Genomic DNA, 115,343 nt, shown 5'->3' on the forward strand with positions numbered 1-115,343 from the left:
CTTCGGCGCGTGGTGATGGCAGGCAATCAGCCCCCACAGCCGGCCATTTTGCATGATCGATACCACCATGGAGGCGCTTACGCCGATATTGCGCAGGTATTGGATATGGATCGGCGACAAGCAACGCAGAGCGGAATAAGTCATATCCAGCGGTTCGGCCGCCAAGGGATTCAGCGCCGGTAGCAACGGCACCGGGTCCGCCTCGATATCCGCAACGACGCGCACCAGATTCAGCGTGTACAAACGCCGCGCCTGAGCGGGTATATCACTGGCCGGAAAATGCAAACCCAAATAGGAAGGTGCGGTTTCGATCCGGCTTTGGCTGATCACTTCGCCGTTCCATTCGGAATCGAAGCGGTAAACCATCACACTATCGTAGCCGCACAGCGTCCGCACCAGGATCGCCACCTGATCGAAATAGCGTAAGTATTCGCGGTCGGTATCGATATGCAACAGGACGTCCTGCATCTGCAACAACAATTCCGCCAAGCGGGTTTCTTTATGATCGGTCTGATCCGCCATCAATTCGACGGCAAAACCACCGTTGCTCAGATAGACATGCGCCTGTAGCTCCCGCGAGGCCCCGGCCACGACCACGCTGAGTTTGCCGGCCGCCGTGTCGCGGCCAAGTGCGACCTCGGTCAATGCCTGCAATTGCTCCGCTGCCCTGGCGCCGCCTAAATCGGCAAATGTCAGACCCAATGCCTGTTCGGCAGACACCTCGAAAATCTGGTCCAGATTCACGCTGGCTTGGACGATTTGCAGCGCCGATGCCGGATCGAGCACCAACAGCACACCGTGCGGCTGAATCTGGCCGATCTGGTGGATGGGCTCGGAAGCACATTTCTGCAATGCCTGCTCCAGTTGCTCGCGGGTAATGTTAGTCATGGTTGCCACTCCCGCTCCCGAACTCCGCCACTAACGCGAGATCGAACTGTTGTTTAAAAAAAGCGAATATCCGTTTGGCGGCAAGCTGCGCCGCTGTGACTTGTGCGGTGTCGGCGGCAATCGATTCGGCAAAATCGATAAAGCCGCGCCACATGCTTGTGGTGGCGGCGCCGTAACCGGCATAAAAACGGGCGCCGGCATCGGCCGATAGCCCCAAATTTTGACCGAGACACTTGGCAATCATTTGGCCGCCCAACGTGGACCCTTCGACCACGTAAAGCGCGCCGACGTAGTCGCCAATGCTGTCAATTTGCGGAAGCGGCAAATCGGCGGGTTTCAGCAAGGCCGAGTCAATCCCGAAGTGATCTAAATCGGCTTGCAACCACGACAGTTTGGCCCTGGCCACATAATCCAAACCGGCAAGTTGACGCTTGGAAAATGCGGCGAGGCCAGGCTCCAAACCGGCGTAAGTCCGAAATAATGCCTGCAGTAACAATTGGTATGTGGCTAAAGCATAGTCCGGTCTAACCAATCCCGCCAATAAAGCATGCCGGTTTAGCTGGTCGTGTTGCATCCCGGTCGCATCGCGCAGCAAAGCACGTACGCCACCCTGGTCGTTGGAACCTGATTGCGGATTGGTTACGTTCATTTGTGAGCATGCCTAGTGCTAAGTGCGTAAGAGTTATCCTACAAATATACCATTCATTTCCAACCCTTCCAGGGTGATCCCCAGACATTAAACGCTACCGTATAGCGCCAGACCGAAGCGGCGCCGTCAGCCGCGGTTCTGCAACAAGCCGGGATTGCCGCCGATCGCGGCGGTGTTGATACTGACGGTTTGCTCGACCGCAAACCGCAATAGGTAATTCGGCCCGCCAGCCTTCGGCCCGGTGCCGGACAAACCCATCCCGCCGAACGGCTGCACCCCGACGACCGCCCCGATCATATTGCGATTGATGTACAAATTGCCGACTCTGGCGTGCCGCGCCACGTATTGCATCGTCGATTCCAGCCGGGTATGCAGCCCCAAGGTCAGGCCGTAACCGCTGGCGTTGATGGCGTCGACCACCTGCTCCAACTCGCCGCTGCGGTAACTGACAATGTGTAGAATCGGCCCGAACACCTCTCGCTCCAGCACGGAGAGGCTTGGAATCCGCACCAAAGTCGGCGAAAAAAAATAGCCGGCCGCACACTGTTCAGGCAGCGGGACCCGGAACAGCACACTGCCGACCTCCGCCAGGTATTGCATGTGTCGATGCAATGCAGCCAAGGCGGCAGCGTCGATGATCGGACCAACGTCGGTCTCGAACTCCCACGGCGAGCCCAGCCGCAACAAGCGCATCGCGCCGATCAGGCGCTCGCTCACTGCCTCGCAGGTCTCCTCCGGCAGAAACAGCACCCGCAACGCCGAACAGCGCTGGCCGGCACTATTGAAGGCCGATTGCACCGCGTCCCGCACCAGCTGCTCCGTGTGCGCGGAACTGTCCGCCAGCATCGCGTTGAGTCCGCCGGTTTCGGCGATCAGCGTCGCAATCGGCCCCGGCCGCAGGCTCAATTGGCGGTTAATCAGATTGGCGGTTTCTACCGACCCGGTAAAGGCAACGCCGACCACGCGCGGGTCACTTAGTAGCTGCCGGCCGATGCCCTCGCCGTCGCCCGGCAGCAACTGCAACACCGGCTTCGGCACGCCGGCCCGGTGCAATAGCCTGACCGCAGCCATGGCCGTCAACGCAGTTTGTTCGGCCGGTTTGGCGATCACGCTATTGCCGGCCAGCAAGGCCGCGGCAATTTGGCCGACGAAAATCGCCAGCGGAAAATTCCACGGGCTGATACAAACGAATACGCCGCGGCCGCGATAACTGAACCTATTGTCCTCGCCGGTCGGGCCCGGCAGCGGCTGCGCCTGGCCGAACAAGGCTAAGGCATTGGCGGCATAGTAACGGCACAAATCGACCGCCTCGCGCAATTCGGCCAAGGCATCGCTCAAGGTGCGACCACCCTCGCGGATGCATAATGCCAGCAATTCGCTGCGGTGGCGCTCGAATAAATCGGCCACCGTTTGCAGGCAAGCGGCGCGTTCGACCACGGGTTGTAAGCACCAACGCTTGAATGCCGGCTCGGCGCTGGCCAATGCGGCGTCGATCTCGGCCGCGCTACTGGCCAATACTTGGCCGACCACTGCGCCCCGATCGAACGGGCTGTAAACCGGCTGGCCGCTACCGCTTATCCGCTTGCCGTCGACCAGCGGACAGGCCTGCCAGACAGTTGCGGCGTATCGGTCCAGTTCGCTGCGCAGATGCTGAAGGACGGATGGATCGCTCAAATTAGTACCGGCGGAGTTGCGCCGCTGCGGGGCAAACAGGTCCGGCGGCGCTACCAAATTCGGACCGGCCGCGACCTGCAAAAGCTCGGCCGGATCCATGGCCAATTGCGCGGCCGGAATCTGCGGATTCTCGACCTGATTGACGAACGAACTGTTGGCGCCGTTCTCCAACAAACGCCGGACCAGATAAGGTAACAAGTCGCGATGGGCCCCGACCGGGGCGTAAACCCGGCAGGCCAATTCCGACCCGGATTGTGCGAGCAGCGTGTCGTACAGCGCTTCGCCCATGCCGTGCAGGCGTTGAAATTCATAGCCGGGATGCGCGGCGCCGGCCAAGGCCCGACTCGCCGCCACGCTGTGAGCGTTATGGGTGGCAAACTGGCCGAAAAAACAATCCGGCCGCGCCAAAATCGCCTGGGCGCAAGCCAGATAGGACAAATCGGTCGCCGCTTTACGGGTGAACACCGGGTAATCGTCCCAGCCGGCCTCTTGGGCTCGTTTGATTTCGCTGTCCCAATACGCACCTTTCACCAACCTGATCGGAATCCGGCGCTTGCCGCAAACGGCCAACGCCGCCAGCCATTCGACCAATGCCAATGCCCGCTTTTGGTAGGCCTGTACCGCCAGCCCGAAACCCGACCAGCCGGCCAATGCCGGGTCGTTAAATACCGCAGCGAAAATGTCCAACGACATTTCCAGACGCTCCGCCTCTTCGGCATCGACCGTCAGACCGATATTCGCCGCCCTGGCCTGCTTGGCCAGATTCAACAGCTTTACGCTGATCGCCGCGACCGCATGGCCTTGCTGCAACACTTCGTAGCGCGGACACAAGGCGGACAATTTGACCGAGATGCCCGGATTGCGCAACAAACTGCCGCCCGCAACAGTTGCCAGCACGGCTATGGCCTCGGCGTAGCCGGCGTAATAGCGCTCGGCGTCGGCGTCCGTCAGCGCCGCCTCGCCGAGCATATCGAACGAATACAGGTATTGCGGACACTGGCGAGCCCGGTCCAAGGCCGAACCGATATCCTCGGCGATGACGAAATGTTCTGCCAAGATGCGCATGGCCTGGGCGACCGCAGCGCGCAGCAAGGGCTCCCCCAGCCGCTCCAGCAGCGCCGCGGCCAGGTTTAACTCGGAATCGGCACGCTGAATCAAGCGCTCCATGCTGCCGCCAAGTGCCAAACCGCCGCTGGCGAGGTTAATCAGCCAGGAATCGCTGTGTCCCCAATGCCGGCGCCAATCGCCGCCGGCCAGTTTGTCCTGCAGAAACCGGTTTTGGGTGGCCGGGTCCGGGATGCGCAGCAATGCCTCGGCCAAGGCCATCAATTGCAGGCCTTCATTGCTCTGCAAACCGTATTCCTGCAAAAAATCCTGGAACAAATCGGCGCCGCTTTGCCGGTTACGCACCTCGGTAATCAAGCGTTCGGCATCGGCGCTGACCGCCTGCCGGCTGTAATCGGCCAGCGCAGCTTGCAGCTCGGCGACCAGTTCGGCCTCCGCAAGCGTGTAAGATCGGCGCATCCGCGCCCTCAGCCCGTCCAGCTCCTGTTCCGCCTGCATCGCCCGCCTCCCGGATTGTTTTGGTCAAATCGATGTCTCCGTACTATGACACTCCCCGCCGGGCCCGATTGTCAATCGGCTGATAAGGCCGACCCGGAGCGGCTTGTTGGATCGAACCGGGTCTGCTACTTTTGCCCGACACAGCCAATTTAACCAGGAGACGTTATGGCCGGCGGAATCGATTTCACGATGGGGTTTCAAACACGAGGCGCGCCACGCAAAAGCTCCGGCGACGACGGCTACCGGATCTACATCCTGGGCAATTTCTCCGGCCGTAACGCGCCGCCCTGGCCGCAACGGCCGATTCGAAAAATCGACGTCGATAACTTCGAACAGGTGATGCGGCAAATCGCGCCCAGCATCGCTCTCGGCCCCGATTCGGTTTTGGAGTTTACCGCCGTTGAAGATTTCCACCCGGACGCCTGGATCGGCAAAATCAAGCTGTTGGCAGACCTGCAACAATTGCAGCGGGAATTGAACAATCCGCATACGGCCGAAGCAGCGGCCGCCAAAATCCGCGCCTTCTTCCCGGCGACGGCCCCAGCCCCGGCCGCCACCGAAACCGCCGACGAAAGCCAGGCAGACCTGTTGGAACGCCTGCTGGGCAAACGACCCGAAGCCGCGGCGGCCACCGACTCGGTGGAGCAAATGATCCGCGGCATCGTCGCCCCGCACGTGGCAAAGTCGGTTAGCGCCGAACACCAGGCATTGGCGTCGGTGGTGACGGCGACCGTCTCGCAGTTCGTCGCCACGCTGTTGCACAGCGCCGATTTTCAAGGCCTGGAAGCGCTGTGGCTCGCGTTGCGCGATCTGCTAAACGAAGACCATGCCGAACGGCAGCAACTGTTTCTGTTGGATATCGGCCAGGACGAATTGGCGCAAGCGGCCCAAACCGAACCGGATATCCTGAAACAAAAGCTGACGGCGCATCTGCAGACAGCCGACGGCGAACAACCGCTACTGTTACTGGGCAATTACCAATTCAACGCCGACAGCCAGGACCGCGCGGCGCTGCGCTATTGCAGCGAACTGGCCGCACATTGCCACGGCAGTTTTCTGGCCGGCGCCGGGCACGAACTGGCGGCGGCCCTACTCGACCCGGATTCCACGCCGAGCCAACAATGGCCGGAGATCTGCCGGGCGGTCGGCGGCGAGCGCTTGATCCTGGCCTATCCCGGCGTACTGCAACGCCTGCCTTACGGCGCCAAGCGCGACCCGCTGCAAAGCCTGGATTTTGAAGAATGCGCGCTGCCGCCCGATCCGGCGGAACTACTGTGGAGCAACCCGGCCTTTCTCGCCGCCCGCTTCCTGATCAGAGCCGAACACGCCACCGACGAACACACCGGCTTTTTCGGCGACGTACCGGCGTTCAGTTACCCGCTGGAAGGCGAAAGCGTGCTGCAAGCGGCGACCGAAACGGTATTAACCGAAAAACAGGCCCGCCAACTCTGGGACCGCGGCCTGATGCCGGTCGTCAGTTTCCGCCAGCGGCGGGGCGTGAAATTATTGGATGCGGCGGCGTTGGTTTGACGCCGGCTGAACAGAGCTCGAGGCGCGTCGCAATATCCAACGGATAGAACGAATCCCATAATCTTTAGGCCAGACCGGCGCTTTAAAGCCTGCCGGGCCGATTCAAAATTTTGGCAATTCGACGGTAGGCAACCTAACCTTGGGCACCTTGCCGGGACTCGGCGGCGTTAATTCCAAAATGATTTTGCAGCCCAAAAGTTTTACCCGCGACTTGGGGCAAACCATGCCCGACGGACATTGAATAATCTGGTAACTGACACGTTTAAGAAAATCGGCGCGAGTCAAAGTAGCGCTGCTCCAACCATAGTATCGGGCCAGATAAGCGTTATTCCAACTGGTTGCGGTTGCCCGTAGTTTGACCTGCCCGGCCGCCGCGCTACGTAAAATATCCAGCCAGCTTTCGAGTAAATGGTTTTGATAAGTTTGATTCATCTCGACCGGAGCCCACAAAATGCCGGCACCGGATTCGTCACCAAAGCGTGGTGCCCATAGATGAGCCAACTCCCACTGATCGCTAAAACCGAGTTCATAACGTTGAAAATAATCGGTACGGCCCTGCAGGTTTTTCCGCTTAATAGGCGACTTAAGCCAACCAACAATTTCGAAAACATTACCCTCGCTTTCGGCAGCGCTGGCGTATTTTGCGACACTGATAATGCCACCGGTGCCGGCCGTTTTACGCTCGGCGTGGAGCAGATTACCTGTAAATTCGATCATAACGACTAATCTCAAAATGCCATTTCAATTTGAATTAAAGTTTAGCGCAATATCACTTCAAATGACATACCGGAATACCCGATGAAAGCTCACACCCCGCCCGGAATTCACGACTGGGTAAATCAAGTTAAACACTAGTCATATTCGCCCTTTTACCAATCGATTGAGCGAAATGTCTACTTGTTAAATTGGGCAGAAATCGATGGGAATTTTTATCAGTTTGAGTAATCGAAAACAATACAGCGCCCGTTAGCCATTACGATTATGGCCTTGCTAACGGAGCATACGCTGGTAGAATGAGATTTGTAAAATTAAGCACATCAATATCAAAAATTATCAAGCAACACTACAATTTTAATAAAAAATAAAAGGTAGGAAAACATGAAAACAATAAACGCCATTTTATTATTGGGAGGATCAATATTATTAACCTCCTGCGCCGGCATTAAAAAAGAAGAGCCTCAAATAAGTGATTCAAAAGCTAACAAATCAGTTCAACAAGTCATAGACGAGTTAGGTTTAGTCTATGTCGAAGAAGGTGCAAACTCGATTATTACCTACGACGAAGTGAATGCCGCACAACAAGCTTGGTGTGATGCCTTGGTAAAAATAGGAAAATTAAAGGAAGAAGGAGGAGATTATAAGGCGTATGCCGAAAAAGTTCTGTCAGACGCCTATAACTACGATTACGGAAAAGTGTTTTTTAAGCCTACTTTGGCTTTCGGTGACCAAACATTTAGAAATAACAAAAAAGGCGCATTGGCCTATTTCGTTGGTGGCGATCCTGATTATCCTAACGACAAAGGTTTCGCCCTTCAGCCTTGGGTCAAAGCTCGATACGATAACGCAGGCAATAATAATGAAGGTATACAGATATACGGCTCTGTCGCCATAACCATGGGTAATGTATGGGTCACCGACAAGACCGGAAAAGAAGTAATGGTAGATAAAACCTGGGTTTTCAAAAAAGGTAAAGACGGTAAACTTAGAATTATTGTCCATAAATCGGCCTTACCTTATTCACCGTAACAACTTAGCCTTATTATCATCGTGTATTTCGGTCCGTGGCGTTTTCGCGCAAGTAAAACGCCGGATGGTTTCGATGTTTTGGCGGATGGTAGCCATCGCTACCAATCCGCCTTACCGTCTTCGGTGGGAATCCATACCGTTTTATGAAGGCTTAATCCATTTCCGCGCCGGAGCTTGGGAATAATAAAGACCGCCTCCGACAGACATTATGCCAATCGCATCAAATTAACCATCCGGCACCCAGGTAATTACTTTTCAGCTCGCTGACAAAATAATATTGCATCTCGCCAGTCCAAACCCTTGCCTACCGCTTGTTGGAAACAATCGACGGTGTTTTTTGCGTTATTGGCGCCTGCACAGAGATTGATGATATTTTGCCAATCCCAACTGATCCCTTTGCCCCAGTTTACTCTGCCGTCCAGCACACTGAGATAGCAGGCGCCGGGCTCGGCCGGCTTGGTAGTCCCGGCACAAAGTTGTTTGATGTTTTTTGGGTCCCAATTCATATTCTTCTCGTCATTCCAAGGTATTTTGCCTTGAACCGAGTTGAAGCATTCCGTCTCGTGATCGCTAGCTTGGGCGGATATTGGAGTAAAAGATAGCGTTATTAAACTAACAGCGACCGCCAATTTTATTAATCGGCATTGGGTAATTGATGTTTTCATGTATCACTCCCGGCAATTCTTAATTATGATGGAAAGGTAATCAAATAATAACGTCATATTTTCAATGAAAAGCCGCGAAATACTCCGGCTATTTCGTTCTGATTGACGCAATTGAATATTCCATGAAAACAAAATTTGTCGAGTATCTGAAAATTTATTAATACCTGTTTTTTAAACATCCAAAAATATCGGCGCAAACATGCAGCCAAGCTCAACCGCTTGACTGATAAACGCTAAATCAAAATCTATTTTGATTCAGCGCATCGTTCCAAAAATAGCGGGCCAGTTCACTACCGGAAAACCGAGCCAGCGAAAACTCTTCAATATCGACCGATATTCGAGATTATGCGACACGTCTGGCTCGTGGTAGCAAATCTCGTCCGGCGAGGTTTTAGCGCTTGCCGACTCATTGCCTTCACGTCGCGGTGAGAAATGAGCGCAAAGTCTATGCCTTCCCCCTTGCAGCAACCGTTCCAGCGCTGCCCAATTTTCGCCGCCGATGACGACGGTGTGATAAGACTTGTTCATGATGCCTCCCACTTGATCGGCAGATTCATACTCAGTCCTGTGTTGATCATCACGATTTTATGGCGGAAATGCCGCCGTCGACATGCTGGATTTGCCCGGTGATCCAGCGCGCCTTATCCGACAGCAAAAACAAAGCCATTTGCGCAATGTCCTCCGCCTCGCCCAGACGTTTCAGGGGATGGCGGCCTGCCGCAGCCTGCCTCTTGGCGTCTTCTTTGAGTAAATTGGCTGCCAACGGCGTGTCGGTCAGTGAGGGCGCTATGGCGTTGACTCTAATTTTCGGCGCCCATTCGGCCGCCAACGCCCGAGTCAGCCCTTCAACCGCGCCTTTGGCCGCCGACACCGAAGTATGAAAAGGAAAACCGGTTTGTACGGCCACGGAACTGAACAACACCACCGACGCCGCTTCCGCCGCTTGCAGATTTGCCTGATACCGCTGCAGACACCGCACCGCCCCGATCAGATTGAGCTGCATATCGGCGACAAACTCCTCGGGTTGGATGCGGGCAAAAGGTTTCAGGTTGATGCTGCCTGGACAATAAACCAGGCCGTTCAGGGCACCGTCGATATCGGGAAGTGGATCGCTCGAAACATCGCAGCGGTGATGGGCGAAAACATCCGCAACGGTGTCGGCGCGCGATAAGGAATGAACCTCGAAATCCGCCTTCCCCAACCGCGCAATAGCGGCGCCGATTCCGCTGCTGGCTCCTACAATCAAAACTCTACGCATCGCCACCCCTCGATTGAAGCGTTAATTTCCGTGGAGGTGGGGTACTAGCGATTTGTTGTTGTATGCGCTGTGACAGACTAAGTTTTTCGATCGCTAGTCCCCATGCTCGGAAGGCTACCGCGGCGATTCGCTTAGTCAATTCAATCGGAAAAACCAGGTTGAGAGCTTAGCCCCGCAAAGGCGGAGGCGGGTTCGGCCCCGAACCCGTTGGCCATGCGCCCTGGATTTGCAAACCTCGACTACCGACGATGGATTGCGGCAGCCGAATCAAACTCGCCGCGGCAAAATCTGCTCAATCTCCCTATCGGTCAACACGATCGGATTAGCCTGCATGCCGCCGCCGGTTGGCGACGATGTGGGAGAAGTCGGCTGCGGGGATGCCGTAGACGCCGCGGCGGTCAAATGGCAGGGTATCGCGGGCTTGTTGATCGTCCAGAACCGTAGGACGTTTTCGCGATAGCAAAACCGGGGGGGCCTGTCGCTACTGCTCCGAATACGCCTTACGGCCTTGAAGCCGGCCGGTACGGGGCACAAGGCTCGTCACAATATCCGATGGATATAACGAATTCCATAATCTGTAGGCCAGAATAAGCCGAACGGCGTTTCTGGCGATTTAAAGCCCGCCGGAAACGCTAACGCTTATTCCGGCCTACTGGGCTGGGGAGGTCGAGGTTTTGGCGGATTGTCGCTACCGCTCCGAATCCGTCTTACGGCCTAAACGGCATTGGGATACGCATCGCATACCATTAAAATGACGTTATGGTGGCGAAAGCCAGAAGGTACGCGGTGCGTACCTACTTGGCTTAGAAGTACTCTTGTGGCTAACGCAATTTACGCTTTGTCAACTGAGCCAAATCATACGTCTGATCTTCCGGAAGTCGAATTGGAATGAGCCTGTGATTGAATTTATCCTCCCATTCTTCCACTCTTGGCCGATTGATATTTGCTTTCTCGGAGACGATTGCAACCGCGCATTTCCTACTCGGATTGCCAGCTTGGCACAAAACTTTATAAACCCAGTGTTCAATTGTTGTTTCGAGTTGTTTCAAAGCGGTCGGATAATTGTTACCTTTAAGCTCAACTAAAAACGCATACCGTTTTCCAGATTGCTCGTAAAAGTACAAACAATCGCAACGCGCTCCAATGGAAATCAAGCCAGAGGATCCATTGTTTTTGGTTTGATCGTCGACTCGAATTTTCATAGCGCTACCATTCCCTGAAGGCGACAATTTAACACCTTTACCTTTCTCCTGAAAAAACAAACTATCGTGTTCGCAATCCAATTTATCTAGTATGCCGAGGGATTCTCGAACTTTTACTATCATTTTCTATGCTCCCATTCGATATCGCGCATAGTTTGATAAAGATCATTGATTCGATCGAAAGGTTCAGTAAATTCAGCTTCATCAATTAAACCAGATTCCAACAAAATATCTTTAACTAAGCCATCTCGACCAAAGTGGTAAGCATGCACCGGCTTATCAATCGCTATCAAATCCGGATATTCAGTTTTAAGTTGACTGACTTCTTCATCTTCAGGAAAATTTTTTATCAAATTACTGAATTTAATTAAATTATTTACGCAGGAGAGGATATAAGGACTGTGAGTAATAAGAATTAACTGGAGACCTTGATTAACGGCTTCAGCCAGACCACTGATTAAACTTCTTTGTGCTTCAGGATGTAAGTGTGACTCTGGTTCATCAATAATCACCAAACTATTCGGCTGGACCCAATGCCAAAAACCAAGCAATAACGGCGATGTTTCGGTTACCATTGAAGAGGCGAGATGTAATCTAATCTTACCGGAAGCAAGATCGCTATTGATATGGAACTTAAAATCTAGCAGCGAACCACCTTCTGGTTGTTCAATCACAATTCGGTCATTGTTGTACAAGCGTTTTTGCAAATTAACACCAATTTTTGATAACGAACTGTTCGTTGACACATCCAAATCATATAATCGGCCAAGAAAATCTTCCGTGGGCTTGTCGAATCGAATTAACTTTCCAGCCTTACGCGTCTGAACACCTTTGCTAGCCAATAGAAGCTTATCGGAAACATTTTCTAAGCCAACGGATTCATCGGCCCTAGCACGGTAGATTTCTTTATAGGTCAGCATAAAATTTGAGCGTGCAGCAGGAAAATAATCAGCAAGTCCTCCTCCCACTCCCCAAAACAAGTGCCATAACAATGCAAATGGTACTGATTCAGGCGATATATCATTCCGAGGTGTTAATAAAGTTGTACTGGCTTGCGCATTTAGCCATGAATTAACTTGTTCAATAGCTAAGTCAATTATATTCCGTAACTTATCATCAGATAGCTCAGGGATATTTGAGTAGAAAATTAATGTATCAGAAAAAATATTACTGTCGTCATTAAAAAAATCCGCCAATTGTTCCTTAAATAATTCTGCATGCAAATTAGCCAAATCAGACAATATCTTCCGCAAATCGACTGGTTTAAGCTGCTGTAAATCAGAAAAAGCATCTTGAAAAGTTGACAGACTTTTCCCAAAAACCATTTGATAAAACCGATCGGCATTTTTGAAAAAACTGCCTGTTATAGTTTCATGTCTCTGCAAGCCATAAAGCACTTTCGCCAAATAACTTTTACCGGTACCGTTGGGACCGACAAACATTGTCAATCCGCCCAACTCAATGGTAGCGTCTTTGATCGCACCTAAATTCTTTATAGTAACTGTCATTTCTATCTCGAAAAATAAGTTTCATCCCTAACAGGCTGGTGAAATACTCTTTTTACAACCAATCAAACCGATATTTAGGGCCGTAGGCTGGGTAGAGCAACGCGAAACCCAGCAGACGTCTTGAAACAACCGGGTTTCTTTGCATTCAAACTACTGTTTTATTATAACGAAACTTATCCGCTTCGAAGCTAGGTTTCATTATCATTCAACCCAGCCTACTTCTGCAAACCCAGCATCGGCCTAATATCAAATCGCGGACATTAATAAAATCAGAGCGACTGACGTTTAAGGGTCCGCAACCAGCCGACCAATTCCACTCCGAATTTTAATCAAACCCTTCTCGCCAAGATCTCCTCAATCTCCGCATCCGTCAACACAATCGGATTGGTCTGCATGCTGCTGCCGCGGGCATTGGCGACGATTTGGGGGAAGTCGGCTGCGGCGATGCCGTAGGCGCCGAGGCGGTCCAGTTGCAGAGTATCGCTCCATTCGGCCAACAGTGCGATCAAGGCGTCGCGGGCTGGTTGGTCGTCCAGGCCGGGTTCGCCGCTCAGCAGGCGGCCGACTTGGGCGTATTTGTTCAGGGCCGGACTGGCCGGCTCGCGGGTTTGCAGCGCGCGGATGTTGACTGCGGTGGCGGCGGCAACCAGCGTGCCGCAGACCACGCCGTGCGGGATGGGGAAGAAGGCGCCGAGCGGCGAAGCCAGACCGTGTACCGAACCCAAACCGACTTGCGCCAGCGTGATGCCGGACAATAACGCCGCGTAAGCCATCGCCGCCCTGCCCTCGCCGGCTTCCGGCTCCACACCGCGCCAGGCCGGGAAGAAGCCGTCTTTGACCGCCTGCATGCCGCTCCAGGCCAGCGCGTCGGTAAGCGGATTGGCCTTGGCCGAAACATAGGACTCCAGCAATTGGGTCAACGCATCCATGCCGTCGGCGGCGATCAGTTCCGGCGCGCAGGTAGCCAATAAGTCCGGATCGAGGATGGCGTATTCCGGCACCAGGCATTCGTCGCGAAACGATTTTTTGAAGCCTTCCGGACCTTGCACGCTGAGCACCGCATTCTTGGTCGCCTCGCTGCCGGTGCCGGCAGTGGTCGGCACGGCGATGAACGGCGTGCTGGGGCCGCGATAGGTTTGGTTGCGGCCGACGCCTTCCAGATAATCCATCACCGAGTCGCCGCTGGGCAGCAGGCCGGCAATGGCTTTGGCCGCATCCAACACACTGCCGCCGCCGATGGCGACGACGACTTCGATATTCTCACTGCGAAAGCGGCCGACCGTGTCGTCGATCAATTGCGGCGACGGTTCGCCGGACACCGTGCTGTGCCGCCATTCGACGCCTTGCCCGGCCAGCGCCTCGGTAAAACTTTGCCAACGCGGCGTGCCGAAAAACGACTGTTTGCCGGTCACCAACAAAGCCTTGCGGCCGTAACCGGCAATTAAAGCCGGGGCTTCGTTTAGGCGGCCGCGGCCGAACAAAATCCGCGGCAGGCGGGCGATGTAAAACGGCTTGAAACTCTGCATGCTTAAGCCTCCGGAAACAAGGCTTTGTAGGGCACGCCCTGACGCGGCTGGGCCATCCAGTCGGCGACCGTGTCGCGCCAGGTCAGATAGTGCGCAGTCTGTTTGTGCGCCGCCGCGCCTTCGGCCGTGGCATAGACTTCGTACAAGATAAACTGGCTGGGGTTGTCCGGCACTTGCAGTACATCGAAGCGGCGGTTGCCGGCTTCCTGCACTGACGCTAAATGGTTCAAACGAGTGGCGGCGATGAAGTCGTCGATATGTTCGGGTCTGACGTGAACGTGGACTAAAGTGACATGCATAACAGGATCTAAGTTATCGGTTAATCGGATTTGTCGCGCTGGGCCGAGCCGGCTTCTACAAGCCTGTCCGTACCTGGCCTGCTTGGGATTTGCTCGGTTTCGGCGAACACGCCGGTACCGGAACCTTCGGCCCAGGCCGCTGCGGCAACCGCAACGGCCCCGGCTCTTGAATTTTCCGGCCTAGCGCATAGCCAGTAGTGCGCGCAGCACGTCTATCCGGCTGATCATGCCCGCCAATGCCCCGTTTTGCATCACCGGGAAACTGCGGGTGGACGATTCTTGAAACTTGGCAGCAACATCGACCAAACTGTCGTCGCCGTTGACGAGTTGCGGGTCCTTGGTCATGTATTCGCCGACCGTTCCTTCCAAGGTCTGGTTGTAGGCCGAGCCGACGAACACTTTCATGCCGTCTTTTTCGGAAAACACGCCGACCAATTTGCCGCGCTCGTCCACCACCGGCAAACTGGTGATTTTATGGTCCAACAATTTCTTGACGGCCTGAGTAATCTCGGTTTCAGGAGTGACGGTAATCATTTTGGTCGACATGTAATCGACCACCGCAATTTTGGCTAACATGGTAAACCTCCTGCGCTTATTATTGTTGTCGGCAGAATGCCGGCGCCGGCTGAGCAAGCCCGAATCGGCTTCTGTACCGAGAGCGATTATTATCAATATTCGGCCGGGTATCCAGCATTATTACTCGGCCCAAATCGGCCGGCCCTTTTCGCATCGACTCGCCAGCATCGGCGGCATCGATAATCCGGCTGCACGCCGGCCATAACCAGCAGCGGACAGACCCTTATGCCCGAATATCGGCCGCCCGGCCCTTGCCACACGTCTTTCGCTCCGCCGCTGCCGGCAAGGCGTGGCGTAACCGGCCGATTACGACGCGGTGCGGTGCTGGCATGCCTAATTGCCCTGCACGATGCCGCAGCCAAAGATTGGTTTGTCGGGCCGAACCGGCCGCTGCAACGGCCCAGTCAAGCGGCCGCAGTGGCCCAGGACGGCGACACCGTCAATATCGATGCCGGCGTTTACCGGGCCGACGTGGCGGTGTGGCCGCAGCATCGGCTGAGCTTGCGCGGTGTCGGCAGCCTGGCCCGGTTATACGCCGACGGGCAAAGCGCCGAAGCCAAGGCCATCTGGGTGTTGAAAGGCGATGGGATCGAAGTGGCGCAAATCGAATTTGCCGGTGCCGCCTCGCCGGCATTAAACGGCGCCGGCATCCGCTACGAAGGCCGTTCCTTGACCGTCCGCAACTGCCTGTTCCACGACAACCAGATGGGCTTGTTAACCGGCGCGAACCCCGAGCGGGAAGTGACGATAGTGGGCTCAGAATTTCGCGACAACACCGTCGACTACCGGCTGTACGGCAAATTGGGCCACAACGTTTATATCGGCAATATCAAACGCTTTACGTTGCTTAACAGTTACATTCACGACGCCGCGACCGGCCACAACGTCAAATCCCGCGCCCGGCAGAATTTCCTGTTTTACAACCGTATCGGCGACGAAAAACGGGCGTCGAGCTATTTGGTGGATTTGCCGGACGGCGGCGAGAGTTATTTGATCGGCAACCAGCTGTATCAGGCCGCCGACAGCGAGAATCCGGCGATGGTAGCATTCGCCGCCGAACATAACCAGACCGAGCCGCACCCGCTGTATCTGGTGAACAACACGCTGGTCAACGCCAAACCCGGCAGCTACTTTCTACACAATCACAACGTCGCCGCAGCGGTATTGGTCAATAATCTGTTGATCGGCCAGACCTCGACCATCCTCGGCCCGCACCGGCAAGCACATAACCTGTGGGCCGACGGCGAGCGTTTCGGCAACGGCAACCGCTTCGACTATCGCTTGCGAACCGGCGCCGGCGCGATCGACCAAGGTAGCGCTGCCGGGGTTTCCGCAACCGGCGTGGATTTGACGGCCCGATTCGAATATCGCCATCCGCTGGGATTGGTGCCGCGGCCGATTCAAGGCTCGATCGATGCCGGCGCCTACGAGTTCGCCGGCAACCGCTAAAGCCTTTTAAATTACGCGGTTTTTCGGCACAATCGTCCGGTCCATGCACACTACGCCGTGAGGTAACCGTCATGCCGCAACAACGCCGCCTCTCCAGACTAACCCAAGCCCTACTCAGCCTATCGCTGCTGCTCGGCGTCGCCTCGGGGGCGCCGGCTGTAGCGGATCCGGCCAAAACCGGCTACGAGGTCGATGGCCGGACTTCGGCGTCGGTCCTGGCCGCGAAACGCGCTCATACTCCGAGCACACGCGACGAGACCGGTTTGGCGGTGTATTCCGGCATTTTCGTCATCGGCTTGATCATCTTTTTCGCTCAGCTATTGAACGCCAAAAAATAAGCCGCGGCCGGCGAGTCACAGCCGGTTGGCGGCTTGCACTTCGGCGCGGTGCAAGGTGTGGTCGATCCAAGCGTTGATGTCGCGCCAGATCACCGGCGCCTGCAGGTCGCGCAGCAACATGTGGTAACCGTTTTGGTAATAAGCGACGGTTTTGTTGTCCGGCCGGCCGGACAATAAGCCCTCGACGAACAAATTGGTCGGCTCCGCCGGGACGATCTGATCCTTTTGGCCGTACAACAGCAGCGTTTCGTCGTCGAGTTTTTCCGCAGCGCCCAGGGCGTTATCCATCAGATTAGTCAGACCGTAAATCGCATCGACCCGGGTTTCCTTGATCACCAACGGATCGCGCCCCAAGGCCCGCAACATCTCGATATTGTCCGACGGCATGATCTTCAGGCCCTTGCCGGTCAAGGTCATCCACGGCACGGTGTGGTACAGCGTCCACAGCAGCGAGGTCTGGTACCAGGGCATGGTATCCCGGCCCCAGACGGCCGGGGCCGCCAGGATCAGGCCGGCCACCGCCGGTTTGCCCGGCCGGGTCATCGCGTTGACCACCACCGCACCGCCCATGCTCTCCCCCAACAGGTAAACCGGCACGCCCGGATGCCGGGCCTGCACCAGCCGGGTGAATTGACCGAGGTCGTCGGCATAGGTATCGTCGCCGGCCCAGCGTCCCGGCGTCCGGCTTTCGCCGAAGCCGCGCTGGTCGTAGGCATAACTGGCAATCCGCTGCGTTTGCAGATATTCGGCGGAGGTCGCGAAGAAGCGCCGGTAATCGTTGAAACCGTGCAAGGCGATGACGATTGCCTTGGGCTGCTCGGCCGGCCAGACGCTTAACGCCAACGCCTCGCCGTCGGCGGTGACGAAACGGTTATCCTCCAAGCGGGCGCTACCGACCAGCGGAACCGGGGCCACCAGCGTCGGCGCACAACCGCTGGCGACTAACACCAGAAAAAACGCCGACAACCAGCGGCGCATCAAACCGGACAAGGGTAAAACCACAGACATAAATCAACTTCCAGCCTAGGCCAAACAACAGGGCTACAGATTAATCTTTTTAGCCGCCACGGCAAGGACAATGCCGATAAAAATAAGTGCCGCGGCGGCCAAAGCCAAAGGCTGCAAGATTAGCGCAGTTGGTATTTTTCGATCCGGTAGCGAACTTTTTCCCGCGTGGTTTTCAGGATACGCGCCGCCTCCATCACGTTGCCCTTGCATATCTCCAGCATCCTGCGCACGATCTCGCTTTCCATGTCTTCCAGTCCCATGCTGCCGTCAGTGGGGAATTGCAAATCCAGACGCGTATCGTCGTCGGCCGCACCAGGCTTGGCCGGCATAGCGTTAGGCTGAAAATCGGCAGCGGCCGCGCCGCCGGAAAGGCCTTCGTTGGGTAGCCACTGTTCCGGCAAGTTCTGGGACGCCGACAAAATCACACTCCGTTCCAGAACGTTGCGCAATTCTCTGACGTTGCCGGGCCAGCTGTAACTCTTCAGCAACTGCCAGGCTCTGGCCGAGACCTGGCCGACTTTTTTACCGGCCTGCAAATTGAATTCGGCGATTAGCGCCGGCACCAAGTCGTCCAGGTCGTCGATGCGTTCGCGCAAGCTGGGCAGACGCAATTCGAACACGCTTAAACGGTAGTACAGATCGGAGCGGAAACTGCCGTTTTTGACTTCGTCCTGCAAATTGCGGTTGGTGGCGGCAATGATGCGGATATCGACGCTGATTTCCTTCTCGGCTCCCAAGCGGCGCAGTTTACGGTCCTCCAACACCTTGAGCAATTTGGCCTGCAAATCCAGCGGCATTTCGCCGATTTCGTCCAAAAACAACGTGCCGCGATGCGCTTGTTCGATCAAGCCGCGATGCCGGGCTTTGGCGCCGGTGAATGCGCCAGCTTCGTGGCCGAACAATTCCGACTCCAGCAAATCCTTGGGCAACGCCGCGCAATTTAACTCGATCAGCGGTTCCTTGGCCCGCTCGCTGTTGTAGTGCAGAATTCTGGCGGCCAGCCCTTTGCCGGTGCCGGTTTCGCCGGTCAGAATCAAGGCGCTGTAAGGCGCTTGACTAAGTTGGCGCAGCATGTCGCCGGTCTGCCGGGCGACCGTGCTGCTGCCGATAAAGGTGTCCGGCGCATACCGCTTGCCGGCGTTGACCGATTCGGTGGATATGCGCCGCTGCGCCTTGGCGCTCCGCAATGCGCTGCGTACCACCATATCCAGCTGCTCCTGGACGCAAGGCTTAATCAAAAAGTCGAATGCCCCCAGCCGCAATGCCCGCACCGAGTCCGGCACGTCACCGTAACCGGTCAGAAACACCCATTCGCAATCGGAAATGTTGCCGCGAGTCTCTTCCAACAAGTCCAAGCCGCTACCATCCGGCAAGCTCAGGTCGGACAAGATCAAGGCCGGCCGCAGATCCGGGTTGAAAAGGATTTCGCGCGCCTGCCTGCAATCGGCCACCCACAGCGCTTCGAACCCCAGACGCGCATAATAGCGCTGCAATTCCGTACCCAGTAAGACTTCGTCTTCGATGATTAAAATAGTGTCATTCATGGTGTGGAGTGATGCAGTTGAGGATAATTTCGACGCAGGCGCCGCGTGGCTGCCGGTTATACAGTTTGATTTCACCTTCGAGGTTACGGACGAAGCGCCTGACCATAGACAGCCCCAGGCCGGTGCCGTCCGCCCGCTGGCTGACGAAATCGCGGATGCCGTTTTCCAGAAACTCTTGGGGAAAACCGTGGCCGTCGTCGCACACCGACAACGTCATGCGGCGGCCGTCGGTCACGGCCGAAATGCCAATTTTACCGCTATTACCGTCCATTGCCTGCTGCGCGTTGAGTATCAGATTTAGTAAGGCTTGGCGGAACTCGGTATCCGGCAAACGACAGACCAGGCCCGGACAACCCCGATATTCCAGACTTATGGATTTCGGCAACTGGTACCGAGCCAACATCAATAACTCGCTGACGGCTTGGTCGACCAAAATGGCCCTGAGCGGCTCCGGCTCGTGGCTGGCGCCTTGCAAACAGTGGTTAAGAGTGCCGATGATGCGCTCGATTTCATTGATCACCAGCCCGATGCGCTGGGCGGCATCGGGATGCACCTCGCCGCTTTGCAATTGGCTTTGCAGATTGATGCAAGCCATCTTGATTCCGGCCAACGGGTTACGCAATTCGTGTACCAGGCGGGCGCCGATCTCGCCCAACGCGGCGAATCGCTCGGTTTGGGCCAGATTGCGTTGCTGAGCGATCAAAGTGCCCGCTGCTTGCTCGACCAAGGTCTCCAAATTCTGCCGGTTTTGGATATGTTCCGCCTCCAATTCCGAGAGCCGCACCACCATGCTGTTGTAGTTGGCAAAGATAGGCTCAAACGCCGGATCGATCCGGTCCAGCGGGATCTGTTGGTAGCGGCGTTCGCCGAGCAATTCCATCATGTAACCCATTTGTTGCAAGGGCTGAAAAATCCGCCGCCGCATCAGATAAAACAACAAGACTGCGCTCAAAGGCAAAGTTAGCGTGATTGCGATACCCAATTCCACCTCGAATCTGGCTGCCGCCGCGATCGATTCCGTCAGCACGCCGTGGGCGGCGGCTTCGTCACGAAAAATGCCGCGTAGTATTTTCAGCGTCTGTAACAAGCGTTGCTGTGGCTCCGGTGTTGAAGAGTTCAGCGCTTGCCACGCAGCGCGCAGGCCGTCCGGCGTGTTGGCCTCCAAGTGATTACTGCGCTGCAACAACTCCTGCAAATAGTGCTGCAAGCGACGTTGGATGGCCGGGCCGACCGGGCCGTTTTGCCTATCGATTCCGGCCAGACTTTCCTCGGTATCGAACAATGCGTTCTGCAACCGCTCCAAATGGGCGACATGCTTGGGCAGCGGCAAAATTCGCTGGTAAGACTGCCACGCCATCGCCAATTGAATCATCAGCGAAATCATCAATAAGCCGCTCAGTAACGCAACGGTGATCCAAATCGGTAGATTGGCTTCGCGCCGGTCTGCCTGCATGCACTGCCCTCCGCAAAGTAGCGTTTGCGCTGCCGCCATTACTCGGTTCGAAGTTGAACCGGCGGCAGCGGCGAGATTTAGGTTTAGTTACGCAAGATGAATGCCGCTCCCGAGAAGTGACACATTTGCTGCCTGTCGACCCGGTATAACACTGTTGCCAGCACATCGATCAAAACGACAACGGGCCGATTGGGGAAAATTACCGCTAGTGTTGGCTGATATTCACCACCAGCGACGGATCAACGAAGCGTTGGGGAAGATACGACAAGACTAATCGGCAGCATCGTCGAGCCCGCGCTCGGGAATCGCCAAATCCAGGCTCTTCGCCAGATAGTGGTACAACAACAGCATCGCTGCGGCCGAGGCAATCGTTACCGCTACGTAGTGCTCCATGTACGCCACCATGATCAGGTTGATGCCGAGAAAGATACCCAGCAGCCGAAACAACCAACCGGTGGTGATACCGGCCAGAAACGTCCCCAAAGCCAGTAACAGTAACAAGATCAAACCGGTCGCCTGATTGTCCAGACTGCCGATTTCGCGCAACTTGAACGTCAGAAAAAACGCGGCCAGCACGCCCAACCAATGCTGGGTTTGCCAAAGCAGAATATCCCGCAACGACTTGCCGCTATGGCGAATGGCTTGCCATTCCAGGAAAATACAGGCGGCGAAATACACCGGAACCATCCCCATCCAATACCAGTGTGCCGGGGTCTCGAACGCATCGGCGATACCAACCCCCAGTATCGATAGAAAAATCAATACCGCAAAAATATAAAAATCCAGGCGTATTGTTTTTAAGCTTTTAATCACCGCCGTTTGAGATAGGTTGAATGGTAGGTTCATGATGTGCTCCTGATGTTGACTAATTGGTTGTGCGGTCAACCAGCGATATCCGTGCCAGCAACCGGCATGTATCTGCTATCCGTGCTCTCCAATCCGCTTCGAGTTCGGACTTGGCACGGAGATTTCATATAAAACTGCAAACCGTCCCCACTACGACCGGTTAGAAACAGGAGAATGAAGATGAAGAACAAACACTATGTTGCCGCGATGTTGGCGACCCTTTTGCAGGCGGCGAATTGCTTAGCAGCCGATACCAACGCTATCCCATTCGATCAGTTACCCGAACCGGTACAGAAAACGGTGTTGGAGATACTCGACCGGACCCAGATCAGTAAAATCAGCCGCATCACCGATAACAATCTGCTCAGGTTCGAGATCGAAGCCGATAAAACCGAGAACAATCAGGAATTGATGACTTGGGATATCGTTGTTGCCGCCAGCGGCAAATTGATGAAATTAAGCAAGGAAGTGCCCTATTTCGCGCTGAGTTATCCGCAAATGCAGACCATAGAAGCGCAGTATCCGGGAATCAAAGTCACCGAGACCGAATCGGTGGATGTGCATTTCTACAATGTCATCGGCGACGTCAACGGCCGCCCGGTCAAATTCAAACTCTACGAAGACGGTTTTATCGAAGAACAACCCTAATCCCGAGGAACAGACCATGCCGGAACCGAAAAACCGCCATTTACCGATTAAAACCTTGCTACTCGGCAGCGTGTTTGCCGGCCTTATCTATTTTTTTCATCCGGAAGTCGGCCGGGTCAGCTTATTGGTGGATGGCCAACCGGTCGCCGACCCGTTATTCCGGCTAGCTGCGGTGCCGATCCTGCTCGTGGTCACGGGCTTGATCGGCGTCTTGGCGCTAATGGCGTTGTTCGGTATGGGTATGATGATTTTTTTCGCCGTATTGGGATTTTCCGCAATAGGCATTTTCCTGCTCGCCCCCTATTCCTGGCCGATCTTGCTACTGTTCTGTTTAATGCTGTTCGCCATGTCGTGGCGCGACACAGATGGGGAAGGAGGCTAATCTGCGTTGGCTATGAAAAAGGCCGAATGGGTAGGCCAAGATAAGCGGTTGCATTTCCGGCTATTTAAAACTTGTCAGAATTCCTTCCGCTTATTCCAGCTGACGGGGCTTCACCGCAAAATCAAGATGTTTGTTCGTATATTTTCGATTCACGTTTGCTCGGAGCGTAAAAGAACCCTTTCGACTCAAACTTAACCCCATATTGGTAATAAAAATCCCACGCCACTTCCGCCGCCTCAATTGCGATATCCACAGCTTTAGCCGAAGAATGGGAACTACGCCAGGAATCTAGCTTGGATTGAGGGATGTACTTGCCAATCAACAGGTCCTGCTCTCCGCTCCAGCCAGGCTTATTGTCAATAATTACAGACGTTGGCCCTGTTGCACTGGAGTTGATCGCGGGGCCGTAATAACCGCGAAGTTTTACTCCAGCCTTTCCGCTGGAAGATAAGCCTCGACCCAATTCTTTGAGTCCGTGGGCGCCATAGCAAGCGAGTAGGTGAATGGCTTCGATTTTGGCGGGTAAGTATCGGCCAATCTTTTTTCCGAGATCGGACCAAGTGTAGACATCCCAGTTTGGTTTGGTTCCTCGTTGGATGGCAATGCCGCTAAAGTCAGAAATACCGTGTCCGACGATATAAAGCGTTTCTCCAGAAGCCATACTTTGCAACTGACTAAGGTTTGACATATCGAGAATGGTGAATGAGTGGGCGAGAGCGCCGGTCGCGGCGGGCGCAATGGCTTTTCGGACTTGGTAGGCGTTGTACAACTCAAGTTGCATCGCAAACTCGATATTGCCCCACATAATAAAATCCAGACATTCGCTCATGTCGTTGATCGTCAGCAGTATCATAACAACATCTCCGGAATTAGAAATTCGACTAGCCGATAGTATCATTCTTCGGCAACTTTGCCATTTTATTCTTCCGTCCATGTGTAAGGACACACTCGATCAATCTCTATTGATCGAGACCGCCTATTCTTCTTCATCCTTCACCGTCGGCGGCTCGATTAACTCGCCGTCAAAATTGTTTTCCATGATCGTCGGCTTATACCCTTGAAAAGGATCGGCGGCGGCTTCCAACGAAAACGGCAATGCCGAAATTAATATCAAGGCCGTGTATTTCGCAATATTGTGGATTGGATTTTTCATTGCTTACTCCTTTAACTGGCTTACGGAATCGAGCTTTTCATTTCAGTTTCGAATTCGGCTCTGATCGCATTTCAGCGATTTCCATGCCAACACTTACTAAAAGCCGGAAACGGTAAGCCATGTCTCCTTTCTCCTGACACCAATTTAAATACCTGAACGACGCGCCAGGGCTGGTATAGCTCGGATTGGCAAACATCAACGTTCGGAGGATTCTCAAAGAACCCGAACATTTCGCTACTGTACGATCTCCACCTCCCTGCTCCTTGTTTGCTAAGCAACTGGGCAATATTCCCCGGATTGACGATTGCAATTGGGTAATTTTACCCATCTGGCAAATACACCAATCCAAAGCACTGATTTAAAACAATAAAAATATGGCACCAAGCTTGCATAGCTTTAACAAAATGCGCTGCCAGTCAGATAGGAACTGATATTACCAGCGTCAGATAAAAAGTTTACTCAGGCAGGTATTCAATGATTTACCACCGCTGCAGAAAAATTCGATGGTTAAAAATTGATTATTTCGAATTTCCGTATCGGTATAGCCGTTAAAAGTACGGCCAATTCAATTTTTTTAAGGTTTTACCGAAATTACCCATGAGACAACTCCTATGACAAATAAAACTCATGTCTTACTGAGCCTACTTGCAATTCTATTAACCGCCTGCCAGCCGGAGGATACCGAGTCTCACGCAGAAAAACCGAAATTGGAGGCAACTACTCCAATCCGGGAAAGCACGTCTGTTACCAAGGAATACGTATGCCAGATTCACGCCTACCGCCATATCGAAGTTCGCGCGCTGGAAAGAGGCTATGTCCAAAGTATCTTCGTCGACGAAGGCCAATTGGTCCGCCAAGGCCAATCGATGTTCAAGATTATGCCCAATATTTACCAAGCCGAATTGTTAAAGGCTCAGGCAGAAGCCAATAACATGAATATCGAATATCTGAATACTAAAGGGTTAGCCGACCAAAAAATCGTTTCGCCCAACGAATTGGCTCTCGCTAAAGCCAAATTGGACAAGGCCAACGCCGAAGTGAAACTGGCAGAGACCCATTTAGGATTTACCGACATCAACGCTCCATTCGAAGGCATCATGGATCATTTGAATGTCCGAAACGGCAGCTTGGTCGAGGATGGCGCTTTACTCACCACCTTATCCGACATTAGCAAACTGTGGGTCTATTTCAACGTCCCGGAAGCCGAGTATCTGGATTTCAAAACCCATAAAAATGACGAGACTATCGTCAAAGTCAAATTAAGAATGGCTAACGGCCAAATTTATAACCAGGACGGCGTGATCGAAACCATAGAAGCCGATTTCGACAATACCGCCGGCAATATCGAATTCCGTGCCACCTTTACCAACCCTGACAAACTACTCCGCCACGGCGAAACCGGCACCATATTAATGAAAAAACCCTATAAAAACGCCCTATTAATACCGCAAAAAGCCACTTTCGAAATTCTGGATAAAACCTACGTTTACGTCGTCAACGGCGACGGTAAACTCGAGCAAAGATTAATTAATATCGAAGCCGAATTACCGCATATATTCATTATCAAAAACGGCTTGAAAGACGGCGAAAAAATATTGTTGGAAGGATTAAGAAAAGTCCATGTCGGCGATCAAGTCGAACTCAACTTATTGCCGCCGGAAAAAGCGTTCGCCGAATTGCAGTTATACACCGAATAATGCCTTAGCCAGGGAATTACTATGTTTAGCATATTCATTAAAAGACCGGTCATGGCGATCGTGTTGTCGCTCAGCTTTCTGTTCATGGGCTTTTTGGCAATCCGTACCCTGCCCGTTTCGCAATTTCCGGATATCGCTCCGCCGCGGGTAACGATTTCCTTGTCCTTCCCCGGTTCCAGCGCAGACGTACTGGTCAAATCCTCGCTGATTACCATCGAGCGCGCCATCAATGGCGTACCCGGCATGAAGTACATCGTCTCGGACGCCACCAGCGCCGGCGAGGCCACGATACAGGTCTTGTTCGAGTTAGGCGTCGATCCGAATATCGCCATGGTCAACGTTAAGACCCGCGTGGATCAAGTGATGAGCCGCTTGCCGAATCTGGTGCGCCTGGAAGGCGTGGTGGTCAACTTCGTCCAGCCCAGCATGTTGATGTATGTCAACCTCTACAGTAAGGATAAGAACGCCGACCAGAAATTCTTGTTCAACTACGCCTACGTCAACGTCATCCCGGAAATCCAACGCATCTACGGCATCGCCCAGGCGCAAATCCTCGGCGCCCGCCAATACGCGATGCGGATTTGGTTAAATCCGGACCGGATGAGGGCCTATAGCGTTTCGACCGAAGAAGTCATGGACGCGATCGCCAAGCAAAGCATCATCGGCCGGCCGGGCCGCATCGGCCAAAGTACCGGCATGGCCGCACAATCCAAGGAATACGTGTTGATTTACCAGGGCTGGTACAACACGCCGGAACAGTATGCCGACATCATCATCCGCGCCAACTCGGACGGCGAAATCTTGCGTTTAAAAGACATCGCCAAGGTTGATCTGGATAGCGAGTTTTACAACATTTATTCAGACAAGGACTCTTTCCCGTCCGCATCCATCGTCCTGAAACAAAACTACGGTACCAACGCCACCAAGGTCATCGAAGACGTCAAGGCCAAATTGGAGGAATTGAAAAAATCCTTCCCGGAAGGCATGGACTACGAGATCAACTACGACGTGTCGCGCTTCGTCGAAGCCTCGATTCATAAAGTGTTGCACACCTTAGGCGAAGCCTTCGTATTGGTGACCTTGGTGGTGTTCCTGTTCCTCGGCGACTGGCGCTCGACCTTGATTCCGATTCTGGCGGTGCCGGTGTCGTTGATCGGTTCGTTCGCGGTGATGTCAGCCTTCGGTTTGTCGATCAACTTGATCACGCTCTTTGCGTTGGTGCTGGCGATCGGCGTGGTGGTCGACGATGCCATCGTCGTGGTCGAAGCGGTGCATGCCAAAATGGAAGCCGAACACCTCAGCCCTTATACCGCCTCGCGGCAGGTCTTGGGCGAAATCGGCGGCGCCATCGTCGCGATCACCTTGGTGATGGTGTCGGTATTCGTACCGCTTGCCTTCATGAACGGCCCGGTCGGGGTGTTTTACCGGCAGTTCTCGATTGCGATGGCCTCCTCCATCGTCATTTCTGCTGTCGTCGCCCTGTCGTTGGCGCCGGTATTGTGCGCGATGATCTTGAAAAACAGCCACGACCAGCCGAAGCGTAAAACCCCGATCACGTTGTTCATTGACGGATTCAACTATCTGTTCGAAAAAGTCACCGGCCGTTACGTCAAACTATTGGATGTGGTGGTCACCCGTCGCATCGTTACCGTTGCAGTCTTGGCGGCATTCAGTTTTGGGATATTTACCGTCGACAAGACCTTGCCGGCCGGCTTCATTCCCGGCGAAGACCAGGGCATGATTTACGCCATCATCCAAACGCCGCCCGGTTCAACCATCGAAGTCACCAATAAAGTGGCGCGACAATTGGAGGAAGTTGCCGAAAAAATCGACGGCGTGCAGTCGGTATCGTCCTTGGCCGGCTACGAAGTATTGACCGAGGGCCGCGGTTCCAACGCCGGTACCTGCATCATCAACCTGAAGGATTGGACCCAACGCAAGGTGTCGGTACAGGACGTGATTCGGCAATTGGAAGAAAAAACCCACGACTTCGGCGCGGTGATCGAATTCTTCCAGCCGCCGGCCGTACCGGGCTACGGCGCCGCATCGGGCTTGGCCTTTCGCTTGCTGGACAAGACCACCGGCACCGATTACTTCCAGTTCGATAAGCTTAATCAGGAGTTCATGGCCGCCCTACGCAAACGCCCGGAATTGACCGGTCTGTTTACCTTTTATGCAGCCAACTACCCGCAATACGAGTTGAAAATCGACAACAAACTGGCGATGCAAAAAGGCGTCAATATCGACAAGGCCATGGAAAACCTGGACATCATGATCGGTAGCACGTACGAACAGGGCTTTATCCGCTTCAACAACTTTTTCAAAGTCTACGTGCAAGCCTTGCCGGAGTTCCGCCGCTTCCCGACCGACGTCTTGAACTATTACGTGAAAAACGACGCCGGCGAAATGGTGCCCTACTCGGCCTTCATGACCGTCATTCCGCAACAAGGCCCGAACGAATTGACCCGCTACAACCTGTATAACTCGGCGGCGATCCGCGCCGAACCCGCGCCCGGTTACACCAGCGGCGACGCGATCAATGCGATCAAGGAAGTCGCCAAAACCACCTTGCCGCAAGGCTTCGATGTGGCCTGGGAAGGCTTGTCCTTCGACGAAGCGGCGCGCGGCAACGAGGCGCTGGTGATCTTCGTCGTGGTGTTGGTGTTCGTCTATCTGGTGTTGGCAGCCCAGTACGAAAGTTTTGTGTTGCCTTTGGTGGTGATTTGTTCCTTGCCGGCAGGTATTTTCGGCTCCTTCCTATTATTAAAAACCATGGGCTTGGCCAACGACGTCTACTCCCAAGTCGGTTTGGTGATGCTGGTCGGCTTGCTCGGTAAAAACGCGGTGTTGATCGTCGAATACGCGGTGCAGCGCCAGGAGCAAGGCTTATCGGTGCGGGAAGCGGCCATCGAAGCCGCCAAAGCGCGGTTCCGGCCGATTCTGATGACCTCGTTTGCCTTCATCGCCGGTCTGGTGCCGCTAGCCTTCGCCACCGGCGCCGGCGCGGTCGGCAACCGCACCATCGGCACGTCCGCTTTAGGCGGGATGCTATTCGGCACCCTGTTCGGCGTGGTGCTGATTCCAGGGCTTTATTACATCTTCGCGAAATTGATCGAAGGCAAACGCATGATCAAACACGAAGACGTCAATCCCTTCACCGAAACCTATCACTACGGTACCCAAGATGCTGACGAATAAAATCAATGTTTTGCTAGTAACGGCCTTGGCAACGGCTATGTTGCAAGCCTGCGGTATTCCGGACATGACCAAAAAAACCGCAGATACCCAATTGCCCGAGCAATTCAAAACCGGTGTCAACGAACAAACCAGTTCCGCCAACGTGAAATGGCAGACATTTTTCGACGATCCAAATCTGCGCAGTTTGATTGACACCGCAGTCGCGAATAACAAGGAAATCAACACCGCGCTGCAGCGGATCAGCATGGCCGAAAACGAAATCCAGGCGCGCAAAGGCGAATACCTGCCTTTCGTCAAACTCGGCGCCTCGGCCGGCGGCGAGAAAACCGCGCAATACACCCGCAACGGTGCGGTCGAGGAAAACCTGCCGATAGCCGAAGGCCAGGCCTTCCCGGCCTTCCTCGGCGATTACCAGTTCGGTTTGTTCTCCACCTGGGAAATCGACATCTGGAAAAAGCTCAGAAACGCCACCCAGGTGGCGGTGTACGAATACATGGCATCCAGTGAAGGTCGGAATTTTCTGTTGACCAATCTGGTCGCCGAAGTCGCGCATTCGTACTACGAATTGCTGGCCTTGGACAACCAATTGGAAAACTTACGGCAAAACATCGCGATTCAGCAAAACGGCTTGCAGGTGGTCACGCAGTTGCAAACCTATGCCAGAACCACCGCACTGGCGGTCAAGCGTTACGAGGCCGAGGTAGCAAAAAACCAAGCCCGGCAATATGAAATCGAACAGCAAATCACCGTGGTCGAGAATCGCATTAACACGCTGCTTGGTAGAACGCCGCAACCGATAGAACGCGCCTCAAATGGCTTAATGGACATCAAGCCCAAGGTATTGAACGCCGGAGTGCCGTCGGAGTTATTGCAAAACCGGCCCGACATCCGTAAGGCTGAACTGGAATTGAAAGCCGCCGATTTGAACATCGACGTGGCCAGGGCCAATTTCTACCCATCGTTCGGCATCAAGGCCGGTGTCGGCTTCCAAGCGTTTGCGTTGAAATACCTGATCAATACCCCGGAATCGTTGGCGGCGATGGTAGCCGGCGAACTGGTCGCGCCACTGGTCAACAAAAACGCAATCACCGCCGAATACAAAAACGCCAACGCCAAGCAGGTACAGGCGGCCTACGAATACGAGCAAAGCATCATCAACGCCTATGCCGAAGTCGCCAACCAGCTATCCAATATCGACAAATTGGACAAAAACTACCAGTTAAAGCGCCAGCAGGTGGATTCCCTGGTTAAATCGATCGAAGTCGCCAACCAACTGTTCATATCGGCCCGGGCCGATTATCTGGAGGTATTGTTGACTCAGCGCGATGCATTGGAAGCCAAGAAGGAGTTGATCGAAACCAAGCAAAAGCAAATCAGCGCGATGGTTGATCTTTATAAGGCGTTGGGCGGCGGCTGGCAAAGTTAGCGCCGCTTAACTATCACCTGGTCGGGTTACTACAAGCGCATATTACAGTGGCCCTAAAATTTCTTGTTCCCGATAGGGGTAGGCTAAGCCTTCAAGCTTCCCCTCCTTCCGTTTTGCCGTACCAGTACAAACGTACTGGTACAAATGTGATCTTGCTTTACGATAATTTTTTTGAAAAATTGAGATTAGGTTGAAAACAAAGAATTAGGGTTATCGACTCATTACTGCCTATGGTTGTCGCACTGCAATGGTAGTGCTGGTGACGCCAATTAGCGCAAGCATGATCGGAGGAATGAAAGTCGAAACAGTGTTGCGATTGTGCATCGCTAATCACACCAATTTTGGGCAATTCAGTTAGGGAGCTCTGATTGATTCGTTATTTCAAAATTTGTAACTATTTAAATCAATAACTTGCAATTATTAGTCGTTTGAAAAAATCGACTTAATCATAGGTTACCTAGGCATTTTCAATGTGTAAATTCAATTCGCTTTTTATTTTATTTATAGGTATTAACTCCTTGCTGAACGCTACTGATGCACTTGCATATAGTATTTGCGTCAAAAATTATTACAAAATACCAATAAGTCTTGATGAGGCAGGAAATATATTTTTAAGGATAAATAAAATACTTGAGCAGCAAAATCATGAGAACTGTCACAATACTTATTTTGATAAAAATATTGAACCTGTATCATTTTATGATTATGAATTGCCTTCAGTAATTGCCAGCAAAGAGGACTTCGAAAAGTTTACGGGAAAATCGTGCATACATATTGTTAATAAAATTTTATGGTGTGGTGATGGGATGGTATTCCCAACTGGTGGAGCACTTGGTTGCGCACCTATTTCTGGTAACGGAATCGTTGTAGTGCGAACTTATACAGGATTGAGTTCTACTATTACTTCAAAAGTTGAGCCAGTAACTTGGCTGCATGAGTTTGGACATACAAAAGGCCTGCTGCATAATACAATTGATTTTCTAGATGTTATGACGCCAGGTATTTCACCGAGCACTACAAACTTGAATGAACATGAATGTATGATTCTATCTGGTAATCAGTCAACAGGCGCAGCCATTCCTGATTTGTCGTTAGAAAAGAATTCGCTACCGGCAGGGCCAGGTTGTGAAACGGCAATTGGTATTGTGTCAGTTGAAGAATTTGTAAAGACCCCAATACTTGGGTCATACCCCGTAACGACAGCTTCGCTTTATTCCGGGGATTTAGATAAGGTTGAAAAATTAATTATTGATCCAGAATACTCTGAATTTCGACCGAATATAACTGCTCTTCTTGGAGTAATTGGGAACAAAGGTACCGTCAGATTATTAGCTGGGATAATTGACTCGCCTTTTGTAAAGAAACCATCAGATGCAGATATTGATACTCTTTTAGCTGCAGAAATAGCGATCGGCACTATTGTATATCGTAACAACTTACCGGAGACGGATGTGCAGGTGCTATTAAGAGCTGCTAATCCTGCTTTTTGGTACTCCAAGTTGATTTCTTTCAATGGGACTGGCAATCAAATTTCTCAAGATAACGTTCTGGATAATCAGGGATTATTGCCTGCAGAAAGAGGTCAGTCAGACAGAATGTCGCTTGATGACCAAGATATAGATAATATTGTGAACATGCTTACTTCACAGGCGTTAAAGGGGTATGCAATATCTGGATCTAGAAGTGTCAAAAAAGAATTAAATGCGTTTAAATCGGCAAGCAATAACGCTGCAATTCCGGATGAAATACGTAATAACTATAATAATAAAATTGATGAAATTATTGAATTGCATAAAAAAAGCAATCTTGATGGAGCATTAAGTACATACTATTAAAACCATTGAACAGTAATAGCAAAAATCCATGTTTTTTCTTACCAGACTTTGGGGAGCAATATGTCAACAGCGAAATTTATTTTCTCTACAACAATTCTAACTACTATATGCTCTTTTACTTCAGGGTGCACAATTCTACTGCCGGCACATACTAGATCAAACGAAAGGTTGGGCGAAAGATTTGCGTTAACTCTACTTGACAAAGCAAAATACTGTAATCCAGTAGCAGCACAGCCTTCGGAAGTTAATGAGATTGCAGATTTTTGGAAGAATTATGAAACTGCTTATGGACCTGGCACGAAAATAACTGCCTGCTCCGCATTAACGCTTGTCCAAAAAGATATTGGTAAATGTATACCTATACCAAAGGCTGGAGCTGCTGCCGCTGCGATACCAGCACTAGCTCCTCTTGCTACTGCGGCCATTGGTTTGGCAACAGATTTTTTAAAACAAAAAATGGAGGAAGAAAAAGGACTTTATACGGCTCAATATACAGCGAAGTTAGTTGATGACAAATTCTGGACTGTTAATCCTCCAAGATTCCCACCAAAGGAATATTGCAAACTTGATGATGGCACCGCTGGTGAGAGACAAATTACTGAATATCCACTATCTCCAAACTACATAGGCTTTAAAGCTGAACGCACAATTAGCAATACGGCGACTCCGGCAGCGAAATTTTATTATGGATTTAATTTATCTGGAGATGGAAGATTTATGCAAATCAGACCACTATACCTAAATATCGCTTACGCAAAAGCAAAAGTTCTTAGTAATGAATGGTTCACTTGGCTGCCACCAGTTCCTTTAATTATGAAATTATTTAAAGTGCCGGATGAAAGTGTTGATGTTGAACTCGCCGTGTCTATGGAAGCATATTGGATAGAGAAAGGGAAAAGTTTTGATGGCCCCAAAACAATAGCGGCATTTAAAACAAGCGCGGATGGATATAGTATGAATAATGCCAAAGGAAAAGATAGTACTGCAATATTAGGCCCCAATGAGCTTAACATCGACCCGGGCTGGTTATTTGCGCCACCTATATCAGGTGAACTTACTAACTACAGTTACAATGCTAAAGCAGGAAATTTTAAACTTACACTTTCAGTTACCGAGCGAGATACTTCTGAAGCCACTAAGTTTATAGGGAAGAGCGAAGAATGGTTATCAAAAGGTAGTGAGCAATTAACGAGTTCTATAGAAAAGTAATATTAGATGATCAAAGGCGACCGCTAGTTACTGGTTATCAGGCTGGTGAAAAACTCGTAAATCCAAGTAGTCGAAGTCAGATAACTGCCGTCAACTGGTAAAATGAGGGGTAAGAGTTTTTGTGTAAACGATCATGATCTGCACTTATTCAACGGTCATTGTCAAATGACTATCTTGCCCCCTTAAACCGGTTGGCAAAGTTGGGCTGACCATTCCATTAGGTCTCGCAATCAAGCATTTTTGTTAACCATTGCTAAATCGAAATCCGTAAGGCTGCTCGCCGGTAGGTAATCGATTCAACTACCTCTCAACCGGTGCGGCAACCATTCGCAAAAGCACGTATCCAGTTCCGGCCCGTCGCCACGGCCAAAAGCCAACGCCAAAATATGCTCCGGCCCCGGATAGCTTTGCGCGAATTGCCAAGCGGGGGCCTCTTCCGCGCTACTAGGACGGAAATAGATGGTTTTATCCTCGCCAAAAGCAAACCCAAACCGGTCCAGCTCTTGCGACAGGCCGGTGCCTTGGGCTTTGATGTAGGCTTCCTTCAGCGTCCAGAATTTCAGAAACGCCCAATTCCGTTCCGCTGCCGGCAAACGCCAGAGATATTCCCGTTCGGCTACGGTCAGTACCTGGCCGGCTATCGCCGCCAGATCGCCCAAATCGCGCCTAGCCTCGACGTCGATTCCGCAATCCGCACCGCAATTGACCACTAGCGCCGCCAGTCCGCGCGCGTGGGACAGGTTGAAGCGGACGTCGGCCATGCCCGGTTTGCGGACCAATTCCGGGCGGCCATAACGATTGGCGGTAAACCGCAATTTGTCCGGCTCGGTATCCAGATAAGCGGCCAACACGAATCTGACCATGGCGTGAGCCACCAGATACAACTGGCGGTCGCGCTCGAAATAAAACTTCCGCCACTTTTCCAGCTCGTCCTCGGCCAGCAGATTGCGGCAAATTTCCAGCGTCTCCGGATCGGCGAAACGCTCGGTCCAGGCCAGCCAGACTTGCGCCCTCCCCGGCGTTGGCGCCGGAACCAACGGAAACCGTTGCCTTAAATCCGCGAAATTCGGCAGAGCGCCAGACCCTGCGTTATCCATGCTCATCTGCCGGCGCTCAGTCGAAGTAATATTTCACACCCAGGAAATAGATATTGTTCAGATAACCGCCGAACTCGGTATCGCTACCGCCCAGATTGAATACCAGATTGGCGGCCAGATTGACCTGTCCGAACAGGTTGTACTCGACAATCGGTACCAGTTGTGCGCCGCCGTCCTGCAGGTTTTGCGAATACAGCACATTAAGGCTGAGGTCTTCGACGATTTCGTGCACCCGGTAATTGGCGTAGAGGTAATGCTGATTCAGCGAGCGGATTTGCACCGACGAGGCCTGGGCCAGGGTGCCGGCGGCCAAGCCTTGCAAATTGGGGTCGGCCCCCAGCAGCAACCCGGCCGCGTTCTGGGCCATACGCCGGTAAGCGGCGCTGTCGGCATTGTTGTAACCTTCGTTGCTGTGACGGTATTCCAAATTCAATACGTCGCCGTTGTCGAAGGTATAGGAACCGCCGGCCAGGAAGTCGACGAACCAGCCACGGCCGTTGCCGTTCGGCGCCAATTCGTAGCCCAGCGGCGAATCGGATGCCTGCGGATACAAGCCGTAGCTTTTACCTTTCATGCCGACGTCGAAATACAGCAGCGTCGAATCGTTCAGCGTCCACTGGCCGAACATGCCGCCCTGGGGCAGGCCGTCGTTTTCGCGGTAGCCGGCAATCGCGCTCAGCGAATAATCGTCGCCGCGGTGGTCGTATTTCAGCGCCACGGTTTTCTTGAAATCCGGCGTTTCCAGCGTCGACCGGCCCCGAGCCAGACTGCCGATCAGCGCCAGCGTGTTGGAATAATCGTGAAAATACTGCAATTGCACGAAATCCTGGGCGCCGGGTTCGATGAAGGGATTGGTCTGGTTGCTGTTCGGGAAGAACGGGTTGGAGGGCGACGCGAACAACGACGGCCCCCAATACAGCAATTCGCGGCTATAGGACAGGCTGAGATCGTCGGTCGCGTATTGAGCCAGCCAATCCTGGAAATAATGCTCGCCGGCCACGACGTTGCCGCCGTCGGCCTGATTGCTTAAAAAGTAACCGAAGCGCGGGCTGAGCTTGGCGCTGAAGCCGCCGTAACGGGCGGTGAATTTCGACCGCAGCCGGGTACCCTGCTGAAAATTGTCCAGTTGCGCCAGCTGGTTGTCCGGATTCAGATTGCTGTTCTTGGCAATATCGTAAATCGCACCGAAGCTTTGCAGCATGAAGCTGTGTTCGAACTCGAATTTGTCGGCTGCGGCGGCGATGCCCGGCAGCGATACGGCCAGCAACGCCGGCCGCAAGCCGCGCAGAACATTCCCCGAAGCCATCGGCCGTTAGCGGCTGAGCAAGGCCCGCAAATCGAAACGGCTCGGCGGCACCGCCGCGGCTTCGACTTTGTCGTAAACCAACACGGTTTTCTGGCCGGTTTGCACCTCGTCCTGAATTTCGATTTTGCTGACGAAAGGCTGGTTCTTGCCGGCAACCTCGACCCGGTTGGCATATTCCATCAATGCGGTTTTGAAATGCTTGTCGGAAACCGTCATGTATTCGGCTTTCAATGCCAGTTGGCTGTCCTTGGCGACGTAATATCTGATCTTGTCGTAGGCCACGTTGGCATCCTTGGCTTTCAAGTCCAGTACGTAACACGGCTGCCCTGCCACTTCCGCTTCGCCGGCCGGGGTCGCGTCGTAATCGCGACTGTAATTGGTGGTGGCGACGTCGCCGTTGCTGGCCTCGCCGAGCAGGCGTTGCCGCGGCGAAATCGGCACCGGCTTGCTGACGTCGGGCGACAGGAACCACATATTCCGGTTCTGCATCAGCATCATCTTGCCGGCGGATGTGGCCGGTTTCAGGAAGGTAACCAACGAGTTGTCCTGGTCGGCCTCGATCTTCAGCGTGTAGCTTTTATCCTCGACATTGTCCTGGTAGGCGATGACGGTACTGGTCATGGTAATACCGCCGATCTCGCCGCCGCGGGCACGGTCGCTGGCTTTTAAAAGCTCCAGCGGCGTCGGGTCTGCGGCCGCAGCCGAAGCCGCCAGCATTAATATTGCAAATAAAGGGGTGCGGACGAATTCAAACATGGCCCAGGGCTCCGACAATGGTTTTTTGCGTGGCGTGGCGGGCCGGGAAATACGAAGCGACCGCGGCCAACACCGACAGAGTGAATAAAGAACCGAACATGTTATTAAACAACAATTCGATCACCAGCGCGGCTTGTTCCGAAGAATCAGGCGGCGAATAAGTAATCTGCGCCAGATTGATGCCGGCACCGATGGCATAGGATAGCGCCATCCCGGCCAGCGAGCCGACGAAGACGATGATGACGCCTTCGATCACGAACAGGCTCTTGATCGTCATCGAGCGCATGCCGATCGCGCGCAAGGTGCCGATTTCGCGGGTGCGTTCGGCAATCGCCATCGTCATGGTATTAACCACGCTGGTCATCGCCACCATCACCACTACCACCATGATGAACAAATACATCATGTCGAACAGGCCTTTGACTTGAGTGTAATACACCGACAATTCGCTCCATTCCTTGATGTCGGCGTCGAAGCCGGCAGCCTTGAGTTTTTCCAGCAACACCGGCTTTACGGCCGGAATCGAATCGACCGAATCCAGCAATACCACGACCCGGTCGGCGCCGTCGCTGCCGTACAACTTACGGGCCAAGGCCAACGGCAATAGCGCGAACTTGTCGTCGGTGCCCATCGAGCCGGTGTTGGCGATTTCGCCGACCCGGAAATCGACCGCGTTGACCATGCCGGACAGCGTCGACGCCATCAACACGCCGTCGCTGCCCTGCTGCAAGCCCATGATCTTCGCCATCTTCTGGCCGATCACGGCGGCATCGTCCTGGCCCGACGTCAATTTGCCGGGCAGGTGGGCGTATTCGGCGCCGCGCAGCGCCGTCTGGTCTTCCGCCGATATCGCTTCGCCGATGAAAATATGCGAGGTGGTGCCGTTACTGACCAAGCCGCTGACGGCCAGCCGCGGGCTGACCAATTTCACGCCCGGCACCTCGCGGACGGTGCGGGTCACCAAGTCCAGCGCGGCGGCATCGAGTTGGAATTTTTCCGGGTCCAGCGTGCCCTGGTCGAAGAAGCCGCGGCGCACCACGGTCAAGTGGCCCAGGCGTTCGCCGACGATGGCCTGGTCTTTCAGAATCCGGTAGACGTAGGTGAAATAACCTTCGAACAAGCTCAGCGCCAGAAAGCCGATCGCCACCGACAGCACGGTGACCAGACTTCTGCGCCGGTTTTTCATGACGTTGCGCGCCGCCAGTTTGCAGCGCATTGCGAGTGACATGGACATCAGGAGGCCTCTTTTAAATAAGTATTGTGGCGGTCGTCGACGATCCGGCCGTCTCGGACCTGGATCGAGCGGGCCGCGTAGGACAGCAAATGGGTATCGTGGGTGGCAAACACAAAGGTGACCTTGCGTTTCTGATTCAGCTTTTGCATCAACAAAATGATCGCGTCGCTGTTGGCCGAATCCAGATTCGCCGTCGGTTCGTCGGCCAGCACGATATCCGGATCGCCGATCAAGGCCCGGGCGATGGCCACCCGCTGGCGTTGGCCGCCGCTCATTTCGTCCGGCCGTTTGTGCAAATGCCGCTCCAGACCCAGTTCCGCCAGCAGATCGCGCGCCCGGCGCCGCGCCGTATCGTCGGCTTCGCCGCGGATTTGCAGCGGCAGCATCGTGTTTTCCTGGGCCGACAACACCGGCACCAGATTGAAGCTTTGGAAGATAAAGCCCAGATGACGGCTGCGGAAATCGGCCAGCCGATTGTCGTTCAGCCCCAGGACTTCTTCGTTTTTGATTGCGATCCGGCCCTGATCCGGCCGGTCCAACAGGCCCATCAGGTTCAATAGCGTCGATTTGCCGCTGCCGGAAGCGCCCCAGATGCAGGTGAACTCGCCTTGCTGGATCGACAGGTTCAAGTCCTGCAGCACGTTGACGGCGCCATCGCCGTGGCCGTAGGACTTGGTGATATGTTCCAATTTGATGATCGGTTGCGTCATAACTAGTAGTCTCGTCATTTTAAAAGACCGGTTCGTAACCGGCTGCGGCAGGAGTCCGCGCCATCGGCAGCAGGATATCGTTCTTGATATGCTCGTTGACGATGTCCTGAAGCGCGCCCAGCACGGCGGCGCGGTTCTCCAGTAAAAAGAAGTGGCCGCCGCCGAACAGGCGCTGCTCGAAGCCGGCCGCGGTTTTGTCGCGCCAGGGCGCCATGTCCTCGCCCGGCACCAGATGGTCGGCCATGCCGGTGAAGGCCGCGATCGGGAATTGGGCCGCCGGTTGCGGCGCGTGGCGGTAAGTTTCGTGGATGCGAAAATCGGCGCGCAGCATCGGCAACAACAACTGCATGGTTTCATCGTGTTGCAACACCTCGTCCGGCGTGCCGCCGTAGCGTTGCAATTCGACGATGAATTCACTGTCGCTCAGCGTATGCAACACCCGGTTGCGGCTGCTAAGCTCTGGCGACCGGTAGCCGGAAACGATCAGTTGTTTCGGCGGCCGCACCCCGCGGCGCTCCAGCTCCAGCGCCACCCGGTAGGCGATCAACGCCCCCATGCTGTGGCCGAACAGCAGATAGGGCCGGTCGATCCGCGCGATCAGCGCCGGCAGCAAGCCGGCGACCAACGCGTCCAGATCGCCGATCGCCGGTTCGGCGATGCGGCGTTCGCGCCCCGGCAACTGCGCCGCCAGCACGTCCGCGTTATCCAGCGCGCCGGCCCAACTGCGAAACACGTTGGCGCCGGCCCCGGAATACGGAAAGCAGACCAGCAGATACGGCGCGCGGCCGCCCAGATTAAAGTCGGTAAACCAATTGTCGGTAGTCATCGCTATGTCTTGGTAGTAATCAAATCAAGCCGGTAACGCGGTCGGCGCCCAGCGTCGGGGATCGAAAAAGGCCTCGCTATCGTTGGCCGGCGCAAACGCGTTGCGGTTCAGCGCAATCGGCCGGGTGTTGACGATAAACGGATGGTTGAAATTGGTTTCGCCGTTGGCGCCGACGCTGCTAGGCAACAGGCGGGTAATCAACGGCTTGTTCCATTTGATGGCTTCGGTGCAAATCGCTTCGATCAAGGCCGCGATCTGGCCGACGCCGACGTCCAACGCCAGCGGCACCATATCCAGACCGCAGCCGCACACCGTAGAGTACAGCAGCAAATCCTTGACATCGACGCTACCGTTGCCCACCGCCCGCGCCAGATGGCTGTCTTCCAACACCGACAGCATGGTGCCGTTGTAGCCGACCTGCGGAAAATCGGCCAAGCCCTGCTTCAGCAAATTGTTCACCGCATACAGCGAAAACAGGAATTGGAAACTGCCGACCGGACTGCCGGCCAGCGCCTCGATCGCGCTGACGGCGCTGGTGTCCTCGCCGGGGTAAGGTGCCAGCGAGAAATCGATACCGCGAAAACCGACGCCGGTTTCGGCGGCCAGCGCCTCGGCGCAATCGGCCGCCTCCCACGCCGCCCGCCGCACCTGATTGCGGAATACCGCCAGTTTCTCGTCGAACGGCAAGGGCTGCGAAAACGCGGCGTTGGCCAGTTCCGACAACTCCAGCGCAATGCTGAATCCGGCCTCGCCCTGGTGCCAGGACGCCGGAAAAAACGGCGTACTGGCCTGGACGTTTGACATCACCGCAAACCGGAAATTGGCCTGATGCTGTTGGTCCAGCATGGCCAGTTCCCGCACCACCGCAGCGGCCCGGCGCAACGCGCCGCGGTGCATGCCGGCCGCCGAACTGACCAAAGTATTCATGAATACGTGGCGGGTGGCGCCGATCACGGCCGGCACCAGCGCCAGCAATTCCGGGTCGTCGGCCGCATCGACGAAAAACGGGCCGGGCATGCAGAACCAGATATCGCCCAATGCATTCTCCATCCGCACCGCAAATTCGGCCACGGCATTGGCCCGAATTCGGCGGCCTTGCAGCAAGCGGTCCAGCGGTTGCCCGGCCAGCCGGAAACAACGCGCCCGCAGGCCGCTTTCCGCCAAACGGTTGCCGGCCTTCCCGAAAAAGCGCCGCGCCGCTTCCGCGCCGCGCTCGGGCTGATCCGGGTCCAGGTTCAGCCCCAATGTCACGGTGCGCACCACCGGCGACGGCGGCCGCGTTCCGAATTCTTCCTGAGCAGTCATCGGTTTCATAGCGTTCTCAAGCTCAACGGCCGGATGTCGGGCCAATTTCGATTGACATAGTCCAAACAGTTTTCCCGGCTGTCGGCAGGTTTGACCTGCTGCCAACCGGCGGGCACCGGCTTGAAAGCCGGCCATAAGGCGTGTTGCTGTTCGTGGTTGCAGACCACGACGAAACCCGTTTCCAATTCTTCAGCCATAGCGACCATTCTCCAATTCTTAATTTAAGTTCAATGCCTGCGGGCGACCGCTTCGCTAAAACCAGCCGCGGCGTTTAAAGGCAACCTCGCGGCCTTCGCTAACGAACAAGCGCTCGATGTAACGTTGCCAGGCCAAGCGATCGATCTGCGGCGCCGGCAGATCCAGCTCGGCCAGCCGGCGCAGGGTTTTCGCCTGGCCGATCTGCAACCGGCCCTTGTCCGGCGCGGCGTTGTCGGTATCCCAATAAAACAGGTAGGGCGCGAACGGCAACGGGGTTTCGGTCGAAGCCTGCTTGACCCGGTCTACCCAATGGTCGGCGCGGATGCGTTTCAGGCCGACGCTGCCGGCCACGTGCTGGGACAGCAATTTGCTCCAGTCGTAGCTTTCTTCGCCCATCAAATGGAATATTTCGCCGCCGCCGGGCTGTCCGGCCAAGGCAATAATCGCCCGCGCCGCGTAATCCACCGGTATCGCCTTTTCGACCAGCGGGTAATCCGGATAGACCCCGAGCTGGATGCAGGTGCGCAGATACAAGCCGATAAAGTCGTCGTCGCGGCCGGCACCGCTGCGGCTGTCCACCGCCACCCGGCCCAGACGGAAAATCTGGATCGGCAGGCCCATGCGACCGGCTTGCCTGACTGCCGCTTCCGCCACCCATTTGCTGGCGTTGTAGCCTTCCAGATCGGTAAAGCCTTCGCCGGCCAGATCGGTGTCTTCGTCGACTTTCCGCCCCGAGATTTCGGTGTTGAACACGCCACCGGTCGAGACGTAGGCGAATCGTTTCAAGCGGTTGTAGGCAGCCAATTCCAGCAGGGCCTTGGTCGAACCGACGTTGGCCGCGGCCAATTGGCCGTAGCGCAACACGTGGTTCAGATGCGAGCCGTTATGCAGAATCAAGTCGATTTCCGAGGCCAGGTAATCGCGCACCTCGCCGCTCAAGCCGAGGTTGGGCTTGGCCAAATCGCCGACCACCACTTTGATCCGCGGCGCATAGCCGTCCCACCACAGGCCGTATTCCTCCAGATTGGCCCGAATCCGACGCAAGCCGTCTTCGGCCGAGCCGGCGCGTACCAGACAGTGCACCGTGGTACCCGGCCAGCGTTCCAGCATTTGTTCCTGCAAATAAGCGCCGACGAAACCGGTAACACCGGTCAGCAACACGTTTTGCATCCTGCCGCTGGCCGGCGGCAATGGCGTCGGCAGCGCAATGGCGGATTCGGTTTCCAAATCCACCGGCCGCGGCGGCAACAGAATCGCAGTGTCTTCCGCTTCGGCTTGGGTGTCCGCCCCGGCCGCATCCAGATAGGCCGCCATGCTGCGCACGGTCGGCGCCACGAAAAAGTCTTTCAGCGGCATCGAGCGCCCGCTCTGCTCCCGCACCTGCGCCATCAAGCGGGTCGCGCTCAGCGAATGGCCGCCCAGTTCGAAAAAGTCGTCGCTGACGCCGACCGTGTCGACGCCGAGAATCTCCTGCCACAATTCGACCAGCCAGCGCTCGCGCTCGGTTGCGGCCGGTTCGCAAACCCGGCTCGCCGGGTCGGCCGCGCCCGGTAACGGCAGCGCCCGGCGGTCGATCTTGCCGTTGGTCGTCATCGGCCAGACATCCAGCACGATTACCGCCATCGGCACCATGAAATGCGGCAAGCTTTCCCGCAGCCTTGCCATCAGCTCCGCGGCCAAACCGTCGGCGCCGGCTTCGCACAGCACGTAGCCGACCAATTGCCGGTTGCCGGCATCGATATCGCGCACCAACACCAGCGCGTCGCGCACCCGCTCGTGCTCCATCAGCCGGGCTTCGATTTCGCCCAGCTCGATACGGAAGCCGCGGATTTTGATCTGGTTGTCGATCCGGCCCAGGAATTCGATGGTGCCGTCCGCCAGCCAGCGCACCAGGTCGCCGGTGCGGTACAAGCGCTCGCCGCTTTCGGGCCGGAACGGATGGGCAATGAATTTTTCGCCGTTCAATTCGGGCCGGTTCAGATAACCGCGGCAGACGCCGTCGCCGCCGATACACAATTCGCCCGGCACGCCGAGCGGCACCGGCCGCAGTTTGGCGTCGAGAATGAACAATTCGGTGTTGGCCAAGGCGTGGCCCAACGTCAATTTGGCATCGCCCGGCCGGTAATCGGCCGCCATGCAGATCACGGTGGTTTCGGTGGGACCGTAAGCGTTGAAAAAGTGCCGATTCGGGCTCCAGGCTTCGGCCAGCGCCTGTTGGTAGCCTTCGCCGCCGACCAGCAAATGGTCGAGGCAGGCCAGTTTCGCCGGGTCGAGATAGGCCAATAACGACGGCGGCAACAGCGCGTGACTGGTCGTCGCGGTAGCGACGAAATCGGCCAGCCGGTCCGGACTTTTGATCACGTCGTCGGCGGCCATGCACAAGCAACCGCCGTTGGCCAAGGCCACCGCCCATTCCCAGACCGAGGCGTCGAAACTGAACGAGGCGAACTGCAACATGCGGCTGCCGCCGCGAAAATCGAAGCGATTCGCCAACGCCACGCTGACCAGCGCTAGGTTGCGGTGTTCGATCAAGGTTCCTTTCGGCCGGCCGGTCGAGCCGGAGGTATAGATCACGTATGCCAACTGCTCCGGCAGCATGCCGGCGACCTGCGGTTCTTCGACCGATTCGCGGCCGATCGCTTCCCTCAAATATTCGCCGTCCAGCGCCAGCAAACGGATGCCGGCCGGTAGCGGGATGCGTTCGGCGATATGGCTGTGGGCGATCAACCAGCGGCAATCGGCATCCTCCAGCATGAATTGCTGCCGGTCCGCCGGATAGTTCGGGTCCAGCGGCACATAGGCGGCGCCGGATTTCAACACCGCCAGAATCGCCACGATCCAGTCGGGGCTGCGCTCCAGACACAAACCCACCCGCAATTCGCTGCCGGCGCCCAGCCGGATCAGGAAATGAGCCAGCCGATTGGCCCGCCGATTCAACTCGGCATAACTGATAACGCTATCCTGGAATAGGACCGCCGGAGCTTCCGGCCGGTCGCTCACCTGCTCCATGAACATCTCCGGAAACAGGCGACTGTCCAAATCCAGGTTTGGCCCTTTACCCAAAGCCAACATCTCGGCCGCCCCACTGCCGTCCAGCAAATCGTAATCGGCCAGCGCCCGGTCCGGATCGGCCACCAGTTGCGGCAGCAGCACCGCGAACGATTGCGCCAGCCGCTCTACGGTTTCCGGGCGGAACAGCGCGCGGCTGAATTCCCATTGCCCGCTCAGGCCGTCCTGCTCGTTGAACACCACATACAAATCCCAGCGCGCCACCCACTCGCCGCTATCGACCAGCGACATATCCTCGTAAGCATTACGCAACGCGAAACAGACCTGGAAGAACGGGTTGTAGGCCGCGCTGCGCGCCGGTTTCAATTCGTCGACCAGCATTTCGAACGGCAGATCCTGATGTTCGTAGGCCGCCTGCGCCGTTTGTTTCGCCGCCGCCAGCAAATCGTTAAAGCTGTGGCCGGCGTCGATCCGGGCCCGGATCGGCAAGGTATTGACGAAAAAGCCGATCACCGGCTCGGTCTCTTCGAGATGGCGGTTGGCGATCGGGGTACCCAGCACGAAATCGTCCTGGCCGGACCAGCGGTACAACAACAATTCGAAGGCCGCCATCAGCGCCATGAACAGCGTCGCTCCCTGCTGTTCCGCCAGCGCTTTCAAGCCCTGGGCCAGTTCCGGCGCGTAGCGGTCGCGGACCATACCGCCCTGCCAGGACAGTTGCGCCGGCCGCGGAAAGTCGTACGGCAGGCCGATGGTATGCACCGCGCCGTCCAGCTCGCCGCGCCAGTAGGCCAGCTGGGTTTCGCGCAGCTCGCCAGTCAAAAGCTGGCGTTGCCACAGCGCGTAATCGGCGTACTGCAGCGCCAGTTCCGGTAGATCCGGCTCCGTGCCGTGTCGGTAGGCGGCGTAGGCCTGGCGAAATTCGCGCACGAAAACATCGGTGGACCAGCCGTCGGTGACGATGTGGTGCAAGGTCGCCAACAACACTGCATTTTCCGGACTCGAAAGCAGCCGGTAGCGTAGCGGCGGCGCGGCGGCCAAATCGAAGGTCGCCTGCGCTTCCGCTGTGGCCAGCTCGGCCATGCGCAGCTCGCGTTCCGGCTCCGCCAACGCCGACAGATCGTCGATGACCAGCGGCGGCACGAAATCGGGCAAAATCTGCTGGCGCGGTTCGCCGCCGACGGCCGGGAAGCAGGTGCGCAGCGATTCGTGGCGGCGGGTCAGCCAGGCCAGAGCCAGGCGCACGGCTTCGACATCGGCCGCCGCATCGAGAAACACCGCGTTGGGAACGTTATAGGCCGGATTGTCCGGCGCATATTCCTGCACGAACCAAAGCCGGCTCTGGGCGTAGGACAGCGGCAAGGGCTCGGGCCGTTCCTGCCGGACCAATGCCGGATAAGCCGGCGCGCCGCCCGCTTGCCGGTTGCGGATCAATGCGGCCTGACCGGCGATGGTCGGCTGTTGAAACAGTTCGGACAGGCCCAGCTTGACCTCGAACAGCTTGGGAATCCTGGAGAACACCTGAGTGATCGTTAACGAATGGCCGCCCAAGGCAAAGAAATTGTCGTTGACGCCGATGTCGTCGCGGCCCAGCACTTTCTGCCAGACGCCGAGCAAGGCCTCTTCCACCGCGTCGGCCGGCGCTTGCGCCACCGCAGCCTGCAACGCATCGGTTTCTTCCGGTGCCGGCAGCGCGGAACGGTCGGCCTTACCGTTGGCGTTCAACGGAATCGCCGCCAACAGGACGAAGACGCTGGGCACCATGTAATCCGGCAGCCGTTGCGCCAGATAAGTCCGCAACTCGGCGCGGAACTCGGCCGGCTCGGCGATAGCCGCCGCCGGCACCAGGTAGCTAACCAGTTGTTGGCGGTCGCCGCCGCAGACCACGGTCACGGCGTCCTGCACCGCGGCGTGGCCGCGCAGTACCGTATCGATTTCCTCCAGCTCGATCCGGTAGCCGCGAACCTTGACTTGAAAATCCACCCGGCCTTTGACGACGATGCTGCCGTCCTCGCGGAAGTAGCCCAAGTCGCCGGTGCGGTACAGGCGTTCGCCGGCAACTTCCGGCTGCGGATGCGGAATGAACTGGCTGGCGGTCAAGCCCGGATTGTTCAGATAGCCGACGCCGAGCGAGACGCCGCCTATCATCACCTCGCCGGCGATGCCGGCCGGCAGCGGATTGTTGAAGCGGTCCAATACCAGCATGCGCACGTTGGGCAGGTTTTTGCCGACCGTGACCGGCCACTCCGGATGCTCTAACTCTTCCCGGCTGAAGCGATGGGTGGTGCAAAGGTCGGTGCATTCGGTCGGGCCGTAGGTGTTGACCAATTCGCAGCGGCTGTGTGCCGACAACAGCCAAGGCGCCAGCCTGGCCTTGTTTACCGGCTCGCCGCCCAGCAGCAAGTAGCGCAGCGACGCCAAGTCGCGGTAATCGACGTCTTCGCCTTCGGCCAGCGCGTAGCCCATGCTCGGCGTGCAGTTGATCCAAGTAATGCCCTGCTGCGCCACGCTGCGCCGCACATAGTCCGGATCGAAATGATCGCCGACGGCCAGATGCAATTCGCCGCCGGTGAGCAAGGCGCCCCAGACGTTTTTCTGCGCCAGATCGAAGGTAATTTTATTGATCAACAGGCATTTGTCGGCGCTGCCGAAACTGAATTCGCGGTTCCACCACAAGATGAAGTTGATGAAACTGTCGTGGTAGACCCCGGCGGCTTTGGGCTTGCCGGTGGAACCGGAGGTATGGATCACGTAGAACAGTCGCCGGGTATCGACAATCACGGCCGGCGCAGTGTCCGGCTGGCTGCTCCAATTCGCCCAAGTCCGGTCCAGATCGATAATCTGCAGCCCGTCCGCCGCCAGCGCGTCGCCGCGTCCGCCGTGGCTGAGCAATTGGCTAAAGCTGAGATCCTGCAACATACCGGCCAGCCGGGCGGCGGGCGCCTTCGGATCGAGCGGCGCGTAAGCATTGCCGGTTTTGACCACGGCCAGTATCGCAATAATCAGTTCCGCCGAAGGCTCCAGCAATAGCGCGATTTGGCCGCCGGCCGCGGCACCCTGCGCCAACAGAAAATGGGCCAGGCTATTGGCGCGCCGGTCCAGTTCGGCATAACTCAGGCGGACGTCGCCGACCGCCAGCGCGGTCCGCTCCGGATGCAATGCCGCCCGCTCGGCGAACAACGTGGCCAAGTCCCGCTCGCGCGGAAAATCGGTCGCGGTCGCGTTCCAGGCCGCCTGGCGCAGGCGTTCGGCTTCCGCCATCGCGCTGAGCGTGGCCAGCGGCCGCTCGGCATCCAGCAGCATCTGGTCCAGCACGGTTTGCCAGTGGTCGAGGAAACGCTCGACCACAGCCGGCGCATAGCGGCGCGGATCGAACATGGCGCGGATATTCATCTCGCCTACCGGTTCGACCACCAGCGTCAATGGATAATTGGTCTTTTGCGCCACCGCGACGTCGGGCAATTGCACCTGGCTGGACTGCGGAAACGATTCCACCGCCAGCATCGAATCGAACAGCGGCAGCCCCGGCCCGATCGGGCTCCAGGCCTGAATCTCGACCAGCGGGCTATGTTCGTAGCTGCGCAAGGCCAGCAAGCCGTCCTGCAACTCCCGCAGCCAGGCCGCCACCGGCTGCTCGGCGCGGATGCGCACCCGCAACGGCAGCGTATTGATGAACAGGCCGACCATGTGCTGCGAGTTTTCCAGTTCCGGCGGCCGGCCGGACACGGTGCAGCCGAACACGACGTCGTCCTCGCCGCTGTATAAAGCCAGCAAGTAAGCGTACGCGCCCTGAATCACGCTATTCGGCGTCAAGCGCGCGGCGCGGGCGAATTCGCGCAAACGCTCCGCCCGCGCCTGGCCCAGTGCCCGACGGACCACGGCGTAGTCGCAGTCCGGCTCGGCGCCGGGATTGCCCTCGACCAGACCAAGCGGCGTCGGCGCAGCAAAGCCGGCCAGATAGCCGCGCCAGAAAGTCTCGGCCGCGGTCCGGTCCTGTTGCCCCAGCCAACGCAAGTAATTTTTATACGGCGTACTGGCCGGCAGTTCAGGCTCGCGCCCGTCCGCCAATGCCATATAAGCTTGCAGGGCCTGATCCAGCACGATAAACGCCGACCAGCCGTCGAGCAGGATGTGGTGGTAGGTCCACAGCAACACGCTCTGCTCCGCCCCGGTTCGAATCACCCGCAAGCGCAGCAACGGCGCCTTGGCCAAATCGAACCCCGCTTTGGCATCCGCAGCGCGCAGCGCTTGCAGGCCTTGCTCGCGTTCCGCCTCGGCCAGATCCGCCCAATCCAGGGCTTCGACCCGGATTTCGGCTTGGCGCTGCACCACCTGCACCGGCTTTTCCAGGCCTTCCCAAAAAAAGCCGCTACGCAGGATGTCGTGGTGGGCGATCACCCGGTTCCAGGCTTGCTGCCACAGGCCGGGGTCGACGCCGAACGGCACGGTTTGGCTGAACTGTTCGACGTACACCCCCGAGTCGGGGCTGCTCAGGGAATGGAACAGCATCCCTTCCTGAATCGGCGTCAGCTTGTAAATATCGGCGATGTTGGCGCGATCGATGGTCATGGCTCTATCAACTCGTTATTCGATGGTTTGGAACAAGGTAGCGAAGTCTTCTTCGGACAAACCGGCGTCGCCGAAGTCGGCGGCGGTAAATCCCCGGCCCTGGGCCTGTTCGGCTGCTGCCAAGTAGGCCATCACGGTGTTTTCCAACGCCGTGCTTAGTCGCGGCAATTGCTCTACCTGTTCGGCATCCACAGCCAACCGCAACAGCAATCCGTCGACTGCCAGACAGGCGCTGACGGCAAAGGCCTCGCCGGCGGCCAGCACGGCCTCCGGTTCGAACCGGCCGCAATCGCATTGGCCCAACCAGGTGAAACGCACCACCGGCAACGGCAACCCGGAAGCGGCCAATTCGAAACCGAAACCGGCGCTGGGCGCCTGCTTGCGGGCAGCTTTGGCCAGGGTGGTCGCCGTCAATGCATCGCTGTCCGTTTCCAGACAGAGCGGATAGCTGTAGCGCAATACAGCACCGGATTCGGCAACGATATGGGTTTGCGCGTAGCGGACCGCGACCGGCTCCAGCGCAAAACATTCGCCGATGCTGGCCGCGAATGCCGCCAGCAGCAGATCCTCGGCATCCAAATTCAACGCGGCGCGCAGCCGTTCCAGGCCCTGGAGTTGGTCGGCCTCGATCCGGATTTCGGCCGCGGCGGCGCAAGCGCCGGTCGCTGCCAGCGCTACGGATTGGTCCGGCACCGCGGCATAGCCGGCGCTCTCGGCCTGAGCATCGCGCTCGCCGGCGGCGGCAGCCAAATCGGCGGCGGCGGCCGGACGCCAGGGCGCGAGCGGCGCCGCAGCGGCGCTACCCGACAAGCGGGCCAGCACGGCGGCACCGATTTGGCTCAGCCCGGCCGCATCCAGACCCAATGCCGGCCGGGCTTGTAACGCCAACGCACGACCATCGGCCACCACCCGAAATGCGCCGTCGTCGCCGGTTTCGTCCGCCGCGTCCGCCGCCAGAATTGCAACGGTTTCCGCCTGCGCCCAGCTCGGAGCATCGCCGTTAGTCTCGATCCGGGCCAGCAGCAGCGGGTAGTCCGCCGCCACCGCCGCCAGCGCCGCGGCCAGATCGTCGGTAGTGGCCGCGGCAGGCAGTTCCAGGTGCAGGCTGTCCCAGCCCCGGCCGGCCGCCAGCAATTCGCGCTGACCGAAAGTCAGCCAGGCCGGTTCGGCCGCCGCCGGCGCCGAAGCGCCGATCGCGGCCGCCAACGCGGCGACAGTCTGGTGTTCGAACAACTGGTTGGGTTTCACGGTCAGGCCGAAGCGCTTGGCTTGCGACACGACTTGTATCCCCATCACCGAGTCCACCCCCATGTCGAAGAAATTGTCGTGGATGCCGACCGGTTCGATACCCAACACACCTTCCATAATGCCGACCAGGATTTCTTCGGTGGGATTGGTCGGCGGCGCGGCATCGGCGTCCTCGCGCTGCAGTTTCGGCTTGGCAGCCGTTGTTCCGGCTTCCTCCGCGGCGCGTTGCGCCTGCATTCGTTCCAGCAAGGCATCCAGCGGCTGCGGGCTGATCACCCATTGCGGCGAGGCGGCAGAGGCCAACGCCCGTTGGAAGATCTCCAGGCCTTCGGCGGTGGACAAGCTATCGTCCTCGCCGTGACTGTCGGCGGCGGTGGCCGGCGGCAAGGCAAAGGCGCCGGCCGGCACTTTCTTCAACGTAAACTCGTCGATTTGAGCCAGACGCTGCCCGGCCATGTCGTACAAGGCAATGTCGAAACTGAGCGATTCGCGGTCGCCGCTCAGGCCGCGGAAACAAACGTGGCTGAGAAATTCGGCCGGCAGCGGCGCGGCGATCGTCAGCCGGCCGTAACCGAACGGCAGGTATTCGCCGTCGATATCCAAATCCAGCCGCCGCAACAGATGGCCGGTGATCGGACCGCTGGCCATGTCCAACAGGCTGGGATGCAGCATGAACTGCGGCAGATCGTCGGCAAAAGCGGCCGGCAACTGCAAGCGGCCCAACAGATGGTCGCCGCCGCAGCGAATCTGGCTTAGCACTTGCCAGCGCGGCCCCAGGCTGAGGAAGCCGGAATCGTCCTGCACCGCCTGCGGCCGGCCGTCGCTGAAATCCAGCACCTCGCCGCTGCAGCTTGCCGCCAATGCCTGCGGGTCGATCCGGGCCACCGCCAGCTCGGCGGCGTAAATATCGCCGGCCAGCAGCGGCGCCTTGACCCCGGCTTCGCGGGTGTAGACCTCGAAGCCATAGCCGCCGCCCGGCAACGCGTTAAAGTCGCAATGCACTTCGGCCATGTCCAGAGCCGGCACCATCAACGGCCGGAAGAAATATAAATTATCGATCGCGACCTGTTCGGCGCCGCGGTAATCCTGGAACGCCGCCCGCACCATTTCCACCAGGCCGGTACCGGGCATCGTCGCCACGCCTTCGATCCGGTGCTCGAGCAGCGCCCAATGGTCCGGTTCGCGCAGCCAGGCCGCGTAGCTGGCGTGTTGCGCCGATTTTTCCCGGCACGAGTGCAGATAAGGATGAGCCAGGGTCTTGCCGGCCGGCAGCGGCGGCAGTTCGCGCCGGGCGTACAAGCCGGCATCGACCGCCATGCCGGTCTCGCGCCAGCCGCCGAAGTTCAACGACACCACCTTGCTGGCGCCGAAACCGGCGCGGGCATAGGCGTCCAGCACGTTGTTGGCGGCGGAATAATCGACTTGGCCGATACCGCCGATCACGGCAAACAAGGACGAAAACAGCACGATGAAGCCCGGCTCGGTATCGGCGGCGCGGAACGCCTGCTGCAAGGCCAGAATGCCGCGCACTTTGGGCCGCAATACGGCTTCGGCCGCATCGCGGGTTTTCAGTTGGATCAGGCCGCCGCCGGCCACCCCGGCCGAATGCACCACCCCGGCGATCCGGCCGTATTTGTCCAGCAACGCCGCAACCAGTTCGGTCATACGCTCGGCGTCGACCACGTCGCCTTGGCAGATTTCCACTTCGGCGCCGCGGGCTTCGATCGCCGCCAGTTTGCGGATGCGATCGGTGGTCCGGTCCTGCGCCTCGTGTTCGGCCAGCCAACGCGGCCATTCGGCTTTCGGCGGCAAGGCCGAGCGGCCGAGCAGGACGATGTGCTTGGCACCGCGGGCGGCCATGTAGTCGGCCACGGCCAGACCCAGCCCGCCCAGGCCGCCGGTCACCAGATAGGCGCCGTCGGCGGTGAAAACCAGCGGCGCCGGGTCGATCCGGGTCGGTTCGTAGTGCGCCGCCCAACGGTAACCGTGGCGGCAGGCGGCGAAATGGTCGGCCGGCGCCAGCAGCGGTTTGGTTTCGCCGCGCAGCCGCGCCAGTTCCCCCACAGCGCGGTCGGCGCTGACGGCGATGGCAGCGGCGCCGACCAGATCGTCCGGGCTGAAATCCAGATTGCGGCTCAGGAATTTGCGGTATTCGTGGCCCAGGCACAGATGCACGCCAAGCAACGCCGCCTTCAGCGGGTTGACCGGCTCGGCCGGCAACACGTCGTGGATTTCGCTGGACAGCGTCAGCAACGGCAGGCGGCGGTCGCCGGCCTCGGCCGAAAACTGCTGTGCCAGAAACACCAGACTGTGAAAGCTGCGCTCCAGCCAATAGTCCTCGCTGTCGAGTCCGGCCGCGGAGCGCGGCGTGGCGCACAGCGCATGCACGATTGCGGTAGGTTGAGCCTCGGCGAACACCGTCGCCAGCCGTTCGAAGTCGGCCGCTTCGCCGATATTCAAGCTGTACCCGCTTTCGCCGTCGTCGGCAAAGCCGGCGCCCGGTGCGACAATCACCGCGCTGCCGCCGGCCGCCTCGATCCGCTCGGCCAGGGCCCGGCTCAGCCCGTTACGCTCGGCGACGATCAACACCCGCTCGCCGGACCAATCGCCGATGTCCGGCAGTCGGCCGGGCTGGCGTTTCCAGGACGGCGCGTAAAACCATTGCGCCGGATCGGCCAGACGTTGCGCCGGGTTTTCCGTGCCGGCGGCGCCGGCTTGCGGCGGTTCCAACCAGTGGCGCTCGCGGGCGAACGGATAGGTCGGCAGCGAAATCCGCCGTCCCTGGTTATCGCTATCGACCCGTTCCCAATCCAGCTCCAGCCCGGCCGCCCACAAATCGCCCAGCGCCTGGCGCAATACCAGCGCGTCGGGCTTGGTTTCCTTGGGGTGGCGCACGGTTTGCACCACGGCCGCCGCCGCTTTGGCGGCATTGATCGCGTGTCTGGCGAAGGTGCTCAACACGTTGCCGGGGCCGATTTCAATGAAATAACTGCCGCCGCCGGCCAACAAAGTCGCCATACCCTGGCGAAAACGGACGCAGCCTAGCAAATGCCGGGCCCAGTAGTCCGGATCGCAGGCGTCGGCGGCGGCCATCCAGTCGCCGGTCAGGTTGGAGACGTAGGGCCGGCTCGGCGCTTTGGGCGCCGCCAGCCGCACCGCAGCGGTAAAATCGGCGATCATCGGCTGCATCATCGCCGAGTGAAAGGCGTGCGACGTGAGCAACGGCCGGCAGGCGGCGCCGGCCGCTTCCAACCGCTCGCGTACCGCCGCAATGGCGGCGTGCGGCCCGGACAACACGCAGGCATTGGGACTGTTGACCGCGGCCAGACTGACCTCGCCGCCGACATAAGCCGCTGCCGCCGTTTCGTCCAGCGACACCGACAGCATGGCCCCGGACGGCATGGCCTGCATCAGCGCGCCGCGCAAAGCCACCAGCCGCAAGGCAGCATCCAGCTCGAACACCTCGGCCAGGCAGGCTGCGACGTATTCGCCCAGACTGTGGCCGATCATCGCGTCCGGCTCGATGCCGAGCGCCTGCATCTGTTTCGCCAGCGCATACTCGAAGGCGAACAGCATCGGCTGCGCCAAGCGGGTCTGCCCCAGTTGTTCAGTCAGCGCCGCATCGGTCGGATCGGCGGCCAGCACGAAATCGCGCAAATCCAGCCCCAAATGGCTGCGCAGCTGGTCGCAGCAGTCGTCGAACACCTGGCGGAACACCGGCAGATTTTGGTAAAGCCCGCGCCCCATGGTCAGATACTGGCTGCCTTGGCCGGTGAACAGGAATACTTTCTTGGCGTCGGCCGGCAGCGCCTTGGTTTTGGCGGGATTGTCGCGAATCGCGGCCAACCCCTGCTGCAAGGCTTCCAAACTATCGGCAGCGACGGCGGCGCGTACCGGAAAGGCTTTGCGGCCCTCTTGCAAGGTAAAAGCCACGTCGTCCAAATCGACGCCGGGTTGGCGGCGCAAGAAATCGTCCAGATTTGCCGCGGCCCGGCTCAAGGCCTTGGAAGATTTGGCAGACAACACGAAGCTGCGCAATTTTGCGCCGGAACGGGTGACTGGCTGCGGCGGCGCTTCTTCCATGATGGCATGAGCGTTGGTGCCGCCGATGCCGAACGAGCTGACCGCGGCGTAACGGGTACCGGCGCAATCCCAGTCGCGCAGGGTGTCGTTGACGAAGAACGGGCTGTTGGCAAAATCGATGCGCGGATTCGGCGTGCCGAAATGCAGGCTGGGCGGCAGCGTGCGGTGCCACAAGGCCAGGGCGGTCTTGATTACCGAGGCGACGCCGGCCACCGGCGCCAGATGGCCGACATTGGTTTTCAGCGAGCCCAGCGCGCAATAGCCGGTGCGTTCGGTATGCTTGCGCCAGGCCCGCGCCAACGCGGTGATCTCGATCGGATCGCCCAGCGGCGTCGAGGTGCCGTGGGCTTCGACATAGCTGATCTGGTCCGGATCGACCCCGGCATCGGCCAAGGCCCGCTCGATCACATGCATCTGGCCGTCGATACCCGGCGCGGTGTAACCGGCCTTGAAGGCTCCGTCGTTAGTCACCGCGGTACCGCGGATCACCGCGTAAACCCGGTCGTGGTCGGCCAACGCGTCTTCGAGGCGTTTCAACACGACGATGCCGACGCCGCCTTCGCTGAACACAGTGCCCTCGGCCTTGGCGTCGAAGGTGCGCAACAAGCCGTCCGGCGACGCCATGCTGCCTTCCTGGTATTGGTAGCCCAGGCCGCCGGGCACGGTCGCCAGGGCGCCGCCGGCCAGCGCCGAGTCGCATTCGCCGGCACGCAAAGCCCGGCAGGCCAGGTGGATCGCGACCAGGGAGGTCGAGCACGCGGTTTGCACCGTGATCGACGGCCCGGTCAGGTTCAGTTTGTATGCGGTGCGGTTGGTGATGTAATCCGGTTCGTTGCCGATGCCGGCGATCAAGTCCTTGGACGACGCGAACATGATGTCGCGGTTCGGGAAAATGTTATTGAAGAAATAGCGCGACAAGGCGGTGCCGGCATAGACGCCGACCGTGCCGGGGCAGTCGTCCGGGATGTAACCGGCGTCTTCCAGCGCCGCCCAGGCGCACTCCAGGAACAAGCGCTGCTGCGGATCGAGCAGCTCGGCTTCGGCCGGGGTATAGCCGAAAAAACCGGCGTCGAATTTATCGACGTCGTCCAGGTAATAACCGGCGGCCACCCAGGAGCCGCCGGCCACTTGCTTGCGCACGTAGGGAATCGAGGCGGCGTCGTGCGCGGCAATCCCCTGCTGCACTTCTTCCTGAGTGTAATGCCGCAACGCGTCGCGGCCGGCAACCAGATTGTCCCAGAATTCGCTGACCGAATTCGCTCCCGGAAAACGGCCGGCAAGGCCGATGATGGCAATGGCGCCCGAGTTGGCTTGATTTGCTTGCATGTGCTTTGCTTCCGTTGTCTATGTTTCGATGAAATTGGCGGCAGGCGGGCTTATTCCGCGCCGCTGCGGCGGCGCGGCGCCCGGCCGGAGCGTTCCCGTTTCGCGCCGTCTGCGGCGGCGGACGGTGCCGCGGCGCGCGGTTTCGGTTGCAGGTAGTCGACCAGCGCGGCGATGGTCGGGTAGACGAAAAACATGTCCAGCAACGGCACGTCCTTGCTCAACAAGGGCCGCAGCCGGGTATGGATCTTGATCATGTCCACCGAGGTACCGCCCAGGTCGAAGAAGTTGTCGCCGGGGCCGACGCTGTCCACGCCGAGCACTTCGCGCCAGACGGCGCAGATTTGCCGGGCCAGATCGGAATCGGCCACCGCCACCGCGGCGACGGCCTCGACTTCCTTGCGCGGTTGCGGCAGGGCTTTGCGGTCGAGTTTGCCGTTGGCGGACAGTGGCAATTCGTCGAGGCGGATAAACAGCGACGGCACCATGTAGTCGGGCAGTTTCTGGCTCAGGTAGTCGCGCAAGCGGCTTTCGAAACCGGCGTCGGAATGCTGGAACCGGGCTTGCGTCAGTTGCAGTTCGCGCAGTTCCGCGTCGCCGAGTTCGACGCCGCCGACCAGCGCGTGCAGATAGGCCGAACGCTGTTCCAGCTCGAACAGCGGCCGGGCCCGTTCGAAATCGAAACCGCCCAGCTGGCAGGTGGCCAGACCGAAGCGATGCGCGTCCTGCTCCAGAATTTGGGTGATCAGGCCGCTCTCGATCCGGCACAGGTGCATGGAATCCTGGCCGTACAGCGGTTCGATGGCCTCCAGATTGGCGACCAGGAACAGGTGGAAGGCGGCGCTGTCGACCATCGCCGCGTTCCAACTGCCGTAATACGCGGCGTCGATCCGGCCGTTACCGGGCAAATGCACCAGACGGTGCTGGTCCGGATCGTAGTAATACATGCCGCCGGCCAGGCCGGCGATCCGGCCCGGTACCGCATAGAGATAGAGTTGCACCGGATACAGCGAACCCGCCGAACCGTAGCGGTATTTCGGGGTGGCCGCAGTCGGATCGCGGCGCAACCGGCTCAACAGCCGGCCCAGACTGCCGAGATCGACGGCGGTGTCGGGAAACAGCCGCTGCGAGCGGCGGCGATAGCCGGCGTCGCTCGCCTCTGGCTCCGTTGCCAGCGCCACCGCCTCTGCCGCGGCGTCGAAGCGGCGCAGGCCGGGTTGCGACAGGCGGAAGCGGATTTTGTCGTTGTCTTCCGTTTTGGCCGCGGCCGGCGCCTCCGGATCGCGCACGTAGTAGGCAATCAACTGCCGGGCCCGGCCGCTGTCGCCGGTGACGGCGCATACCGCCGCCTTGACGCCGGCAAAGCGCGCCATATTGATTTCCACTTCGCCCAATTCGACCCGAAAGCCGTTGATCTTGACCTGGAAATCCTTACGGCCGAGAAACTCGATGTTGCCGCAGGGCAGCAAACGGCCGAGGTCGCCGGTCCGGTACAGTTTTTCGCCGCTGCGGGGATGAGTGACGAATTGGGCCGCGCTGCGCTCGGCGTCGCGCCAATAGCCCAACGCCACGCCGATGCCGCCGATGTACAGCTCGCCCGGCACCCAGACCGGACAGGCTTGCATCTGCTCGTCCAGCACGTGAAAGCTTTGGTTGAGCATGGCCTTGCCGTAGGGAATGCTGCGCCAGTCCGGGCTGAGCTCGCCGATCGGATAGATGATGGACCAGATCGAGGCTTCGGTAGCGCCGCCCAGGCTGAACTGTCGCGCGTTGGGGCAACTGCGCCGAATCGCCTCCGGCAGCGGCAGCGGAATCCAGTCGCCGCTCATCATCACCAGCCGCAGGCTGGAATTCGGCCGCCGCGCCACCTCGTCCAGGTAGGTGGTGTAAATGTCCATCAGTGCCGGAACGGTGTTCCAGAGCGAGACGCCGTGGCGCTGCACCATCTCGTCCCAATGGCCGGGGTCGCGCTGGCGGTCGGCATCCGGCAACACCAGCGTGCCGCCGGCGCCGAGCACGCCGAAAATGTCGTAAACGGACAGGTCGAAATTCAGCGCCGACAAGCCCAATACCCGGTCGTCCGGACCGACTTCAAAGCGCTGGTTGATATCGACGCAGGTATTCAACGCACCGCGGTGGTCGATCATGACCCCTTTCGGGGTGCCGGTGGAACCGGAGGTGTAGATCACGTAAGCCAGATCGGTCGGCTGCCGCATCACCGGCAGCGCTTTAACCGGTTGAGCCGACGCCGCCAATTCGGCGACCGTCAGCACTTCGATACCCGCCGGCAGCCGCAGCCCGGCAGCGGCATCTGCCGCCACCACCCGCTGCAAGCCGGATAATTCGATAATCTGGGCGATCCGGTCCGGGCCGTAACCGGGTTCGATCGGCAGATAGGCGCCGCCGGCCTCGAGAATGCCCAAGGCGGCCACCACCTGCCAGCGGCCTTTCGGCAACAGGATGCCGACCAGCTCGCCGCTACCGGCACCGCTCTGCCACAAGCGCTGCGCCAAGCGATTGGCCAGCCGGTACAACTCGCCGTAACTGAATTCGGCCTCGGCGTCGATCACGGCAATCCGCTCCGGATTGGCGCGGGCCTGGCGTACGAAAGGTTCGTGCAGCAATCCGGCCGGCACCGGCGCCGCGGTGGCGTTGGCTGCTGCGATCAGTTGCCGCTGCTCCCGCGGCAGCAGGTCGAGTTCCGGCCGTTGCCAGAGCATGTCGTCCTGAGCCAGGCCGCCGACCAGTTGCCGGTAGGCGTCGAACATCGCTTCCAGGAAGCCGTCCGGAAACAGGCCGCTCACCGAGTCCCAATCGTATTCCAGTTTGCCGGCGTCTTCGGTGACCTGATGGTCCAGCCAGACCTGCGGCGTCTGCGTGATCGTGTAATGCACGTCGCCCAGCCAGGACATCGCCGCCGGCGTATCGTCCGCCGGGTTCGGTTTGATCGCGCTGGTAAACACCACCGGAAACAACGAGGCATTGGAGTCACGGCGCTGCTCGGTCAATTCCCGCAGCACTTGCACGCCGCTGACGTAGCGATGGTCCATGTCGCGCCATAACTGCGCCTGCACCGACTTGACCCGTTCCGAAAATGACGCCGGCCGGGAATAATCCAGCTCCAGCAGCACCACCGACGTAAAGTCGCCGACCAGCGCGTTGACTTGCGGATGAAACGGCAGCCGGTTGAACAGCGTCAGATTCAAGGTAAAACGTTTGCGGCTGCTCCAGCGGGCGACGACGGCGCCGTAGGCGGCCAGCAGCACCGCCGACGGCGTCACGCCCAGGCGTTGGGCACGGCTTTTGATTTGGCCCCAGCGCTCGGCGTCCAGGCTGGCGGACAGGCGGCGGAATTGCGGGCGGGCTATGCTTTCCGGGGCCACGGCCAGCGGAAAATCCGGGCCGGGCGGCAGGTCCTTGATTTTTTCCCGCCAATAGTTGCAGGACTCGCGGTAGGCTTCGGTTTGCTTCATCAATTCCAGACCGCGGACGTAGTCGGCGTAGGACAGTTCCAGCGGCGGCAATTCATCGCCCTGGTACAACCGGCGCCATTCCTCGCTGAGGATGTCGAAGCTCAAGGCGTCGAAAATCAGCACGTCTATGCTCAGATGCAGCCGCACCACGCCGTCAGGCAATAAGCTGGCGCGAATGTCGAACAAGGGCCACACCGCGGTATCCAGTACCTGGTGCGACATTTCCTCGCGGACTTGCTCCAGACTGGCGTTGCTCTCGTCTCCGGCGACACTGGCGTCCAGCACTTCGAAGCGGTATGCGGGGACCGTTTTTAAAATCTGTTGGCGGCCGTCGGGATTGACGACGGCGCGCAGCATGTCGTGGCGCTGGATCAAACGGTTGAAAGCCGTTTCCAGCCGCACCAGATCCAGGCCGCGGCAGTCGACTTCCATGTAGCCGTGGGCGGCGATATTGCCCAGATCAAATGCCGCCTGCCGGCCGACCCAATACGCCTGCTGAATGTCGGTCAGCGGAAACGGCTCAAAGCGGGTCTCGCCCATCGGCTGCAGTTTCGGCACGTAGAAGTCGGTTTGGGCTTGGGACCTATCGTCCTGCGACCGTTGTTGCAGTCTCGCCATCAGACTCTGGCGCTGTTCGTTGCTCAGTTCGGCGATCAGTGATTGTGTGTTTGCCATCTCGTTGTCTCCAGTTAACCCGTTGGCTCAGGACGCGGCCAATTCGGCGCCATCGCGCACCAGTTCCGCCAGCAGCGCCTGCAAATCCGGCGAATCCTGCAATGCGTGCTCCAATACGGCTTCCGCCAGTTCGGCCACGGTCGGGTGTTTCATGATGTCGGTCAGCCGTAAGCGGCAGCCGTGGCGGCGATTGATTTCGTACAGGATTTGCGTCGCCAGCAGCGAATGGCCGCCCAGGGCAAAGAAATCGTCGCCGATATGGATGCTGTCCAATTGCAGGTGCTCGGCCCAGATCGCGGCGATTTCGCTTTCCAGCGCGTTGCGCGGCAACTGTCCGCCCGGCGCGGCCTCGGCCGCTTCCTGACCATGGGCCAGTTGCGCCAGTTGGCGCCGGTCGATCTTGCCGTTCGGGCTCAACGGAAATTCCGCCAATCGGATGCAGACGCCGGGTACCATGAACGCCGGCAACTTGGCCGTGGCGGTTTGTTTCAGCGCGTCGCCCAGCTCGGTCTCGGCGCTGTAGAAAGCCAGCAGGCGCTGGCGGCCGGGTTCGCCGTCGGCGATGACCACCGCCCGCTGCACGCCCGGCACTTGCGCCAGCACGGTTTCTATTTCGCCCAGCTCGATGCGGTGACCGCGAATCTTGACTTGAAAATCGGAGCGGCCCAGGTATTCGACCATGCCGTCCGGATTGAGCCGGCCCAGGTCGCCGGTGCGGTACATGCGCGCTCCCGGCGTTGCCGAAAACGGATCGGGCAGGAACGCGGCCGCGGTACCGACTTGGTTGCCGAAATAGCCCCGGCACAAGCCGTTGCCGGCCAGATAAATTTCGCCCTTGCCACCGGCCGGCACCGGATTCAGATCGGCGTCCAGCAGATAAAGCTGGCTGCCGGCGATCGGCCGGCCTATCGTCACCGGCCCCTGGAACCCTTCCGGGAAACGGACGAAGGTGCTGTAAGTGGTATCTTCCGAAGGGCCGTACAGGTTGTAGACCGCCACGTCCGGATAGTGCTGCTGGATGCCCTGCACCAGGGCCAAGGGCAAGGCTTCTCCGGCCAGATTGATGGTGCGCACCGATGCCGGTACCGCCCGCTGCCGCAGAATTTCTTCCATCGCCGACGGCACGGTGTTGATCAAGGCGATATCGTCCTGGCGCGCCAGTTCCGGCAGGTGCAGGATGTTATCCACCATCACCACCTTGCCGCCGTGCGCCAGCGGGTAAAAGATTTCGTAAACCGACAGGTCGAAGCAGACCGAAGTCGAGGCCAGCATGCCGGCGCCGGCCGGCAACGCGAATTCCTGCGCCGCCCAGTCGATCATCGACGCGGCATTGCGATGTTCGATCGCCACGCCTTTGGGCAGGCCGGTGGAGCCGGAGGTAAAAATGATATAGGCCAGATGTTCCGGGCTGACCGTGCTGGCCGGCGCCGTGTCCGGGCACGAGGCCAGGCGCGGGTCGGCCGGGCTCAGCAGCGGCGCGGCATTGGCGGCAGCCGAGATGGCGGCATCGGCCGTATCGGCGATCAACAGTTTGGCTTCGGCGCAACCCAAGATCACGGCCCGACGTTCGGCCGGATAGTTGGGATCGACCGGCACGTAACAGGCGCCGGCCTTCAATACCGCCAACAAGGCCACCACCAATTGCGGCCCGCGCGCCAGGCATACCGCCACCCGGTCTTCCACACCGACGCCGTGCTGTTGCAGCAGATGCGCCAGCCGGTTGGCCTGGGCGTCCAGTTCGCGGTAGCTCAACTCGGTGTCGTGCCAACGCAGCGCAATCCGTTCCGGCGTGAGCTCGGCCTGGTCCGCAAATAAATGGTGCAGGCAGCGGTTGTCGTAGGCGATGGGCGGATTCATGCCCAAGCCCTCGCGTTCTGCATCCAGCAGCAAATCGATGCCGCCGAGCCGGGTGTCCGGCGCCGCCGCCAGTTGCGCCAACAGCTTGGCGTAACGCGCCAGCAAACGTTCCGCGGTGTCGGCCGCGAACAGCGCGGTGTTGGAGGTCAGCACCAGCACGGTTTGGCTGGCGTCGGCCACCACGTCCAAGGTCAATTCGTATTTGGTGTGGGCGCTGGGCGGTACCAGCGGCGTGAAACGCAAGCCGCCGCCGGCCAGCGCACCGACCGCCTCGTAATTGAACACCGCGCTCACCAGCGCCGGCCGGCTCGGATCGCGTTCCGGATTGACGGCGCGCACCAGTTCGGCGAACGGAAAACCGCGGTGCTCGAAAGCTTGCAGAAAGTCGTGCTTGGCTTGTTGCAGATAGTCGGCGAACGTGGCCTGGCTATCGCTGTTGCCGACGATAGGCAGGACGTTGACGCCGAAGCCGATGAAGCTTTCGCTAGGCCGGTCGCCGTGCATCGACACCGGCACGCCGATCACCGAGCGCTGCTGGCCGCTCAGACGGTTCAACAGCAAGCGGTAGACCGCCAGCATGACCATGAACGGCGTCGCATTGCAGCGCTGGGTCAGCGCTTTCAATTGGGCCGCGACCTCCGCATCCAGCACCAAACAGGTACGCTGGGCGGCGAAGCGCTGTTCCGGCGGCCGCGGATAATCGGTCGGCAAATCCAGTGCCGGGACGCCCTGGCCGAACTGCTGCAACCAGAACTCGCGATCCTGCGGCCGTTGCGCGGCAACCCGGCGATTGGCTTCCGCCAGCGTCACCGGCCGCGGCAGCGCCAGCGCGCTACCGTCGCGCAGGTGGCGGTAGAACTCGACGATTTCCTGGATCAGCAAGCCGTAGGAAATGCCGTCGATAATCATGTGATGGGCCAGAAACAGCAACCAATAGCGGTCGTCGCCCAGCCGGGCCAGAAAGGCTTTAATGAGCGGCGGCCGGGTCAGATCGAAAGGTTCGGCGCTGCGCGCCAACACCCATTCCCGAGCCTTGGCTTCGGCCAGCGCCGCCGGCAAGTCGGAAAAATCGGCTTCGACCAGCGTCGTATCCGGCTCCTGGCCGATAACGACCTGGCTGCGGTCTTCGCTCAATGCGGCGCGCAACGAGTCGTGCCGGGCCACCACGCCGCGAAAGGCCTGCTCCAGTTTGTCCCGCTCCGGAGTTCCGGCCAGCTCGAACAGCACCACTTCGTTGTAAGCCGCCTGCACTTCCTCGCTCAATTCCAGATGCACCAGGATGTCCTGCTGCGCGCCATTCAGCGGCAATGCGGCCGGCGCCTGCGGCAGCCGCGCCGTGATAACCGCCTGATAACCGGCATGGACTTCGGCGGCGGCTTCGATGAAGCCGGCGCGTTGCAGCAAATCGGTCCAGGCGGCGGCCGGCAGCAACGGATAGTCGGCGCGTAACGTGCTGTCCTGAAACGCCCACCAGCCGTCGGTCAGGCCGAAGATCAAGTCCAGCCAGGGCTGGCGACCGACGCATTCCAACAACAACAAGCGGCCGTTCGGTGCCAGCAGGCTGTGCAGATGGCTCAGGGTTTTGCCCAGATCGGCGGTCGCATGCAGCACGTTGGAGGCCACGATCAAATCGAAACTTTGCCGGACAAAACCCTGCTCGGCCGGGTCGCGTTCGATATCCAAGGTGGCGAATTCGAGCTGCGGGTAGGCGGCGAATTCGCGCTCGGCGCGGTGTAAAAAGGCGCTGGACAGGTCGGTAAACAGATAGCGCAGGTCGCGGCGGCTCAGGCCGGGCAACAGTTGCGCGGTGGCCGAACCGGTGCCGGCGCCGACTTCCAATACTGAGGCTTTGCCTGAGACGTCGGCAACGGCAGCCACCGCCGCCCGCGCCAGAGCCACATTGGCCGCGGCAGCGCCGGGGGCGTGGCGGTAAAGCCGTTGCAGCAAGGCGTAGTTTTCACCGCCGAACAGCACTTCCGCCGCATCGCTGCGGCCGCACAGCACGGCCGGCAACGCGGCGGCACACTGCAGCAATAAGTCGACTGCGGCGGCGTCGGCCGAACTGCGCGCCTCGCGTTCCAGATCCGCGGTCGCCACCGGCAGCGATTGCAGCAACTCCCAGTCTTCGCCGACGGCGCGCAGCCAGCCGGCTTCGTTCAACATCGCAAACAGACGGCCGAACAGGCGGCGGCGCTTAGGCGCCACGCCAATAGCGCTAGCGGCGCGTTCGACCTGGCAAACACCGCCGACTTGGCCCGGCAAGGCATGCAATTCCCGCAAGGCCTGAGCCGCCAACGCGGTCGCCAGTGCATTTAATGCCTGGGCGCCAGCTTCGCTGCCGGCCGTGTCGCGGCTGGCCGGCATTGGCGATCCGGCCGGCGGCGGGAAGAAGCCGCCTTGGCGCAGGGCCTGCGCCGATTCGCGCCCGGCGCGGACGATAAAGTCGACGTCGGCCTCGCTATGGGCGCTGCTGAGGAAGCAGGTGTGGCCTTCCCAGATATACACGCCGCGCAGCGTCATGTGGTAGAAAAACAGATTGGCTTCGATGGGCTGGAATTCGACGCTGTAATTGTCGAAAAACACGAAGCGGAACAAGGAGCCGGCGTGGTTGACCCGAATCGCGAAACCCTCGGCGGCGAAATAGTCGTTCAATTCCTGTACCAGCCGCGCAGTCTTGGCGGTGATGCCGGCTTGCAAGGCCGGGCCGGCATCGCGCAACTGGCGCAGTACCGCAACGGCGGCGGCCATGGTCAGCGGATGGCCGCTGAAGGTGCCGGCAAAGAAAGTCGCGGTGGCCGCCGGATAAGAGTCGTCGTCGAATTGCCAGGGGCCGCCGTCGATTGCGTTCATGAAGCGGGCGTTGCCGGCGACGATGCCGATCGGCATGCCGCCGCCGGCCACCTTGCCGTAAGTGACCAAGTCGGCGCGGACGCCGAAATATTCCTGGGCGCCGCCCGGCGCCAAACGAAAACCGGTGATGATTTCGTCGAATATCAACGCGCAACCGGCGGCGCTGGCGATTTCCCGCAAGCGCTGCAGAAACTCGCGCGGTTGCAGGCCGGGCCGCCGGCTTTGCACCGGCTCGACCACGATGGCCGCCAGTTCGCCGGCATGCCGCTGGATCGTTGCCAGCGCGGCCTCGTCGCCGTAGGCCAGCACGATGGCGTCCTGCGCTACCGAGAGCGGCACGCCGGGCGCGATCGGCAAACCGCTGCCACCCTCGCCGCCGGCCTTGACCAGCATGGTATCGGAATGGCCGTGGTAAGAGCCGGCAAAGCGGACGATGCGGGTGCGACCGGTGACGGCGCGAGCCAGCCGCACCGCGGTCATCACCGCTTCGGTGCCGGAATTGGCGAAAGCCACCCGTTCGCAACCGGTCAGATCGCGCACCAACTGCGCCGCCTCGCCGACCAGAGGGCTTTTCGGCCCGACCTGGATGCCGTCCGCCAGCTGGGCGGCCAGGGCTTGCTTGACCAACTCCGGGTTGTAGCCGAGCAGGCTGGAACCGAAGGCCATGGTCAGATCGACGAATTCGTTGCCGTCCAGGTCGTAAATCCGGGAACCTGCGGCGGTTTTGACTACCAGCGGGAAGATCATCGCTTTGGTCGCTTGGCGGAAACCAAGCGAACTGCGGTAATCGGCGAACACCTCGCGGTAGGTTTCGGCGTAACGTTTCGAGCCGGCGTGCTTGGCCTGGTAGGCGGCGGCCAGTTCGCGCAGATGTTGCTGTTGCGCCGGGTTCAAGCCTGCCGCCGCGGCATTGCCGGCGGCCGGCAACGGCGTTGCCGGCCGCAAAGCCGGAGTTGCTGCCGGCACCGGACTGGGGCTGGATGCCGGCACGACAGGCGCCGGTTGCGACTGCGAAGAGACGCCGCCGCGCAACAAGCCGAGTTGGTCTTGCACCAGGCGGTTGAACGCATCCAGTTGCCGCTCCAGCAAACCGTGCCAGTCGCCTGGCGCGGCGGCGCCGGGTGCGGCAAACGGCAACGGCGCCTGTTCCGATTCGGCCGGCGCCGGTAATGCCGCGGCGGCGGCCGGCTCGGCGTCGAGTTTCGGGCTGGCGGCGGCAATCGCCGGCGCCAGCGTGTCGATGCTGGACAACTCGGCAAACAGGCGCGCCATCCCGATGTCGACCGCATAACGTTCGCTGACCAGGCGCAACAGTTCGGTCAACACCAGCGAGTCGGCACCCAATTCCAGGAAACTGCGCCGGTTGTCCAGTTCACCGGCCGGGCGTTTCAGCAACAGGCCGAGCTGGCGTTGCAACCAGCTAGCGACAGCCGTAGCGGCAGCGACGTCCGCTGTCTCGGCACCGGCCGGCGAAGTAACGCCCTGCTCTGCCAGCCAGGCGGCCAGCGCCTGCAGGCTACGCAAGTCTTCGAATAAACTGTGAATCGCAACTTGCACGCCGAAACGGCCCTGCACCTGACGCAGAAACTCCACCAGTACCAGCGAGTCGGCGCCCAGTTCCAGGAACGAGCGGTTGGGGTCGATGTCATCGGTTGCGCATTTCAGCAATGGGGCTAGTAAACGGGCAAGTTCGCCGGTCGTGGTGGTGGCGGTCGCGGTCGTCATGGGTGTCCTGGTGGTAGGTTGGAGCCAAAAACGGCTGGGTTGAAACGGATAGCCGGGCAAATCGAGCTGGTCGAAGGTTTCGCCGGCCCAAGCGGAGCCGAAATCGACGCGGTAACCGGCGCGCCACAGCTCGGCCAGGGCCGAATTCAGCGCCAGCCAGTCCGGGCGCTGCGCATCCAGGCTCGAGACGACGGCCGGGGCCGGGTCGAAGCGACGCAGCATCGGGGCCAATGCCGGTTGGGCGCCGATCTCCAGAAAGGTGCCGACACCTAACGCCTCGGCGGCGGCGATGCATTCTCTAAAGCGTACCGGTTGGCGCAGATGTTCGACCCAATAGTCGGCGTCGAAGCGCGCTACCGGCGCCGCGTGCAGGTTGCCGATCACCGGCAGCCGCGGCGCTTGCCACGCCACCTGATTGGCGACGGCGCGGAATTCTTCGAGTATCGGTTCCATGTCGGCGCTGTGAAAAGCGCGCTTGACCTTCAACGGCAGCACGGCGATACCCGCAGCCTTGGCGCGTTCGGTCAGCGCTTCCAGCGCCGGCAGCGGACCGGAGACCGTGACCTGGGCCGGGCCGTTGTCGGCCGCCAGCGCCAACGCCGGGTCGGCGGCGATCAGTTCCAGAGCGGCGGCCTTGCCGGTCAGCATCGCCAGCATGCCGCCGCGGTCGGAACAGCGCTGCATCAGTTGCGCGCGCAACACCACCAGCCGCAAGGCATCGGCCAGCGACATCGCCCCGGCAAAGCAGGCGGCGACGTATTCGCCCAGACTGTGGCCGACCGCGACGGCCGGCGCCAGGCCGCAGCTTTCGAAATAGCGCGCCAGCGCATAGCCGACCACGAACAACGCCGGTTGCGCGGTCGCGGTTTCGGCCAGATGGTCGTGATCCAGCGCATCCGGGCCGAACAACAACGGCGCCACCGGCGCCATTCCGGCGCCGCTCAATAACAGATCGCATTGGTCGACCGTGGCCCGGAACACCGGCGCATGCGCGTACAATCCGCGGGCCATGCCGGCATATTGGCTGCCCTGACCGGTGAACAGGAAGGCCAGCGGTTTCGGCGTACCGGCGACAACCGCCGGCCCAGCCTGACCGCTTTGCGCCAGCCGGGCCAGGCCGGCCAGCAATTCGCCGCTGTCGGCGGCATGCAACACGCTACGGTAAGGCAAGCCGCTACGGCCGCGGTTGGCCTGATAACACAGGCTGGCCCAGCGCTCGGCGCCGGCTTGCAGAAAATCCAGGTATGCCGCAGCCAACGCCGCCAAATCGGCCGGCCGCTCTGCCGACAACAACAAGGCGTAATGCGAACGCTGCGGCCGCTTAACGGCGGCAACGGCCGGTTCCGCCCGGCGCAGCACGACGTGGGCGTTGCTGCCACCGAAGCCCATCGACGTCACGCCGATGTGGCGTAGCGGCTGTTCTGTCGCGAAAAGGCGCAGCTCGGTATTGACCGCCAGCGCCTTGGCATCGAAGCGGATGTGCGGATTCAGCGCACTGAATCCGGCCAGCGGCGGTACGGCATTGTGTTGCAGGCACAACACGGCCTTGATCAGGCCGGCAATGCCCGCCGCAGCTTCGAGATGGCCGATGTTGGCTTTGACCGAACCGATCAGGCAGGGCCGCTCGCGGCCGGCGCCGACCACCTCGGCCAGGGCGCCGGCTTCGATCGGATCGCCCAACGCGGTGCCGGTACCGTGCGCTTCCAGATAATCGACCGTATTCGGCTCCAGTTTGGCGGCGGCATAGGCCCGGCGTAACAAGGCGCGTTGGGCGACGCCGTTCGGCGCGGTCAGGCCGAAGCTGTGGCCGTCCTGGTTGATCGCGCTGCCAGCGATGTACGCCAGCACCCGATTGCCGCGCGCGGCCGCCAGCGTTTCCCGGCGCAACACCACCAGCCCGACGCCTTCGCCGCGCACGTAACCGTCGGCTGCGGCGTCGAAACTGTGGCAGGCCGCCGTCGCCGACAGCATGCCGGCCTTGCCCAGCGCGCGAGTCAAGGCCGGATTCAGCATCAAATTGACGCCGCCGACCAGAGCGGTGTCGCATTCGCCGGCCAGCAGGCTTTGGCAGGCCAGGTGCACCGCCACCAACGACGAGGAACAGGCCGTATCCACCGCCAGGCTGGGACCGCGCAAGTCCAGAAAATAAGAAAGCCGGTTGGCGGCGATACTGGCGGCGGTACCGGTGCCGGCGTGGCCGTCCAGGCTGCTGTCGCTGCGCCAGGCCAATTGGCCGTACTCCGAACCGCTGATGCCGATGAACACGCCGGTAGCGGAGCCGGCCAATTCCTCGCGGGAAATGCCGGCCTGTTCCAGCGCGGTCCAGGCCGCGGTCAGCAGCAAGCGCTGCTGCGGATCGAGTATCTCCGCCTCTTTCGGCGAAATATGGAACGGCGCCGGATCGAACAGGTCGATGCCGTCCAGCCAGCCGGCGGCGCCGAGCGCGTCGACATCGTCCACCAAGCCGGCCAGCAAGGCCTTGCGCTCGGCGGGTAGCGGCCGCACCGCGCTGGTGCCGGAGCGCAGTAAATCCCAGAACGCCGCGGTGTCGTCCGCCCCCGGAAAGCGGCAGGCCATGCCGACGATCGCGATGTCGGCATTCGCTTCGGCGCCGGATTCGCTGGCGACCGTCTCGGCTTCGCCGCGGCACAAATACTCAACGACCCGGTCGATGCTGGGATAGTCGAACAATAAATTGGCCGGCAAGCCGCCGCAGCCGAAGGCTTTTTCCAGTTCGTCGGTCAGGCGCACGGATAAATTGGAATCCAGACCGAATTCGCCGAACGCGGCATCGCAACCGATTTCGGCCGGCTCCAGACCGGACACTTCAGCTACCCGCTGCCGCAACCAGGCGCGCACCGCCTCGGCGTCGGGCCGGGTTGCGGCGGCGCCGGATTCGGTTGGCGCCAATTGCCGTTCCAGATTGCGATTGATCCATTGCGCCAACGGCTGCAAGCTGCGTTGCAGGAAACCGCGCTTGGTTGCCGCGCGCTGGATTTTGCCGCTGGTGGTTTTCGGGATCGCACTTTCCCGCAACAGCGCGATGGCGGCGGTTTGCAGCTCGTGGCCGTCGGCCACCGCCTTGCGGATGGCCGCGAACAATTCCTGCGCATGCTGCTCGGGCTTGAAGCGGCGCGAGGTCTCGGCGACCACCACCAGGCGTTCCTCGCCGTCGGCGGTGACGGTAAAGGCCGCGGCGCCGCCCATCTTCAATAACGGGTGGGCCTTATCCACCGTCCATTCGATATCCTGCGGATAATGGTTTTGGCCGCGGACGATGATGACATCCTTCAAGCGGCCGGTGATGTAGAGTTGATCGGCGTATAAAAAGCCCAGGTCGCCGGTGCGCATCCAGCGCCGGCCGGAATCGTCGCCGGCCACACAGGCGTGAAAGGTGGCCTGGGTCTGCTCCGGATTTTGCCAATAGCCCGGCGATACCGCACCGTTACGCACCCAGACTTCGCCGACCCGGTCGGCCGGGCATGGCGCCAGGGTATCGGGGTCGACAATCAGCAATTCGGTATCGGCAATCGGATAGCCGCTACCGGCCAGCGACAATGCCGACGGCTCGTCGGCGCTGGCGAATACCAGCCGGTTGCGTTGCAATTCGGCGGCGCGGACCCAGACTTCTTCCGCCGCCGGCCGCTCGTGCCGGTGCTGGCCGCTACCGGCGTAGTGCAGGCCGGTAACGATACAAGCCGCTTCCGCCAATCCCCAACTGGGGCTGAACACGCGGAAATCGAAGCCCGCCGCGGCGAAGCGTTCGGCGAAGGCGCGCATGGTCTGCATCCTGACCGGTTCGGCGCCGTTCAGCGCGTGTTGCCAGCGGCTCAGGTCCAGCCCGGCCAATTGCTCGTCGCCGACGCCGTGCAGGCACAGGTCGAAGGCGAAGTTCGGGCCCATGGTATGGGTGATGCCGAAGCGGCTGATCGCTTCCAGCCAGCGCGCCGGCCGTTGCACGAAGGCGGCATTGGGCAGGATGTAACAGGCCATGCCGCAATAGACCGGCGTCAGCAGGCCGTAAATCAGGCCCAGATCGTGAAACGGCGGCAGCCAGGTCAACAATCGGGACTCGGCGCTGTGGACCCCACTGCGGTCGAAGTACTGCATGTTACACATCAGGTTGGCGTGGGTCAGGATCACGCCCTTCGGCAACGAGGTCGAACCCGAGGTGTATTGTAAAAAAGCGATATCGTCGGCTGCGACGTCCGGTTTACGCCATCCGTCAGCCAGCCCGGCATCCAGGGTATCCGTCGCCAGCCAGCGCATCGCCGCAAACTCGGGCAGGCTGCCGAAATGTTCTTCGGCCTTTTCCTTGACCGCCTGCGTCGTCAACACTGCCACCGGTTGCGCCGAACGGGCGATTTCCAGGACTTTTTCCAAGGTTTGCAGCATGCGCGATTGGCGCGGCGGCGGTAACGGGATCGCGATGTGCTTGGCGTACAGGCAACCGAAATAAGAGGTAATGAATTCGATACCCGGCAAATACAACAGCATGACCCGCTCGCCCTCGGCAGCGATGCCTTGCAAAGCCGCGGCCACGGTTTTCGCCTTCAAGGCCACGTCTCGAAACGACAGCGTTTCCGCCAGGTCTTCGCCGTCGCGCAGGTAGTGATAGATCGGAAAATCGGGTTGGGTTTCGGCACGGTGTTCCAGCAAACCCAATAAATCGGCAACCGGCGCCGCTGCGGCGGAATCGGCATTTTTTTGCTCGGCTCCGAGCACGGATGCAATTGAATCGCTAGTCACGGGTTTCACTCTTTAAGGCTCTCTTCGTTTCGAATCGGGGTTGTTTGCTGTGCAAATTCAGCGTTAGCCGATGCAGCGTTACGATATTTTTTTTGGAACTTTGAATCAGTAACGGACTTATCCCAAATAACGTGAAATTGTTCACAGACATATCCGAAAGCAGCATAAGCAGGGACAGGAATCAGCCGCACCACCGGCTATTTTTGGCGGTCGCGGCCTGCGGTGTTGTCGTTACGCGCCATCGGTTTCCGCATTGCGCCCGGCGTCGCCTGGCTAGACGCCGCAATCATGCGACAAAAGCCAATCCAGCCCCGCGACATCACGGCGCGTTCCGTAAAATTGGTCACTATTTCCCGCACGTTTCCGGTATTTTCTGGATTTTGTCAGCACCTTATGCAATTAACGCGATAAAGAATAAGGGAGGTATGTTACGGCTCAGTTAAACTTGAAAATAAATCGGCGCCGTAGTATGGCCGCAGGACGATTGCGGGTTCGCGGGGGCTGAGCCGGCGTTGAAGCTGGGGAACGTTAAGCTAAGGGTTACCGGTGCCGACGGTCCTCCGCTTTATGCCTTACCGGGCAAGCGGGAGTGTGGAAACGGTGGAGATGAAAGCCGAACAGATGACGCCGGTTACGGCAGCTTCAAGAGCGGCGGCGTTGGCCGGCAATCCAGTAAACCAGGCCGCCCAAGGCATTCCAGATCAGGAAATAGGCTTGCGTTTGCCACGGCAGGCTGACGAACAGATAGCCGCAGCCCAGAATGGCGAGGGGGCCGGTCAGCCAGGGCAGCGGCGCGCGGAAGCGGCCCGGCGGCGGCGGACCTTGCCGGCGGGCGATCAGCATGCTGGCGGCGACCGCGCTAAACGCCAGCAAGGTTCCGGCATTGGCCAATGCCGCGATCTCCGCCAGCGGAAACGTGCCGGCGATGGCGCCGACCAACAACGCAGTAAAGGCCGTGGCGCCGGCCGGCGTGCCGCGCCGGGAAATTTTGGCCAGCGCGGCCGGTAACAGGCCGTCCCGCGCCAGCGCATAGAAAATCCGGCTTTGGCCGTAAAAGAACGCCAGAATCACGGTCGGCAATGCGACAACGGCAGACAAGCCCAGAAACCGCGCCGCCAATGGTTGACCCAGTTCGCGCAACACCAAGGCCAACGGCTCCGGGCTGGCAGCGAACCGTTCGTAACTCAGCGCCCCCAACGCCGCCAGCGCGACAGCAATGTAAATCGCCACGCAGACCAACATCGAACCGACGATACCAAGCGCCAGATCCCGCTCCGGATCGTGGGCTTCTTCGGCCGCGGTAGCGATCGCATCGAAACCGTAAAACGCAAAAAAGATGATGGCCGCGGCGACCATCACACCGCGCTCGACGCCGTCGGCGCCGGTTTGTTTGGCAAAACCGAACGGCATGAAGGGCTGCAGATTGACCGGGTCGAATTCGCGCGCCGCCAACACGACGAACAGCAGCAAGGCGACCAGTTTCAAGCCCACCAGCAGTGCGTTGAAAGTTGCGCTTTCCCGGGTGCCGTAGATCAAAGCTGCCGCCACGGCGGCGATGATGGCCACGGCCGGCAGATTGGCGCTGCCGCCGGCCTCGGGGCCTTGCATCCAGTGCCACGGAATCGCCAGCGCGTCGTGCAGCAACGGTGCGGCATACCCCGACCAACCGACCGCGACGGCGCTGACCACCAACGAATATTCCAGAATCAGGCTCCAGCCCACCAGCCAGGCGATCCGCTCGCCGATTACGAGCCGGGCATAGGTGTACGCGCCGCCGGCCTGCGGCATCGCAGTCGCCATTTCGGCATAAGCCAGCGCCGCGCAAGCGCAGACCAGGCCGGCAAACACGAAAGACACCACCACGGCCGGACCGGCCTTGCCGGCACCGACGCCGATCAAGGTCAGAATGCCGGTGCCGACGATGGCGCCGACGCCGAGCGCGAGCAGATGGAACCAGTGCAGGCTGGGCCTCAGCCGGTCCGGCGGTGGGGCGATGCCGGTCGATTCCGATATTTTCTCAGCGCGCCGCGTCATACCTCTACTCCGCTGGATTAGCGCCGGCCTGACCGCGAATCGCGGCCTGCAAACCGGTCAGGCTGTCCTGACTGACCTGAATCAAACCGCGGTGCGGCCGGTCCAGATCGAGAATGATGAACACTAACACCACAATCAAGCCGACCATGATATGGGTGACGAAAGAAGCACGGTGGCCGGACAGGCCGGTGGCGTAACCGACGATAGCGCCGGTCATCAGGAAAGTAGCGTACAGTAGCAACAGCACGAATTCCGGGACGTGCCGGTTCATCTCGGCGTCGCGCTTGCCGAAATTGTCGATCATCTCGTTCAACGCCGGAATGAACAGGCCGGTCGTCACCGGGCTCGGTGCGACGGCGTTAGCCTGGCGGGCATATTCCCATAGTCTGGCCTGCATTCTGCCGGCTTCGGCGATCAAGGCGTGGCGCCGAGCCCGTTCGGTCAAATCGACGTTACCGGTCTGCACCCGCAAATCCAGGTACTCGCGCAGTAAGGCCAAGCTATGCCCGCGGTGCGGTTCCGCCAGTAATTGCGCGCGCAAATAGGCGGTGCCGATTGCGTTGGCCTCGTCGACCACCGCCTCGCTGCGGCTATCGTAACGCTGCAAAGACAACGAAAAAGTAAAACCCAACAACAGCGCCAGGATGCCGACCAGCGATGCCGAGGTCGCGTTGACATGGGCCTTGAAGTCGTCGCGCACCGTCGGCATGATGCGCAGACCCACACGATAGCCGATCTCTATCGCCAACAACATCGACAATAACAACAACAATGCGATCAGCAGACTGCTGACGTCGTACATAATTTCTTGCATAAGCCCAAACCCGAAATGGCCGAAAGCCTTATTTATACAGCTTCGGCGCTATCCGTTCACGCTTTTGTCGGCCAGCGAGCTTGCCGCTGCCGCCGCCGCGATCAAGCCAGGTTAGCCGCAGCGGGATTCGACTGCGGCTACCACCTTCTCGGCCGGCTCAATCGCCTACCGTGTAGTCGCGCGCTTCCATCATGTTTTCCAGCATACCGAACAAGCGTTGCGGCGCAATCAAACAGCCCGGCGCCGGACCGCGCGGCAGGATTTCCAGCGTCACGTCCTGGCCGGCCGCGCGATTCAGGGTCTGATAGGTAAAATAGTCCACCGATTCCGGCACCGGCTGCAACCCCTCCCAGTCGCCGTTGGCGGCAGCCTCGGCAAAGATTTTATACGGCCAAACCGGCAGCGTGTCCCGGCCGGCCACGTCGCGTAGCACCGGTTGCCCGGCGTCTTTCAGACACCAAACTTCGTCGGTCTCGAACACGCGGTACAAAAAATACTCCAGCAATTCTTCATCGGACATCTCGGGAACGGCAGCAATTTCGTCTGAGTGAGGTTGGTAGCGCATCGCAATATTCCAGGCAGTGAAAGATACTCCGGAACCAGCAAAAACCACACCAGATAGCAAGATCGTGCAGACCGGGTTTCACCGTGAGACCTAAACGGCTGGACCAGCCCAGCCGGCCTTGACGGTCGACAAAACCCAGCTCTCTTGTAGGAAATGCGACAAGACGATCCCGGCATGACCGGACCGCGTTTTGCGAAAAATAAATCGGCTTTCTTTCGCTGGCTCCGCCTGAAACGCCGCGGCCAACGGGCGTCGGCAAACTTTGCGCCGGCCGTTTCCGGTCCCGCCGTGCTCCGCGACCAAGACGTGGCATGGCGCTTGCTCCGAGCCAATCGCACCCGAACAGTGTCGGAGCGGAGTCCAGCCAGGTCATTCCAGGCCGTTGGCGCGGGATGCACCGGTCGACAACATTCGGGCCCAACCTGCAATCCAACTTACTTTTATGAGGTACAGACCATGGCTGAGTTTTACGTCGAAATCAATGCTCAAGCAAACGGAGATCATCTGGTTCACAACGCGGCCTGCACCCTGTTGCCGGCCAAGGACAGCATTCGCTACTTGGGCTCTATCGCCAGTTGCGCCAGCGCGGTCAAAAAAGCCGCCGAATCGTTCCGCCAAGTTAACGGTTGCCCGCAGTGTGCCACGTCCTGCCACGTCGCTTGACGTTTCGCATTAACTGAAGCCGACGCCGGATTTCCCGGCAGCTGCGGCGGCCGGGAATCCTGGCGCACTCCGCGAGCCGGCGGCGGCGCGTGTATTTCGCAGTCAACAGGGCTATACTCAGCTCTCCTAACAACGTAAGGAGATTGAGCATGAAAAAATTGGTTTCAATTCGGGCACTGACCGCCAGGATCAATCGGAAGTTGGCTAAGGAATCGAAGAAATTACAAAAATACCAGCCAAGGTTAATCAGCGACAATCCGCTGGTCGAATACGCGGTTGTCGACCTGAAAACAAACGCGATCTTGAACTTTCACATGGCCGGCGAAATTCAGGAATTCGCCCGAGAATTGGGTTGTTTGAGTTTTCTGGAAGACGTATCGCTTGAGGCCGAAGGCTTGGCGACCTAACGCCGGCCAGGCTTAACCGGACGGAAGCCAGACTTCCAACCCGAAGTGCCCAGGCAAAGCTTGGGCACTACCGCAAAATCCAATCCGCCAGCATCAAGCTCCTGCCTCAACGATCCGCTTGATCGCCGCCAGACCCTGTTCGAATTGGCCGCCCACCATCTTGTCGCAGTTCATCACCAGATTCATCGCCTTACCGACGAAATTGTTGCGCCCGGACATGGTCCAGGTCACGACGGTTTCGGTACCGGCGCTGTCAAAGCTGAATTCGGCAATATTGCTGGCTTTGAAGGGCTTTACAAAGTCCAGACTAAAGCGGATGAAGCTGTCCGGCCGGCTGTCGACGATGGTCATGCTGCCCTGCCCGACCTTATTGTTGCCCGACCAACGCATCGCCGCGCCGACGCCGGCGTCGGGGCCTTCGAAACTGTTTTGCGCATTCGGATCCAGCTTGGCCCAAGGCGACCAGGCATCCCATTTACGCAATTCGTTGACCTGGGCAAACACAAGCGATGCCGGTGCCGCCATCGCCAACGAACGGCTGACGCTGAAGCTATCCGGTTGGCGCGTGGCGATAAAGGCAAAAGCCGCCAACGCCACGGCGACCAGGATTAAGACGATTTCCAGCATAAAATTCTCCTCAGATTCTGTTTCGGGAATTCCTGACCAAGCCGCCGGCAACGCATCATCCATTCGCTTTCCGCCCGCTCGAGCCAGCGCCGAGCCGGTTGGGCGACAGGCGGTTTGCGGTTTTTTCTGCCGCGTACGCCAATCGCCTTATACCACGTCGTCCGCTCATCGTTGCCGGCGAGAAGCAAAGTCCGCCATTCTCTGGACTCCAACCGCCGATAATTGGGCCGATAGTCAACCGGCTTGCGTAAAGCGTTACTAAGAACCTTCGCTGGCGGCTCCGGATTGGTCGCCAATCCACGCCGCCGCCGGATCATCCAGGCGGTTGCCGTAATCGCGATTTCCACCGCAAACGACCGATGAAATAGAAAGTTCAGCCACCACGGCTGATAAACCCGATCCACCAAGCTCAGAGAATACGGCTTCAATACGAACGGCGCCAGCCAGTAAATATTGCTGGCGATGTAATCCAGCACCATGTGCAGGAAGCCGTTGCCGGCAAATACCAGGGCCAGTATCGGCAGGCGCCGGTCCGCGCTGCGCCGGTAGTAAACCGCGGCCGCCGCCACCAGCAACAACCAAGTCAGCGGAAAATGGCTGAAATAACTGTGGTGCGGGTGCATGCCGCCGTCCACCAGATAAAAGTAAATCATGTCGAAATCCGGCGCCACCGCACCCAACATGCCGCAGCGCAGATAGGTTTTACAATCGACTTGCTGCCCGCGAACCAATGGAAAAGTCAGTACCGAAACAATGTAGCCGGCCGGTAAATGGGCGATCAGCATGATTCCCTCCCGCTTGCACCGGCGCCGGTTTCGGCCAACCCGTACCAATCCAGCTTGCGGGTCGCCAGCATCGCGATGCTCAACACCGCAAACAACAGCAACGAACCCAGCATCAGCGCGTTATCTTCCGATTCCAGCAAGCCGTACAGGCTGGCGAACAAGGCCGCCAACAACACGCCGGCCGCGGTGCCGCGCGCCGCGCTGAGCAACACCGCGCTCAGATAGACCGCAATCAGCAGCACGCAAGCTCCGCTGGCCAGGCAATACGCCGCAGCGAACGGCAAATGCTCCGACAGGCTGAGCAGCAACAAAAAGAACATCGCCAAGGCCAGCCCGACCAAGGCGTATTGGGCCGGATGGATCGCCAGTTTTTTCAGGAGCTCGAACAGAAAAATCGCGGCGAAGGTCAGACACACGAATAAAAAGCCGTACTTGGCGGCGCGATCGGACAAGGAATAAACGTTGATCGGTTCGATCAGGCGCACACCGAAACTGTCGTAGCTGGCGATATGGCGTACCCCGCCCAGATTGCGGCCGACATTCGAAGCCAAAGCATCCACGCTCCAGGCCGCGCGGAACCCGTCGGTGCCGGTCTGCTGGCTGCTCGGATCCGGCAAAAACCGGCCGAAAAAGCTCGGGTGCTGCCAGGTCGAGGCCAGCTCGACTTGGGTATGCTTGCCGGCCGGGACGAATTCCAGGGCTTCGATGCCGCGCAGCTTCAAATCGAAGCCGAACGGAATCGAGATCGGACCGAATTCGACCGGCATCGGCTCCAGATTGGCGTGCATGCCGCTGGCATCCTCCAGCGGCAAATTCGAACCTTGTTCGAAGGCATAGGTTTTGCCGGCCCACTCCACACCCGGCGCAGCCAACACCCCGCGCATATCCGACAAGGCGATGCCGATATAAGGCGTGCCGAATTGGATGCGGCCGCCGTGCAACGGCGCCGGATTGCCGTAGCCGCCGGGCAGTTTGATCTCGCCTTTGCCGGACAGATTCACCACGTAAGAACGGACCTCGAACAGGCCGCGACGCTTGGTCTCGGTGGCCAGCTCGCCGGTCAGACTCAATTGCTCGGGTAAAAAGTGTAAATAGCGCAGCTCGCTACGTTGCTGCACCTCGCGCACCGCGGTACGGTCGCGGATGGTTTCGGAGACTTCGCTCCAAATTTCGTGATAAGGCACCACCAATACCGGACCGAACAGCTTTTGCGGGCCGGCCGAGCTGGCGGCGATATCGTTTACCGCCTGCAACTGCCGGTTCTCGCGTTCGTTCGCCAGGTCCTTGACCATGCCGATCGGGATCAATAACAGCAGCGTCAGTACCGCCATTGCCGCCGCTTTTTGCCAAAGTTTGTTTCGCATCGTCGTTCTCCACAGGTTTGAATACGCGACCTAGCATGGGCCCAAGCGGTGAAACCTTGATGTGGGGATCGTGAAGCGGAGGTGAAGTCTGCTGACTTTCGGGATTTAGCCGGTTAAATTCGTCCCTGGCCGGACCAGCCAAATCCTTATGGCCGGCCCGGCATCGGCTTTTGGCTGCGTCCGCTCGATGGCGCAGCCGAAAACCGCTCCCTTACTCAAACTCGCGCCGCTAATCGGCGGAACAGACCCAGCCTTGAATGCAGGCTTCCATGCAGGCCGGGGTAGAGGTGAACAAACAGAATTTTTCGATCGGGTTCAGATCCGGCACCGCATTCAAATCGGCGACGATGGTGTTTAATGCATCCAGCCGCCCCAGGCTGCGGGTCCGTTCCCGGCTGTAATATTCGGTATTGGGCAGATTGTTGATACAAGCCTTTAATTCCGCAGGCGTCGACGCGCTAAGCACGCAACTGCGTTCGTACCGGGTGATCGTCGGCAGCCGGCCGAATAGTTTGGCGATGTCGGCCGGCGCCGAAACCGCTAAGGCACTGGCGCATACGCCGCATACAAGCAATAGATAAGTTATCCAAGTCTTCATTTCGTGTGTCCTCGGTTGCGGTTCGGGGCGGAAGCGACACCCGGACCGGTTCTGATCAGGAACGTGCCCCCTTCGGGCAAGGCTTCCGCTCCGGAACCTGCTAAGCTGCCTGCGATACCGCCTCGCAGCGGCCGCGCTGGGCCAGGGCCTGCAAATCGATCACCCGGTCCACCGAGGCGATGGTCTCCGGGCGGTGGGCGATGATGATGCGGGTCAGCTTCAATTGCTGAATCGCGCCGTTGACCAAGCGCTCCCGCGCCACGTCCAGATGGCTGGTGGCCTCGTCCAAAACCAGAATCTTCGGCCGTTTGTACAAGGCCCGCGCCAGCAGCACCCGTTGTTTCTGGCCGCCGGACAACACGGTGCCCATATCGCCGATCAGCGTGTTGTATGCCATCGGCATCGCCACGATGTCCTGGTGTACCGCCGCCAGTTGGGCGCAAGTTTCAATCCAGGCCTGGTCCGGTTCCGGATCGAAGAAACAGATGTTGTCGGCGATCGAACCGGCGAAGAGTTGATCTTCCTGCATCACCGCCGCGACCATGTCCCGGTAGTCACGGTTGTCGATTTGCGGCAAGCGCACGCCGCCGACCAATATTTCGCCGGAGCTCGGCTGCAACAGGCCGAGAATCAACTTGGCCAGCGTGGTCTTGCCGTATCCGGACGGACCGACGATGGCCACCGATTCGCCGGCCTGGATGTCCAGACTCAGATTGCTGATCACCGCCGGTTCCGACGGCGCATAGCTGAACTCCAGATCGCGGATTTGCAGCGAGGCCGGCAAGTCGCGCTGGCCGCAGCCCAAGCCGGCGCGCTCGGTGTCGGCCAGGGCGATATCGGCCACCCGCTCGGTGTGCAGGCCCAGCATTTTGAATTCGATACTTTTCTCGATGAAACTGCCGACCCGGTGGGTGAACTGGTCCTTGAACGACATGAAGGCAAACAGCATCCCCACCGAAAAACCACCGTCCAGAATGAACAGCGCGCCAAGCCAGACCACGGCGATGTTTTCCAGGCCGAACAACAGGCTGTTCAGCGCCTTGTAGACGATGCCCAGCTTTTGCACGCGAATGCCGGCGTTGAAATGGTCCACCATCAGATTCTGGTAACCGACCTTGCGTTGCAACTCGCGGTTGAACAACTTCACGCTCTGCATGCCGCGCACGGTTTCCAGCAGATTGGTCTGCTGTTTGGCGCCGCGCAGGATTTGTTCCTCGGTCGCCAGCCGCAACGGCGTAAACAGGCTCAGCCTCAATAAGCCGTATAACGCGGCCGCCAGGCAGACGATGGCGGCCAGTTTCCAGCTATAGATCAGCATCATCGCCAGCGTGGCCAGCGCCATCGCGCCGTCGACGATGGCTTCCAGGAAGCTGGTGGTCAGCGTGCGTTGGATCACGTTCAACGATTCGAAGCGGGAGACGATGTCGCCGAGATGGCGCTTTTCGAAAAAACTCATCGGCAACTGCAATAAATGGCCGAACAGATTGCTCAGCAATTGCAGATTGGCCGAGGTGCTCAAGACCAGGACCACCCAGGAGCGCAATGCGGTAATCGCAGTCTGGATCAGAAACAGCAACAAAAAGCCCAAGCCCAGTACGGTCAGCAGGTTGTCGTCGCGGGCCACGACCGCGTTATCGACCACCAATTGCATAAAAAAAGGCGCGACGATGGCAAACACTTCAATGGCCGCAGCCAATAAAACGATTTGCCAGATCGCGCCGGCGGCCCCATCCAACTGGCCAATCAGGCGGGAGAGCTTGATTTGTTGACGTTCGGTTTTCGGCGTAAAGCTTTGGGTCGGCATCAGTTCCAAAGCGATGCCGGTGAAATGTTTGGAGATTTCGCTAAACGGCAGATTCAGCACGCCTTTGGCCGGATCGTGTATTGTCGCCAGGCCGCGCTTGACCTGGGCCAGCACCACGAAGTGGTTGAAATCCCAATGCAGGATCGCCGGCAGGCTCAGCTTGCTCAGCTCCGGCAAATCGACTTTGACCGGGCGCGAGGCCAGATGCAACTGGTCGGCGATGCGGATCAAATGGTTCAAGGTCGAGCCTTTCAAGGACACCGAAAACTTGCGGCGTAAACTGGCGACGTCGAGCCGGTGGCCGTGGTAGGACGCCACCATCGCCAGACAGGCCAGCCCGCATTCGGCGGCTTCGGTTTGCAGAATCGACGGCGTTTTCTTGCGGCCGGAAAAATCCAGCATGGCTTGTATGCTCATGGTTACACCCTTCCGGCAATGCTATAGAGCGGTTCGAAAATCCAGTCGATCAAGCGGCGGTGGTCCAGCCAGATGTCGGCATCCAGCAACATGCCGGACTGCAACGGGATCTCCTGGCGGTAGGCCTGCACCGACTGTTTGTCCAGCACGACCGTGACCCGGTAAACCGCTTCCTGCAAGGTCACCGGCAAATCGGCGTCCTTCGGCGTGATCAGCGTTTTGGCGATCTCGACGATGCGGCCGCGATGGCTGCCGAAACGCTGGTACGGAAAGGCCTGGTAACGGATCGCCACGGTTTGGCCGGTCTCGACGAAACCGACCGCGCTGGACGGCACTAGGAGTTGCGCCTGTAACTGAGCCCCAGCCGGCAAGATCGACAGCAACGGATTGGCGGTGCCGGCATTCTGGCCCTGTTCGGCCAGAATCGCGGTCGCGGTGCCGTCGTGCGGCGCGGTGATGACGATGTTGCGCCGGGATTCTGATTCGGTGATGTTCTGGGTCAGGGTCGAGATGTTGCGTTCGATTGCCGCCCGTTGGTTTCTGAACTTCATCTGGCTGCCGTCCACTTCCAACTGGGTGGCGCGGATGTCGCGCTGCAACGTCATTTGGATGCGTTGCAAGGCCTGCAATTTGGCTTGGTGATCCAGCCATTCGTCCTGTTTTTGCTGGGCCTGTACCGCCGAGACGAATTTGGTTTGGAGCAACTGCTGGTAGCGCTGCAACGTCGCTTCGGCGCCGGCCAGGCGTTGTTGTTGGGTAGCGATCTCGCTGTTGACTTGCTGCAGTTCGCGTTGCATGCCTTGCCAGCGGTCCAGCAAGGCGCGGTATTGAATTTGGTCGATTTGTTCCTGCTTGCTCAACTCGGTTTCCAGGCTTTCCCGCCGCTGTTTCAGTTGTTCGATTGCGGCGGCCTGGGCCTGTGGCGTGTCGCGGGAACTGCTGTCGGTGGACAATACGAACAAGGTATCGCCGGCTTTTACGGTTTGGCCTTCCTTGACGTGCTTCTCGATCAAGGTGCCGGCTTGCGGCGGGTAAACCTTGATCAAACCCATACTCGGCGCCAAATAACCGCTGACATGGGATTTGCGGGTGTATTCGCCCCAGAAGGCGAAGGCGATCAGCAGCACCGCGCTGCTAACCGCCAATGCGGTAAGTAAGGAAAACGGCAAAGCTTCCACCCGTATCACCTCGCCCAAAGGCTTGTCTCTTTTGTAATCCAAGGCTTGTTGTCGAAATAATGCCGGTTTCATGCTGCCGTTCTCCTCTCACCTGTGCTGTGTTAAAGACCAAAGCGCTCAGATAACGCCGTAATCGGCCGCCAGCCGCATCTCGTCGCTGGGTTTGAGGTTATTGGTCACCACTTGCGGACATCTGAAACAAGCCGCCTTCCCCTCCTGGTTCCACCAGCGGCAATCGGCGCGAATCGCGCACACCGGCAATTGCTCGGTAACCGACGGCGTAAAGCGCACGACTTTTTCGGCCAAGCGACATTTCGATTCTTCGGCGGCAAAATGGCCGCATCCGCTGCAGGCGCAAGGCGCGGAGAACCGAAACACTTCGGCCGGCGTCAGCGGGCCGGCCATGGCCAGCACCTGCTCGGTGACCGGTTGCGGCGTATTCAGATAGGCCATTTCCGGCTGTTCCGGGGTACCGGCCATAACGCCGATGACTTGGGCTCCGTCCCATTCCGGCTGCGCGCTGGGGCATAACACTGCGTTATCCGAGGCCATGGCGCGCTCAACCCAGCCGGGTTGCTCCTTGGATACCGGCCGCCAAGCCGCCGGCGGGGTTGGTGGCTAGGCCGTTGACGGCTTTGAATTGGTCGAACCTTGGGCCGCCGGCGATGATGCCTTTGCTCAGCACCAGGCTGACCGAGACGCCGCCGCTGACTTGCTCCAGCTCGGCGGCGCTCAATTCGGTGCCGGCCTCGGCGCGGGCCTGCAATGCGCGTTGCTTGCCTTGTTCGGCGAAAGCGGATAAGTCGTCGGCGGAAATCCGGGTAGTTTTATTTGACATGATTGTTCTCCAGACTACGGTTGGAAAATCCCTAGCGCGCCAGAACGTTCTGGACCAAGGTTTTAACGTTGATCACGCTGGCGCCCGGATTGATCACCGGCCAGAATTTGCGCGGAAACTGGCTCAAGTCGCCTTCCGGGCCGATCAGGCCACCGGATACTTGGGCCTGCTCCTGTAGGGTCAAGACTTGCAAGTCTTGGGTAAACGCGGGTTGTTTTGACATTTTCTTGCTCCTTAAGACTGAATACACCGGACCGGATCGGTCGCGGACGAAACGCGGAGCGGAAACGACCGACGAGCGACCGTCACTCCGCCATTCCCCGCCGCAGGCCAGGCCATGGACGGGTGCCGATACTGTAGGCAAGGCGGCTGGTGCCGGGCAGTGACAAATTGCACGGCCGATGTGTGGAGTTATTAACCTGGGGAGTCTCAGCGTTAGGTAAGCGAGTTGATTCGGTTACAGCTTGCCTGGTTTTGGCGAAAATCTGCTAAGCGGCCCAGTTCAGCGTCAGCACCTCCAGCGCCATTTTCGACAGCTCGCTAAGGCGGCGGCGTTAGCTTAGCGGGACAAAAAAAACAGCGCCGCGACTTGATTCACCGGAGATATGTGAAATACTTCACAGGACAAAGCGCTACGGTGCCGGCGCATTTGCGCGGTAAGCCCCGGCCGACTCGGTTTTTCACCCGGCACCGCTGCCCAAACTAAACCCATGGCCGTTTGCCGGAATTCACCTTTAAGGCCTGCTACCGCCCGTCAACCAAACATCAGAAAATGTAAAAACGCCGTTATGCAATCCGAAGTTCTCGCTTGTCTCAACCAAATCCCGTTTTTGGCCGGCATGCCGGAAGAAGCGCTCAGCGCGCTGGCCTCGCGGGCCAAAGTCGTCAAATTTCCCAAGAAAGCCCTGATCATCTCCGAAGGCGACGATACCTGCTCGATGTATATCGTGTTGTCCGGCAAAGTCCGGGTGTTCAGCAGTAACGAAAAGGACAAGGAAGTCACTTTGCTGATTCAGGAAGCCGGTTCCTACTTCGGCGAACTGGCCTTACTCAGCAACGAGCCGCGTTCGGCCGGCGTGGAAGCCATGGATAAGACGGTTTGCGGGGTCATTTGCAAGGCCGACTTCATCCACTGGCTGAAACAATACCCGGACGCCGCGATCGAGCTGCTTGGGGTGTTGGCGGAAAAAGTGCGGGCATTGACCGAGAAAGTCAAACAGATGGCGCTGTCCAACGTCTACGAACGCACCATCAAGATATTGCAGGACATGGCCGAAAAGGACGGAGACATTTACGTGATCCACAACCGGCCCACCCAGCAGGAACTGGCGACCATGGTCGGCTCGTCACGGGAAATGATCAATAAAGTAATGAAGGAATTGACCAAGGGCGGCTACGTCAGCGTAGACGATAAAACGCTGCGCATCCTGCACACCCCGCCGGCATCCTGGTAGCCGGCAAACTCGCCGTTCAGTCCCCGTTAATCTGGCCGCAAGCCGGAACTTGATCCGCTTCCAAACAGCGTAACCACACCGGCGGCGAGTTAATTATTACCTTGATAATGTGACCACTTCGACTATATTGCAAAGAAAACGCCACCTTGGAGAAATAATGCGTTGTCTTGTGATTTGGCTCATGTTTTTATTTTCGCAGTTATGTTCTGCGGAAACAGCCGCCTTCGCGGCGTGCAGCCAATCGGCATCGGCCACGTTAGTCTCGCTGCAGGGCAGCCTTTATTTCGATCCCGATGGCCACGGCCGCTGGCAAGCGGCGCAATTGAACCAAGCGCTTTGCGAAGGCAGCCGGGTCCGGGTCGAAACCGATAGCCGCGCCAGCTTGCTATTGCCGAGCGGCATTACCTTACGTTTGAGCGGCGGCTCGGTCTTGACGCTAAATCGTATCGGTCAGCAAAGCCCGACGCTGTTGGACATGGCAAAAGGCTTCATCCATTTCATCAGCCGCACCCCAAAACAACTGCAAATCACCACGCCGGTGGCAAACGCCGGCCCGGAAGGTACCGAATTCGCATTACAAGCAGACTCGGCGACGGCTTCGCTGTGGGTCTACGAGGGCGGCGTACGCTTTTTCAACGGTCAAGGCGAAATTCGCCTGCACCCCGGCGAAGCGGGGCAAACCCAGCTCGGGCAAGCGCCGCGAGCGCAGCTGGACATCAAACCGCGCGACGCCGTGAATTGGGCGCTCTACTATCCGCCGTTGCTGGATTATCCCAGTCACACTCAGCCGGTCGAGCCGGGTTTAAGCGCGGCAATTGCCGACTTTCGCCGCGGCCGAACCGACCTGGCATTAACAGCCTTATCGGCGTTGACCCCGGCGCAGCAAACCCCGCAGTTATTGAAAGCTCGCGGTGCGATGCGTCTCAGCGTCGGCCAGACCGATGCCGCGCTACAGGACATCAACACCTTATTGGCAGCCAACCCGCGCGACGCCGACGCCCTGTCCTTGCAAGCCATTCTGGCGCTGAGCCAAAACCGCAAAGCCGAAGCCGACCGTCTGGCCTCCCAGGCGGTGGCCGCCGATGGCGGTTCGGCCGCAGCGCATTCGGCCCTGTCTTACGTGCAACAAGGCCGCTTCGAGCTGGAACCGGCCCTGGCATCCGCCGCGCGCGCCGCGGAACTGGCGCCGCACGATGCCCTGGTCTGGGCCCGGCTGGCCGAATTGCAACTGGCGCTGGGCCGGCGCGGTGAGAGCCGAGACTCCGCCGCCAAGGCCTTCCAGCTCGATCCGAATCTGGAACGTACCCAGACGGTGGCCGGTTTCTCGCACCTGTTCGATACCGAAATCGATCAAGCCCGCCGCAGCTTCGAAACCGCAATCCGCTTGGATTCCAGCTCGCCACTGGCGCGGCTGGGTTTGGGACTGGCGAAAATCCGCGACGGCGACCTGGAACAAGGCCGCCAGGAACTGGAAATCGCAGCGGTACTCGACCCGGAAAACGCACTGATCCGCAGCTACCTGGGCAAAGCCTATTACGAAGAACGCCGCGACAGCCTGGCCGCCGACCAGCTTGAACTGGCCAAGGAACGCGACCCAAACGATCCGACCCCCTATTTTTACGACGCCATCCGCAAACAAACCACGAATCGGCCGATCGAGGCCTTGGCGGATATGCAGCAGGCCACACGACTGAACGATAACCGAGCTGTATACCGCTCTAAACTGTTACTGGACGAAGATCTAGCCGCTAAAAGCGCTAGCTTGGGCCGCATCTATAACGACCTGGGTTTTCAATGGATGGGCTTGGTGCAAGGATGGCGCTCCGTAACCGAAGACCCGAGCAACTTCTCGGCGCATCGGCTACTGGCAGATAACTACGCTTCAGTACCGCGCCACGAAATCACCCGCGTCAGCGAGTTACTGCAATCGCAATTATTGCAACCAGCCAACATGACACCCATCCAGCCCGGCTTGCTAACCAGTAATCCGTTAGTACTCGAAGGCTTGGGACCAACGACACAATCGTTTAACGAATTTAACCCGCTATACACCCGTAACCGCTTGGCCTTGCAGTTATCGGCAATTGCAGGCGGAAACAATACCTGGGGCAACGAAGCGATACATTCCGGCATTTGGGACCGCTTTTCTTACAGCCTTGGTCAGTTTCACTATTCGACAGACGGATTCCGGGAAAACAACGATGTCGAAACCAACCTTTATACCGCGTTCGCTCAATTCGCTCTCACGCCCTCGACCAACATTCAATTCGAATTCCGCGATAACAACACCGAATCGGGCGATATATCCTCTCAATTTTTTGCCGCCGATGTCGATGAGGCTTTGCGCCAAAACAACCGCACAACCAGTGCAAGAACCGGATTGCATTACCAAATCGATGCAAACAGCGACTTCCTTGCATCGTTAAGTCATTTAAAAAGGGAAACCAATCAGAATTCGCGTCACATTTTTACCGATGAATTCGGTTTTTTGCAGGATAAGAGCCGAACAAATCGAGTCACTGCAGAGGCTTTCCATATCGAATCGCAATATCTAAAACGTACAAAATATTCAAATTATGTTTTTGGACTGAGCTATCTTGGCCAAGATCAGAATATTTATATTGACGAAGCTAATAAGGCTTCGATTTTCGGTTTCGAATTGCCTTGTATCTGTAATACTTTAATCACAGACCGAGGTGGAAACTTTATCAACTCTTATGTTTATTCCAACGTCAATTGGTTGAACTATTTACCTATCACATTAGGCGTCAGCTTCGATTCAATGGATAGCCGTTCCTTCGGCACCGTCAACAAAGTAAATCCGAAAGTTGGCTTAAAATGGAATTATGCGGAGCAAAGTACATTACGCGCTGCCTACTTCACCAGTGTAAAACGGCCCCTAATATCCGATCAAACCATCGAGCCGACGCAGATAGCGGGCTTTAACCAATTTTTCGACGACATTACGGGTTCAATGTCTGAGAGATACGGAGTTGGCATTGACCATCAACTGACTAGAAACTTGTTTGTTGGCGCTGAGACATCATGGCGTAACCTGCAAGTACCAATAGGAGAACCAACCAAAAAAAGGCAACGCGAACATCGCGATCACGGCTATATTTATTGGGCTATAAACGATCAGTTTTCTGTCAATTTCGACATTAATTACGAAACAGTAAACCGCGAGCTCTTCGACAGCACAGATCTGACACCTGGATCGATCAAAACTCTAAGAATGCCATTGAGTGTTAATTATTTTGCGCCAAACGGCATTTTCACGAAATTCACCGCGACCAACGTTCACCAAACCATCGATAAGCAAACCGGCTTAGCGATAAAGGGCTTACAACCTACAATGCAAGAAGGTACTGACGATTTCTGGACGATTGATGCACAGTTCGGCTATCGTTTACCAAAACGTTTGGGCATCGTATCGATCGGGGTAAAAAACCTATTCGACGAAAAATTTAATTACCAAGAATTTTACTTCCAAAACGGAGTTAATAACCCGATAATGCCGACTTTTCAACCGGGGAGATATTTGTATACTCAAATTACAATCGCATTCAACTAAAAATTAGTCAATAGAATAACAGGTGACATATTTATGGAAATTTTAAGAAAGATTTGTGGTATTTGGGCTCGACAAAGTGAATCATTCAAATTGCTCACTGTAGCTCTAGTTGTTGGTATAGCAACATTTACGTTTACACCTAAGACTTTAAACTTAGTCACGTTAAATGAATACAAAAATCCAACCACCGGCGAATCGGCCGAACCAGTACCTTGCACAGTAGAACCGGGCGAAAAACAATGCCGAATTTTTAAAGACGAATTCGTAACCCAAGAAGTTTATACTTCGACGCTCAGCCTAAAAGCGGGAAGCACCACTTGTTGCTTGACTACAACCTCCACTACTATCGGCGGTGAAGTCAAAGTTGGAACAGAGTCGTGTTGGACTATTCCGCAAACTCTACCGAATTGCCCTAGCGGTTATAAAAAAAAATAAGAATTTAATATTTTGATCTGGACATGCCAGAAATTATTTGCTGACTTAGATTCCTCAGCTGGCTTCAAACAGTTTGATAAAAATTTTTTGAGCTGGCGCCTGAGGAACGCCATATGAGCACTTCAAAAACTTGCTCAATGGCATTGCAATAACCGTAAAACAACATGTGCTCCGCTCGTAATATTTCTCTGCGCGAAACACGACAACCACCGCGATGCCCCAGCGCCTACTCAGGCTGTTAATAGTCGCTGCAATCGCCGGTTTGATCGCAGGAGCCGTTTCTAGCGCGACCGATCTCGAACTCTCCAGCCAAGACACCCTCTTCCGCTGGCGGGGGCCGTTGCCGTCACCTGGGCAAGTCGTCGTCGTGGCGATGGACGAGGTTTCCGAAACGCAGTTGGGTGTCGGCCAGGATCTGACGCGTTGGCGGCCCTACCATGCCCGCTTGATTCGGCAATTGCAGCAGCAAGGCGCCAGACTGGTGATTTTCGATTTGCAGTTCATCACCGCCAACCCGGCGGTGGATCCGGACTTGGCAGCCGCAATGCGCGAAGCCGGCAACGTGCTGATCGGGGAATGTATCCAGAAATTCCGCCACGGTACTGCCGACTTTTTCGGCCGCGAAGAATGCGCGGAGGCCAACCGGCAAACCGTCATTGCCCTGGAAGGCGAGGCGGCCGGGGAGTTGCCGGAACAATTGGTGGCAATGCGTAAAATCAGCGCGACGCCGGCGATCGGGCAAGCGGCGCTGGATAGCGCACCGTTTTTCCTGGTCAACGATGCCGAGGAGGCCAAAGTCCGGGAGGTGTGGACCTTTTTCGACGCCCTGGCCGATGCGCCGAGCCTGCCGGTACTGGCCTGGGCTTACACGTTACAACCTTTCGCCGACTGGACCGGAACCGGCCAAACCCTCTCCGCCTGGCTGACCGACCGCCGCCGGGATTGTCTGGCCGATGCCGGTCATGCCGCGCGTAGCGGCCTGGGGGCGAATTTCGATAAGGTGCTTTGCGACGGCGACAGCCGCTACCTGAACTATTACGGCCCGCCCAAGACGCTCCGGATGGAGTCTTACGTCGATGTCTATTCCGGCCAAGTCAACGACCTTCGCGACAAGGTGGTGTTCGTCGGCCGCGCCAACCGCCAATTCTCGCCCGGCAAAACCGATTTTTTCCCGACACCGTTTTCCGATTCGCACACCGGCAAAATGGCCGGCGTCGAGATCATGGCGACCCAATTCGCCAACTTGAGCCAGGGTGCCTTCATCGAAATGCCGTTACCGTTTTGGTCGGTATCCGCCATCTTCGGCTTGGCTATCGCCGGCTTGCTGAACAGCCGCAGCAAACGCCGCGGCTTGTTTGCAAGCCTGCTGTTGGCCGCGGCTTATGCCGGCTTTGCCGTTTATGCCTTTGCCGCGCGGCATTGGTGGCTACCGCTGGCGGGACCGGTATTGGTGCAACTGCCGGTGTCGTGGTTGCTTGCCTTGGTCTGGTCCCGAATCGATTTGCTCTGCGAGCGCAAACGCCTGCTGGCATTCGTCCGCCAGGTGTTTCCGCAATGGGCCACCTTCGTCCCGGCTGCGCCCGGCGACTGGAACCCGGATCGGCATTTGCCGCCGACCCGCCCGGAACGGGATGTCAGCGGCTTGTGCCTGGCGACCGATATCGCCGGTTACACTGGCATTGCCGCCCAGCATTCGCCGCATGAAATGTGGCAATTGTTAAATGCCTACTATCAGGTACTCGGCCACCCGGTCATTTCCCATGATGGCGCGATTGCCGACGTCACCGGCGATGCCATGATGGCGGTCTGGTTCGAATTGGCGCCGGCCAAACAGCGGCTGTTGGCCTGTCTGGCGGCGCTGGAAATGGCAGAGGCGGTCGCAGCCTTCAACAAAACCTCGCCACTGGCGGCATTGACCACCCGCATCGGTCTGCACGAAGGCCCGCTGACTCTGGGCCGGCTGGAAACCGGGCAGACCAGCCATTACCGAGCCATCGGCGACACGGTCAATACTGCGTCCCGGATCCAAGGCGTCAACACCCCGCTGGGTACGCGTATCCTGGCAACGTCGACCATCACCGCCGGGATCGACGGCGTTCTCAGCCGCCCGGTGGGCGCGTTTCGACTGGTCGGCCGCGCCGAACCGGTGGAATTGACCGAAATCGTCGGCCATGGCGAGTCGATTCCGAACATCGTGCACAGCATCTTCGCCGATGGCCTGGCCGCGTTTCGAGCCGGCCATTGGCCGGAAGCGGTGCGGGTGTTACAAGCCGTTTTGGAGCTCGACGCTAACGACGGCCCCAGCCGTTTTTATCTGAAAAAGGCATTGGCCTACCGGCAACACCCGCCCGAGGTTTGGGACGGGGTCATCGACTTGGACAGCAAATAAACCAGCCCGCCGCCGACACACCGGCCGGCCAAACAGTCTATTTCCCGCTCAGCAGCAGCAAAGCCAGCACAAAGCTACAGACAAAAAAGAACAACGCCGCACTCTTCCAGAACAATAACGGATTGCGCTCGACCAACGGGATTTTGTCTTCGGCCTTCAAGAATTGGGGATTCGGCGTCGCCAGATCGTGCAGAAACTCCGAAAGCTCGTCGTAACGCGATCGCGACTGGATGCTAGTGGCCTTACATAACGCACCGTCGATCCAGACCGGCACCAGCGGATTGCGCCGTATGCTCGGAACGTACTGCAAGCGCTCCAGATTGGTCCGGTTGGGTTTTTCCGGCAAGGTACCGTACGGCAACTCGCCGTTCAGCATTTCGTAGCAAATCACGCCCAGCGAAAACAGATCGGACTTGACCGTGCCGCGCTGGCCGAGGTGGTATTCCGGCGCCGTGTAATTTAACGTGCCGAGGATATTTTCGTCGCCGGCATGATCCAGCGGCGTGATTTCGGCAATCCCGGCGATTTTAACCGAACCGAAATCGATGATTTTGACGCTGCCGTCGGCGGCAATCATGATGTTTTCCGGCTTCAAATCCTGATGCAGCATTTCCATGCGGTGAAACGCGCGCAAGCCTTTGGCGATTTGCTCGACTAAAGCCCTGACCTGGCGCACCTCCGGTTTCGGATTGTCCGCCATCCAGTCGCGTAAGGTGCAGCCGTCGATATATTCGGTCACATAATACAGGCAGGATTTGCTGCGGTCGGTTTCCAGCACCTGCAGCACATTGGCGTGCTGAATCCGTTTTCCGGCCCATTCCTCGTGCAGAAAATGCTCGATGTAATGGGTATCGTCGTCGTACAGCACCGAAGGCGTTTTCAGAATCACCCGCCGGTTGTGCAAAGTGTCGTAAGCCCGGTAGATCTGGGTGCGCTTGCTGGCGTGCAATTCGGCTTCGATCCGGTAGCCGTCCAGCAGCATGCCCGGCTCCAGCGGCGGCGGGAACGGCAAATGGCCGTTATGGCGCAGCACTTCGTCCTCCCTCAGCAACGGCAGGCTGTCGACTTCGACGATCTGGCAGGTGACGTTATCGTCGCTGCCGTTCGCCAAAGCCGCAGCCACCAGATTGCGCGACATTTGTGCCAAATCGACCGCTTCCGCCAGTTGTGCGCGGATCGCCGCCTCGCCGACAAAATCGTGCAAGCCGTCGGTGCTGAGCAGGAAACGGTCGCCCTTCTCCAGCGTCAGCGATTTGTAATCGATCTCCAGATGCGGCTCGATGCCCATCGCCCGGTTCAGATAGCTCTTATCGTCGCTAACCCACAGCCGGTGGTCGCGAGTGAGTTGCTCAAGCTGGCCCTGGCGAAACAGATAGATGCGCGAATCGCCGACGTGGAAAAGATGCGCGGTATTGGATTTCAGCACCAATACGCTCAAGGTGCTGACCATGCCTTTGACCGAGGCATAACGCATCCGGCCCTGACTGTGCAGCCAGGAATTGGTGGCCGACAGGATTTTTTGGCCGGCCTTGGTCACCGACCAGGAATCCGGCGTGCTGTAATAATCCTCCAGAAACGCGGTGATGCAGCAATGGCTGGCTTCCTTGCCGGCCTCGCTACCGCTCATGCCGTCGGCAATCGCGACGGCAATGCCTTTTAAGGTCAACTGCGGTTCAGCCGGCACCAAGGCGCCCCAGAAATCCTCGTTGTCGGCTTTAACACCTTTGTCGCTGGCGGCACCGATGCGCACCGTTAAAGTTTTGACCATTCTGCGGGTTTAACCTGGTTCGGAGACAAGCCCGTCAGCAAGCCGGACTGCGGCCGAGTTCGGCCAGAGCCTGTTGCAGTTTGGCGCTGACCAGGGCTTGGTGGTGGCGGCGCAATACCGAATCGGACGGGCACGGCGCCAGGCCGGCCTGGATTTCGCTATTGATTTGCGCCAGAAAGTGGCGCCTCAACACGGCATCTTCCGGCAGACTGCGGCTGCGCGCCGCACAAACCGCTGCCCGCTCCGGCCCCGCTTCCAGCATTGCGGCCGACTGGCGGCAAGCGGTGCGCCAACAAAATACCATCCCCAATGTCACGGTCGCCAATACAGTTTCAATCACGTCGAATACTCCTAAATCACAAGTCACAAAATGGCCGGGAGCCTCCGGCCGCTCAGTTCAGTTCGATCATCGCCACGCTACCGTCTTCCATGACTTCCGCCATATGCCCGGCCGGCTCCTCGATGAATTGAACGCTTACCGCCACCAATACCGCCGTGGCGGCGATGGTCAGGAAGAAGATTTCCGGCGTCACGAATGACAGCACGGTCAAAAAAGTCACGCCGCCAACGTTGCCGTAAGCACCGACCATGCCGGCGATCTGGCCGGTCATACGCCGTTTGATCAGCGGCACCATCGCGTAAACCGCGCCGCAACCGGCCTGAACGAAAAACGAGCATAAAAAAGTGGCGGCAAAAGCCAATACGATCGGCCAATTCGAGTCGATTTGCGACATTGCGGCGTAGCCGACCGCACAGCCGATCACGCAGATACTCAAGGACAATTTGCGGCCGTATTTATCGCTGAGCCAACCGCCGCCGGGCCGCGCCACCAGATTCATGAAGGCGAAGCTGGAGGCCAGCAGGCCGGCCTGCACCGTGGTAATCCCGGTATGTTTAAAGGTGTCGTGGAAGAACATCGGCAGCATCGAGACCACCGCCAATTCGGAGCCGAAGGTTACCAGGTAGGCTAAATCCAAAATCGCGACCTGCTTGAATTTATAGTGGTGTATCGGTTCTATAGGCTGCGCCAAGTGCTCGGCGTTGATATGCACGATTTTGTAGACGTTGAAGGCAAACAGCGTCCAAATCACGACGTAGGCGGCGATGGTTGCCGGCTCCGACAGCAACTTCATGCCGGTCGGCGACAGCTTCCAGGCCAGCAGGGTCAGAGCCGCATACAGCGGTACGCTCATTAGGATGTACAGTGCCAAGTCGGCGTAGCTGGTGACTTCCATCGCCCCGGCCTTCTTCGGTTTGAAATAGGTCGAGCCTTTGGGCGTATCGCTGACGCTGAAAAAATACACGACCGAATACAACAAGGCCAGCACGCCGGTCGCCGCAATCGCGTAACGCCAGCCGTCATCGCCGCCGAAGGCCAGCGCCAGGGACGGCAATACGATCGCCGCCGCCGCCGAACCGAAATTGCCCCAGCCGCCGTAGATGCCTTCGGCGATGCCGAGCTGCTTGGCCGGGAACCATTCCCCCACCATCCTGATGCCGATCACAAAACCGGCGCCGACGAAGCCCATCAGAAACCGGGCCAGCGCCAATTGCTCGAAATTGTCGGCGGCGGCGAACATGAAACAGGGCACGCTGCCGACGGCAAGCAAGGTCGAATAAGTCCGCTTCGGCCCGAATTTGTCCACCAAAATGCCGATCGCAATCCGCGCCGGGATCGTCAGCGCCACGTTCAGTATCAAAATGGTTTTAGCCTCGGCCGGGCTGAGCTGCAAAGTTTCGGAAATCGCCAGCATCAGCGGCGCGTGGTTGAACCAGACCACGAAGCTGATAAAAAACGCCAGCCAGCTCATGTGCAAAATTTTCATTTTGCCGGCAAAACTGAACAAATCGAGGTTGCTTGATGACATATAAAACCAAAGAACAGAGTGAATGAAACTATCGTGCGGCCGCTGCCGGCGATACCGGGCCGGCCAATGCCGCGTGTGAGTGGGTGGCTTTGTGCAGCGCCAAGCTTAAGCCGAAAACCAGCAGCGCCAACAGCAACGCCAACCCTTTCCAGAATGCAAGCGGGTTGCGTTCGATCAGCGGCGGCCGCACCCGTCGTAAAAACGCCTGGTTGGGTTGGCGCAGATCGTGAACGAATTCGGCGATGTCGGCGTAACGCTGGGCAGGATCGGGATGCAAAGCCTTGCGCAGCGCATCGTCGACCCACACCGGAATCTGCGGTTGAGCGTAATGCAGGTCGTCGTAACGCAATTTGGATTGCGCCTGCCGGCTGCGGCATTTGGCGACTTCGGCACCGTAGGGCAAGCGGCCGCTCAACATCTGGTAGGTAATCGCGGCCAAGGAAAACAAGTCCGAACGCGGCGTGCCCTGCTCGCCCAGAAAATATTCCGGCGCCGTATATTGGGCCGTACCGAGAATGTTAAGCCCGGCCTGTTCCGGCAAAAGTTCGGCGACGCCGGCCACCCGCACCGAACCGAAATCGATGATTTTGACGCCGCCGGCATGGTCGATCATGACGTTCTGCGGCCGCAGGTCCTGGTGCAGCATTTCCAGGCGGTGAAACGCGCGCAAGCCCTTGCCGATCTGTTCGACGATGGCGCGCACCGCTTCCAGCGCCGGTTGCGGGTGGTCCAGCATCCACTGCGCCAAAGTACGGCCGTCGACGAATTCGGTCGCGACGTAAAGAAAATTGCGTTTGCGGGTCGGCGGGCACGGTTTTAGCACGTAAGGGCTGTCAATCCGGCGCGCAATCCAATCTTCCATCAGAAACCGCTCCAGATAGGCAGGATCTTGGCGCAAGTCGATCGACGGCGTCTTCAGCACCACCTGGGTGCAGCTATCGTTATCGAACGCCAGATGGACGTGGCTGCGGCTGCTGACGTGCAGCTCGCGTAGTACCGTGTAGCCATCGAATTCCATCCGCTCGCGCAACTGCGGCGGCAGCGGCAACTCGGCCAAGGCCGGCAATACTTCGTCGGCTGAAGGCTGCGGCAATTGCTCGACGCGGACGATTTGCACGGTCAGGTTGTCGCCGCTGCCGGCGGCAAGCGCAGCCTCGGCCAGCGCTTTGGCGGCGACGTCGAGATCGCTGCCGGCGGCGGCGATGTGCTGATCGAACAACTTGACACCGGTGAATTCGTAGACGCCGTCGGTAGCCAACAGGAATAGATCGCCGTTTTCCAGCGTTTCCGCCCGGTAATCGAGTTCCAGATGGCTGTCGATTCCGAGCGCCCGGCTCAAATAGCTGGTTTCCGGCGAGACCCACAAGCGGTGGTCGTTGGTCAGTTGCTCCCATTCGCCGCCGCGGCAGCGATAGATCCGGGCGTCGCCGACATGAAAAATATGGGCCGTGGCCGATTTGATGACCACAGCGCTGAAAGTGCAGACGTAACCGCGATCCTTGTCATAGCAATAGCGGCTGTGGCGGGTTTGCGCGTAAAGCCAGGAATTGGTCGCAAACAAGACTTTTTGCGCCGATTTCTTTACCGACCAAGCCTCGGAAGTGCAGTAATAGTCCAACAAAAACCCGGTTACCGCGGCCTGACTGGCAATATGGCTGACGTCGCTGCTGCTGATACCGTCAGCCACGGCGAATGCGATGCCTTTTGCGCTCAATTGCGGCTCTTTGGCAACGTAAACGCCGTGGCAATCCTGGTTCAGCGGCTTGCGGCCGCGGTCGGAATATTGGCCGACGCTGACGGCCAGTCGTCCGGACATGTAGGCTCCGGCTGCGAATCAGTAGCTCTTGTACGGCAAAAACTTACCGCTCATGACAATCCTGACCCGGTCGCCTTTCGGGTCCGGCTCGCGCTGCAAATCCATGCTGAAGTCGATCGCGCTCATAATGCCGTCGCCGAATTCCTCGTGGATCAGCGCCTTGAACGTGGTGCCGTAAACGTTGACCAGCTCGTAGAAGCGGTAAATCAGCGGATCGGTCGGTACCGCACTCGGCAGAGAGCCTTTGTAAGGCACCACTTGCAGCTGCTCTATCGCTTCCGCCGGTAATTCCAATAATGCCCCTATCGTCGCGGCTTGTTCGGCGTTCAGAGTCATTTGTCCCAACAGCGCCGCGGTGGTCCATTCTTTGCTCATGCCGATGGCCTCGGCCAGTTGCGGCCAGCTCAGTTGTTTGCGCAGTTTTTGGGCGATAACCAATTCGGTGACTTCGTTACGGTTCATATTGCGTTCTCCTTGTCTAATAAATGCGGGATGAATGGCCCGCCGCAGGCGGGCCGGAGCCGGCTTAGTTAGCAGCGCGTTTCGGCGCGGTTCTGACGTGAGTGGAATACAAGGTCAGGCCGGTGAATGCCAGACCGCCGACCAGGTTACCCAGCACGGTCGGAATTTCGTTCCAGACGAAATAGTCCATAATCGAGAAATTGCCGCCCATGATCAACCCGGACGGAAACAGAAACATGTTGACTACCGAATGCTCGAAAGTCATGCCGAAGAACAGCATGATCGGCATCCACATCGCAATGACTTTGCCGCTAACCGAGGTGGAAATCATCGCCCCGACCACGCCGGTCGACACCATCCAGTTGCAAAGCATGCCGCGGATGAAAATGGTAAACCAGCCGGCCATGCCGTATTTGGCATAGCCCAAGGTTCTGGCCTCGCCGATGCCGGCCAGCTTTTGGCCGACCGCATCCGGCGGTACCGAGAAGCCGTAGGTGAAAACAATCGACATCATTACCGCAACAGTCAGCGCACCCAAAAAGTTGCCGACAAAGACCAAACCCCAGTTGCGTAAAATGCCGCTCGGCGTGACTCCAGGCCGCTTGTCCAGCCAGGCCAGTGGTGCCAATACAAACACGCCGGTCAACAGATCGAAACCCAACAAATACAGCATGCTAAAACCGACCGGGAACAAAATCGCACCGAAGATCGGCGAACCGGTCTGCACGGTAATCGATACCGCGAATACCGCGGCCAAGGCCAGGATCGCGCCGGCCATGTAAGCCCGGATCAAAGTATCCCGGGTCGACATGAAGACTTTGGATTCGCCGGCATCGACCATTTTCGTGACAAATTCCGCTGGAATCAGATAAGACATAATTCACCTTTGAATTGGATTAGGTACGCAAAACCCGGACGTAACAAGGCAAATGCCCGGATGGATGTTATGGAGCCTGATCGCACAAGCCTCCGTCCCCGACAACTGACGCCGTTATGCGCCGATTGCAGGACCTGAGACTTCAAGGTGGGAACAATGGCGAATAGCGGGGGCCGCCCGCAAATCGCGAGCCGCTTTTCAACGCCGTTGTTGAAGGGGAATTGGTGCCACATTGCACCGGCCAGATGTGAAGCAGAATTAATGCCAACCCTCGTAATACTGCCAATTGCTTGGCGGCCTACCAAGCCAACCCAGCATTGGCCTCGCAAGCTCGCACCAACTCGGACCAAGAGCGCACCAAAACCGACACAAAGCGGGGTCGACCAGGATTTGGCCAGCCGGCCCGATTTACAAGGCTGCCGGCAGCGATGTCGCGGCGGCTAAAGCTCATCATTCCACACAAGTGCCGTCATGCCCGCAGGACGCCGGCATCCAGTGCCATCGACGGCAACTTCGAGCCCTTGCAGCCTGGAGTCGCTTCGCGGTTGGCTCCGGCACAAATCGGTCTGGAACAGATTTACATTACCCTGTCAGGCAGGACAGCCTGACATGAATTCCTGCCGGAATGACGGTTACAAACAACGATGTCTATAACGGCTAACGCGTCGCCGCCACGGCGCGCACGGCAGCGGCCAATTCGCCGGCAAAGCGGCTCAAACAGGTGCTCTGTGCGGCGACAATGGCTTCGGCGCCGCCTGCCGCCGTCTCGCTGCATTCGAAGCGCTTGCCGGCCAGATTCCGCTCGCCCTGCTTCAATTGCCACTGTGCGGACAGTACGCTGCGTCCGGCGGCGGTCTGGTGCAATTCCAGAATGTCGAAGCCAAGTTGATAGTCCAGCCGCTGCCGCGCCGGCCATGGGTAGCGCACCACTTGCTCGACGCCGAGCCGGATGGCCAAAGTCTGACTCAAGGTCCGGGCGATATTTTCGTCCAGCCGTTCCGCCCAGCGGTTGTGTTCGTCCAGCCGGTACTGGTGATCGCTCAACGCCGTGACCAATTGCGGCCGGTCCAGATAGGCCGGCAAGCGGATCGGCCCCAGGCCGATCACCGTTCCCGGCGCCAGCGCCGGGCCGGATTCGCTCGATGCGCCGCTATCGGCCGTCAGCATGTAAAACTGTAACGGCGCACTGCCGCAAGCGGCCAGTCCCGCAATCGCCGCGGCCGCCAGCGCCGGGTAAATCCATCGCCTGCCGATCATCGCTTCTGCCTCCGTCTATTTGCCGTAAATGATTGCATTCGGCTGCCGCTCCAACGATTCGCCCAGGTCTTTCAAGGCGCGGGCGGCGTTGCGCATTTCCTGCATCGCCTGACTTAACGGCGCGTCCGGCGCTGCCATCGCCTCGACCGCAGCCAGCGTACCCTGCGAGGATTGCATCAACTGGGTGGCCGTATTCAAACTGGTTTCGACGGCCTTCAGCACCGGCAACAACTGCTTGTTCAATTCCTGCAAGGTGGTGCGGGTATCGCTCAACGCGCCGTTGGCGTTGGTCAGCAACGGTCCGGTCTGGCTATTTAAGGTTGTCATCAATTTCTGGGTTTCCTGCAGCGATTTGGCCAAGGCCGCCATCGATTTGCGGGTATCGTCCGATTGCAGCAACGTCCGCATCTCGATCAAGGTTTCGGACAGGTTTTTCAAGGTTTCTTCCAACGGCAACTGTTTGGCGCGGTTGATGATTTCGTCGGCGGTATTGCGGATTTCGTCGACCGTGGTCGGTACGCTGGGCAATTCCGGCAGATTTTTGTAGTCCAGCTTGACCAGATTCATCGGCTTGTCGGCATGAAAATTCAGGTCTACATACAGCAAGCCGGTCAGCAGGCTCTGGGTTTCCAAACGGCCTTTCAACCCCAGGTCGATCAGTTTTTGCGCGGCCTGGCGGTGTTGCTTATCGGTGTGCGCGCCGCTCTGCAGCCCGGAAACGTCGCGCAGCAAGGCCGGGTCGATTTCAATCACCACCGGTTTGAACACCCGGCCGGTGGCTTCATCCATCACCAGCGAAATTTCGCTGACGTTGCCGATATTGACCCCCTGCAACTTGACCGGGGCGCCGACATTGAGGCCGTTCAGGGCCGAATCGAAATAAATCACGAAGCGGTTCTTTTCCTTGAAAAACTGGCCGCCGCCGAACACCATCAACGCGACCACCAGCAGCGTCAAAGCGCCGACCAGAAATATCCCGATTGCCAAAGGATTGGCTTGTTTACTCACCTATCGCTCCCTATCAAATGTTTGCTGCCGTGGCGGCCGTCCTGCTCGCCGCGGGTCAGGAAGCGGACGATACTCGGATCGGTGGATTGTTCCAAGAGCTGGCGCGGCGGGCCGCCGGCAATCATGGTGTGGGTCTCGGCGTCCAGAAATACCGAATTATTGCCGATGGCGAAAATGCTATCCAGATCGTGGGTGACGACGACGATGGTCGCCGACAGCGCGTTGCTCAAACTCAAAATCAAATCGTCCAGCAGCTTGGCGGTGATCGGGTCCAGCCCCGCAGACGGCTCGTCGAAAAACAGAATTTCCGGATCCATCGCCATGGCCCGCGCCAGGCCGGCGCGCTTTTGCATGCCGCCGCTCAACTCGGACGGATAATAATCCTCGAAGCCGGCCAAGCCGACCAAGGCCAGTTTGTAGGATACGATTTCCCGAACCTTCTTCGGTGGTAGCGTGGTGGCTTCGGTGATCGGCAAGGCGACATTCTCGGCCAAGGTCATCGAACTCAACAGCGCCCCGCTTTGAAACAGCACGCCGGTGCGGGATAGTATCCGCTCGCGGGTATTCGGATCGGCTTGCCACAAGCCCTGCTCGCCGTAATACACATCGCCCTGGGCCGGCGCCTTCAAGCCGATCATGTGCCGCAACAACGTGGTCTTGCCGCAGCCGTTGCCGCCCATCACCACGAACACGTCGCCGCGGTTGATCGTGAAATTCAGGTCGCGCTGAATCACGAAATCGCCGTAGGTCATGGTCAGGTCTTTGACCGTGATGCAAGCTTCGGCCATGGCTAGATCCCGAGCCGGTTGCAAATGATCGTCATCACCGAATCGGCCACGACGATGAAAACGATGGCGGTGACTACAGCCGAAGTCCCGGCCTCGCCGACCGCCGAGGCGCTACGGCCGCACTGCATGCCGCGCATACAGCCGGACAGCGCGATCAGGATGCCGAACACCCCGCATTTGACAAAGCCGATGGTGAAGTCCTTCATTTTTACGGCGCTGGCGGTGCGATCCACATACTCGGTCAATGAGACGTCGAAGAAATTGACGGTCACCAGGCCGCCGCCGATGATGCCCATCAAATCGGCGTACAAGCACAGCAGCGGCATGATCAGAATCAAGGCCAACATCCGCGGCAACACCAGAAACGCCATCGGGTCCAGATTCATCGTGCGCAAAGCGTCGATCTCGCTATTGACGTGCATCGTTCCAAGCTGCGCGGCATAGGCGGCGCCGGTGCGGCCGGACATGATGATCGCCGTCATCAGGCCGCCCATTTCCCGGGTCATGCCCAGGCTGACCAGATTGGCGATGTAGATTTGGGCGCCGAACAACGAAAGCTGCACGGCGCCGACGAAGGCCAGAATCAGCCCGACCAGCAAGCTGATCAAGGTGACGATAGGCAAAGCCGACGGCCCGCATTCCTGCACGTACAACCACAAGTCCTCGCGGCGGAAGTGGGCCTGGCCGCGCACGGTCGCCAGCGTGCTTAACGCCATTTCGCCGACAAACAACAACATAGCCCGGCTTTCGCGTAGCGCGCCGAGCCAGGCCGCATGCATGGCCTCATGCCACGAGACCGATTGTTGCTGGCGGTGGGCGTCGATCCGTTCCGGCACCGCGGCGGCCAGCGCCAGCAGGTTTTGGATCGGCAACGGCAATGTGGTTTTATCGACCGCGACACCGCAGCGATTGGCGCAATCGAGCAGTTTGACCACTTCGGTGACCAGCATGCTGTCCCAGCGACCGAGGCCGGCCGTGGCAAAAACCAGGCTCTTCAGTGCGGTATCGGATTCAATTTGCATCAACACCGGCTCCAGCGGCGGCACCGGCGCGTCCAGCACCCAGTCGCCGCCAATCGCCACTTCCAGCGTCTGCTGGCGGCGGACGGTACTGATTGAGGCGCCGGCAACGGCGTTAACGATTAGGGGAGAATTATCGCTTTGTATCATTCCTTGGCTTACCGAATGGAACGGGAGACCAGTATGCGCACAAGCCCGGAACAAGGCAAGGGCCGCGCAGCAACTCGTCGGCATGCAGCCGCTTCAGCAATGCATTGGAAGAACCGGTAGCCGGCTAGCCGATGTGCTTAGGTTAAAGCACAGAGCAGATGGTTCAAGCCCTGTAGCAGCTGGCCATGCCTGCGACCCAAAGCGTTTGCTCGCGGGCATGGCCCGCTCCTACAAACCACAAGCGGCCGTTGTTAACGCGAACCCACATTCTCCGCGAAGCCGACGCAGTTCAAGGTTGGGCGCATCTGCGCGGAGAGCTCGTTAACCGGCCTGCCGATCCCGCGAAGACTGACTGCACAAGCAAACTTTGGGAAAGGAGAGTCCGAGTGTTGATCAGGGGTTTTCGATCTGTTGCGGTCTATCGCCTAACGTGATTCAATCACAGCGATTGAATTGTTTTCAGCCATAGTCTGCCATCATTGACGATATACAGAACAGAAAATTATATGAGTATCAATATCTTATATTTTATAAGGCCGTTTTTTCGTAGTTATATGGAAGCTATCTAGTTGCTAGTTAGGCCTCTCAATCCTGTGAGGAACACGAATGGCTATTGAATCTCCCATATTTCAAAGCTCTATGGAGCTTCTTGGGCACTCAATCACTCATTTCAATGGCACGAGTGAACTAGACCGCAAGCTGGTAATTCTTCACCTGTCGAATGCCGTTGAGCTTCTGCTAAAGGATATGGTCCTTGATAGTGGCGACTCAATTTACAAGAACCCGAAGGAAACAATCACTATTCATGGGTGCATCGAGGCGCTTAGCGCAAAGAAGCTGACCATTCCATACCTCAATAAGCTAGAGCTGCTTATTGATGAGAGAAATGCGCTGCAACATCGGTTTGGCTCCCCAAATGAATTGACAGCAATTTTTTACATGACCGTTGCCCAAGAATTTTTTAGGACTGTGCTCAAAGAGCACTATGGTCAGGACTTTGACGAACTCCTACCCCAATTTGCCGAGAGCAAGGATCTAGTTGCGCTCAAGATGCGTGAGCCGTCGAACGACTCCGAGCTAGAAAACCTAAAGAAACTTGGAAAGGTCCATCCTCTGGGCGCGCTACTGTCTGCTATCGCCTATTTAGAGCGGGCGATTCTTAGGTTTGGAGCCAAAGTTGGTATCGGCGAACGATTTAGCCCATCTATGCCAGTTTCTGGCCGGTACCTTGAAATACATGGCATAGAACTACCTCAAGAGCTAAGAGAACGACTCGACAATTCGCGCCGATTAAGAAATTTGGCAGCACATGGAAAAGCGGAACCAACTCGGGAAGATGTTGTAGCCACTGTTTCCACTATTGAGGAAATGGAAAAATTTCTTTCCTCGTTAGATTTAGATCGCACAAGAGAGCAGGTTTCTCTCGCTCGAAAGAAGAGGGAGGAAGAACGGCCCACCTACGATAATAGCAGAGTCTTGTTACCACCAGATCAATGGATGCATGAAGTTTTGAAAAGCTTTCTTATGACAGAGCCTGCGCTTGGAAAGCGAAAATTCATGATTGAGGTTAGAGACCAAAAGGTTTCGGTATCTCAGCTTCCAGAATCCCTTCCTGGCCCAGCTCAAGCGTTTGAGTACAAATTCACATTGAATGAGCGTGGCGACAATATTTCTAGCGAAGCAGATCGCATCAAAGGAGAAATTCTCAAGGAATGTCTAACTCGGTAAGTTGGGCTCGCGTAGGTTGGGGTGAGGTACGAACCCCAACATTTTTAACCGGTTTCGCCTTTATTGGTTATTGATGGTTTTATTGGTCGCGATGTCTCGCTGTCATGGTCGGTTGGTGGCGGAACGGCTGTCGTGTTGGGGTTCCTGTCGTCACCCCAACCTACGCTCCCCAAATCGTTTGTCGTTTTCGAGGGAGGCGATGCCCCAATCGGCTGGCAAGGCCGTAAGGCGGATTCGGAGCACTAGCGACAATCCGCCAAAACCGAAACCACCCGGCGTTTTGCTATCACGAAAACGCCCTACAGTCCTGGCGCAGGATTATGTGTTTTGCTAGCGTTAAAGCCGCTGCCTTATTGTTGGGTAGTTGATCGGCGACGGAGGCAGCAAAAAATGTTTGGCATAGAGAATCGAACCGTTTTCAAGCGAGCAAGCACAGCCGGCCAAGACCGCACAGGCTCGCCCGCGCATGGTGAATCCGCCGTGATCGCTAACCCGCCGCTCAACATCGCTCCTTTCGGTCGCTGGACGCTGCACCATCAAGTCGCGCCGGGCCGGTTAGCTCTGGGTTGGACATCATGAAACGTATTTATTCAGCTTGGGCGAAACACGGCTCGTCGCTGCCAAACTGTCTGGCAGAAGGCCTTGACCCGCCGCGATTCAAAAACGGGGAGATTGATCCTGATTGCCAGGTGCACCTCTGGACTATAGAAGTTGGGTCTCTTGAAGAAGCATTAGCCATTAGAAATCTTAGATGCGGCTGGGAGCCGTATACACCCGAAGGCGAGGCGGAACCATGCCCAAGGTGTGGCGCCATGCACTATTCAATGGGTAGCGGTCAGTGTTGGCAATGCGATCATCAGTGCTAGGTGTGTGTCGCGCTTGACCGGAGCGCGGTTTTATTTTTCAGCTTTACGTTAGGCGATATGGCAGCGCCTTCTTTTAACCTGCCATAACAATACTTTGAGGAGGGAGCATGCCCACTTTAGTCGAGACTGAAAAAGATAAATCCAATAAAACAGTCACTACTGTTATCTACGCTCTGTACGCCGCATCGCTGTTGCTTGGCATTACGAGCATCGTCGCCATCGTCATGAATTACGTCAAAAAAGATGATGTTGCGGGCACATATCTGGAAAGCCATTTTCGTTGGCAAATACGTACCTTCTGGTTCAGCTTGTTGTGGGGCATCATTGGCTTCGTTACATTCTTTATTGTCGTTGGCTGGTTTGTGCTGATTGCCGATCTTGTCTGGTTTATCTACCGTATTGTTAAAGGATGGCTACGCCTCAATGAAGGAAAACCAATGTATAGCGTCTGACCCGATCGTCTACTCGGACAGTAAAAAGCGGCGCGACTTCGTTGCCCCGCTGTTTTACTGCCGGTTGTGGCAGACATTAAACTAGCCGTCATGTCTTTCGATTTTTGGTGGCTGGCGCGTTTCGTAGACGAAGAAGAGGTCGGCTCGGTCTCAATCTCGTTTGCAACGGCAATGGCGGCCGGAGGGCCATCGGCGGCGGGTCTGCTGGCAATTCGGCGGTGGATTCAGAACGAACCATGCACCGCAGCGCAAAGCTACATGAGTTTGCCGCCAAGTGTTAAGCAGGCTTTTGGTGGTTGGTATAAGGATTTCATTTGGGCTTTCAATCTGCCGGGATTTCAAGTTTTTGGTGAACAGGTAGCAAGTCAGCTAACCGAAGACAACTGCTGTCGCTTCATTTCAATTCGCCGCTGTAGCCCCGCCGCAGTCTTGTGGCAGGCCTTGGGATACGAGAGAGCTAGTCGTCTTCCCGGCATTTACGGGAACCTGTTCATACCGGCAAGTGAAGTGGCAACCGCCCTCAGGGTTGTTAAAGAAACCTATGCCGGACTTGACTTGGATCAGGCGACGGCACGTGCCCATGCTTGGATAGCGGATAGCAACAGCCTAGAGCAGACCAGAGAGGTAATAGAGTTATTGCCGGTCGCGCTGACCGAGGCAGCGCAGCGGGGCAAGGGTTTGGTCGTCGTCGGGAGGCCGCAGATTTAGGCATCTGCGGGTAGCTCAAAACCACCCGGCGTTTTGCTATCGCGAAAACGCCCAAATCAATGGAAGAGATTATTTCATGCAAGCCAAAACTCGGTAAGTTGGGCTTGCGTAGGTTGGGGTGAGGTACGAACCCCAACATTTTTAACCGGTTTGGCCTTTATTGGTTATTGATGGTTTTATTGGTCGCGATGTCTCGCTATCACGCTCGGTTGGTGGCGGAACGGCTGTCGTGTTGGGGTTCCTGTCGTCGCCCCACCTACGCTCTGAATACCGGTAATAAATAGGGCCGGGTCAATAATCGTCCGGGGAAAGCGGTGATGACCAACCCGCTCGCGCCTATAAAACCTTGGGCGGCTAAAACTCGTGCAATACTTTTGCCCGACAGTACAGAGAACGGGATTGAGGAGGTCCTTGTGAAATATTACGGCCAATGCTTATGCGGCGCGATACGCTATCAGCTTGCAGGCGATCCCAAGCTAGTCGCCTTGTGTCATTGCAAGGACTGCCGGAGAAGCGCCGGGGCGCCTATGGTGGCATGGGCGATGTTTCCTGAGTCAGCCCTGACTGTAACAGAAGGGCAACCAAAGACGATCAATTCGTCAGGTACCGCGATGCGCAGTTTTTGCGCCGAGTGTGGGAGCGGCCTGTTTTACCGCAACGCCGCGATCCTTCCGGAGTTAGTCGATGTACAGACATCGACTCTCGACGACCCTGACGCCCTTGCACCTACAATGCAAATACAGGTGGCGGAGCGGCTCGTATGGATGAAACATATTCATGAGCTGCCAGAGTTCGAACGCTATCCGGTCTAAATCGAAGTGTCTGTGCTGACCTCCAATTCGGATGCACGAGGCGCCGTTTCCGCCAGGCACCTCAGCACCGAATCGGGATCCGCTCAGAAAATCGGCAAACTGATCTCCAGACTGCGCTCGGCCAGCCAGACACAGGCCAGCGCCGCTATCGCCGCCGAGCCCCAGCGCAGCGCCGACTGCGAATAGACCGCAAACCGGCCGGCATAAACCACCAGCGGCAAAACCGCCGCCACCGCCGCCAACTGCCCGGCTTCGACGCCAAGGTTGAAACCCAACAGCGCGACCAGTTGCGAGCCGCGTGCGCTACCCATATCCAACAGCACGCTGGCGATACCCATGCCGTGAATCAAACCGAAGCCGAATGCCAGCCAGGCCCGGCGCCGAGACAGCAGCGGATAGATATTGTTCAGTGCCGCCAACGCCACCGATGCGGCAATGGCGGATTCCACCCAACGCGCCGGCAAGGCGATGACGTGCAATGCGGTCAGGCTCAAGGTCAAAGAATGCGCCAGCGTAAATGCGGTCACCACGGCGGCGGCGTCCCAGGCCGCCGTGCGCCAACTGCCGACGGCGCGCCAGCCGGTGCGATCCCAGGCCAGTCCGGCCGGCAGCAACAAGCTCAACAGAAACAACAGATGGTCGTAGCCGATCAGGATGTGCCGCATCCCCTCGCCGGCAAAACTGGCCAACACCGGCCAAATGCCGGTTTGGCTAGCCCTGTCGAAATCGATGCGGTGCGCGTCCGGCCCGAACACGGCCGGCTGATCGCTGCCGGCCCAACTGAACAGGCCGCGGTGCTGAGCGTCCAGATCGAAAAACAAGCGGTAATCCACCGACCAGGGCCCGGCCGGGTCCGGGCAGGCCAGCGCAAAATTCAGCACGGCATAGTTGCCGTCGCTATGGCTATCGACCTGCAATGCCCCCGGCTGCAACGCGCAGGGCTGGCCAGCGCTGGCGACGGTCAGACGCTGCAAGGCATAAGCGAACACGGCATCGCCCAGCTCGCGCAATTCGCCCCAGGTGATGGCGCCGTCGCCGTTCGCATCCAGGCCCAAGGCATAGTCCAGGTCGCGCAAGGCAATATCCCAGCGGCCTTGCCGGTGGGCACTGTCCAAACTCAAATAACTGTCGCTGGCTTTATGCGCCATGGCCGGGGCGCAGCAACACAGCCATAAGCAGAGTACGGCCCAGTTTTTCATACTCCCTCCTCGCCGAAACGGGCGATCAACGGTTGCAAGCGGCTGTCCTGCATACCGCTGGCAGCCAGGAAATCCAGCACCGGCCGCAACTCGGTCCGGGGTTTGCCGGCGGCCAGCGCCGCTTCCAGCAAGATCCTGGCGTCGCGCGGCTCGCGTTGAACCATCCAATTGGCTCTGGCCAATGCGAACGCCGCCTCGGCCTCATTGCGCAGCTGCAATCGAAAGCGGGCTTCGTCGGCTTGGTGGCGGTTGTCGCCGCGCAGCCGCAACGCGGCAAACCGGGCCTGCAACGCTTCGGTATGGGCATTGCTATCCCGCTGCGGCAAATGGCGTTCGGCCAGCGCCAGCCGTAATAACAAAGGGTCGGCGCGGCTGCGGTCGGCCAATAAATCGACCACCTCGGCGTAACGCTGCCGGTCCAACAGAAAATCGGCATAAGCGGCCAGCAGATAGCCGTCAGCCTCGGCTGCAGACAGCGCTTGCCGGTAATGGCGCTCGGCGGCGGCGACATCGCCGCGGCGTTCGGCGATTTCGGCCAACGTTACCAAAGCCCATTGCCGGTCGGTTGCGGCAGCCCCGGAAGCATGCTCAAACGCCTGTTGCAACTGCCGGTAGGCCGTCTCGCTCTGCCCGGCCAGACTCAACACCGAATTAATGCAGACGGCGCCGACCAGCGCTGCGGCGGTTTTTGCTAACGGCAGACAACTGCCGGCGGCCGCGGCATAGTCGCCCTGCACTTCCAGAATCGCCGCCCGGGTCAACCAGGCCTGCGCCAGACGCGGCCGGACCGCCAAGGCCCGCTCCAACAACGCCAGCGCCGGCGCGAAGTCGTGCCGGTTTTGCAACAAGGTGGCTTGCAGCGTCAACACTTCGGGATCGGCAGCTGGACCCAGCAGCCAAGGCTGCAGCGCCGCTTCGGCGTAGCCGAAATAGCGCGGATCCGCCTCGGCCCGGCCCAACTCGATATAACGCCTGACCAAGTGCAACACCGGCGGCAAGGCCTGCGGCGCGGCGGCAACTTGCTGGCGCAAGGTGCGCAGTTCCAGCCAGTGACTGCCGCGCGCCGGCAAGGTCTCGATCACCTGGCCGGCGTCGGCCGGCAGGTAGGCTTCAGCCCAAGCGGCCGGCAGCGCCGACGCCAAACCGATAAACAAAATGAGCCATCTCCAACGATTCGCCATGATTGATCTCCGGATCGATGCGGCGGCGGCCAAGCCGCCACCGCTGTTGCAGCTAAGGCTCAGTTGCCCGGGCAATTGCCGGGTAAGTCAGTCAAGGCATTGAAGCAGCCGGCCTCGCCCGGATCGACGTGCCGGCTTTGGCGGCCGCTGTTGGCGAAGGCGACGTAAGGAAAGGTTTCCTGGTAGATACGGTCGTTGCCGTTGACGCCGTCGGCGATGCGGTTGTTGGGAAAGCTGTTGAAGGACGGATTCAATACTCCGGCGACGGCCTGGGCGGCGATGTCGGTGACGTCGTCGGAGACCCGGCGGCCGTTGGGGAAACCGGCATTGTCGCCGGCCAGAAAGCCCATGCGTTGCCGTGCCGCGGCGACGGTCGGGCCGATGCCGGTGTTCAGCCGCAACAGGTCGGCCAAGGGTCCGCTCTGCCCGGCCGCACAGCCGGGGCAAATCGGCGCGGCATAGAACACCAGCGGCGCCAGATCCAGCCGCGGCGGCGCCGGGATCGGTACCGCGCCGGCATAGGCGGCGTTCAGCACCCGCGCCAACAGCGGATCGAGCAGGTAATTGGCGAATGCCGCGTCGTTTTTCGGATCGCTCATGCTGAATTTGTCTTTGTCGCCGGTGCCGATCAACAATTCGTTGATCAGCGGGTTACCCATGCGCTGGATCTGGGTAAAGGCGTTCGCCAACTTGGGTTTGCCGCCCGGCCTGTCGGCATAAGCCTTGGTGCGCGGCCGCGATGTGGTGGCATAGGTACCGATCACGGCCAGCGCATCGCCGGCGGTATGCAGTTTGCCGTCCTGAGTCAGAAGCGCGATCGGCAGTTCGATCGCAATCGAGTTGACATTGAAGCCGGCCACGTCGTCCGGGGCGTAGTTCTTGCCGTTGTCGGCCGCCTGCGCGTCGGAAAACACGCCGGGAATGCCGGAGCCGAAGGCGTCGCCGCGAAAATTGAAGGTATCGAAGGCCGCGCCCAGATCGATGTAAAACGGATCGTCCACCGTACCGGCAAACACCCGGACGCCGCCACCCAAATCGTAGATGCCCTGCCGGGCCAGGTCGGTGTAATTCGGCATGGTGCGCGGCCCAACGTTGGACGGCACCGCGAACAGTTTCTGCTGCCGGCTCAGATCGATGACCTGGCGGTTGGCGCCCTTGCCTTTGATCAAGGTGACGCTGTAGCTTTGGCGCAAGCCCAGGCCCTCGGAACCGGGACCGTCCAACGCGGTGATCGCCGGCGGCACCAGCGGACTGCCCGGCGCCACCGGAGCCGGCGAATTGGCCGGCGCGAAAATGCCGTTGCCGGCACCGACGAAGCCGGTGAACACGCCGGGCAAACGGTTTTCGGTTTTAAAACGAAATTGCAGCGTGACGTCTTCTTCGGCATCGAAGTCGTTGTCGACTTTCATCTCGTAGAGTATTTCCGGATCGAACGGAAAATAATTTGGGCCGTTGCTCGGCTCCAACAAAGGATCGACGTTGAGTATCATCGTCACTTTGCTCGGATCGTCATAGCTGACGAAAGCGTACCAGTCGGTAATGTCGGCCTTGCTGTCCAGCGCCGTTAACGGCGCCTCGCGGTGGTTGGCACTTTCGGCAGCCGGCAATCCGGCCAGCGTGAGAATGGCACCGGCGAGCAAGGCCAGCGGCCAACGCTTACTGGGGGTTGTCGGTTGGATAGGCTGTTTCATAATCGGTCTCCTGTCGGATAAGTAAGCGGATACAAACTTCGCATCAGGCAATACGCGCCGGCATGCCGTTCGGATGCAACGCGGCGGAAATTTTTTCGGCGCCGGTGTCCGGCTGGCCGCACAGGTAGCCCGGCCCGCGTTTCGGTTTGGCGTAGCGGCCGCCCAGCAAAAACAGGCCGGACAACCCCAGCAGCATCAGGGTCGGCGGTTCCGGGACCGTGGCCGCCTGCGCGGTATCGACGTTCAGAATGTGGAATTCCCAGGCAGCAGTGCGGTTGGCTTCGACCGGATCGTTGTTGCTGTCGAGCAGGATGCCTGCGCAGAACCGGCCGTTGGAGCAGCCGAAAGCGGCGGTAAAGTTCGGGTCGGCGTCGCGCAAGAAGCCGTCGGCCAACGCCGTGCTGGCCGAGAAATTGTCGTATTGGGTCAAGGTCGCCAGGTAGTCGCCGGCCGCCAGATTCAAGGCCAGGTAACTGTCGAACTCGCTGTAGTTGAAAACCGTGCCGTTGGAAACCTGGCTGCCGCCGGGGAAGCCGTCGTCCTGTTCCGCTAATTGGTTGCCGGCACTGTCCCACAGACTCAGAATCGGATCGAAGCCGCCGCCGAGCCAGGACGAGGTAAATAAAGTGACGACGCCCGGTGCGCCGACCGTGAAATTGAAGCGCAACACGTCGTTGTCGTTGACGAAACTGCCGCTGAAGTCGAAGTCGGCGGCAGCGGCAGGCCCGGCGCTCAGACTCGCGGCAATCGCCGCCGCGCGAAGAATGGTTTTCATGATTTGGCACTCCAAAATTAGTGGTTGGCAAACGCAAGCCACAACAGCGGCACGGCGTGCGCCGGCCGTTCGCATGGCTTGCAATCACCAATACGCGCCAAATCCGGCCGCGGATGCAGCTAGGCGAAAAAAACTTCGGCCCAAATCCGGCAGCGACCGGTTCCGCGCGGCGACTATTTTTGGAAGCTGTTGCCTTTCAATGACTTGAGCCGGCGGCACTCTGCTGCGGGTTTGCCAGGCGAACGGAACCTGCTTTATAGTGACCGGCAAAACCCGACCGCTCCCCATAGCCTTGTGCCGTATCACGCCCGGTTGCCGACCGCATCGGTTGAATATGCTCACCAGCTCGCACATTTCAGCGCCAATCCACTCCCGCCCTGCATCCAAGCCGGCGTTGGCCGCGTATTTACCGTAACGGAGCAACGGCAATGACGGACAGCGATTGGAACAATGATGACGAAGTGCAGGCGCCGGGCCGAACGACTGCGGCCGACGAAGCGCAATTGCAAAGCTGGATTGCCGCCATCGTCGATCAAGACCAAGCGGCGTTGGAACGACTCTACGATTGCCTGGTCGACCAGGTCTACGGATTGGCGTTGCGGATAACCGGCCGGGTGCAATGCGCGGAGGAAGTGGCGCAGGATACGTTCTGGCAGGTCTGGCGGCAGGCGCCGCGTTTCGACCCGGCGCGCGGTTCGGTCAGGGCCTGGGTCATGACCATGGCCCGCAGCCGGGCGCTGGATGCGTTACGGCAACGCGACACCCAGCAGACCGAATTGGCAGACGATGCCTTGGCCGCCGTCGCCGCGCCGGCAGGACAGATGCCGACCGATCTGCTCGGTGCGGTGCAACAAGGACACCAGTTGCACGCGGCCTTGGCGCAGTTGGAACCGGTGCCGCGACAGTTGCTGGCGCTGGCGTTTTTTAGAGGGCTGAGCCACGACGAAATCGCCGAGAGCTGCGGTTTGCCGTTGGGCACGGTCAAATCGCATATCCGGCGCGGATTGCAGAGCATGCAGCATTTACTGACAGCCGATTTCGGCGAGGTTGATCGAACCGATGATTGAACAGCAACCGCCTCTACCCGGCTCGGAAGACGACGAGCTGACACCGCTACGAAACCTGTTGGCGGAACACATCACGCCGATTGCGCCGGCCGGCGAACGCCGCAACGCGATGCGGCGCGGGCTGCTGGCGCAAGTGGCGACGGCCGTCGCCAAACAGGCCGGTCTGACCACGGTGCGGGCCAAGGACGGCGTCTGGCAAACTTTGAAAACCGGCATCCGGGTCAAACCGTTGTGGGACGGCGGCAGCCTGGGCCGCTCGGTGTTGATCGATTTCGCCGCCGGCGCCAGTCTGATCCCGCACCGGCATAACAGTCTGGAGGAAGGCATCGTGCTGCGCGGCGATTTGGCGATGGGCGATTTGCGGCTGGGACCGCTGGATTACCATGCCGCCGCGGCCGGCAGCCGCCACGGCGCGATCCGCTCCGAGCGCGGCGCGCTGGCCTATCTGCGCGGCACTTCGCTGGGCGATAGCCGCGAGGTGTTGAAAGAAGTGTTGAACGGTTTGCTGCCGTTCGGCGCCGGTCCGTCGCTGACGGCCCATGCCTCTGATATGAACGATTGGCCGGAAATCCTGCCCGGCGTCCGCAAGAAAACCTTGTGGATCGAAGGCGGGCGCGAGTCGTGTTTTTACCGGCTGGAGGCCGGCGCCCGCTGTCCGGAGCACGGCCATGAAACCGAAGAGGAATGCATGATGCTGGCCGGCGATTTGTTCATCGACGACCTGCTGCTACGCGCCGGCGACTACCAACTGGCACCGGCCGGCAGCGTCCACCGCGAGGTCTACACCGATGTCGGCGCCACCTTGTTCGTGCGCGGCGGCCGCAGCGATTGATCCGGGCTTAGCCGATATTCTGGCTGTTCAGATAATCTTCGTAACTGCCGCTGAAATCGACGATGCCGTTCGGGGTTAACTCAATGATCCGGGTGGCCAGCGACGAGACGAATTCTCGGTCGTGACTGACGAAAATCAAGGTGCCGGGATAGTTTTCCAAGGCTGCGTTCAAGGATTCGATCGATTCCATATCCAAATGGTTGGTCGGCTCGTCCAACACCATCACATTGTTTTTTTGCAGGATCAATTTGCCGAACAGCATCCGGCCCTGCTCGCCGCCGGAAATCACTTTCACGGATTTGTTGATCTCATCATTGGAAAACAACAAGCGTCCCAGCGTGCCGCGAATCGTTTGGTCGTCGTCGGATTCCTTCCGCCACTGGCCCATCCATTCGATCAGCGACATATCCTCGGCAAAATCCTCGGCGTGATCCTGGGCGAAATAACCGACGTCAGCGTTCTCCGCCCACTTCACTTCGCCGCTATCCGGCGTCAAATCGCCGACCAAGGTCTTCAATAAAGTAGATTTACCGATACCGTTGGGCCCGATCACCGCCACCCGTTCGCCGACCGCGATCATCATGTTCAGATTTTTGAACAATGGCTCTTCGCCATAACCCTTGGCCAAATCCTTGGCTTCCAATGCCAATCGGTACAATTTTTTGGCCTGATCGAAGCGAATAAACGGATTCACCCGGCTGGACGGCTTGACTTCGTCGAGTTTGATTTTCTCCAATTGCCGAGCCCTTGAGGTGGCCTGCTTGGCCTTGGAAGCATTGGCCGAAAAGCGGGCGACGAAGGTTTGCAACTCGGCAATCTGCGCCTTTTTCTTGGCATTGCTGGCCAGCAATTGCTCGCGCACCTGGGTCACGGCAGTCATGTAATCGTCGTAATTGCCAGGATAAACCCGCAGCTCGCCGTAATCCATATCGGCCATGTGGGTGCAGACGCTGTTGAGGAAATGCCGGTCATGCGAGATGATCACCATGGTCGAGTTGCGCTCGTTCAACACGTTTTCCAGCCAGCGGATGGTATTGATGTCCAGGTTGTTGGTAGGTTCGTCGAGCAACATGATGTCGGGATTGGAGAACAGGGCTTGCGCCAACAACACCCGCAATTTCCAACCCGGCGCCACTGCGCTCATCGGGCCGTTATGCTGTTCCAGCGGAATATCCAGGCCCAGCAGTAACTCGCCGGCCCTGGCTTCGGCGGTATAGCCGCCGAATTCTGCAAATACCGTTTCCAGATCGGCGGCGCGCATGTAATCGTCTTCGCTGGCTTCCATATTGGCGTAGATCGCGTCGCGCTCGGACATCGCCGCCCACATTTCGGCGTGGCCCATCATCACCACGTCCAGCACCCGCTGGTCTTCGTAGGCAAACTGGTTCTGGCGCAGGATGCCGAGGCGCTCGTTGGCATCGAGGCTGACATTGCCGGACGACGGCTCCAGATCGCCGCTCAGGATTTTCATGAATGTCGACTTGCCGCAGCCGTTGGCGCCGATCAGGCCGTAGCGGTTGCCGTTGCCGAACTTGACGGAAACGTTTTCGAACAGGGGTTTGGCCCCAAATTGCATGGTGATATTGGCTGTAGAGATCAAGGGAATGTCCGTAAATGGTCAACAGAATGGCGATTGAGTACCTGAGGCGCGATTGCGCATCGGCAGCGGCAAAACAAAGCGGCGATTTTACCAGAGTTTGACCGGAGCCGATTTGCAATGGCCGTAAAACGACAGCCCGGCGCCTGTTACAATCGGCGCCCAACATTCGCTTCAACAACCTGCAACTGCCCAAGCCGGCGAGGCCATGACCGCATCGAGCAACCCCATTCTGTACAGTTTTCGCCGTTGCCCGTATGCGATGCGCGCCCGCTTGACGATTGCCGCAGCCGGCATTTGCGTTGTGATCCGCGAAATCGAACTGCGGGCCAAGCCGGCGGAAATGCTGGCAATCTCGGCCAAGGGCACGGTACCGGTGTTGCTGCTGCCGGACGGCCGGGTCATCGACGAAAGCCTGGACATCATGCATTGGGCCTTGGCGCAGCACGATCCGCTAGGCTGGTTGTCTGATTCGGATAAGGCCGACGCCGAGCGGTTGATCGCAACCAACGACGGCGATTTCAAATGCTGGCTGGACCGCTACAAATACGCCGACCGCTATCCCGAACACTCGGCCGACTACTATCGGCAACAGGGCGAACGTTTCCTGGCCGAACTGGAGCAGCGCCTGCAACGCAACGCCGGTTTCTGCGGCGAGGGTTTCGGCTTGGCCGACGCCGCGATTCTGCCGTTTATCAGACAGTTCGCCGCGGTGGACGCCGCCTGGTTCGCCGCGTCGCCCTACCCGGCTTTGCGCGCAGCCTTACAACAATTGGTCGAATCCGAGCTATTCGGCAAGGCCATGGAAAAATACCCGGTCTGGCAAGCAACGGATGCGGCCAACTTTTTCGGAGCCCATCCCGACAGGAGCAGCTTATGCTGAAAATCTATAGAAAAGTCGTCGTCATCGATTCGAATCCGGCCGATCCGCGACTACCGCCGCCGCCCAGGTCCTTATCGCAGCGCCTGTCCGGCTTATTGGCGATTCCGGCCATGGTAGCCGGCGCCATCGTCGGCACCTTGGTCTTTTCGGCGCTGTTTGCCATTCTGCTGATTCCGTTGTCGATCGTCGGTTTCAAACTCTGGCGCGCCTGGCGCAATGCCCAACGCCAGCAGGCCGAGCAAACCCTGGACGCCGAGTACACCGTAATCTCCAGCGAGCGCGACGACAGCCGTCCCGGCCGCTAACCGCCCCGCAAAAAAAAGGCCTCTA

At 58.5% G+C, this 115,343-nt stretch carries 83 protein-coding genes (1 of these 83 cut by a window edge); 26 read left to right on the forward strand and 57 right to left on the reverse strand.

Features of this window, described 5'->3' with window-relative positions; genetic code table 11:
* The 3 genes from C2U68_RS09445 to putA form a co-directional block, all read right to left on the reverse strand.
* On the reverse strand, positions 1-888 hold the start of the coding sequence (locus tag C2U68_RS09445) for an EAL domain-containing protein (RefSeq protein ID WP_140912239.1). Its footprint begins 2,379 nt before the window's first position; the window shows 888 of its 3,267 coding nt (coding positions 1-888); it begins with the start codon at positions 886-888; its stop codon lies off the left edge, out of view.
* Entirely contained in the window at positions 881-1,537 is a 657-nt protein-coding gene (locus tag C2U68_RS09450) for a biliverdin-producing heme oxygenase (RefSeq protein ID WP_140912240.1), read from the reverse strand. Before C2U68_RS09450 ends, C2U68_RS09445 begins: the two co-directional genes overlap by 8 nt.
* Before the next feature lie 126 nt (positions 1,538-1,663).
* Entirely contained in the window at positions 1,664-4,774 is a 3,111-nt protein-coding gene (putA, locus tag C2U68_RS09455) for a bifunctional proline dehydrogenase/L-glutamate gamma-semialdehyde dehydrogenase PutA (protein WP_140912241.1), read from the reverse strand.
* A gap of 165 nt (positions 4,775-4,939) precedes the next feature.
* Here putA and C2U68_RS09460 point away from each other — a divergent pair, with 165 nt between their 5' ends.
* Positions 4,940-6,304, forward strand: coding sequence for a type VI secretion system contractile sheath domain-containing protein (locus tag C2U68_RS09460; protein WP_140912242.1), 1,365 nt, complete (start codon positions 4,940-4,942; stop codon positions 6,302-6,304).
* Positions 6,305-6,406: 102 nt separating this feature from the next.
* Here the strand turns inward: C2U68_RS09460 and C2U68_RS09465 are convergent, their stop codons facing one another.
* The gene (locus C2U68_RS09465; RefSeq protein WP_140912243.1) at positions 6,407-7,021 is read right to left on the reverse strand and encodes a polymorphic toxin type 4 domain-containing protein; all 615 of its coding nucleotides are present in this window, start codon (positions 7,019-7,021) and stop codon (positions 6,407-6,409) included.
* 381 nt (positions 7,022-7,402) lie between these two features.
* Between C2U68_RS09465 and C2U68_RS09470 the strand changes: the two genes are divergently transcribed.
* The gene (locus C2U68_RS09470; protein ID WP_140912244.1) at positions 7,403-8,050 is read left to right on the forward strand and encodes a hypothetical protein; all 648 of its coding nucleotides are present in this window, start codon (positions 7,403-7,405) and stop codon (positions 8,048-8,050) included.
* A gap of 248 nt (positions 8,051-8,298) precedes the next feature.
* Here the strand turns inward: C2U68_RS09470 and C2U68_RS09475 are convergent, their stop codons facing one another.
* The 3 genes from C2U68_RS09475 to C2U68_RS09485 all read right to left on the reverse strand — a co-directional run bounded on the left by C2U68_RS09475 (position 8,299) and on the right by C2U68_RS09485 (position 9,973).
* A complete protein-coding gene (locus tag C2U68_RS09475; protein ID WP_140912245.1) occupies positions 8,299-8,715 on the reverse strand; it encodes a hypothetical protein in 417 nt (138 codons plus the stop codon).
* A gap of 255 nt (positions 8,716-8,970) precedes the next feature.
* The gene (locus tag C2U68_RS09480) at positions 8,971-9,243 is read right to left on the reverse strand and encodes a hypothetical protein (protein ID WP_140912246.1); all 273 of its coding nucleotides are present in this window, start codon (positions 9,241-9,243) and stop codon (positions 8,971-8,973) included.
* Positions 9,244-9,292: 49 nt separating this feature from the next.
* On the reverse strand, positions 9,293-9,973 hold the full coding sequence (locus tag C2U68_RS09485) for an SDR family NAD(P)-dependent oxidoreductase (RefSeq protein WP_140912247.1): 681 nt from the start codon (positions 9,971-9,973) through the stop codon (positions 9,293-9,295).
* A 331-nt stretch (positions 9,974-10,304) separates the two neighbouring features.
* Between C2U68_RS09485 and C2U68_RS21575 the strand changes: the two genes are divergently transcribed.
* The gene (locus tag C2U68_RS21575) at positions 10,305-10,433 is read left to right on the forward strand and encodes a hypothetical protein (protein WP_260839281.1); all 129 of its coding nucleotides are present in this window, start codon (positions 10,305-10,307) and stop codon (positions 10,431-10,433) included.
* 361 nt (positions 10,434-10,794) lie between these two features.
* Here the strand turns inward: C2U68_RS21575 and C2U68_RS09490 are convergent, their stop codons facing one another.
* The 5 genes from C2U68_RS09490 to C2U68_RS09510 all read right to left on the reverse strand — a co-directional run bounded on the left by C2U68_RS09490 (position 10,795) and on the right by C2U68_RS09510 (position 15,084).
* Complete coding sequence (locus C2U68_RS09490; protein WP_140912248.1) at positions 10,795-11,298, reverse strand: hypothetical protein; 504 nt, start codon at positions 11,296-11,298, stop codon at positions 10,795-10,797.
* Positions 11,295-12,683: an AAA family ATPase gene (locus C2U68_RS09495; protein WP_140912249.1), complete on the reverse strand. Its 1,389-nt coding sequence runs from the start codon at positions 12,681-12,683 to the stop codon at positions 11,295-11,297. Before C2U68_RS09495 ends, C2U68_RS09490 begins: the two co-directional genes overlap by 4 nt.
* Before the next feature lie 329 nt (positions 12,684-13,012).
* On the reverse strand, positions 13,013-14,209 hold the full coding sequence (locus C2U68_RS09500; RefSeq protein ID WP_140912250.1) for an iron-containing alcohol dehydrogenase: 1,197 nt from the start codon (positions 14,207-14,209) through the stop codon (positions 13,013-13,015).
* A gap of 2 nt (positions 14,210-14,211) precedes the next feature.
* Complete coding sequence (locus tag C2U68_RS09505; protein WP_140912251.1) at positions 14,212-14,508, reverse strand: antibiotic biosynthesis monooxygenase; 297 nt, start codon at positions 14,506-14,508, stop codon at positions 14,212-14,214.
* A gap of 180 nt (positions 14,509-14,688) precedes the next feature.
* Entirely contained in the window at positions 14,689-15,084 is a 396-nt protein-coding gene (locus C2U68_RS09510; RefSeq protein WP_140912252.1) for a CBS domain-containing protein, read from the reverse strand.
* Positions 15,085-15,309: 225 nt separating this feature from the next.
* On the opposite strand from C2U68_RS09510, the gene C2U68_RS09515 reads away from it, so the two are divergent.
* Positions 15,310-16,533 carry a right-handed parallel beta-helix repeat-containing protein gene (locus C2U68_RS09515; protein ID WP_140912253.1) on the forward strand — a complete coding sequence of 408 codons (1,224 nt, stop codon included), beginning with the start codon at positions 15,310-15,312 and terminating at the stop codon, positions 16,531-16,533.
* Between the two features lie 71 nt (positions 16,534-16,604).
* Positions 16,605-16,871, forward strand: a complete 267-nt coding sequence (locus tag C2U68_RS09520; protein WP_140912254.1) for a hypothetical protein — start codon at positions 16,605-16,607, stop codon at positions 16,869-16,871.
* A 15-nt stretch (positions 16,872-16,886) separates the two neighbouring features.
* Here C2U68_RS09520 and C2U68_RS09525 read toward each other — a convergent pair whose 3' ends face one another.
* From C2U68_RS09525 to C2U68_RS09540, 4 genes are all read right to left on the reverse strand, one after another.
* Positions 16,887-17,879 carry an alpha/beta hydrolase gene (locus C2U68_RS09525; protein WP_260839282.1) on the reverse strand — a complete coding sequence of 331 codons (993 nt, stop codon included), beginning with the start codon at positions 17,877-17,879 and terminating at the stop codon, positions 16,887-16,889.
* A gap of 119 nt (positions 17,880-17,998) precedes the next feature.
* Positions 17,999-19,423 carry a sigma-54-dependent transcriptional regulator gene (locus C2U68_RS09530; RefSeq protein ID WP_140912255.1) on the reverse strand — a complete coding sequence of 475 codons (1,425 nt, stop codon included), beginning with the start codon at positions 19,421-19,423 and terminating at the stop codon, positions 17,999-18,001.
* The gene (locus tag C2U68_RS09535) at positions 19,416-20,876 is read right to left on the reverse strand and encodes a sensor histidine kinase (protein ID WP_140912256.1); all 1,461 of its coding nucleotides are present in this window, start codon (positions 20,874-20,876) and stop codon (positions 19,416-19,418) included. The genes C2U68_RS09530 and C2U68_RS09535 overlap by 8 nt, the downstream gene beginning before the upstream one ends.
* A gap of 270 nt (positions 20,877-21,146) precedes the next feature.
* Entirely contained in the window at positions 21,147-21,722 is a 576-nt protein-coding gene (locus tag C2U68_RS09540) for a hypothetical protein (protein WP_140912257.1), read from the reverse strand.
* A gap of 180 nt (positions 21,723-21,902) precedes the next feature.
* Here C2U68_RS09540 and C2U68_RS09545 point away from each other — a divergent pair, with 180 nt between their 5' ends.
* Both C2U68_RS09545 and C2U68_RS09550 read left to right on the forward strand, forming a co-directional pair.
* Positions 21,903-22,370, forward strand: a complete 468-nt coding sequence (locus C2U68_RS09545) for a hypothetical protein (protein WP_140912258.1) — start codon at positions 21,903-21,905, stop codon at positions 22,368-22,370.
* Positions 22,371-22,386: 16 nt separating this feature from the next.
* Positions 22,387-22,752 carry a hypothetical protein gene (locus C2U68_RS09550; RefSeq protein ID WP_140912259.1) on the forward strand — a complete coding sequence of 122 codons (366 nt, stop codon included), beginning with the start codon at positions 22,387-22,389 and terminating at the stop codon, positions 22,750-22,752.
* 121 nt (positions 22,753-22,873) lie between these two features.
* Here C2U68_RS09550 and C2U68_RS09555 read toward each other — a convergent pair whose 3' ends face one another.
* Together C2U68_RS09555 and C2U68_RS21175 are read right to left on the reverse strand one after the other, a co-directional pair.
* Positions 22,874-23,605: a hypothetical protein gene (locus C2U68_RS09555; RefSeq protein ID WP_140912260.1), complete on the reverse strand. Its 732-nt coding sequence runs from the start codon at positions 23,603-23,605 to the stop codon at positions 22,874-22,876.
* 123 nt (positions 23,606-23,728) lie between these two features.
* A complete protein-coding gene (locus C2U68_RS21175; RefSeq protein ID WP_186289558.1) occupies positions 23,729-23,905 on the reverse strand; it encodes a hypothetical protein in 177 nt (58 codons plus the stop codon).
* Positions 23,906-24,516: 611 nt separating this feature from the next.
* On the opposite strand from C2U68_RS21175, the gene C2U68_RS09560 reads away from it, so the two are divergent.
* The 5 genes from C2U68_RS09560 to C2U68_RS09580 all read left to right on the forward strand — a co-directional run bounded on the left by C2U68_RS09560 (position 24,517) and on the right by C2U68_RS09580 (position 33,270).
* A complete protein-coding gene (locus C2U68_RS09560; protein ID WP_140912261.1) occupies positions 24,517-25,602 on the forward strand; it encodes an efflux RND transporter periplasmic adaptor subunit in 1,086 nt (361 codons plus the stop codon).
* Positions 25,603-25,623: 21 nt separating this feature from the next.
* On the forward strand, positions 25,624-28,800 hold the full coding sequence (locus C2U68_RS09565; RefSeq protein ID WP_140912262.1) for an efflux RND transporter permease subunit: 3,177 nt from the start codon (positions 25,624-25,626) through the stop codon (positions 28,798-28,800).
* Entirely contained in the window at positions 28,787-30,226 is a 1,440-nt protein-coding gene (locus C2U68_RS09570; RefSeq protein WP_140912263.1) for a TolC family protein, read from the forward strand. The genes C2U68_RS09565 and C2U68_RS09570 overlap by 14 nt, the downstream gene beginning before the upstream one ends.
* Positions 30,227-30,696: 470 nt before the next feature.
* Positions 30,697-32,061: a hypothetical protein gene (locus C2U68_RS09575; protein WP_140912264.1), complete on the forward strand. Its 1,365-nt coding sequence runs from the start codon at positions 30,697-30,699 to the stop codon at positions 32,059-32,061.
* A gap of 60 nt (positions 32,062-32,121) precedes the next feature.
* Positions 32,122-33,270: a hypothetical protein gene (locus C2U68_RS09580; protein ID WP_140912265.1), complete on the forward strand. Its 1,149-nt coding sequence runs from the start codon at positions 32,122-32,124 to the stop codon at positions 33,268-33,270.
* A 296-nt stretch (positions 33,271-33,566) separates the two neighbouring features.
* Here the strand turns inward: C2U68_RS09580 and C2U68_RS09585 are convergent, their stop codons facing one another.
* The 15 genes from C2U68_RS09585 to C2U68_RS09655 form a co-directional block, all read right to left on the reverse strand.
* On the reverse strand, positions 33,567-34,367 hold the full coding sequence (locus C2U68_RS09585) for a 4'-phosphopantetheinyl transferase superfamily protein (RefSeq protein WP_186289559.1): 801 nt from the start codon (positions 34,365-34,367) through the stop codon (positions 33,567-33,569).
* A 16-nt stretch (positions 34,368-34,383) separates the two neighbouring features.
* A complete protein-coding gene (locus C2U68_RS09590) occupies positions 34,384-35,673 on the reverse strand; it encodes a hypothetical protein (protein WP_140912267.1) in 1,290 nt (429 codons plus the stop codon).
* Between the two features lie 6 nt (positions 35,674-35,679).
* Entirely contained in the window at positions 35,680-36,429 is a 750-nt protein-coding gene (locus tag C2U68_RS09595) for an outer membrane lipoprotein-sorting protein (RefSeq protein WP_140912268.1), read from the reverse strand.
* Positions 36,422-37,663 (reverse strand): ABC transporter permease, encoded by a 1,242-nt coding sequence (locus tag C2U68_RS09600; protein WP_140912269.1) that lies wholly within the window; start codon positions 37,661-37,663, stop codon positions 36,422-36,424. Before C2U68_RS09600 ends, C2U68_RS09595 begins: the two co-directional genes overlap by 8 nt.
* Entirely contained in the window at positions 37,663-38,373 is a 711-nt protein-coding gene (locus C2U68_RS09605; protein ID WP_140912270.1) for an ABC transporter ATP-binding protein, read from the reverse strand. The genes C2U68_RS09600 and C2U68_RS09605 overlap by 1 nt, the downstream gene beginning before the upstream one ends.
* A gap of 19 nt (positions 38,374-38,392) precedes the next feature.
* Entirely contained in the window at positions 38,393-39,199 is an 807-nt protein-coding gene (locus tag C2U68_RS09610; RefSeq protein ID WP_140912271.1) for a thioesterase II family protein, read from the reverse strand.
* Between the two features lie 24 nt (positions 39,200-39,223).
* A complete protein-coding gene (locus C2U68_RS09615) occupies positions 39,224-40,513 on the reverse strand; it encodes a DUF711 family protein (protein WP_140912272.1) in 1,290 nt (429 codons plus the stop codon).
* Complete coding sequence (locus tag C2U68_RS09620; RefSeq protein ID WP_260839283.1) at positions 40,510-40,701, reverse strand: MbtH family NRPS accessory protein; 192 nt, start codon at positions 40,699-40,701, stop codon at positions 40,510-40,512. Before C2U68_RS09620 ends, C2U68_RS09615 begins: the two co-directional genes overlap by 4 nt.
* A gap of 55 nt (positions 40,702-40,756) precedes the next feature.
* On the reverse strand, positions 40,757-48,280 hold the full coding sequence (locus tag C2U68_RS09625) for an amino acid adenylation domain-containing protein (RefSeq protein WP_140912274.1): 7,524 nt from the start codon (positions 48,278-48,280) through the stop codon (positions 40,757-40,759).
* Between the two features lie 15 nt (positions 48,281-48,295).
* Positions 48,296-54,937, reverse strand: a complete 6,642-nt coding sequence (locus C2U68_RS09630; protein ID WP_140912275.1) for a type I polyketide synthase — start codon at positions 54,935-54,937, stop codon at positions 48,296-48,298.
* 50 nt (positions 54,938-54,987) lie between these two features.
* Positions 54,988-59,082 (reverse strand): non-ribosomal peptide synthetase, encoded by a 4,095-nt coding sequence (locus tag C2U68_RS09635; protein WP_140912276.1) that lies wholly within the window; start codon positions 59,080-59,082, stop codon positions 54,988-54,990.
* A gap of 27 nt (positions 59,083-59,109) precedes the next feature.
* Positions 59,110-70,263, reverse strand: a complete 11,154-nt coding sequence (locus tag C2U68_RS09640; protein WP_186289560.1) for a non-ribosomal peptide synthetase/type I polyketide synthase — start codon at positions 70,261-70,263, stop codon at positions 59,110-59,112.
* Positions 70,264-70,905: 642 nt separating this feature from the next.
* Positions 70,906-72,297, reverse strand: coding sequence for an amino acid permease (locus tag C2U68_RS09645; protein ID WP_140912278.1), 1,392 nt, complete (start codon positions 72,295-72,297; stop codon positions 70,906-70,908).
* 4 nt (positions 72,298-72,301) lie between these two features.
* Complete coding sequence (locus C2U68_RS09650) at positions 72,302-73,111, reverse strand: hypothetical protein (RefSeq protein WP_140912279.1); 810 nt, start codon at positions 73,109-73,111, stop codon at positions 72,302-72,304.
* Between the two features lie 157 nt (positions 73,112-73,268).
* Entirely contained in the window at positions 73,269-73,676 is a 408-nt protein-coding gene (locus tag C2U68_RS09655; RefSeq protein ID WP_260839284.1) for a DUF2750 domain-containing protein, read from the reverse strand.
* 456 nt (positions 73,677-74,132) lie between these two features.
* Here C2U68_RS09655 and C2U68_RS09660 point away from each other — a divergent pair, with 456 nt between their 5' ends.
* Both C2U68_RS09660 and C2U68_RS09665 read left to right on the forward strand, forming a co-directional pair.
* Positions 74,133-74,339 (forward strand): hypothetical protein, encoded by a 207-nt coding sequence (locus C2U68_RS09660; RefSeq protein WP_140912280.1) that lies wholly within the window; start codon positions 74,133-74,135, stop codon positions 74,337-74,339.
* Between the two features lie 149 nt (positions 74,340-74,488).
* Positions 74,489-74,746: a hypothetical protein gene (locus C2U68_RS09665; RefSeq protein ID WP_140912281.1), complete on the forward strand. Its 258-nt coding sequence runs from the start codon at positions 74,489-74,491 to the stop codon at positions 74,744-74,746.
* A gap of 93 nt (positions 74,747-74,839) precedes the next feature.
* Here C2U68_RS09665 and C2U68_RS09670 read toward each other — a convergent pair whose 3' ends face one another.
* The 9 genes from C2U68_RS09670 to C2U68_RS09710 all read right to left on the reverse strand — a co-directional run bounded on the left by C2U68_RS09670 (position 74,840) and on the right by C2U68_RS09710 (position 82,580).
* Complete coding sequence (locus C2U68_RS09670) at positions 74,840-75,373, reverse strand: SRPBCC family protein (protein WP_140912282.1); 534 nt, start codon at positions 75,371-75,373, stop codon at positions 74,840-74,842.
* Positions 75,355-76,158, reverse strand: coding sequence for a metal-dependent hydrolase (locus C2U68_RS09675; protein ID WP_140912283.1), 804 nt, complete (start codon positions 76,156-76,158; stop codon positions 75,355-75,357). The genes C2U68_RS09670 and C2U68_RS09675 overlap by 19 nt, the downstream gene beginning before the upstream one ends.
* Positions 76,152-77,522 carry a cell envelope integrity protein CreD gene (gene creD / locus C2U68_RS09680; protein WP_140912284.1) on the reverse strand — a complete coding sequence of 457 codons (1,371 nt, stop codon included), beginning with the start codon at positions 77,520-77,522 and terminating at the stop codon, positions 76,152-76,154. Before creD ends, C2U68_RS09675 begins: the two co-directional genes overlap by 7 nt.
* A 229-nt stretch (positions 77,523-77,751) precedes the next feature.
* Positions 77,752-78,120 (reverse strand): hypothetical protein, encoded by a 369-nt coding sequence (locus C2U68_RS09685; RefSeq protein ID WP_140912285.1) that lies wholly within the window; start codon positions 78,118-78,120, stop codon positions 77,752-77,754.
* 100 nt (positions 78,121-78,220) lie between these two features.
* Positions 78,221-80,341 (reverse strand): peptidase domain-containing ABC transporter, encoded by a 2,121-nt coding sequence (locus tag C2U68_RS09690; RefSeq protein WP_260839285.1) that lies wholly within the window; start codon positions 80,339-80,341, stop codon positions 78,221-78,223.
* A 2-nt stretch (positions 80,342-80,343) separates the two neighbouring features.
* A complete protein-coding gene (locus tag C2U68_RS09695; RefSeq protein WP_140912286.1) occupies positions 80,344-81,591 on the reverse strand; it encodes an HlyD family secretion protein in 1,248 nt (415 codons plus the stop codon).
* A gap of 45 nt (positions 81,592-81,636) precedes the next feature.
* Positions 81,637-82,071, reverse strand: a complete 435-nt coding sequence (locus tag C2U68_RS09700) for a nitrogen fixation protein (RefSeq protein WP_140912287.1) — start codon at positions 82,069-82,071, stop codon at positions 81,637-81,639.
* A gap of 7 nt (positions 82,072-82,078) precedes the next feature.
* Positions 82,079-82,357: a hypothetical protein gene (locus C2U68_RS09705; protein ID WP_140912288.1), complete on the reverse strand. Its 279-nt coding sequence runs from the start codon at positions 82,355-82,357 to the stop codon at positions 82,079-82,081.
* A 31-nt stretch (positions 82,358-82,388) separates the two neighbouring features.
* Positions 82,389-82,580 carry a hypothetical protein gene (locus C2U68_RS09710; RefSeq protein ID WP_140912289.1) on the reverse strand — a complete coding sequence of 64 codons (192 nt, stop codon included), beginning with the start codon at positions 82,578-82,580 and terminating at the stop codon, positions 82,389-82,391.
* Between the two features lie 565 nt (positions 82,581-83,145).
* Between C2U68_RS09710 and C2U68_RS09715 the strand changes: the two genes are divergently transcribed.
* The 4 genes from C2U68_RS09715 to C2U68_RS09730 all read left to right on the forward strand — a co-directional run bounded on the left by C2U68_RS09715 (position 83,146) and on the right by C2U68_RS09730 (position 90,209).
* Positions 83,146-83,811: a Crp/Fnr family transcriptional regulator gene (locus C2U68_RS09715; protein WP_140912290.1), complete on the forward strand. Its 666-nt coding sequence runs from the start codon at positions 83,146-83,148 to the stop codon at positions 83,809-83,811.
* Between the two features lie 181 nt (positions 83,812-83,992).
* Positions 83,993-87,385 carry a FecR domain-containing protein gene (locus tag C2U68_RS09720; RefSeq protein WP_186289561.1) on the forward strand — a complete coding sequence of 1,131 codons (3,393 nt, stop codon included), beginning with the start codon at positions 83,993-83,995 and terminating at the stop codon, positions 87,383-87,385.
* A gap of 33 nt (positions 87,386-87,418) precedes the next feature.
* Positions 87,419-87,820: a hypothetical protein gene (locus tag C2U68_RS09725; RefSeq protein ID WP_140912292.1), complete on the forward strand. Its 402-nt coding sequence runs from the start codon at positions 87,419-87,421 to the stop codon at positions 87,818-87,820.
* A gap of 214 nt (positions 87,821-88,034) precedes the next feature.
* A complete protein-coding gene (locus C2U68_RS09730) occupies positions 88,035-90,209 on the forward strand; it encodes a CHASE2 domain-containing protein (protein WP_140912293.1) in 2,175 nt (724 codons plus the stop codon).
* Positions 90,210-90,246: 37 nt separating this feature from the next.
* On the opposite strand, the gene C2U68_RS09735 is transcribed toward C2U68_RS09730, so the two are convergent.
* The 10 genes from C2U68_RS09735 to C2U68_RS09780 all read right to left on the reverse strand — a co-directional run bounded on the left by C2U68_RS09735 (position 90,247) and on the right by C2U68_RS09780 (position 101,222).
* A complete protein-coding gene (locus tag C2U68_RS09735) occupies positions 90,247-91,977 on the reverse strand; it encodes a bifunctional protein-serine/threonine kinase/phosphatase (RefSeq protein ID WP_140912294.1) in 1,731 nt (576 codons plus the stop codon).
* Positions 91,978-92,011: 34 nt separating this feature from the next.
* On the reverse strand, positions 92,012-92,317 hold the full coding sequence (locus C2U68_RS09740; RefSeq protein ID WP_140912295.1) for a hypothetical protein: 306 nt from the start codon (positions 92,315-92,317) through the stop codon (positions 92,012-92,014).
* 52 nt (positions 92,318-92,369) lie between these two features.
* Positions 92,370-93,845 carry a NarK family nitrate/nitrite MFS transporter gene (locus tag C2U68_RS09745; RefSeq protein WP_140912296.1) on the reverse strand — a complete coding sequence of 492 codons (1,476 nt, stop codon included), beginning with the start codon at positions 93,843-93,845 and terminating at the stop codon, positions 92,370-92,372.
* Between the two features lie 28 nt (positions 93,846-93,873).
* Positions 93,874-95,661: a bifunctional protein-serine/threonine kinase/phosphatase gene (locus C2U68_RS09750; protein WP_140912297.1), complete on the reverse strand. Its 1,788-nt coding sequence runs from the start codon at positions 95,659-95,661 to the stop codon at positions 93,874-93,876.
* An 18-nt stretch (positions 95,662-95,679) separates the two neighbouring features.
* The gene (gene cynS, locus C2U68_RS09755; RefSeq protein ID WP_140912298.1) at positions 95,680-96,123 is read right to left on the reverse strand and encodes a cyanase; all 444 of its coding nucleotides are present in this window, start codon (positions 96,121-96,123) and stop codon (positions 95,680-95,682) included.
* A gap of 64 nt (positions 96,124-96,187) precedes the next feature.
* On the reverse strand, positions 96,188-97,000 hold the full coding sequence (locus tag C2U68_RS09760; protein ID WP_140912299.1) for a formate/nitrite transporter family protein: 813 nt from the start codon (positions 96,998-97,000) through the stop codon (positions 96,188-96,190).
* A gap of 657 nt (positions 97,001-97,657) precedes the next feature.
* Complete coding sequence (locus C2U68_RS09765) at positions 97,658-98,257, reverse strand: membrane integrity-associated transporter subunit PqiC (protein ID WP_140912300.1); 600 nt, start codon at positions 98,255-98,257, stop codon at positions 97,658-97,660.
* Between the two features lie 15 nt (positions 98,258-98,272).
* Entirely contained in the window at positions 98,273-99,265 is a 993-nt protein-coding gene (locus C2U68_RS09770; RefSeq protein ID WP_140912301.1) for an MlaD family protein, read from the reverse strand.
* A complete protein-coding gene (locus C2U68_RS09775; RefSeq protein ID WP_140912302.1) occupies positions 99,262-100,053 on the reverse strand; it encodes an ABC transporter ATP-binding protein in 792 nt (263 codons plus the stop codon). Before C2U68_RS09775 ends, C2U68_RS09770 begins: the two co-directional genes overlap by 4 nt.
* A gap of 2 nt (positions 100,054-100,055) precedes the next feature.
* A complete protein-coding gene (locus C2U68_RS09780) occupies positions 100,056-101,222 on the reverse strand; it encodes an MlaE family ABC transporter permease (protein WP_140912303.1) in 1,167 nt (388 codons plus the stop codon).
* A gap of 606 nt (positions 101,223-101,828) precedes the next feature.
* Here C2U68_RS09780 and C2U68_RS09785 point away from each other — a divergent pair.
* The 4 genes from C2U68_RS09785 to C2U68_RS09800 all read left to right on the forward strand — a co-directional run bounded on the left by C2U68_RS09785 (position 101,829) and on the right by C2U68_RS09800 (position 105,788).
* On the forward strand, positions 101,829-102,950 hold the full coding sequence (locus C2U68_RS09785; protein ID WP_186289562.1) for a hypothetical protein: 1,122 nt from the start codon (positions 101,829-101,831) through the stop codon (positions 102,948-102,950).
* 973 nt (positions 102,951-103,923) lie between these two features.
* A complete protein-coding gene (locus C2U68_RS09790) occupies positions 103,924-104,268 on the forward strand; it encodes a DUF4870 family protein (protein ID WP_140912304.1) in 345 nt (114 codons plus the stop codon).
* A gap of 90 nt (positions 104,269-104,358) precedes the next feature.
* A complete protein-coding gene (locus tag C2U68_RS09795; protein WP_140912305.1) occupies positions 104,359-104,976 on the forward strand; it encodes a hypothetical protein in 618 nt (205 codons plus the stop codon).
* Positions 104,977-105,293: 317 nt separating this feature from the next.
* Positions 105,294-105,788 carry a GFA family protein gene (locus C2U68_RS09800; RefSeq protein WP_140912306.1) on the forward strand — a complete coding sequence of 165 codons (495 nt, stop codon included), beginning with the start codon at positions 105,294-105,296 and terminating at the stop codon, positions 105,786-105,788.
* Between the two features lie 83 nt (positions 105,789-105,871).
* Here C2U68_RS09800 and C2U68_RS09805 read toward each other — a convergent pair whose 3' ends face one another.
* From C2U68_RS09805 to C2U68_RS09820, 4 genes are read right to left on the reverse strand one after another with little or no spacing between them, the layout of a single operon-like run.
* The gene (locus tag C2U68_RS09805; protein ID WP_140912307.1) at positions 105,872-106,987 is read right to left on the reverse strand and encodes a HupE/UreJ family protein; all 1,116 of its coding nucleotides are present in this window, start codon (positions 106,985-106,987) and stop codon (positions 105,872-105,874) included.
* A complete protein-coding gene (locus C2U68_RS09810) occupies positions 106,984-108,168 on the reverse strand; it encodes a hypothetical protein (RefSeq protein ID WP_140912308.1) in 1,185 nt (394 codons plus the stop codon). Before C2U68_RS09810 ends, C2U68_RS09805 begins: the two co-directional genes overlap by 4 nt.
* Before the next feature lie 59 nt (positions 108,169-108,227).
* Entirely contained in the window at positions 108,228-109,859 is a 1,632-nt protein-coding gene (locus C2U68_RS09815; RefSeq protein ID WP_140912309.1) for a DUF4331 domain-containing protein, read from the reverse strand.
* A gap of 43 nt (positions 109,860-109,902) precedes the next feature.
* Entirely contained in the window at positions 109,903-110,634 is a 732-nt protein-coding gene (locus C2U68_RS09820) for a DVUA0089 family protein (RefSeq protein ID WP_186289563.1), read from the reverse strand.
* Between the two features lie 428 nt (positions 110,635-111,062).
* On the opposite strand from C2U68_RS09820, the gene C2U68_RS09825 reads away from it, so the two are divergent.
* Complete coding sequence (locus C2U68_RS09825; RefSeq protein WP_140912311.1) at positions 111,063-111,701, forward strand: sigma-70 family RNA polymerase sigma factor; 639 nt, start codon at positions 111,063-111,065, stop codon at positions 111,699-111,701.
* A complete protein-coding gene (locus tag C2U68_RS09830; RefSeq protein WP_140912312.1) occupies positions 111,694-112,533 on the forward strand; it encodes a cupin domain-containing protein in 840 nt (279 codons plus the stop codon). The genes C2U68_RS09825 and C2U68_RS09830 overlap by 8 nt, the downstream gene beginning before the upstream one ends.
* A 7-nt stretch (positions 112,534-112,540) precedes the next feature.
* Here C2U68_RS09830 and C2U68_RS09835 read toward each other — a convergent pair whose 3' ends face one another.
* Positions 112,541-114,133 carry an ABC-F family ATPase gene (locus C2U68_RS09835; RefSeq protein ID WP_140912313.1) on the reverse strand — a complete coding sequence of 531 codons (1,593 nt, stop codon included), beginning with the start codon at positions 114,131-114,133 and terminating at the stop codon, positions 112,541-112,543.
* A gap of 205 nt (positions 114,134-114,338) precedes the next feature.
* Between C2U68_RS09835 and C2U68_RS09840 the strand changes: the two genes are divergently transcribed.
* Positions 114,339-115,013, forward strand: coding sequence for a glutathione S-transferase (locus C2U68_RS09840; RefSeq protein WP_140912314.1), 675 nt, complete (start codon positions 114,339-114,341; stop codon positions 115,011-115,013).
* Positions 115,007-115,318: a hypothetical protein gene (locus C2U68_RS09845; protein ID WP_140912315.1), complete on the forward strand. Its 312-nt coding sequence runs from the start codon at positions 115,007-115,009 to the stop codon at positions 115,316-115,318. Before C2U68_RS09840 ends, C2U68_RS09845 begins: the two co-directional genes overlap by 7 nt.
* The last annotated feature ends 25 nt before the right edge of the window (positions 115,319-115,343 follow it).

Source organism: Methylomonas koyamae, assembly GCF_006483455.1.
In the GTDB taxonomy this organism is placed as follows: domain Bacteria; phylum Pseudomonadota; class Gammaproteobacteria; order Methylococcales; family Methylomonadaceae; genus Methylomonas; species Methylomonas koyamae_B.

Bases quoted from the DNA above. Each gene is read 5' to 3' on its own strand.
- C2U68_RS09450 (WP_140912240.1), bottom strand. From the start codon at position 1,537: ATGAACGTAACCAATCCGCAATCAGGTTCCAACGACCAGGGTGGCGTA.
- putA (WP_140912241.1), bottom strand. From the start codon at position 4,774: ATGCAGGCGGAACAGGAGCTGGACGGGCTGAGGGCGCGGATGCGCCGA.
- C2U68_RS09460 (WP_140912242.1), top strand. From the start codon at position 4,940: ATGGCCGGCGGAATCGATTTCACGATGGGGTTTCAAACACGAGGCGCG.
- C2U68_RS09465 (WP_140912243.1), bottom strand. From the start codon at position 7,021: ATGATCGAATTTACAGGTAATCTGCTCCACGCCGAGCGTAAAACGGCC.
- C2U68_RS09470 (WP_140912244.1), top strand. From the start codon at position 7,403: ATGAAAACAATAAACGCCATTTTATTATTGGGAGGATCAATATTATTA.
- C2U68_RS09475 (WP_140912245.1), bottom strand. From the start codon at position 8,715: ATGAAAACATCAATTACCCAATGCCGATTAATAAAATTGGCGGTCGCT.
- C2U68_RS09480 (WP_140912246.1), bottom strand. From the start codon at position 9,243: ATGAACAAGTCTTATCACACCGTCGTCATCGGCGGCGAAAATTGGGCA.
- C2U68_RS09485 (WP_140912247.1), bottom strand. From the start codon at position 9,973: ATGCGTAGAGTTTTGATTGTAGGAGCCAGCAGCGGAATCGGCGCCGCT.
- C2U68_RS21575 (WP_260839281.1), top strand. From the start codon at position 10,305: ATGCCGCCGCCGGTTGGCGACGATGTGGGAGAAGTCGGCTGCGGGGAT.
- C2U68_RS09490 (WP_140912248.1), bottom strand. From the start codon at position 11,298: ATGATAGTAAAAGTTCGAGAATCCCTCGGCATACTAGATAAATTGGAT.
- C2U68_RS09495 (WP_140912249.1), bottom strand. From the start codon at position 12,683: ATGACAGTTACTATAAAGAATTTAGGTGCGATCAAAGACGCTACCATT.
- C2U68_RS09500 (WP_140912250.1), bottom strand. From the start codon at position 14,209: ATGCAGAGTTTCAAGCCGTTTTACATCGCCCGCCTGCCGCGGATTTTG.
- C2U68_RS09505 (WP_140912251.1), bottom strand. From the start codon at position 14,508: ATGCATGTCACTTTAGTCCACGTTCACGTCAGACCCGAACATATCGAC.
- C2U68_RS09510 (WP_140912252.1), bottom strand. From the start codon at position 15,084: ATGTTAGCCAAAATTGCGGTGGTCGATTACATGTCGACCAAAATGATT.
- C2U68_RS09515 (WP_140912253.1), top strand. From the start codon at position 15,310: ATGCCCGAATATCGGCCGCCCGGCCCTTGCCACACGTCTTTCGCTCCG.
- C2U68_RS09520 (WP_140912254.1), top strand. From the start codon at position 16,605: ATGCCGCAACAACGCCGCCTCTCCAGACTAACCCAAGCCCTACTCAGC.
- C2U68_RS09525 (WP_260839282.1), bottom strand. From the start codon at position 17,879: ATGTCTGTGGTTTTACCCTTGTCCGGTTTGATGCGCCGCTGGTTGTCG.
- C2U68_RS09530 (WP_140912255.1), bottom strand. From the start codon at position 19,423: ATGAATGACACTATTTTAATCATCGAAGACGAAGTCTTACTGGGTACG.
- C2U68_RS09535 (WP_140912256.1), bottom strand. From the start codon at position 20,876: ATGCAGGCAGACCGGCGCGAAGCCAATCTACCGATTTGGATCACCGTT.
- C2U68_RS09540 (WP_140912257.1), bottom strand. From the start codon at position 21,722: ATGAACCTACCATTCAACCTATCTCAAACGGCGGTGATTAAAAGCTTA.
- C2U68_RS09545 (WP_140912258.1), top strand. From the start codon at position 21,903: ATGAAGAACAAACACTATGTTGCCGCGATGTTGGCGACCCTTTTGCAG.
- C2U68_RS09550 (WP_140912259.1), top strand. From the start codon at position 22,387: ATGCCGGAACCGAAAAACCGCCATTTACCGATTAAAACCTTGCTACTC.
- C2U68_RS09555 (WP_140912260.1), bottom strand. From the start codon at position 23,605: ATGATACTGCTGACGATCAACGACATGAGCGAATGTCTGGATTTTATT.
- C2U68_RS21175 (WP_186289558.1), bottom strand. From the start codon at position 23,905: ATGAAAAATCCAATCCACAATATTGCGAAATACACGGCCTTGATATTA.
- C2U68_RS09560 (WP_140912261.1), top strand. From the start codon at position 24,517: ATGACAAATAAAACTCATGTCTTACTGAGCCTACTTGCAATTCTATTA.
- C2U68_RS09565 (WP_140912262.1), top strand. From the start codon at position 25,624: ATGTTTAGCATATTCATTAAAAGACCGGTCATGGCGATCGTGTTGTCG.
- C2U68_RS09570 (WP_140912263.1), top strand. From the start codon at position 28,787: ATGCTGACGAATAAAATCAATGTTTTGCTAGTAACGGCCTTGGCAACG.
- C2U68_RS09575 (WP_140912264.1), top strand. From the start codon at position 30,697: ATGTGTAAATTCAATTCGCTTTTTATTTTATTTATAGGTATTAACTCC.
- C2U68_RS09580 (WP_140912265.1), top strand. From the start codon at position 32,122: ATGTCAACAGCGAAATTTATTTTCTCTACAACAATTCTAACTACTATA.
- C2U68_RS09585 (WP_186289559.1), bottom strand. From the start codon at position 34,367: ATGGATAACGCAGGGTCTGGCGCTCTGCCGAATTTCGCGGATTTAAGG.
- C2U68_RS09590 (WP_140912267.1), bottom strand. From the start codon at position 35,673: ATGGCTTCGGGGAATGTTCTGCGCGGCTTGCGGCCGGCGTTGCTGGCC.
- C2U68_RS09595 (WP_140912268.1), bottom strand. From the start codon at position 36,429: ATGTTTGAATTCGTCCGCACCCCTTTATTTGCAATATTAATGCTGGCG.
- C2U68_RS09600 (WP_140912269.1), bottom strand. From the start codon at position 37,663: ATGTCCATGTCACTCGCAATGCGCTGCAAACTGGCGGCGCGCAACGTC.
- C2U68_RS09605 (WP_140912270.1), bottom strand. From the start codon at position 38,373: ATGACGCAACCGATCATCAAATTGGAACATATCACCAAGTCCTACGGC.
- C2U68_RS09610 (WP_140912271.1), bottom strand. From the start codon at position 39,199: ATGACTACCGACAATTGGTTTACCGACTTTAATCTGGGCGGCCGCGCG.
- C2U68_RS09615 (WP_140912272.1), bottom strand. From the start codon at position 40,513: ATGAAACCGATGACTGCTCAGGAAGAATTCGGAACGCGGCCGCCGTCG.
- C2U68_RS09620 (WP_260839283.1), bottom strand. From the start codon at position 40,701: ATGGCTGAAGAATTGGAAACGGGTTTCGTCGTGGTCTGCAACCACGAA.
- C2U68_RS09625 (WP_140912274.1), bottom strand. From the start codon at position 48,280: ATGACCATCGATCGCGCCAACATCGCCGATATTTACAAGCTGACGCCG.
- C2U68_RS09630 (WP_140912275.1), bottom strand. From the start codon at position 54,937: ATGCAAGCAAATCAAGCCAACTCGGGCGCCATTGCCATCATCGGCCTT.
- C2U68_RS09635 (WP_140912276.1), bottom strand. From the start codon at position 59,082: ATGGCAAACACACAATCACTGATCGCCGAACTGAGCAACGAACAGCGC.
- C2U68_RS09645 (WP_140912278.1), bottom strand. From the start codon at position 72,297: ATGACGCGGCGCGCTGAGAAAATATCGGAATCGACCGGCATCGCCCCA.
- C2U68_RS09650 (WP_140912279.1), bottom strand. From the start codon at position 73,111: ATGCAAGAAATTATGTACGACGTCAGCAGTCTGCTGATCGCATTGTTG.
- C2U68_RS09655 (WP_260839284.1), bottom strand. From the start codon at position 73,676: ATGCGCTACCAACCTCACTCAGACGAAATTGCTGCCGTTCCCGAGATG.
- C2U68_RS09660 (WP_140912280.1), top strand. From the start codon at position 74,133: ATGGCTGAGTTTTACGTCGAAATCAATGCTCAAGCAAACGGAGATCAT.
- C2U68_RS09665 (WP_140912281.1), top strand. From the start codon at position 74,489: ATGAAAAAATTGGTTTCAATTCGGGCACTGACCGCCAGGATCAATCGG.
- C2U68_RS09670 (WP_140912282.1), bottom strand. From the start codon at position 75,373: ATGCTGGAAATCGTCTTAATCCTGGTCGCCGTGGCGTTGGCGGCTTTT.
- C2U68_RS09675 (WP_140912283.1), bottom strand. From the start codon at position 76,158: ATGCTGATCGCCCATTTACCGGCCGGCTACATTGTTTCGGTACTGACT.
- creD (WP_140912284.1), bottom strand. From the start codon at position 77,522: ATGCGAAACAAACTTTGGCAAAAAGCGGCGGCAATGGCGGTACTGACG.
- C2U68_RS09685 (WP_140912285.1), bottom strand. From the start codon at position 78,120: ATGAAGACTTGGATAACTTATCTATTGCTTGTATGCGGCGTATGCGCC.
- C2U68_RS09690 (WP_260839285.1), bottom strand. From the start codon at position 80,341: ATGAGCATACAAGCCATGCTGGATTTTTCCGGCCGCAAGAAAACGCCG.
- C2U68_RS09695 (WP_140912286.1), bottom strand. From the start codon at position 81,591: ATGAAACCGGCATTATTTCGACAACAAGCCTTGGATTACAAAAGAGAC.
- C2U68_RS09700 (WP_140912287.1), bottom strand. From the start codon at position 82,071: ATGGCCTCGGATAACGCAGTGTTATGCCCCAGCGCGCAGCCGGAATGG.
- C2U68_RS09705 (WP_140912288.1), bottom strand. From the start codon at position 82,357: ATGTCAAATAAAACTACCCGGATTTCCGCCGACGACTTATCCGCTTTC.
- C2U68_RS09710 (WP_140912289.1), bottom strand. From the start codon at position 82,580: ATGTCAAAACAACCCGCGTTTACCCAAGACTTGCAAGTCTTGACCCTA.
- C2U68_RS09715 (WP_140912290.1), top strand. From the start codon at position 83,146: ATGCAATCCGAAGTTCTCGCTTGTCTCAACCAAATCCCGTTTTTGGCC.
- C2U68_RS09720 (WP_186289561.1), top strand. From the start codon at position 83,993: ATGTTTTTATTTTCGCAGTTATGTTCTGCGGAAACAGCCGCCTTCGCG.
- C2U68_RS09725 (WP_140912292.1), top strand. From the start codon at position 87,419: ATGGAAATTTTAAGAAAGATTTGTGGTATTTGGGCTCGACAAAGTGAA.
- C2U68_RS09730 (WP_140912293.1), top strand. From the start codon at position 88,035: ATGCCCCAGCGCCTACTCAGGCTGTTAATAGTCGCTGCAATCGCCGGT.
- C2U68_RS09735 (WP_140912294.1), bottom strand. From the start codon at position 91,977: ATGGTCAAAACTTTAACGGTGCGCATCGGTGCCGCCAGCGACAAAGGT.
- C2U68_RS09745 (WP_140912296.1), bottom strand. From the start codon at position 93,845: ATGTCATCAAGCAACCTCGATTTGTTCAGTTTTGCCGGCAAAATGAAA.
- C2U68_RS09750 (WP_140912297.1), bottom strand. From the start codon at position 95,661: ATGTCCGGACGACTGGCCGTCAGCGTCGGCCAATATTCCGACCGCGGC.
- cynS (WP_140912298.1), bottom strand. From the start codon at position 96,123: ATGAACCGTAACGAAGTCACCGAATTGGTTATCGCCCAAAAACTGCGC.
- C2U68_RS09760 (WP_140912299.1), bottom strand. From the start codon at position 97,000: ATGTCTTATCTGATTCCAGCGGAATTTGTCACGAAAATGGTCGATGCC.
- C2U68_RS09765 (WP_140912300.1), bottom strand. From the start codon at position 98,257: ATGATCGGCAGGCGATGGATTTACCCGGCGCTGGCGGCCGCGGCGATT.
- C2U68_RS09775 (WP_140912302.1), bottom strand. From the start codon at position 100,053: ATGGCCGAAGCTTGCATCACGGTCAAAGACCTGACCATGACCTACGGC.
- C2U68_RS09780 (WP_140912303.1), bottom strand. From the start codon at position 101,222: ATGATACAAAGCGATAATTCTCCCCTAATCGTTAACGCCGTTGCCGGC.
- C2U68_RS09785 (WP_186289562.1), top strand. From the start codon at position 101,829: ATGGCTATTGAATCTCCCATATTTCAAAGCTCTATGGAGCTTCTTGGG.
- C2U68_RS09790 (WP_140912304.1), top strand. From the start codon at position 103,924: ATGCCCACTTTAGTCGAGACTGAAAAAGATAAATCCAATAAAACAGTC.
- C2U68_RS09795 (WP_140912305.1), top strand. From the start codon at position 104,359: ATGTCTTTCGATTTTTGGTGGCTGGCGCGTTTCGTAGACGAAGAAGAG.
- C2U68_RS09800 (WP_140912306.1), top strand. From the start codon at position 105,294: ATGACCAACCCGCTCGCGCCTATAAAACCTTGGGCGGCTAAAACTCGT.
- C2U68_RS09805 (WP_140912307.1), bottom strand. From the start codon at position 106,987: ATGAAAAACTGGGCCGTACTCTGCTTATGGCTGTGTTGCTGCGCCCCG.
- C2U68_RS09810 (WP_140912308.1), bottom strand. From the start codon at position 108,168: ATGGCGAATCGTTGGAGATGGCTCATTTTGTTTATCGGTTTGGCGTCG.
- C2U68_RS09815 (WP_140912309.1), bottom strand. From the start codon at position 109,859: ATGAAACAGCCTATCCAACCGACAACCCCCAGTAAGCGTTGGCCGCTG.
- C2U68_RS09820 (WP_186289563.1), bottom strand. From the start codon at position 110,634: ATGAAAACCATTCTTCGCGCGGCGGCGATTGCCGCGAGTCTGAGCGCC.
- C2U68_RS09825 (WP_140912311.1), top strand. From the start codon at position 111,063: ATGACGGACAGCGATTGGAACAATGATGACGAAGTGCAGGCGCCGGGC.
- C2U68_RS09830 (WP_140912312.1), top strand. From the start codon at position 111,694: ATGATTGAACAGCAACCGCCTCTACCCGGCTCGGAAGACGACGAGCTG.
- C2U68_RS09840 (WP_140912314.1), top strand. From the start codon at position 114,339: ATGACCGCATCGAGCAACCCCATTCTGTACAGTTTTCGCCGTTGCCCG.
- C2U68_RS09845 (WP_140912315.1), top strand. From the start codon at position 115,007: ATGCTGAAAATCTATAGAAAAGTCGTCGTCATCGATTCGAATCCGGCC.